Genomic DNA, 113958 nt, shown 5'->3' with positions numbered 1-113958 from the left:
TCCTAAGTTCTTAAAAGGCTCCTTAATCGATAGAGGGGAGAGACGCTCAGCATACAGGGAAAACGCTTGGAGAAAAGTACTCCTTGCTGTGTTTTTCTATTTCTGCGGAGCACATTGTGTTATCTTTTTGCAATCAAATAAAGCGAGATGGCTCTTTGGGTTTGAACAGGATTATGAAGGATAATGGCCCATTGATTTCTTCTCCTTGGAAAGCTTGCGATTGCATACAATGGAGCAGTATCGCGTGGAGTGAATCCGCCATTCACCACGTTTATGCTCCTTCCTTCGAGATAACAAACAAGGTATTCACCGGGATTTATGATCTGCTGGTTCGTCCATGCGTAAGAATAAAAACCATTTCCGAGATCCTCAGCGGAAGATGGAGGGATAGTGCCATCTACATTCAATGTGATTTCTCTTCTTCGCTGTCTTTCTGAGTCTGGGCTTCTTTGAGAGGCAGGAGTATGTGTGAAGTGAGGGATTAACGCAGGACCATAAAAGTAATGATACAAAGCAACCACTCCTTAGTTTTACATTCATACCAATTGTATGCGGACGTTTTTCGTTCATTCCTGTTTTGTTTCATGTTTATTAAAAGAAAAGCCGTCTGTTGACAATGCAGGTTAGTAGAATATGGCAGCTTCTGATGATAGAATTTATATATTAACTTCAATGAAGAAGATATACATAAATTCGATAGTGGAGGTAAAGTATGGCGAAAAAAATGGCGAAAACCAACGCGGTTCGTTTGATAGAACAGCAGAACATCTCCTATGAGTTATTAGGGTATAAAACAGAAGGCGGCCAACCGACAGATGGCATCTCTGTTTCAGAAAAAATCGGTTATTCCTCAGATTATGTATATAAAACATTGGTGGCAACAGCAGGTGCAAATCGCTATTACGTCTTTGTTGTACCAGTTGCTGAGGAATTGGATGTGAAAAAGGCAGCGAAAGCGGCAGGAGAAAAGAAAATAGAAATGATTGCCATGAAGGAGCTGCTGGGGGTGACAGGCTATGTTCGCGGGGGCTGCTCGCCAATTGGCATGAAAAAATGGTTTCCGACCTATATTGATTCAACCGCTGAATCACTCGATTTTATCATTGTCAGTGCAGGAAAAATCGGTATGCAGCTTAAGTTGGCGCCGCAAGATTTAGCCAAAGCAAGTGATGCGGTATTTGCAGAAATTGTATAGCTGGCAGCGAGAGAAAATACTACTCACATAAACTACACTTTTTATACATCTCGTTCAAATATGTTTCAAACCGTATTGAGGACGAAAATCTGAATGAAAGTCATGATGAGTTACAAGTATAAATCTGATGATTGAAGAACGAGATATATAGCTTAGTTATTTTTTAGCTTAACCCGAGAGGACGTACTGTCTTTTCCTGTGTTGGCTTTATGATTTTATATTTTTAAGAAATAGCAGCAGACCATCTGCAGCTTGGCCCGAAAGATCTGCTGTCTTAGAAGCGGCTTTCATCTGTGTGCCTGGACATTACTTCATCATGACAAGAAAGCGATGGTATTTCATGAACAAAGAAAATTTTAAAAACATACTTATGATTTTTGTAATATGCGCGAGCCTGCGGGAAACCGATGGTATGCGTATTGCAGATAGCTGGATTTTGAGTGAGCTCGTACGATTTTTAATTTGTATGGCTGTGTTTTTTGCCGTAACATTTCTATTAGATGCAGTTTTTCCAAACAAAAAAGAGTCACATTAATGTGTGGCTCTTTTTGCATCACATCATCTAATCAAAAACATCACAAATGAATCAATCATCATGATGAAAAACAGCAAGCAAAAATAAATGAGCGAGTAGACAAACATATCCTTTGCCCACTTCACGTCATCATCTGTTTTGAATCCCTGGATGCTTTTTTTAATCCATATGCCTCCCAGAACGAAGGCGGCTAAGAAATAAAATGGGCTGATACGGTCGGGGCCGAGAGTAAAAGGAAATAATAGCGTGATTGGAACCAGAACCGCAATATATTGAATCATTTTTATTTTTGTTACATGATTTCCTTTTACAACAGGCAAGAGCGGGATGCCTGCTGCCTGATATTCCGCCTTGCGTCTGATCCCAATCGCCCAAAAATGCGGGGGCTGCCACAAAAACATGACCGTGTATAACAGCACCGCAGTCACATTGATATCTCCGGTTACGGCACAGTACCCCATCAATGGCGGCGCAGCTCCTGGGAAACTCCCAATAAATGTGCTCCACAACGAGGTTCGTTTCACCCATACTGTATAGATAACCGCATAAAAAATAAAGGCAGCCAGTCCGAGAAGGGCTGTGATCAGATTGAGGGAATACAGCATCGCAAGGCCTAAGATTCCTAAAACAGAGCCATACGTTAAGATCATGGCTGGCGGCATTTTCCCTGTGACTGAGGCTCTGCTGCGGGTGCGTGCCATTTTTGCGTCCATGTGCCGATCAAAAAAGTTGTTATAAACAGTCCCGGAAGCCATGACAAACGTGGTTCCAAGCATTGCTGTCGCCATTGTGATCAAAAAAGCCATTACGGATAGCGGTTTTTCTGCACTTACAAACGCGATCCAAAACCCGCAGAAGGCTGCTATCGAGTTGGATATGATAATGCCGGGTTTTGCAAGTTGAATAAAATCGTAAATGGTTACCCGATTTGAAGGTTTTATGTATGGCGTTTCAGATATAGCCGCAGAATCACTTGTATTCTTCAAAATAGACGCCCCCTAAAAAAACTGCATACTATTGTCAGCGTAACAAGCTGGCTATGAAATCGCAAATTTTTCCTATATTTGTCAAGGTATTGTCGTTTTTAAAATGAAAAAAGGGAGCTGGACTGCCCCCTTTTTGATGTAGTGTTTAGTATCCGTATCCTCCGCCGTATCCTCCGCCATATCCTCCGCCATATCCTCCGCCGTAACCGTACCAAGGGTAGTAAGGCGGGCGTGGGCGCGGGTAATAATAAGGCGGGCGCGGATAAAACGGTCTTGGGTAATAAGGGGGATAAAATGGCGGTCTCGGGCGCGGATAATAAGGCTGTCTTTCATCATAAGGTATCATTTGTTCAAGGATCTGTTCATTCAAAGAATAATCCAAGAGGAAAACCTCCCTAGTTTTTTATTCCTTTTACCATATTCTTGATGTTTGTGTTAGGTGTATGTACATTCATGAAATCGGTTTTTTATGATGAAATCCTGGGAAAAGGATTGACAAGAACTACTAAATTTCATAGTATTACAAATGTGAAATAAATATTACTTTTATGTTACAAAATTATTTCTTAACAGATACAGTGCTTATTAATGAAAGAGAATTCGAAATGGTTACGAAAGAAGGAATTTGTGTTGTTGGCAAAAAGAATCAAATGGTTTCATATTTTAATCGCAGTTGTATGTGTGGCGGGCTTTATCGGCTTTTTCCACAATTCATTGAAAAAAGAACCGGTCATGAATAAAGTGAAAACTGATTCTCAGTATGGGAATGTGGAGATCGCCACAATGGTGAATGACGGGAAAACCTTCAATTACGCAGTTAACTATCCCGTTTTCAAAAATGAAAAAATAGATTCGGTTTTAAAGAGATTCGCAGAGAAAGAGATTCACCAATTTCAAAAGGAAACAAAAGGTGTCAATCAGGAGCATGCGACAAAACGAAACGAATTAAATGTTGATTATAAAATAGTCCATTATGCTAAGCAGACCGTAGCGATTGTATTTAATGAATATAAATATATCGGCGGTGCACACGGGCAAACTGTGAAAAAAACGTTTAACTATGATTTTAAAAAGCAAGCTTTTCTTTCAATTGATGATATTTTCAAAGAGGACGCCGACTATTTACATCAGCTTTCGTTAATCTCTTATCATGAACTGAAAAAGAATAAAGACATTGCTGCGGACGATGCGCTGTTAAAGGAAGGAACGGCACCGAAAAAAGAAAATTTCAGCCGCTTTGCCATCAAGGAGGATTATATCGAATTTTATTTTGATACATATCAGGTCGCAGCAGGCAACCTTGGAGAGCAATCGATTGCGGTTAAGAAAAGCGTTTTGAAAGACATTGTGAAAGAACAATATATGGATAAAGTAAAAAACAAAAATAAAATCAAAGAACATAAGCCGAAGAATGAAGTCATCTCTTTGCCTAAAGAGGAAACGGTTGATCCAAATCAAAAAGTCATTGCGCTTACTTTCGATGACGGCCCGAATCCTGCGACAACAAATCAGATTTTAGACTCCTTGAATAAATATAAGGGACATGCCACGTTTTTTGTTCTCGGGAGCAGGGTGCAGTATTATCCGGAAACGCTAAAAAGAATACTGAAGGAAGGAAATGAGGTGGGAAACCATTCATGGAGTCATCCGCTTCTTACAAGGCTTTCGATGAAAGAAGCGTTAAAGCAGATCAATGATACGCAAGATATCATTGAAAAAACAAGCGGATACCGTCCGACGATTGTCAGACCTCCATACGGCGGCATTAATGATGAGCTGCGCAGTCAAATGAAAATGGATATCGCGTTATGGGATGTTGATCCAGAAGATTGGAAAGACCGTAATAAAAAAACAATTGTTGACCGTGTCATGAGGCAGGCGGGAGATGGAAGAACCATCTTGATTCACGATATTTACAAGACTTCTGCTGATGCGGCGGTGGAAATTATCCAAAAGCTCACCGACCAAGGCTATCAATTGGTAACGGTCTCTCAGCTTGAAGAGGTAAAAAAACAAAGAGAAGCGAAGTAATACGAAAAGGCTGCCGCGGTTTGGGCAGTCTTTTTTCTTTTTTATACACCTCAGGCATTTGGGGCGGATTCCGAATACTTGCTGAAAACAGATTTTGGCCGGATGCAGCTTTAAGTTGCCGCCCGCAGAGTCTCTTTTTTTGTGTTGCGGGCCTACTCCGCATTACGATATCCCGTGAAAATCAAAAAAAGACGGCCGGGAGGATGGAGTTCTGGCCGTCTTTGATAAGAGATTAAGCTTTTACATCAATGGTTTTTCCGAGCGTTGGGTGCTGAATCATCTTTAAGGTTTGATCGGCATTTTGCTGGGCCGTGTCCAGCATCTTTTTCGTTAAAGCGATATCAACATTTTGGGCAAGGGATGCTTGATGCATCGCAACTGATAAAGCAGGAATATCCATCGTTCCACCTCCTATGCCTTACCTATCGGCGGTTTTGAATGATTTTACAGAGGAATACGGATTAATTTTCTCTCTTGATCATTATACTGGGCATTCCGTACACTTTTGAAAAATTCCGAAGTTATAAAGCTGTTTTCAATGGAATAACAGCAAAGAGAGGATGAATATTGGTATATGAGGATGAAAAAAAGCGTCACATATTGTGTCGCTTTTTACTATTCAGAACAAACAGTTCGATAGCGGCACTGGCGGCAATTCCCATTGTATACGCTTCGATATCGCTCCATAAAAATCCGTACCCCAGCACAAGTCCGCCAAGAGTCGTATCTCTGATCCTGTCGATCCATTCGGCGTGATACAGTTGGCTGAATTCAATAATAAAACAGAAAGAAAGACTGATAATGCCCGTCCTCATTGTTTTCAATTTTTGAAATAAAAACCCGCAGCCTGTAAAGATCATGGCAGCCCACAGCGAGTCTCCGAGATATGTATTGACGATATCAGGCAGAACACTGGAGAATGTTCTGGAGCCCAGCCCCAGACCTATGATCACAAAGGTGAGAGCTGCATATATCCATCGATTTCGTTTCATAGAAAACTGATCTCCCGTCTCTTTTCATCTCCCGTGTATTGTAAGGAATATAGCTTCTATTTGTCCAATAAAAAAGCGGCTGAGCAGCCGCGGAAAAGGGTTATTTTGCATGAAGGTTTACATGGTCAGCGGTCTGGTCCTTGCCGATGACAAAATGAAGTTCATAACGGCCTGTGTCATATACATAGTCGATTTCATCAGTAAACGGGACGGTTAATATTCGATTAGCGGGGCCTAATTGATTCTGAAGCACTTCCGGCGTTACCCCGCCTAAATTCAAGCGCCGTTCCACACTAGTTCCAAAATAGCGGATTTCTGAAATAGTCATGTCTTTATGATAGGAAAATCCATAGCCCGGGTTCCCCATATTCCAATGATATAAATCAAACTGATTGTCTCTTCCAGCTGGTCGTTCCGGTTCGCCTAATTGGGCGTGGACATCGCCTCTTGTACTTTTGTTAACCGTAAGGCCCTGCGCTTGCTGAGGCATTTCCCCTGTGTAGGCGGTGTTGTATAGATTTTTGACAAGCTCGGCTGCTGATTGGTTCGTGTTTTCAGAGAGCGGGGATGTTTGGGCTGCCGCCTTAGCTGGTGTTGAAAAGGAAGCTGCACCCAAGCCGGATAGAGAGCCTGTCAGTGCTGCTGCCGCGGTTAAAACAGACATTGTTTTTTTCATGCAGATCCCTCCTTTTTCATTTACCATCTCGTTTCCCGGTGTTTATGCAATAAAACATGTGAATGCGCTATGTATGTTTTGTTGGTTTCTTGTAAGGGAAGAGAAATAGGTAATTCGGCGGTATATATATAAGTAAGAAAGGGGAATGGAGATGGCTGAACAGAAAAAAATCACTATTAACGGCGTTGAAATGGAAGCGTCCGAAGAACAGACGGTGCTGCAGCTTTTGAATAACAGCTCGATTGAAGTGCCGCAAGTTTGCTATCATCCAAGCTTAGGGCCGATTGAAACATGCGATACGTGTATTGTCAGCATCAATGGTGAGCTGAAGAGGTCGTGCTCCGCTGAATTAAAGGATGGGGATGTCATTGATACGCTTTCGTCTGATGTGAAGAAAGCACAGGTCATCGGGATGGACAAGATATTATATAATCACGAGCTTTATTGTACAGTTTGCGATTACAACAACGGAGGATGCGAAATACATAATACGGTGAAGGAAATGAAAATCAATCACCAAAGCATCCCGTTTGATCACAAACCTTATCATAAGGATGAATCTCACCCGTTTTATCGGTATGACCCAGATCAATGTATTTTGTGCGGACGCTGTGTTGAGGCGTGCCAAGACGTTCAAGTAACGGAGACACTGACCATTGACTGGGAGCGGAAACGCCCGCGCGTCATTTGGGACAACGATGTGCCGATCAATGAGTCGTCTTGTGTGTCATGCGGCCACTGCTCCACTGTCTGTCCGTGTAACGCGATGATGGAAAAAGGAATGGAAGGGGAAGCAGGGTATTTAACCGGTATTGATAACGAAGCACTCCGTCCGATGATCGAAATCACGAAGGGCGTTGAGACAGGGTACGGCTCAATCCTCGCTATTTCTGATATGGAATCTGCCATGCGTGATGAACGAATCAAGAAAACGAAAACTGTATGCACCTATTGCGGTGTCGGCTGTAGCTTTGATGTCTGGACGAAGGGCAGAGATATTCTGAAAGTCGAGCCGCAGGAGGAAGCGCCAGCCAACGGAATTTCCACCTGTGTGAAGGGGAAGTTTGGCTGGGATTTTGTGAACAGTGATGAGCGCCTGACGAAGCCGCTCATCCGTGAAGGCGATTCTTTCCGTGAAGCGGAATGGGAGGAGGCGTTATCGCTGATCGCCAGCAAGTTCACAGATTTAAAAGAAGAGTATGGCCCGGATTCACTTGCTTTTATTACATCTTCTAAATGTACAAATGAAGAATCCTATCTCATGCAAAAGCTAGCCAGAGGGATCATCGGTACAAATAATGTCGACAACTGCTCTCGCTATTGCCAATCACCAGCGACGGCCGGCCTGTTCCGGACAGTCGGTTATGGCGGTGACTCAGGGTCAATTACAGATATCGCGCAAGCAGATCTTGTGTTGATTATCGGTTCGAATACATCGGAGTCACACCCGGTTTTATCAACACGCATTAAACGGGCCCATAAGCTGAGAGGGCAAAAAGTGATCGTAGCGGATATTAGAAAACACGAAATGGCAGAGCGCTCTGACTTATTTGTCCAGCCTCGTGCCGGTTCAGATATCGTCTGGATGAATGCGATCGCCAAATATTTGATTGAAAACGGCAAGGCTGATGAACGCTTTTTACGAGAAAAAGTGAACGGACGGGAAGAATACGTGAAAAGCCTGGCGCCGTATACACTTGAATATGCCGAGGAGAAAACCGGCATAGATCGAGAAACATTGATCCAAATGGCTGAGATGATTAGCCAAGCTGACAGTGTGTGCGCATTATGGGCCATGGGCGTGACCCAGCATATTGGAGGAAGCGATACGAGCACAGCGATCTCTAATCTTCTGCTTGTGACGGGTAACTATGGAAAACCGGGAGCAGGCTCTTATCCATTGCGCGGCCATAATAACGTGCAGGGGGCAAGTGACTTCGGAAGCATGCCGGACAAACTGCCGGGCTATGAAAATGTAACCGACGAACAAGTCCGCCAAAAATACGAGCGGGTATGGGGCGTGCCGCTGCCGAAGGAGCCGGGCATGACCAATCACGAAATGATTGAAAAAATCCACTCCGGCCAGCTGAAAGCGATGTATGTAAAAGGAGAAGAGATGGGTCTGGTCGATTCCAATATCAATCATGTACACGCCGCATATGAAAAGCTTGATTTCTTTGTGGTGCAGGATATTTTCTTTTCACGTACAGCCGAGTTTGCTGACGTCGTTCTTCCTGCGAGCCCGAGCCTTGAAAAAGAGGGGACCTTTACGAATACAGAGCGTCGGATTCAGCGGCTGTATCAAGTGTTTGAGCCGCTTGGAGAATCAAAGCCGGACTGGCAGATTATTATGGAGGTTGCCAATAAACTTGGCGCCGGCTGGAACTATGAGCACCCTGGAGAGATTATGAAGGAAGCCGCGATGCTGTCGCCGATTTATGCCGGCGTCACCTATGAGCGTCTTGAAGGCTACAACTCCCTGCAATGGCCTGTAAGCGCTGATGGAAAGGATTCACCATTACTCTTTACCGAGCGTTTCCCTTTCCCGGACGGCAAAGCCATTCTTTATCCTGTTCAGTGGACAGAGCCTGAAGAGTTTGGTGAGGAATATGACATCCATGTCAACAATGGGCGGCTCTTGGAGCATTTCCACGAAGGAAACCTGACCTACAAATCAAAAGGGATCTCGGAGAAAACACCTGAAGTGTTCTTAGAAATTTCTCCTGAACTCGCGGCAGAACGGGGGATTCAGGATGGAACTCTTGTTAGACTCACATCGCCTTTCGGAAATGTCAAAGTGAAGTGTTTGATTACTGATCGTGTCAAAGGGAAGGAAGTATATCTGCCAATGAACGATTCAGGGGAAGCGGCGATCAATCTGTTAACAGGCAGCCATGCCGATAAGGATACTGATACGCCTGCATACAAAGAAACGTCAGCTAAGATGGAGATTTTGAAGCAGGACGGAACCAATCCGCTGCCTAAGATCAATCACCGCAACGGCAATCCGCAGCCGCAAATTGGTGTGCAGGTGCAAAAGAAATGGGCGCGGAAGGATTATATTTTCCCTGGCGATGCTGTGAAAAGGGGGATTGGACATCGTGGCTAAAGCGATAAAGCGAATTCAGAAAATCGAGATAACGGAAGAAGATCAGCGAAAGCAGGACATGAAAGAAATTGAGGATGCATTAGTCGAAAATAAGGAAGCCATTCTTGAAACGCTGCAAATGCTGGGCCATATGAATGAGAGGGGTGTGCTACCGTTGCTCCGCGGCCTCTTTGGCCAAGGAGATAAAGTCCTTGAGATTTTGGTGAAAAAGGCAGATACAGAGGAAACAGCCAACACGCTTAAAAATCTGCTTCTGCTGTTTGGAACACTCGGCATGCTGGACGTTAAACAGCTGGAGCCTCTCATTTTGAAGGTGAATGCGGGTGTGGCAAGCGCTGTGGAACAGAAGGACAGCGAAGAAAAAACAGGTTATTTTGATATCATTCGTTCGCTCAAAGACCCGGAAATCAACAAGTCAATTACACTGCTTTTCTCATTTTTAAAAGGAATGGGACAAGATACAAAGGAGATGGAACGAACGACGCAGCCCCCGGAACAACAAAAACAGCAGCAGGAACCCCGAGAGAAAAGAGATATGAATAAACGAGATTGACTATCTGTCCGAGCTGGCTGCTGCCAGTTCGGTTTTTTTGATGAAAAGGACTAATGAACTAGTAAAAAATATCCAAACTCTAAAAAATAGTTAGTTGATAATGGATAAAATAGATAAAAACGTTACTTTCTTACCTGTAAGGAAAAGGTAAAATCTGATTATAATAGAAATCGATTACTTTAGATGGGGGAACAGTCGTGAAAAAAGTCTTAATACTATTATTTGCCCTGACGATCGGGCTTGCGCTTTCCGCGTGCAGCCAATCGAGCGATGCGTCAGAAAAAGAAAAACCGAAAGAGAAAAAATCGGAAGAAGAGCTTAAAAAGGAAATCGATAAGGAATTGAAAAAACACGGTGAGCCGAAGATTAAACAAGATGATCAAATACATAAAATAGGAGAAACATTTAAAGCAGGACATACGAATTTTACAGTGAATAAAGTTGATAGCGTGCAAAAAGGTGAATATACGGAATTTGGAGGAGTAGCTCTAGATTCTAAGTCAAAAACAATAAAAGCTGATGAGGAACGGCTCATTATAGAAGTTACGATAGAAAACATAGGGAAAGACTCAATAAGCTACAATTTTATCGGGATAGACTTAAAAGACAAGAATGATCAATCAGTCCGGCCAGTGTTTTCTATAGAAGAGAAGGACAGATTGCTTATGGGAGGAACACTAGCATCAGGGAAAAAGGTTACAGGTGTACTTAGTTATGTCATCCCTAAAGGAGAGCAAAAATATTACACACTGGTATATAATCCGTTTTTAGCTACTGATTTAACAACCACTAAAGTTGAAGAAAGAGTGAAGGACAATATGGATTATTTGGTGAAATTAGATTAGAAATAGATTGACAGTTGCACGTTTTCATCAGTGGGAACGTGCTTTTTTTATAGTGGCAAATAACGTGAAAGGATGAGTGATAAACGTGCAAACCAAATGGCTGGAACGGGCGCTGCGGATTCGGGCAATCGCACAAGCGGGGCTTGCTTTTTCCAAGGATGTGTATGACAGGGAAAGGTACGAAGAATTGATGAGTCTCAGCACAGAGATGATGGCGGATTACTCGCAAACGGAAATGGAAGTCATCACTGATCTTTGGAAACATGAGAAAGGTTATCCGACTCCGAAAGCGGATGTTCGCGGCGCAGTATTCCGAGATGATCAGATTTTGCTTGTCCGGGAGAAGCATGATGAGCTGTGGTCGCTGCCGGGCGGGTTTTGCGAGATTGGTTTATCACCGGCTGAAAACGTAGTCAAGGAAATCAAAGAAGAGTCGGGATACAACACCGAACCGTCCCGCTTGCTGGCTGTGCTAGACAGCCATAAACACCCTCATCCGCCACAGCCTTTTCATTACTATAAAATCTTCATTGAATGCAGCATAACGGGCGGAGAGGGGGAAACAGGAATTGAAACGAATCATACCGCTTTTTTTCCTGAAGATAGGCTCCCGCCGCTTTCCTTAAAACGAAATACACCTTCACAGCTCAGTATGCTGTATAACTTTCTGCGTGATCCAGATAAGGAGACGATATTTGATTAAACAAAGAAAGAGCCAGAAGGCTCTTTCTTTGTTATAGCGCAATATGCTTTTCATTGGCAAGTTTCATAAGGGTCAGAACAGAATCGGCTTGTTTATGGCCGAGTTGCTGCTTTAATTTGTTTTCTTCAACTAATCGGCTGCCGTAAACCTTTACAGTTGCTTTGTCGACGACAGTATGCCAGTTTTCCTGATTTTTTCCTTCAGCAAGCGGTATTTCATGTCTCTCAGAAAAAGAGAACACAAATAGTACAAACGCGAGTGAAAGCAGGATGCCGACAATGTGTTTTTTTACATTAGTCTGTGCTGCCATGTTGTCCTCTCCTTCGCCTTTACCTTCTATTCAATCATAGCAGCAGCTTATTTTACATAATAGAAAAGTCACTATTTACGTTAGTTCTATTAGCTTAAAACGGAGTGTTTTCCACCTGATTTCAAGCGATTTAATGCCAGTTAAGTTTGGATGCGTATGCCTAAAATCCCGTTTTAAGCCAAAGTTGAAGTGCTGAATAGAACAAAATTGAGATATTATGGTAAGATGGACAAAATTCGAGAGGGAATATATGATGCCTGCATCGGACATCATGAGCGCCTGCCTGCTGTAATCAATTTGTCTATATGTGATCGTCCCTCTCTTTTTTGAAAGCGGGAGGTGAAGAAGAACGTCATTTACTGAATTCTTTCAAGGGGAGTGACAATACATGAATGTGTTAAACCGCCGGCAAATTTTGCAGCGAGCGTTGCTCAATGGGAAAAATAAACAGGATGCGTATCATCCATTCCCGTGGTACGAATCGATGAGAAAGGATGCGCCTGTTTCCTTTGATGAAGAAAACGAAGTGTGGAGCGTTTTTCTTTATGATGATGTCAAAAAAGTCATTGGGGATAAAGAGCTGTTTTCCAGTCACATGCCGCAGCAGTCAAGCCCTATCGGGAATTCCATCATTAACATGGACCCGCCAAGGCATACGCAGATCCGTTCTGTAGTAAATAAAGCCTTCATGCCGCGTGTCATGAAGCAATGGGAACCGAGAATTCAAGACATTACAGATGAACTGATTCAAAATATTCAGGGACGAGACGAGTTTGACCTTGTGCGCGACTTTTCATACCCGCTTCCGGTGATCGTGATATCTGAGCTGCTCGGAGTGCCTTCAGAGCATATGGATCAGTTTAAAACATGGTCTGATCTTCTGGTCAGCACACCGAAGGACAAAAGTGAAGAAGCTGAAAAATCTTTTTTAGAAGAACGAAACAAATGCGAGGAAGAACTGGCCGCGTTTTTTGCCGGCATCATCGAGGAGAAACGAAATAAGCCGACAGAGGATATCATTTCCATTCTAGTGAAAGCGGAGGAAACAGGCGAGAAGCTGTCCGGAAAAGAACTGATTCCGTTTTGCACACTGCTATTGGTGGCTGGCAATGAAACCACAACAAACCTGATTTCAAATGCGATGTACAGCATATTGGAAACGCCGGGTGTTTACGAGGAACTGAGGAACCATCCTGAATTGATGCCTCAGGCAGTGGAGGAAGCCCTGCGTTTCAGAGCGCCTGCACCGGTTTTAAGGCGCATTGCCAAGCGGGATACAGAGATCGGGGGGCATCTCATTAAAAAAGATGATATGGTTCTTGCTTTTGTAGCATCTGCCAATCGTGATGAAGCGAAGTTCGATAAGGCCCACCTGTTTGATATTCATCGCCATCCTAATCCGCATATCGCGTTTGGCCACGGCAGCCATTTTTGTCTTGGAGCGCCGCTTGCCCGTCTTGAAGCAAATATCGCGCTAACATCTTTGATTTCTGCTTTCCCTCGTATGAAATACGTCAGTATCACACCGATTGAAAACAGCGTGATATACGGATTAAAGAACTTCCGTGTGAAAATGTAATAGAGAAGGAGACTGGTGATTCATGAAAAAGCATCATATTTCGATAATCAACATCCCGGCGTACGGGCATGTCAATCCTACGCTTGCATTAGTGGAGAAGCTTTGTGAGAAGGGGCATCGTGTCACGTATGCGACGACAGAGGAGTTTGCGCCCAGTATTCAGAAAGCCGGTGGAGAAGCGTTGATCTATCAAACATCCTTGAATCTCGATCCTAAGCAAATCAGGGAGACGATGGAAAAGAATGAGACGACGCTCAACATCTTGAAAGAATCACTCAGCATTCTCCCTCAGCTGGAGGATGTATATCAGGACGATCAGCCTGATTTGATCATCTATGATTTTATCGCGCTGGCGGGAAAATTGTTTGCTGACAAACTTCATGTACCGGCTATCAAGCTCTATTCAACATATGGCCAAAATGAATCCTTTCAGCTTGGCAGTGAAGAGATGCTGAAAAAGATAAGAGAAGCAGAGGCTGAATTTACAGCTTATTTGGAGCAAGAGCAATTGCCGCTTGTTTCATTTGAACAGATGGCTGTGCCGGAAGACTTAAATATTGTCTTTATGCCAAAATCCTTTCAGATTAAGCATGAGACGTTCGACGACCGTTTCTGTTTTGTCGGCCCATCTCTTGGAAAACGGACAGCACAAGAAAGCTTGTCGATTAAAAAGGATGATCGCCCGCTGATGCTGATTTCCTTGGGAACGGCGTTTAACGCGTGGCCGGAATTTTACAAGATGTGCATCGAGGCATTTAGGGATTCTTCGTGGCAAGTGATCATGTCGGTTGGGAAAACGATTGATCCTGAGAGCCTGGGTGATATCCCTGCTCATTTTACCATTCGCCCAAGCGTACCGCAGCTTGAAGTGTTGGCAGAGGCCGATTTATTTATTTCCCATGGCGGGATGAACAGTACGATGGAAGCGATGAATGCGGGTGTGCCGCTTGTTGTCATACCGCAAATGTTTGAGCAGGAGCTCACCGCAAAGAATGTCGAGGAATTGGGGCTTGGCGTTTATTTGCCGAAAGAAGAAGTGACAGTTTCCAGACTCCAGGAAGCGGTGAAGGATGTATCCAGTGACCGAGAAGTGCTAAGCCGCGTCAAGGAGATGCAAAAGGATGTAAAAGAAGCAGGCGGAGCGGAGCGCGCGGCGGCTGCGATTGAAGCATTTATGAAAAAATCCGCTGTCCCGCAATAAATCAAAAAACCGAAATCATTTATTTGATTTCGGTTTTTTAGTTAAATGTTTTTTTTCATCCCGCATCTCCGGCATTCTCTAAGAAATTTTCCGCTTTTTACAGAGCTTTTGAACAGCGTGTAATCACAGTTATCGCAGCGCCCGCTGTGAGCGTCAGGATATGCGTTGAATTCATAAATGATTGATGTATCGTAGCCTTTTGTTTCATATTCTTCTTTTTTTGTTTCCATGATTGAACCCCCGTTAGCAAACGTGTCTGCTGTTTATATTACAGCAAGCTTCCGGCGTATTCAATGGAATTTAGAGGCTTGAGTTTATCTTGATTTCTCCCATAGTTTGCGCCACAATAACTTTATTAAGCTTGTATACATAAAAAAGCCTATGCAAAGAGGAGAGGAAACACGTATGGGAAAAGGATTGCATGGAAAGCGTGTGGTGATCGGGGGCTCCCGAAAAATAGAAGAAATCAGCACCATCATTGAAAAACAGGGCGGAACACCTGTCATCCGGCCTCTCCAAGGAACGGTTTACTTGGCAGAAAAGCAGGTAGAGCCTGACCTGAGAACATTTGTAGAGAAAAAGGCTGACTGGGTCATTTTCACGACAGGCATTGGCACTGAGACTCTTATTGATATGGCAGAGAAAATCGGTCTGAAAAACGAGTTTCTGCAAGCGATTCGTCAGGCAAAAGCAGCATGCAGGGGATATAAAACGCTGGCTGCGCTGAAAAAGCTTGGGATCACACCTGAAGCTTCGGATGAAGACGGGACAACAAGAGGCTTAATCCGTTCCTTGGAACCCCACGACTTTTCAGGTAAAACAGTCATGGTGCAGCTTCATGGAGAAAACGCGCCGGCCCTCATAGCATTTCTTGAGAAAAAGGGCGCGTCTGTCCTGTCGATTTTGCCTTACCAGCATATTCCGCCTGAGGCGGAAACGGTGGAGCGGTTATGCAGGGAGCTGATGAACGGTGAGATCGACGCTGTTTGTTTTACAACGGCCATTCAGGTTCGATCGCTGTTTAATTATGCTAAGAAGAGCGGCTATATCAACGAAGTAAAAGCAGTATTCGAAGAGCGCGCCATTGCTGCGGCTGTCGGAAAAGTGACTGCTGAAGCACTGCGGGAAGAAGGCATCACGAGACTGCTTGCGCCAGAGATTGAACGGATGGGCGCGATGATTGTTGAGCTGTCCAAGTATTATGAAGAAAAGGAATAACTAGACACCAAAAAATCCGCTTTTCAAAGAGAAAGCGGATTTTGTCTATCATCCATTCTTGAACAGTCTCACTCACATGCGAGCTTTTGCGGGTTATCCCTTACCATATCAGTAGCCCAGAAAAATAAAACAGTCGCAATGATGCCTGAGCTGACGGCAACGATAAAGGATTGAACGATTTGTTCTGCTGTCGGGAGACCGTCTGACCACAAGCCGTAAGCCGCAAATAGCAGCCAGAACGGAAGACTTGCCAAGGTCATTCCGAGCACGCGCTGAAATGTATCAAGCCGGCCGCCGTATTCTTTAAGCATTCTCCGGTTCCCTAGCGGATAGGCAAAAGCCGCAATAACAACCGGCAGCACACTGAAGAGCAGCATCTTCCCAGAAAGAGCTTCAGCATGCTGAAGCTATTAATGCCGCTCCGATCAGAATGACGACGGACGTGCCAAGTGAAACAAGGGGAATCTTTTCCCGAACAAGCTGGGGACCGTCTGACATGTCTTTTTTTATATAGAACAAAGGAGACAAGAGCACACCAGCTACAATGGTAATCTGCCAAGTTCCAGCTACAAGCCAACCTGGACCGTATCCAGCCGCAAATGTGATCGGCGCATAAAAAAGCACGAATCCGGCAAAACTCCATTTGATCCAAAATAACGGCTTTTTCCGCATCTCCTGTAAGAGAGGAGCGAATGTCCCTCTCATGATGACAATCAAACATAAAAACGGCACCATAAAAATAAAGCGCAGCGACGAGCTCCAAAGCCAGCTGCCTCCGGACAACTCCATCGCTCTGTTTAAAATAAAAGTTACAGCAAAAAAGAGCGAAGCAATATTCCGACCACAATGGCTTTCATGATATCCCTCATTCTGGCATTATTTTTTCATACTATACTATTCGATAGCAGGCAGATCAATGGAATCGTGAGAAAAACAGCATGTTTTGCGAACTGCTATGTGTGGAAGACAAAAATAGGGAGGTGGTTTTGATGGGAATAGAGACGCAAACGTACTTTTTTCAGGATGACGGAAGGATTCCGAATCACCCTCATTATCCGCTCATTGTATATCAAGACGCACTCAAGGATACCCGCCAGGCAGAGCAGATCATCAATCGGCACGGCTGGTCAAACAGCTGGTCAGGGAGTGTTTTCCCATATCATCATTATCACAGCAATACGCATGAAGTTTTGATTGCAGTGCAGGGAGAAGCTGTCATTCAGTTTGGGGGAGAAAAAGGAGCCGCTATTTCTCTCAAATCCGGCGACGCAGTCGTGATACCAGCAGGAGTTGGTCATAAAAAGATAAGCGCAAGAGACGATTTTACGGTCATTGGCGCCTATCCGGAAGGCGCTCATTATGATGTGAAAAAAGGAGATTCAGATGAACGGGAGGAAGCGGTGAAACAGATCAGGCAGGTGTCATTACCAATGAAAGATCCGATTACAGGAAGAAGAGAGCCTCTATTGGAAATATGGGCAAAAAGAAGGGGGTAATATTGCTGGATTGTCAATAACTAGTGTTGAAGAAATGTTATGACATGGGCTCCATATAAATTAATTTCATAATCGAAGCAATTCGCGTTCAAATTTTGTTCAAAAAGTGTTATCATATAGAAGGTAATCGAATTGGAGTTTTTTGTGTTTGCTATTTTCAGAGAGAGTAAAGGATTTTTGACTTATTCAAAAGTTTATTTTTGAGATAAAAATAATACTGAATATGGCAAGATGAAAAACTGGGTAGTAAACACTTATTTTTGTAAATGATTGTGCATGAATTCACAATCCTTATTCTTATGCTTTCAAGCGTGAGACCAGGGAGAGGCACTACCCTTTCCAAAAAAATCTGCAAACTGCTTATAGTAAAGGAGAATTGGATATGCCAGAAACAATCGATCAAAAAAATGCGTCTGTCAGCCAAAGCCAGCAAGATCTTGTAGATCAGCTGCTAAAGCCAGAAGTTCAAGAGTCACTGACTGTTTTAGTTGACCAACTTCCAAAGCTGACTGAGTTAGTGAATATTTTAACGAAGTCTTATGATTTCGCTCAGTCTGTAGCAACTGACGAAGTGTTAAAAAGCGACACTGTCGGTGCGATCACTGAAATGCTTGAGCCAGTAAAAGAAACAGCGAAAGAAGTAGCTGCAACTGCAATCGAGGCGAAAGATCGTGCGGATGCCAGCAGCGAAACGATTGGTCTTTTCGGCCTGTTGCGCATGCTGAAAGATCCTCAAGCTCAAAAGCTGTTCCGTTTTGCTAACAGCTACCTTGAAGTTATGAACGAACGCGAAAACCAAAAATAATCTTAGATTCAAATTGATATAAAGGACGGAGGATATACGATGTCAAAACATATTGTCATTTTAGGCGCTGGTTATGGCGGAGTTCTTTCTGCTCTAACAGTTCGCAAACACTATACAAAAGAACAAGCACGCGTGACAGTGGTAAACAAATACCCAACTCACCAAATTATTACAGAATTACACCGTCTTGCAGCAGGCAACGTGTCTGAAAAAGCGGTTGCAATGCCATTAGAAAAACTTTTCAAAGACAAAGACATTGATCTTAAAATCGCGGAAGTAGGCTCTTTCTCTGTTGATAAAAAAGAAGTTGCGCTTGCTGACGGTTCTACATTAACTTATGATGCGCTTGTTGTAGGTCTTGGTTCTGTAACAGCATACTTCGGCATCCCAGGCCTTGAAGAAAACAGCATGGTATTGAAATCTGCTGCCGATGCGAACAAAGTCTTCCAACATGTTGAAGATCGTGTGCGCGAGTACTCTCAAACGAAAAATGAAGCTGATGCAACAATCCTTATCGGCGGAGGCGGCTTAACAGGTGTTGAGCTTGTCGGTGAGCTTGCTGACATCATGCCGAACCTTGCGAAAAAATATGGCGTAGACCATAAAGAAATTAAATTGAAACTGGTTGAAGCAGGTCCGAAAATTCTTCCTGTTCTTCCGGATGATCTTATCGAACGCGCGACTGCAAGCCTTGAAAAACGCGGTGTTGAGTTCTTAACAGGCCTTCCTGTTACAAATGTAGATGGAAACGTGATTGATCTGAAAGACGGATCTAAAGTGATTGCCAACACATTTGTTTGGACTGGCGGCGTACAAGGTAACCCATTAGTTGGTGAATCAGGTCTTGAAGTGAACCGCGGGCGTGCGACAGTAAACGACTTCTTGCAATCTACATCTCATGAAGATGTATTCGTTGCCGGAGACAGCGCAGTTTACTTTGGTGCGGACGGCCGTCCATACCCGCCAACTGCACAAATCGCATGGCAAATGGGTGAGCTGATCGGTTACAACCTATTCGCTTACTTAGAAGGCAAAACACTTGAAACATTCAAACCAGTAAACTCTGGTACACTTGCAAGCCTTGGACGCAAAGACGCGGTTGCTATTATTGGTGCTAATTCTACACCGCTTAAAGGTCTTCCTGCTTCCTTGATGAAAGAAGCAAGTAATGTACGATATTTGACACATATTAAAGGACTTTTCAGCCTAGCTTACTAATCCTTTATGAACTCGGACATTGCAGAAAGCATTCCTTATGGGATGCTTTCCGGCAATGTCTTTTTTTATTTTTGAAAGGAATGTTTTCGCTTGAAAAATAAACTGCAATCACTCTATTACAGTTATGCGGAGGACAGCCGATGGGATTGAAGAGCCATACATGCGTCTGATTGATGATTGGGAGAAAGCCGTGTCGATCGCGATCTGCTACTGAACTCACTCAGATTCAGCATTCATCATATGTTAAATGAACAAGGGATTTGATCGTGAATTCAAATGTAAAGGGAACTAGGGATGCTCTGTCGATTCTTTTGAATACCATCCATGAAGAAGGCTATCCTCCGAGAGGATAGCCTTCTTCATTAAATCAATTTTAAGCCGCTGATCAAAATGATAGACGCCATAATAAATTGCAGCGGACGCGGAGAGAATCGAGGGGAGAGATGGCTTCCAATCAGCACGCCGGGAATTGAACCGAGCAGCAGGTTGGCTGCCAGCATGTAATCTACGCTTCCAAAACTTGCGTTCATAATACCTGCTGCGGTAACAAGAAGAAAGGCATGTGCGATATCAGTTCCGACAATCTGTGACGCTTTCATGTTAAATAAATAAATCATGGCAATGGCAAATAATGACCCGGAACCAATTGATGTTAATCCGACAATAAATCCAAACACGATCCCAATGAGAATCGTCAGCGTCCGCTTATTTTCAAGCGGCATCAGCTGCCAGCGGTTCGGGCGAAGTTTTCGATCCAAAAACAAACGAACGATGATTGAAATGGCGACTAGTGTTAACACATAGCCAAGAGCATGCTTAATAATATCTTCCTGGTGCTGATGAAAGGCGGGGAACAAATGCAGTATGCCAATGGCTAGCGAAGCACTCGGAATACTGCCGATGGCTAAGTATTTTACTAGCTTGAAGTTAATCGTTTTCTGCCGCCAATGCGAGGCAACGCCAAACAGCTTTGTGATCGAGTTATATACTAGATCCGTACCGACGGCGATGGAAGGATTAATTCCAAGCACAATTAAAAGAGGAGTCAATAAGGCCGCTCCGCCCACTCCCGTCAATCCGACTAAGGCTCCGACAAACAAACCCATCAATATGATGCTTACACTCATGATAAAGGCCTCCTGAAAACCCGACTATTTTTATCAGATTGTATATAATTAGGTAGTGATTTTGTGCGTTATCTGCTTGAAATGTTGGTTTGCTCATATCTGTATTCAATTGCCCTATAATAAGTGTCTAGACAAGATTGGGAAGTGAGCCGGAGGCACAAAAAAAGATACCCTAAACAGGTATCTTTTTTCACGTTTTTCTTACATGCGCTGCTGATAGAAAGGAAGCTCTGTATGACCCATTTCCCGTACATACACAAACAAATTGCCTTTATGGTGAATTTCATGCTCCATTGCAAGCTGAAGAAGGGAGCTGCCTGTGACTTTTCTGCCGAAAACTGCTGTCAGATCAATTTCTCTGTCTAACTGCTCTTCAGTCAGCTGTTCAAGAATAGCGGTTGTTTTTTCTGTGTACATTTTTGCCAGCTTATTGAGGTCTGTTTCTGTATCTTCCTGTTTGTTTTGAAATGGTGAAGCATTGCCTTCTTTAATGACAGTTGCGAACAAGTGGAAAGACGTCAGAATGTGTTTGACAAGCTCTTCCGCTGACATTGACGTTTCAGCCGGTTTGTAGCTGTACTGGTCTTTACTGATTTTTTCAGCCAACTCATTGGTCACGTTTCGGTGAGATAAGAAATGACTGACAATTTGATTGGGTTGGTTCAATATGATCTCCTCCATATGTAAAAATAATGGTGCAATGAAATCCTATATCAACGGATATCAATTCACAAGTAATATGCTGTGGGATGAAACTAAATATGATGTCAATCGTATATATAACGTTAACAAAATATGAAATGGAGTACAAACATGACAAACATACCTTTCATTTATCAGCATGAAGAAAAAGAAACGGAAAGAGCTGCTGCAGGATACGGTTCTTTCGGTTATCTGATCACACGGATTGAAAAGACGCTATATGATCAGTACGGTGTTTTTTATGAGCTCTATGCCAGTGATGACCCGAATACTGAATACTGGGAGCTTCTTGAAGAAGATGTCCGCAGCGGTTCAATAGAGTCTGAGCATGTGGCTTATATATTTGAAAAGCTTGAAAAGAAAACATTTGCTTACGATGAAGATGAAAAAGAGCCGGATTATACCGTCCATAAATCGATAAGAAACAGTGTATATGCATATCCAGAAAAGGGCGTTGCTTTTGCCAGAATTCCATATTTTCAAGATGGGAGTATTATAAGTTTCGATTGTCTGTTTGCAGTGAATGATGAAAAGATGCGTGCATTCCTAGAGGAAGTCAGACCGCGTCTCTGGGAACAAAGCAAGCAGAAAGTGACCGTTTTTACGGATGAAGATGGAGGGATGTCAAGAGAGCAGGAAGCCATTGTCAAAGAGGTTCAACGGAGTCAGGTGATCATGGAGCCTCAATTGAAAAAAGAGATATACAGATCAATTGATCAGTTTTTTCATAGTGATAAATCGTTTTATCAAATGTATGATATTCCTTACAAGCGCGGTATTCTATTATATGGACCGCCCGGAAACGGAAAGACGACATTAGTGAAATCAATCGCAGGCAGTATCGATGCACCTGTTGCCTATTGGCAAATTACTGAATTTACGTCAAGCGAGACAATAGAAGAAGTGTTTCAGGCGGCGAGACGTCTTGCTCCTGCCGTTCTGGTCATCGAGGATATAGATTCGATGCCGGAAGATGTGCGATCCTATTTTCTCAATACACTAGACGGCGCAACATCAAAAGAGGGGCTGTTTCTCATCGGTACGACAAACTATCCCGAAAAGATCGATCCAGGTTTGATGAATCGTGCAGGACGGTTTGACCGTGCTTATGAAATCGGGCTTCCGGATGAAGAATTGCGGCTGGAATATATGAAAATGAGAGGCTTCGACATCTTTATGAGTGAAGGAGAAATAAAAAAAACTGCAAAGCTTACAGATGGTTTTTCCTTTGCACAGCTGGGAGAATTATATGTATCTTCAGCCCTTCAATGGCACCAAGAAGGAAACCTTCAGATTGAAACCATGGTGAACGACATGACAGGAGAGCATAGGAAAAGCCGGCAGGGAAGCTGGATGGAAAGAAACAAAGTTGGTTTTCACTAAAAGAAAGCACGGGTTTTGAAAAACCTGTGCTTTTTTGTTGCGGTTAGCCGAAATTTGACAATTGCGGTCTTTTTGCGTTCTTCTTTTTCTTGAAAATATGATAAAATATGACATATAACAGGTAAGTCAAAAAGGGGGGATTAATTGAAGATGAAGCAGACGATTCCATCCTCATTTGTCGGGCTTAAAATTAATGAATGGTATACCCATATCCGGCAGTTCCACGTTGCTGAAGCCGAACGGGTCAAGCTCGAAGTAGAAAGAGAAATTGAGGATATGGAAGAAGACCAAGATTTGCTGCTGTATTATTCTTTAATGGAGTTCAGACATCGAGTCATGCTGGATTACATTAAGCCTTTTGGAGAGGATACGTCGCACCTTGAGTTTTCAGAATTATTAGAAGACATTGAGGGGAATCAGTACAAGCTAACAGGGCTTCTCGATTATTATTTTCATTTTTTTCGAGGCATGTATGAATTTAAGCAGAAAATGTTTGTTAGTGCCATGATGTATTATAAACGGGCAGAAAAGAATCTCGCCCTCGTTTCGGATGATATTGAGAAAGCCGAATTTGCTTTTAAAATGGCTGAGATTTTTTACAATTTAAAACAAACCTATGTTTCGATGAGCTACGCCGTTCAGGCAGTAGAAACCTACCAAATGTATGAAACATACACCGTCCGCAGAATCCAATGTGAATTCGTTATTGCAGGAAATTATGATGACATGCAGTATCCAGAAAGAGCATTGCCCCACTTAGAACTGGCTTTAGATCTTGCAAAGAAAGAAGGCAATCCCCGCCTGATCAGTTCAGCCTTGTATAATCTCGGAAACTGCTATGAGAAAATGGGTGAACTGCAAAAGGCAGCCGAATACTTTGAGAAATCTGTTTCTATTTGCAAGTCGGAAAAGTTCGATAATCTTCCGCATTCTATCTACTCTTTAACTCAGGTTCTGTATAAACAAAAAAATGATGCCGAAGCGCAAAAAAAGTATCGTGAAGGATTGGAAATCTCCCGTCAATACGGTGATGAATTATTTATGAAGCTTTTTCGATTTTTACATGCGTTGTACGGGGAAAATATTGACACAGAATCAGTCTCACATACCTTTCAATTTCTTGAAGAACATATGCTGTATCCTTATATTGAAGAGCTGGCACATGATGCTGCCCAATTCTATATAGAAAACGGACAGCCTGAAAAAGCCATTTCATTTTATGAGAAAATGGTGCACGCACAAAAACAAATCCAGAGAGGAGATTGTTTATATGAAATCTAAATGGATATCAGGTTTGTTGCTCATTATGGTCGGGTTTAGCTTTACTCAGGTGATGGTCCATGCAGGAGAAACAACAGATACAGAGGGGAAAACATTTCATATTGCGGCACGAAATCAAACATGATCATAACAAAAAAAGGCCCTCAGGGGTCTTTTTTATGTCAGCTTCCATTCTTTGATGGTCAGCTCGGAAGATCCGTTAGCCACAAGCGGATCTGTATATCCGATTTCCCCCGCTTCCTCCAGCGAACCTGCTTCGATAACATAGGCTCCGCCTGTGGCGTCGCTGAATGGCCCAAATATTTTTAAGCACTTTTCAACTTGTAAGCGGTCCAAAATGCTCCTGATTGATTTGTTGTATTCTCGTTGTCAGCATTAAGTATGTATTTTTTGAATACTATTTTAACACTATTATCCATATAGCGGTGACGAAAGATACGCATTTTTCGTCCTACGAATGCCACCTATTGATGAAAAAGAAAAAGGAGAGATGATAGGTGAGCATTCAAGTAAAGAAAAATTTGGTTTCAGAAGCAAAATACGCGCTGAAGTGCCCCAATATGATGTCAGCTGAATACATTACCATTCATAACACGGCAAATGATGCGTCAGCGGCTAATGAAATCAGCTATATGGTTGGGAACACCAACTCGACAAGCTTTCATTTTGCAGTGGATGATCAAGAGGTGATTCAAGGTCTGCCGCTAAATCGAAATGCCTGGCACACGGGTGATGGCACAAACGGTCCAGGAAACCGCAAATCAATTGGTGTTGAGATTTGCTACAGCAAATCGGGAGGTCAAAAATATGAAAAGGCCGAAGCCTTGGCGATTTCTTTCGTGGCTCAGCTGCTGAAAGAGCGCGGCTGGGGAATAGACCGGGTGAGAAAGCATCAGGACTGGAGCGGAAAGTACTGCCCGCACCGTATTTTATCAGAAGGGCGCTGGGATCAAGTAAAGGCGGCAATTGAAAAGGAACTAAATGGAAGCGCGTCAGCAAAAAAGGTATCAGTTCCTTCTTCGGTTTCTGAATACCATGTGAAAAAAGGCGATACACTGTCAGGGATTGCCGCATCACACGGAGTCAGTATGAAAACACTGCAAAGCATCAATCATATCACTGACCCGAATCATATCGTAGTCGGTCAGGTGATCAAACTGCCGCAGACGGCATCTGCTTCTAAAAGCCATGCCGCATCCTCATATCCGCTCCCATCCGGAGTGATTAAAGTGACAAGTCCTCTGACGAAAGGGACAAACGTAAAACAAGTGCAGACCGCTTTAGCAGCTCTTTATTTTTATCCTGATAAAGGTGCGAAAAATCATGGGGTTGACGGCATGTATGGCCCGAAAACTGCAAATGCCGTGAAACGATTTCAGTCTGTCAATGGATTAACGGCAGATGGGATTTACGGTCCGAAAACGAAAGCGAAAATAGCGGAAAAGCTATAATCAAAAAACGGAAGCTGCCAAGCTTCCGTTTTTTCTTCTTACATACAAACTGCGGCAAGCACCTTTTGAATATCATAAATGCTTTCATCTTTTTTAAACTGCTTTGAGACAGCTGGAAGTTCCGCACCCGAGATCCAAATTTTCAGCTCTGAATCAAGGTCAAAGCGGCCGGCAGTCTCCACGCTGAATCTAGAAATGCTTTTGTACGGAATGGATTGAAATTCTGTTTTCTTGCCGGTGATTCCCTGCTTATCTACAAGAATAAGCCGCTTGTCAGTAAAGACAATTAAGTCACGAACCAGCTTAAATGCGGCCTCGACACTCTCATCATTCAGTAAAATAGGAGCCAGCTCTTTTTTTACCGCATCTGTTGACAATGTTGACGCATTTCCAATTAATCCATCAATAAATCCCATTCTATCTCTCCTCATTCGTATTTTATTACATCATACAATAAAAAAGGTTTTCATTCATAGAGGAGTAGAGTAAACTGGTGCTGATTGAAAAAGGAGAGCGTTTAACATGAAAGATATATATGACAGCTTTGCAGCCCTTTCTGCTTCTGAGTCGGAGTACCGGATTATATATGAGGAGAAAAACGGAAGTGAGCTTATTGTTCTCGGTCCCCACGGCGGAAGAATAGAGCCTGGCGTCAGTGAACTGGTGCGGGCATTTTCGGATCAATGTTCCATTTATTTGTTTGAAGGTGTGAAGCAGCGAAACAACCGTTCTTTACACCTGACAAGCACACGTTTTGACGAGCCGCTGGCTTTAGAAAAAGTGAATGCCCATCATTGTGCATTGGCATTTCACGGATATCATGATCCGAATACCCCGCACACATTGGTTGGAGGCGCGAATCGGAAAAAAGCAAGGCTCATTTGTGAGCGGCTGAATGAAGCGGGCTTCAGCGCTGAGCTCACGAGTGAAAAAGACGGGCTGGCAGGTATTCATCCGAAAAACATTGTCAATCGGACGAAAAGGGAAATGGGACTGCAATTAGAAGTCAGCACGGCACAGCGAAAGGAATTGTTCTGTAATTTTGGCTGCTGTGATGAATGCTACACACGAAGCGGTCTGTTCTATCGATATGTGGAGGCTGTTAAGCTTGGCTTTTATGAATAAATGAAGCGGACCTGCACGATTGGCCCATTCCTTCATACGCTGAGGCTGTGCGAAAGTGTAGGGAGGAATGAAGATGTTTTACCATATTAAAGAGCTTCAATATCAAGCAAAGCCAGCACATCCCGATCCGGTATATGCGAAAAAGCTTCAAGAAGTGCTGGGCGGCCAATACGGTGAGATCAGCGTCATGATGCAATATTTGTTTCAAGGTTTTAACTGCCGTGCAGATGCGAAATATAAAGATTTGCTTTATGATATCGGGACAGAAGAGATCGGGCATGTGGAAATGCTTGCCACGATGATCTCGAGACTTTTGGACAACGCACCGGCTGATGTGCAGGAAAATGCTTATAAAAGTGACCCGGCTGTTGCAGCTGTGTTGTCTGGGATGAATCCGCAGCATGCTATTGTCGCCGGTTTAGGTGCAATGGCAGCTGATAGTGAAGGATATCCATGGAATGCGAAATACATTATTTCTAGCGGTAATTTGCTGGCGGATTTTCGCGCAAACTTAAATGCGGAATCGCAAGGGCGCCTTCAGGTGACAAGGCTTTATGCCATGACTGATGATCCTGGGGTGAGAGATATGCTGTCATTTTTGATTGCGAGGGATACGTATCATCAAAATATGTGGTATGCGGCCATAAAAGAGCTGGAAGAAAGGGAACGGGATATAGTCGTTCCGACGACGTTCCCGCGAGAGCTTGAAAAGCAGGAAGTGTCCTATGATCTGTTTAACTTTTCCAGAGGGGATGAGAGCTCACAAGGAAGATGGGCTCATGGCGAAGCCTTTGACGGACGGGGCGAGTTCAGGTATATCCCATCTCCGATTGCGTTCGCATCTGCACCTCATCTCAAACCGGCGCCAATGTGGCTGCAGAATACCATCCCTCCAATGTCAAAATGCTAGTTTTTCTGCCGTGCTGAAGACATTTGTCTTCAGCACGTTTTCGATCAGTTGTATTTGCCAGTATGATATAACGCTTTTTCTTCAGCAACCTGTAAGTGCTGCTGATCGCCTTCTTCGTACACATGCGGCCGTTTGTGTGATAATAAGTAAGAAAGCCGCTTCTGAAATTGAATACCTGCTTTACGCCGTTCAAACATTTCAAGCCTTTTTTCCGCAAATTCCTTTGTTACCCGGAACACCGTTGCGATTGTAGCGAGCGCCTGGCTCCTCCATTGCGGCAGTTCCATTTGCAACAGCATAAAGGTTGGCACACAGAAGTGGTACATAAATTGATTCGCCTGAAATTCCTGCAATTCTCTGAATAGCTTGCTCATCTGAAAATGATTGCCTGCATGTTTTAACACGTGGCACAGTTCATGCCCAAAATCCTCCCATTGTTCTTCCCGTGATTTTCTCTGATTCAATACGATACTGTACATGCCGTCGTATTTGACCATCATGCTCCCCGTATCCTCAAAATGAACCCAAATATCGAGATCCTTTGCGATTTTCAGCATGTCAATGTGATGAGGGGAAGTAATACCCAGCCGGCTGTATACATTTTTTACGTATTCCTCCAGATGTGATAAGTAATTGCCCAATTGAACACTCCTTTTCGAACGTATGTTCCGTTTTTAGCGAGAAAGAAAAGCCCTTATAGGACTGGAAAATATGTTGAAATCTTTCCCTTTTCTAAAAGAAATAAACAGCTTTTTCTTTATATCGGTCTATTTCTTATATGTTTTAGAGAACAGGGAAAGAATTATTTATTTTTCGGTTTGCGGTTTTTCTCTTTTTCTTTTAAATAGTTGATAAATTCGATAGCTTGCTGTTTGCTTTCTGGGGAAAAATCCTGCATATCCCGGTATGCGAGCTGCAGGTCTGGATCTGAGAATGTATCATCGTCGGAATTTTTGTCTTTCCCTGTTAGCAAGTAATCAGTCGTTACTTGAAAGTAATCAGCCAGCTTTTGCAGTGTGTCATAATCAGGTTCGCTTCGCCCGTTTTCATAGTGGGAATATCGTGCCCGTGACACACCGATATGTGATGCGATTTCTTCCTGTGTCCTTTTCCCTCTGAGACTCTTCAATCTGGCGCCTATCATGCTATGACCTCTCTTTTTTAAACTCCCTAAGTTACTTATGATTATAGATACAATCTGTATCAAAATAAAGATATGATAAAAAAAGTATCAAAAATAACTTGATGATACGGAATGTATCGTTTATACTTGGTAACAGTTGATACAAAACGTATCGAAAACAGATTAGGGAGAGTGATCATATGTATCCCATCCACATTGTTTTTAGTGAAAATCCCATAGATCAGCGCCATCTTGGACAATCCGGCGGCACCATCTCGTTTACGGCTTGCGGTCTTCCGGTGTTCCGCTTTGAAACGGAAGAACAGTTTCAAACATATATGATGTTAAAAGGAGATGCGGCTTACAATGAAAACCGATAAAAGCTATCCTTTTCCAATGTATTCAGGACTGCTAAATTCAGAACATTATGACAAAATAGGTCCGTCACTATGGCTGTTTCTCTGGTTCATCAGCTCAACAACTAAAGAAATTGAAAAAGGCGGTGTCAGCTGGGGAATTGTGCTTGGCCATAAGCCGTTAAAAGCGAGAGAGATGGCGGCTGTTTTCGGCGTAAGTGAAAAAACTGTCAGAAGATGGCTGGAACTTCTCGAAAACCATGAGTACATAAAAGCTGTCCGTGCTCCATATGGATTGATGATTTCAGTAAAGCATTCTAAAAAATTCAGCTTCAGATCGGACAAAACGGCACACCGGAGCACAATGGAACGGCCATTTCCGCCGCAAACACCGGACAAAGATGTCCGCTCCAATATAGATAAAACAAATATAAATACTGCTGCTGATGATGCAGTGGATCACATTGCGAAGCGATTTACACAATTACGGTCGGCTCAAGAAGGACGAACCGTGTATCCTTCCTCAAGAGATTATGAAGCCATCGCCCGTATTGTCGCCATCGGCGTTCCATTAACGCAAACAATCAAATGGCTTGAGGAATGCTTTCAAGCCTTTGAAAACCGGCGGACAGCCGCTTCGGAAACAATCAAGGCCTTTCGCTACTGCTCGAAATTCATTGAAGACCGATTTTTCGCGCAGCAAGCCAAAAAGGATGCCGCAATTCAACATGAGAGGATGGAAAGACATGACAAAACGAACAATCGAGCACATTTTGGACGAGCTGCAAAGAGGGAGACGTCCATTACTGGCGGACAAACCGGCCGAATCAGACGCAAGCCGGTATGATTGCCCGCAATGCAAGGATCAGGGAGGTTATCTCATCCTGCAAAACGATCTGGAAGTCTGGACGATGTGCAGCTGCACGACAGAACGGAAGGTAAAGCGGCTGCTCGGTGCCAGCGAGATTACGCAAGCCTTCAGACAGCTGGACTTCAGAGGATTCCGCACGGAGGGAAAGCCGCAGGCCATAAAAGACGCGTTTGAATGTGCAAAAGAGTATGTGGCCGATTACGAAAACATTAAGGACAGCCGAAAAAACAGCATGGCTCTTCTCGGGCAGCCGGGATCGGGGAAAACGCACCTTTTGACTGCTGCTGCCAATGAATTAATGAGAACACGCCATGTGCCGGTCATTTATTTTCCATTCGTGGAAGGTTTTACTGATCTGAAAGATGACTTTGACCTCTTAGAACAGAAGCTGAACCGAATGAAGCAGGCAGGTGTGCTGTTCATAGATGACCTGTTTAAACCGGTTAACGGCAAACCGCGCGCAACAGACTGGCAATTAGAGCAAATGTATTCGGTGCTTAACTACCGCTACTTAAATCATAAACCAATTTTGCTTTCGAGCGAGCTGACGATTGAAACACTTGTTGGAGTTGATGAAGCGCTCGGCACGAGAATTTATGAAATGTGCAGTGATTACTTGGTAATCATCAAAGGAACAGCGTACGAGCTGAATCATAGATTGGAGGGGATCAGATAATGTGCAAGCTTTGTCAAACAAAAAAAGTCATTGTGGAGCATACCGAGATTGGAGCTGTTTTTCATCCGTGTCCGAACTGCCGATCCGGAACTGATTTAACACCGGTCATTCGAAAGCTGGAGCAAATGCTGGCCGCGGGAAAAGCGAGGCTGAATATCTATGATTAAACAACTGACTGCTCTAATTGCTTTGCTGTTTAGGGCAAAAAGAACCGAAAAAAACATTGAAAAATGGTATAAGGACGACGGGAAGTGAAAGTGTTGGCAAAAACAAAACAAGCGGAGAAAAGCCCAGCGCCGTGGCGTGCTGTCCCGTGCGGGGAGGCGAAACCGATTTATATTTATTCAGCGTACAGCGAAGAAGAAAAAGAAAGATTCCCCTATTCAAACGGCCGGCTGATTGCCGCTGTATTTGACCTGAGCTCTTATTCGCAAACAAGCAATGCCGCCTTGATGGCGGCTGCGCCTGAACTTTTGGAAGCGTCTCAAGCGGCTCTTGATTTTCTGAAAGGGAATTCTGTTCATTCAAAGGAGCGCATCATTCAGTTATTAGAAAAAGCCAAAACAAGCGCTGCGCCGAAAAGGGAGGAAAAGAAGCATGATCAATCCTAAAAAACTATTAAATATCAATTCTATCACACTGGGGAGCCAGCTGGAGAACGGGAAAATCCGTGTGATTATTATGGATGGAATCAAGCAAGAAGCATGGATCACAGAAGCACCGGAACACGGTAAAACACTTGTTGAAACGAGAAAGGGAGACCTTGCCCGCGTGGAATTTGAAATCGGCTATAAATTAAATTAAAGCAAAAACAGAATACGTCCAAGACGGAAAGCCTGCGGACACTGATCAACTGCACAGCATTTGTGCGTTGATTGGTGTCCGTTTTTTATTGCCAAAATGAGGAGGATCATAGAATGCAAGACTTACTATTTGAATATAAACGCACGTTAAAACAAACAAGAATACAATATAAATCGCTCGCTGAAGCAGATGAATCTGTGCTCTCGGCTGAAGAGCTGAAGGATAAAAAAATCATCAGAAATATAATTACCGACCTTGAATATGTAACAGAATGGCTTGAAAAAGGTAGGCAGCCCGGCATCAGACGGGCGATTGACCGGCGTGACGCTTACCAGAGGCTGATGATCAAGGACCCGAGAATCATCGAATCATTTTCCAGTGCTATGATGTTCGAGCCGGACGGACAGATATCAGAAGAAGATCGAGAAAGAATCCGAGAAGCGTTATCGCTGTTAACGGACAGAGAAAAAGAAATGTTTTTGCTGCATAAGGTAGAATGCTTTTCTTATGAGCGGATTGCTGATCTTCTTGGCGTAAAAAAATCGACTGTGCAAACGACCATCAAACGTGCAATTGGCAAGATGCAAAGACAGCAGGTAGAAATGAATTGCTCGCTTGCCTGAAAACTTGTCATACGTTTGCCACCTATAAGTGAATAGAGCATGACACATAAGCGGCTGGCAAGAGCAGCCGCTTTTATGAATAGACATCCATGCTGGAGGTGGCGGTGATGCCGTAGCATGAAAACACAACTGCGCGAACAAGCATTAGCAATCTATCAACAATATCAGGGGAAAGTCACAAACAGGGCGATTGCGGACACAATCGGTGTTTCTGCAAAAACAATCGGCACTTGGAAAAAACAAGACAAATGGAAAGAGGCCTTATTTTCTGAAGCCGGAAATGAACAAAAACAGTGCCGTGTAGACAATGATGAATTAAATGAACGTCAGCGGCTGTTTTGCCTGTATTACGTCAAAAGCTTCAATGCCACACAGTCAGCAATCAAAGCGGGCTATTCTCCAGACAGCGCCCATGTGACGGGCAGCCGGCTGTTAAAGAATGAAAAGGTCGCTGCTGAAATCAGGCGCATTAAAAAAGAAATGGTCAATGAAATGTTTATTGAAGCGATGGACGTGCTGCAGGTTTATATCAAGATCGCGTTTGCGGATATTACAGATTATGTGACCTTTGGAAAAAAAGAGGTCCAGGCTGTCGGGAAATCGGGTCCGCTGTTTGACGAAGATGATAACCCAATTATGAAGGAAATCAGCTTTGTCGATGTCAAAGATTCCGGACTCGTTGATGGCACAATTGTGACAGAAGCGAAGCTCGGCAAAGAAGGCATCGCCATCAAACTCGCCGATAAAATGAAGGCGCTCGAGAAGCTGTCCTTATATTTTGATTTGTTTCCGGATCAATTGAAACAAAAAATTGAAAACGAAAAATTAAAGCTTGCCAAACAAAAAGCGGAGAAAACAGATGACAGCCAAGAGCCGATTGAAATCATGATTAAACGAAAAGAGGACAAGCCATGATGGTAAAAGAAATCAACCCTCATTTCGAAGATTACGTGTTCAATTGGGAGCAGACGTACCAATTTCTCGTCGGCGGCTACGGCTCATCCAAAAGCTATCATACCGCATTGAAAATCGTGCTAAAGCTGCTGAAGGAAAAGCGGACTGCTCTTGTCATCCGCGAGGTGTTCGATACCCATCGGGATTCGACCTTTGCTTTGTTTCAAGAGGTGATTGAAGAGCTCGGTCTCACAAGGGCTGTGGCCTCTCTTTCTTCCCCGCTGCAGCTGCGCTTTCAAAACGGCAGCCGGATCATGTTTAAAGGAATGGATAATCCGGCGAAATTAAAATCAGTTCATAACATTTCATTAATATGGATTGAAGAGTGCTCAGAGGTGAAGTATGAAGGCTTTAAGGAATTAATCGGACGTCTTCGCCATCCTGAGCTGAAGCTGCACATGATCTGCACCACCAATCCCGTCGGCACCTCCAATTGGACGTACCGGCATTTTTTTCGGGATGAACGCAATAACCGATTTGTGCTGGATGACAGTGAGCTTTACGAAAAGCGGACGATTGTAAAGGGAGATACGTATTATCATCATTCCACAGCAAACGATAATCTCTTTCTTCCGAAAAGCTATGTGAAACAGCTTGACGGACTCAAGGCGTATGACCCAGACCTATATCGAATTGCCCGTAAAGGACGATTCGGCGTCAATGGGATCAGGGTGTTGCCGCAGTTCGAGGTGCTCCCGCATGAACAAGTAAAAGAACACATCGCAGCTATCAGCAAGCCGATATTTCGCACAGGCATGGATTTTGGGTTTGAGGAATCCTATAATGCTGTCGTCAGGCTTGCTGTCGACCCAGAAAAAAAACATCTCTACATTTATTGGGAGTATTATCAAAACAAAATGACAGATGACAGGACGGCTGAGGAGCTGCGTGAGTTTATTGACACACAGGAATTGATCAAAGCCGACTCCGCTGAGCCGAAAAGCATCCAATATTTCCGCCAGCAAGGCTTTCGAATGGTCGGAGCCAAAAAATATCCGGGCTCCAGGCTTCAATACACCAAAAAAGTAAAACGATTTAAAAAGATCTTCTGTTCGGACCGCTGTGAAAATGTCATCTATGAGCTCAAAACGCTGACGTACGCCAAAGATAAAAACGGCGCGCTGATTGAAGATGAATTCACGATTGACCCGCATACGCTTTCTGCTATTTGGTATGCGCTTGATGACTATGAGGTTGCTGACATGAAAGAGACAGCAGATAAACGAATCCGGCCGAATCGGGAAAGGAGGAGATCATAAATGACGCACAATCAAACAGTCAGAGCGACTGTATTCAAAGCCAATGCCGCCGCTCCTCAGACAAAGCAAATCTATGAAGATGACTTTTCTGAGCTGTACGGAGATGATATTATCGCCCCGCCCTACAACCTGACTGAGCTCAAAACCATTGCTGAATATTCAACGATACTTCAGCAATGCATAGATGCGTACAGGGTCAATATTACAGGTTTTGGCTTTGATGTTGAGTATACATTTGATTTCAATGCGAGTGACGTCGATCAGACGAAAAAGAAAAGAGCAGAAAAAGACTGGGGCAGACTAGAGGCCTTTTATAAATGTCTTCATTTTGACGAATCAGCCGAAATGATTGTAGGCTATGCCATCGAAGACAGAGAAAAAACAGGCAATGGATTTATGGAAGTGTTGCGCGACGGGATGGGGAAACCGGCCGGCATTGAATATTTAGATGTGAAAAATATGCGTGTATGCGGAGCCGGTGAACCGATCGAGGTCTCTTTTTCATATGAAGAAAATGGGAAAGTGAAACGGATCAAAAGGCAAAAACGTTTCCGGAAATATGTGCAGATGATCAATGGAAAGAAAGTATTTTTCAAGGAATTCGGCGATCCGCGAAAAATGGACATGCGCACAGGTGAATATGTACGTGCATTGGCAGAGAAGTATCAAGCGAATGAAGCCATTCACCTCAAAATCGGAAGCGGCGTATACGGTGTGCCCCGCTGGGTCGGAAATATCGTCAATTTATACGGAGCCCGAAAAGCAGAAGAGCTCAATTTTATGTATTTTAAGCAAGGCCGTCACGTACCCGCTGCCATCACAGTGGAAAACGGGATGCTGTCGGAAGCTTCTTACCGGGAGCTGCAGGAGTACATGAATGATCTTGAAGGCGTGGAAAACGCCCATAAATTTCTCCTGATTGAAGCGGAAGGAATCGCGAAAGAGAAGGATCTTCACGGGGGCGAGGATATTACGCCGGTGTCCGTGGAAATCAAATCCTTGGCGGAGATTCTCCAAAACGACGCCTTGTTTCTTGAGTACGATGAAAAAAGCAGAAATAAGCTGCGCTCGGCGTTCCGCCTCCCGCCGCTGTATACAGGCGAGGCTCATGAATACAACCGGGCGACAGCTGATACCGCCAGAAAAATTACGGAGGAGCAGGTCTTTCAGCCAGAGCGAAAAACGCTCGTAAATAAACTGAACACATTGCTTCTGCCGGAGCTGAATATCCATGACGTCAGGCTGACGTTAAAAGGACCGGACTTTCGTGATCCGCTTGAGATTGCGAAAGTGCTCGGTCCTTTTATTACAGCCGGAGCGGTTTCGCCGAATGATTTGCGCGACCTTGCGGGGCGGGTGCTTGGCAAAACGCTGGAGGAGTGGCCTGAGGAGGCCTATAAACGGCCTGCAGGGCAGGATGCGGAAAAAACAAACCTGACTGCGCTCATGCAGGAGCTGAAAGAAAGCATCGAAGCTATGAAAACATCCTGAAGGGAGGTGAACCAAGCGGGTGGCGCGGGAATTGAAAAATGCCAAAATCAGCTTTGTCAGCTATGTGGACAAGGCGGCTAACCAGACAGAATTTTTCTTTACAAAGTCAGACGGACCTCCGTCATTTGAAAAAAAGGTTCGGCTGTTTACTAAAAGTGAGCAGGATGAACAAAAGCTCGTGTACGGAATTGTATATGAGCCTGAGGTTCCAGATGCCCACGGCGATTTTATGACCGCTGAGGAAATTGAAAAAGCGGCGCACGGCTTTCTCGCGGAGGCGCGGGAGATTGATATAAACCACAGCTTTGAAGGCGGAACCGGCGTCGTAGTCGAGTCATATGTGGCCCCCGATAATTTTATGATCGGGTCAAAGCAGATTGTAAAGGGATCGTGGGTGCTCGTGACGAGAGCGTCTGACGAGGTGTGGGAACAGATCAAGGCTGGAATCATCACAGGCTACAGCATGGCAGGCACTGCTGATGTGTATGAGGAAGAGCCGGTTGAAAAAGCGGGATTCCTCAGTGTATTCAAGCAGATGCTGACTGACAAAACAGGGAAGGAGACTGAAGCAATGAGAAAAGATGACATGAAAGAATCATTCGAGAATGCGCTTTATCCTCTGCTCAAACGGCTTGAGAGGATTGAAAAAAATACAGACACGGAGGAAAAGCCTGAGCAGACGGGTGATGACGAGCATCTGAAAAAACTCGTTGAGAACATGATCGCCCCACTGATTGAACGCATCGAAGCGTTGGAAAAAGCGCGAGGCGCGTCTAAGCAGACAGCGGACGATGCGGGCGGCAATACAGAGCAAGTGAAAAAATCAATCTGGAGCGGACTGCTGTAAAACCAGTCAAGGAGGAGGAAATCAATTGAGAAATCAAGAGATCATTCAGAAAGCGGAAATGTCGCTTTCTGCTTTAAAAAGCGGCGGACTTATGAACCCTGCGCAAGCATCGGCTTTTATCCGCATGGTGCAAAACACGCCGACCATTTTCAATGAATCCCGCGTGATTCAAATGGAAAATGACTCGCAAAAATTTGAGAAAATCGGCTTCGGCCAGCGTATTCTGCGGGCTGCTCAAGAAGGAAAAGCATTGCCAAAGGACCAATTGACAGTTCCGACGACAAGCACTGTTCAGCTGAACACGAAAGAAGTCATTGCGGAAATCAACATTACGTATGACACACTTGAAAACAATATTGAAAAAGACGGCCTGCAGCAGACGATTATGCAAATTTTAGCGGAACGCGCCGCAGTTGATATTGAAGAGCTGATTGTAAACGGTGATACAGCATCAGATGATCCGTATTTGGCGCAGCTGGACGGCATTCGCAAACAAGCGGTGTCCCATATCGTTGACATGAACGGTGAAGAATTGTCCAGATCGACATTCAAGAGAGGCTTAAAGGCTGTTCCGTCGAAATATTTGCGTATCCCTCAAGAATTCAGATTCTATACGTCTCACGGCTTAGAAGTTGAATGGAAGGACCGCGTAGCAGACCGTCAGACAAACCTTGGGGACCAAGCTGTTCAGGGCGGTTTATCAACAGCGTTCGGCATACCGGTCAAAGGGGTATCCAATATGCAGCCGTACACAGTCGGTGAAGGAGACGCGCAATATGACGCTTCTGATATCATTCTCACACATCCGAAAAATATCATTCTCGGCTTCTCCCGCAATATCCGAATTGAAGTCGACAAAGACATCCGCGCCCGTAAATTCGTTATCGTTTTAACGGCCAAACTGGACAGCAAGTTTGAGGAAGAGGATGCATGCGCGAAATTAATTAACGTAAAAGAATAATAGAAACGGGGTGGTCAGCTCATGCTCATTGAACCGACTGACGTAGCCTCCTATTCGGTCTATGATCGGGTGAAAAACAGGCCGGAAAAACTGCTGGCGCAGGATATCATCGAAGCGGAGGCAGAGGCAGCTCTCATCACGGGACACCGCTTTGAAGACAGTGTGTACGATCCGCTGCCCGCTAAGGCGAGATTGGCTTTATTGAAGCTTGCCCAATATTTTGCGCTTGTCAACAGTGACGAATCAGCCGCATTCAGCTATCAGTCTGAAAAGATGGGAGACTACTCCTACACGCTTTCTGGACAAGGCGGGATTCAGCGGCCGGAGGTGTATCACTTGCTTGAAGATTTTATGGCACCTGGCTACGTTCCTGAGTCTTCCAGACTGAAGGTGAGATCTTTATGAGCTATCAGCACATGCTCATTCACCGCTGTGACATTTATCATGAAACAGCAAAAACGCCATCATCAGTCCGGTTTGGAATTCCCGCAGATAAGCTGCAGCCGGTCATTTCATATCCGGACACACCCGATGAAAGAGATGTTCCTTGCTATTTTACCGAAAAAACGCAGCAACTGATCCAGAAGGAACCGGATCAAACTGTATATCACAGCTTTCTCGTCCATTTTCCGTTGTCAGCGGACATCCGTGTGAACGATAAAATCATGTGGGAGAATCATCGCTATATACTAAAGTTGCCAAAAAGGATCAGACATCATCATTGGGAAGTCGTCGCAGTCAGAGATGAAAGACTATGAAAATAACAGGACTGAAACAGCTAAACAAGTCATTAAAAGAAGCGGCTTCAGGCGGCTTTTCACGTCAGGCGACCCGTTGGCTTGAAGAATGCGGGCGAGATTTTCTGGAGCTCGTCCAATCTGAACTCATCAGCGCACAAACGATTGATACAGAAAAACTGCTCAGCTCGTTCGAGAAAGGCGCTGAGGACAATCTTTGGATTGTGCAAAGCGGCGGGCTTTCACTTGAAGTAGGCACACAGCTTGATTACGCCTCATTTCTTAATGACGGCCATTGGACGACAAAAGAAGATGTGAGATGGGTTCCGGGGCATTTCACAGGCTCACAGTTTCTATATGATCCCGCGGCTTCAACGGGAATGGCGCTCAAGAGGAAATGGATACCGGGCACGAGCTACTGGGATCATGCGCTGCTCTTATATGAACAGCTATTTGAAACATCGCTGGAAAGAAAACTGCGACAGTGGCTGAAAAAGCTGTGAAGGAGGAGCAGGATGAACAGTGAAACAGGATCGATCATGGCATTTTTGTACAGCCAATGGTCTGTTCCCATTTATGAACGTAAGCTCCCTGATCAGTTTCAGGTGCCGTCATTATACGTCCCATCGCCATCTGTTTTTGAGGAAACAGATACGGTCTCCACATTTAAAAAAACCTACAGTCTCAATGTGAAGCTGTTTCATCATGACTCCGTTCAGGCGCTTGATGAAGCGGACAGGCTCGCGGATGCCGTCAGAGAAGCGAGAAATATGATTCCGCTTCTCAATGAATCCGGTGAGAAGACGGGGGATATGATTCGCATCACCCGAATTGAGACAAGGGTAGGAGACAGGGGCGAGGCGGTTATGGTGATCAGATGGAGCAGCCGATATTATTATCACAAAACAGAACAGCCTGTTTTACAGGAGATCGAAATGAACAGCGGGGTGAAATAAATGGTGACAAAGAACAAACAGCAGAAAAAGGCTGTACAAACAGAGAGCCGGGAAGCGCTTTTTGATACAGCGGATTTGATTAAGCACGCGAAGGAACTGTTCGGCGTTAAGCCGGATATCCTTCAGGGGGCTTTATTTGGCGTGGACAAGACATATATGACGAAATCAGAGGCCAGACAATTGATTCAAACATTTCTAACCAAGGAGGTCATGTCATCATGAATGGCGGAACATTTACAACAGGCAAAGAAAAAGAACGTGCAGGCATTTATTTTAATTTTAAAACGACGGCTCAGGAGCGGGTGTCACTCGGTGAACGGGGGACAGTCGCACTTCCGGTCGCATCAAGCTGGGGAGAAGCGAAAACGTTCGTCTCCATTTCCAGCGTTGAAGACCTCAACAAAAAAGTGGGCCTCAGCATTGACGACCCGTCTTTATTGCTTTTGCGTGAAGCGAAGAAAAATGCGAAAACGGTATTAATGTACCGTCTTACTGAAGGTGTCCGAGCATCTGCCGATATTGCTGAAGGCGTCAAAGCGACTGCGGTATACGGCGGTTCAAAAGGAAATGACATTATCATCCGCGTGAACCCAAATGTGCTGGATGCTGCTGCTTTTGATGTCACAACGTATATGGATGAATCAGAGGTTGATAAACAGACTGTCAAAGAGGCTAAAGACTTAAAAGCCAATGGCTATGTCACCTTTAGCGGAAAAGGCGATCTTTCTTCGACAATTCCACTCACCGGAACAGAAGAAGACGCTTCAGCTGTGACACTGGATGCATCTGCGGGAATCCGTTTGTCTGGCGGAACAGATAAAGCGCCTGTCAACTCCGACTATACAGATTTCTTAGCGGCTGCTGAAACGGAGAACTTTGATGTGATTGTGCTGCCTGTTGCCGAAGGTGATCAGCTGAAGGCGACATTTGCAGCGTTCATTAAGCGCCTGCGGGACGGACAAGGACAAAAAGTACAAGGCGTCACAGCTTATTATGCTGGTGATTATGAAGGTATCATCAATGTAACAGAAGGTGTCCTGCTTGAAGATGGCACCGAAGTTACGCCTGATAAAGCAACAGCTTGGGTAGCTGGAGCGAGCGCAGGAGCAACCTTTAACCAATCACTTACATTTGTAGAGTATGAAGGCGCCGTCGATGTGTTGCACCGTCTTGATCACGATGCGATTGTTGACCGTCTGGGCAAGGGTGAATTCTTATTCACATTCGACGCCCGCGATAAATCCGTCAGCGTAGAAAAAGACATTAACTCACTCGTCACGTTCACAGCTGAGAAAAACAAAAAGTTCGCGAAAAACAAAATTGTTCGTGTCCTTGACGCTGTGAATAACGATTTAACACGCGAGCTGAAAAACTTAATTAAATCAAGAAAAGGCAGCGGAAGCGATATCCCGGCGTCTGAAGACGGACTGCAGTATGTGAAAACAATGATCACGCAATACATGACGACTCTTCAGGATGCGGGCGGTATCACTGGCTTTGATTCCGATGAGGATATCACTATTTCAATGAATGAAGACCGTGATGGCTTCTTGATTGACCTGGCTGTACAGCCTGTCGACGCAGCAGAAAAATTCTACTTTAATGTGGAGGTAAATTAATATGGCATTAAAAGCACAGAACACAATCTCAGGAAAAGAAGGGCGTTTATTTCTCAACGGCGAAGAAATGGCGCACATCAAAACATTTGAAGCAAACGTCGAGAAAAACAAGTCTGAAGTAAACATTATGGGCCGCCGCATGACAGGCCATAAAACAACAGGGGCAAACGGAACTGGAACAGCGACGTTCTATAAAGTCACATCCAAATTTGTGCTATTGATGATGGATTACGTGAAAAAAGGCAGTGACCCTTACTTCACCCTCCAAGCCGTCCTTGATGATCAATCCTCCGGACGAGGCACAGAGCGTGTCACGCTATACGACGTCAACTTCGACTCTGCCAAAATCGCAAGTCTTGATGTCGACTCAGAAGCATTAGAGGAAGAAGTTCCATTTACATTCGAAGACTTCGACGTGCCTGAGAAGCTATCTGACACGTTTTAATTACCACTAAACCAACAGCCATAAGCAGGTCTTTCTGAGAAAGGCCTGCTTTTTACAAAATGAAACCAAACAAAAGATAAGGGAGTTTTTCACATGAGCGAAAAGAACGAAAACGTATATGATCTTTCCTTTTTTATGCCGGGTAAAACAATTGAAGCTGAAGAAATCAAAGTGCCGATCTCAAAGCGTTTTGTTGATAAAAAAGGGAATGTCATTCCGTTTATTTTAAAACCAATTACAACCGAACGAATTGATGAATTGGAAAAAGAAAATACTGTATTTAAAAATGTAAAAGGCCGCGGCCGCGTCAAAGATTTAGACTCTCAGCGCTTTTATGCGAGAATTGCCATCGAATCTACTATTTATCCTGATTTTCGTTCAAAAGATTTAAGGGAAGCTTACAAAACAGCGGATCCCGTAGAAGTTGCCAAACGCGTGCTATCAGTAGGGGGCGAGTATGCGAATTGGCTGAATAAAGCAATTGAAATCAACGGTTTTGAAGATGATCTTGAAGATCTAGAAGAAGAAGCAAAAAACTAGTAAAGGATGGCGATAAGGAAGCAGTGTATTTGTATTATGCGATGCATGAGCTTCATTATTCGCCATCCCAACTTCTTGAATTATATGAAGCGCCTAAACACTTTAAAGCGCTTTTATTTGGGTTAATAGGCTATAAGTTAGACCTATTAGAAAAAGAATCAAAGAGAGGAGGGAACTAAGATCGCAAAACTAACAGCCCGTTTTGATCTCGAAGACAAAGTATCTAAAAAACTAAAACGGATACATAAAGGATTCCAAGAGGTCGAAAAAAAAGTCAAGACCATCAATCGACAAATCAAAATCAGCATCAGAGCAGAAGATCAGGCATTTTACCGTCTGAGAAAAATAAATGATTACATCATTTTAAAATTCGCGAAATCACTAGAAATCAAAGTGGTACTTGATGACCAAGCAACTGCAAGGCTGGAAGCGATTGAACAAAAACTAAAACGGCTGCCGAAAGAAACAAAGCTGACTGTATCTTTAGTAGACCGAACAAAAACTGCGTATAAAAAAATACGGAAGTTGCTATCTAACCAAAAGTTATCATTCCTTTTGGTTCCAGAAGACAAGGTTACGTCAACAGTTAAAAAAATGATTGGTTATATTAAGAAAAATATAAAAAACGGTTATACAGTTAAATTAAAAGTCATCGATGAAATCACCAAAACAGTGAATCGATTAACAGCACTTTTGAGGGAATTTGAAAAAACGTATTCTGTAAAAGTTGTTGTGAAGACAAAAGTATCAGACAAAATCAATAAAAAAGAAAGCCCGATTAACAAAGAGAAATCTAAGGAAGGATCAGACAAATCCTCGGACAAAAGCTCTGATCAAAAACCCGGCTGGGTTGGGAAAATAAAGGGATGGCTGAAGGATTGGTGGACAAAATCCGCTTGGCCTTGGATTAAGGATACACTCAACGAAATCGGAAAAGCTTTTTTAGATCGTTTCAAAGAAAGATTATTAGAAAAGCTGAAAAATGATGTGTTTGATAAGATCATTGATAAAATTTTAGGCCCGCAAAAAAAGAAAGATTCTGGCGGGGGTTCTGAAAAAGATAAAAAAGTCCTTAATCGTAATACAGGTGGTAAATGTTGCTGCGGCTGTGAAGGCGGCAGCACAAGACCAGGCTCTAAAAAGAAAAAAACATATCGAAAAAAGAAAAGCCCGACAAAGGCTCCAAACAGAACACTTAAGGTTCCTGGTGAGGTAATAAAAAGACGCAAGAGCGGCACATCTGGTAAAAGTGCATCTAGGACTTCACGTTCGAAGGGAAAGAACTGGATCGGAAGTTTAAAATCACTAGGAAAGGATTCATCCAAACTCGGAAAAGCATTCAGAGGAATGAAAAAGGCTGTTCCATACGTAGGATCCGCCCTAGAATTGTTCGATCTAGCTGGAACCAATAAAGATAATGCCGGCGAAAAGGTTGGTTCAATTGGAGGCCGCATCGCCGGAGCGGAAGCGGGCGCAACTGCAGGCGCAGAAGCAGGTGCGGCGATCGGTTCGTTGGCAGGTCCAGAAGGTACAGCAATCGGCGGCGCAATCGGCGGAGTCGGCGGCGGTTTAGTAGGCGGAATCGGCGGTGAAGAAGCAGGTAAGAACATTGGTAAGATGTTTGATACTTCTCAAATAAAAGAGAATATTTCAAATACACTATTTAATGGTGATTGGTGGAATGAAAAATGGACAGGGGTCAAAACAACAACAGGAGATACTCTAGACGGGCTTGATGATACATGGACTGATTTAAAAGATACAGCTTCTACTAATTTTTTTGACTCCAATTGGTGGGCTGAACAAGCTGGTTATGCATACGGTGCATTAGAGTCTACACTTTTCAATAGTGATTGGTGGGGCGGAAAATGGGAATCTGTAAAAAGCTGGACAAAGGATAAGTGGGATCAAGCTTCTTCTGTATGGGAGTCTGTTAAATCAAAAGTAAAAGAAACAGTCTTTGATAAAGATTGGTGGGGTGGAAAATGGGAAGGTGTCAAAGGCTGGACAAAAGAAAAATGGGAAAACACAAAGTCGATTTGGAAAAAATTCACATCAACACTTGAAGACAGCCTATTTAATAAAGACTGGTGGTCTAAAAAATGGGATTCAGTAAAAGAGTGGGGGAAAAACATATTAGGAGATTCTTGGGATGCAGTAAAGTCTGCAGGCGGAAAAGTAGTGAAAACTGCTCAAAAAGTGGGCGGTGGAGTGACGTCTTGGGTTAAAGAAAAGGTAGAGCATATTCAAAAAGGAAGAGAGAAGGCTCACAAAGACTTTGGAATGAAAGCTGATAAAAACGCCACAGGCGGTTACATCACCAAACCAACCATCTCTTGGATCGGTGAAGCCGGCAAGGAATTCGTTATTCCGGTTGATAATAACCGAGGCCGAGGTAAAATGCTTCTTTCACAAGCAGCATCTAAGCTCGGTATGCAAGTTGTAGACGATATGGGAGCCGCTTCATCTTCAGCTGCAAGTCCAGTATCGAGTTCAGGAGGAGCAGCTGCCAGCCCGGTATCAGGATCAGCTTCTCCATCAATGAACACTGCAAATCTTACAGGCCAAGCGTCCGCACTCGGACAGCAATTTTCAGAAGGCATTGGCAAAGGCATCAGCAAAGAGCCGGTCAATATGGAAGACTGGAAAAAGAAAAACATCAATACGCCATTTACACAAATGATTTCTGCTTCATCCAATTACGGTAAACAAATGGTAAGCGGGTATGCCAAGGGTCAAAACGGAACTGCAACCGGTACAGACGGCTATCTGCAAACGAAAGTCAAAACACCATTCCAGAACACTGTGAATAAATCCTCTTCATGGGGAACCGGTACGATCAAAGGGTTTGCTTCAGGTCAAAATAGTTCACAAACTGGCACTGATCAGTACGTTAATACTCATGTGAATAAACCGTTTGTCCGTTCGAAGGAATCCTCAAACGGCTGGGGCAGCGGCATGATCGGGAATTTTGTTTCAGGTATGACTTCTAAGACAAGTGAAGTCCACGGAGCCGCCAAGGAACTCGCGAAAAAAGTTGAGAAGGCATTTCGTGAAGAGCTGGATATCCATTCACCATCCCGCGTTATGATGAGTTTGGGGCGTTTTGCTTCAATTGGTGTTGTCAAAGGCCTTGGCTCAGTGGATGTGAAAAAATATGCTGAAAAACAAGCTGGATCACTGGCCGCTGCTTACTCAGGAATGGGTGCGATGAGCGGTAATGTGAAACAGTGGATTATGGCGGCTCTCATGGCCACAAAAACACCGATGAGCTGGCTTCCTGGACTCATGACGATTGCGCAGAATGAATCAGGAGGCAATCCGAACGCAATTAACCTATGGGACAGCAATGCAAAAGCGGGGCATCCATCACAAGGGCTTATGCAGACCATTCCGAGCACCTTTAATGATCATAAAGCACAAGGCATGGATAATATTAAAAATCCGATCCACAACGCAGCTGCGGCGATCGGCTACATTAAAAGCAGATACGGGTCAATTAATAACGTGCCGGGCATAAAAAGCATGAATCATGGCGGTCCCTATGTCGGTTATGCCAACGGCGGGCTGATCACAAAAGAACAAATCGCACGTGTCGGCGAAGGAAACAAGCGGGAATGGATCATTCCGGAGGAGCGGGGCATACGCGGCCGCTACCTCCTTCAGAGGGCGGCGCAGGCTCTTGGTATGGAAGTGACAGATCCATCTCAATCCCAGCAGTCTGAGCTTTCATCAGGACAAGTGTCAGCTGTTACATCTGGTACACGGCAAACGAAACAAACAGCCGGAACGAAAGAAATCAAGATTGAGTTTAACGGCGATCAGCATTTCCATAATGGACAGGACGCCGAAACCCTTGCGGCGAAAATCAAACAGGCGCTTATAGACGAGCTGCAAAAGGATATCAATATTGGAACGAAGGGAGTCGTTGCATTTGACTAAATCCGTATATGAATTTTGGATTTCACAAGGGAAGGACAAACTGCGGCTCCCCGTTCTTCCCGACCAGCTGAATATTTCAAATACGGTTCAAAATGAGTCGGTTAAAGTAGCCAAGTTCGGTGATCTTACATTTATTGACGAACAGGGAGCGAAAGAAATTTCGTTCTCTTCGTTTTTTCCGAAGAAATACAGTCCGATAGCTGAATATCAAAACTTTCCGTCCCCGGAAAATGCAATAACAAAAATTGAAAAATGGATGAAGGCCAAAAAACCGGTCCAGTTTTTGATTACGGGCACTAAAGTGAACATGACATGCAGCATTGAAAGTTTTTCCTATAGCGAAGGCCAGCAGGATATCGGTGATCGCTCATTTGATATTCAATTTAAAGAATATAAAACCGCTTCCCCTCGGAAAATCAAACAAAAGAAAAAAACAAAGGCAAAACGTCCATCAAAGGCTTCTCCGAAAACCTATACAGTGAAAAAGGGAGATACGCTATGGGACATTGCCGGCAGATTTTACGGGAACAGTACGCAATGGCGCAAAATTTGGAACGCCAATAAAACGGCCATGATCAAACGGAGCAAACGGAACATCAGGCAGCCGGGCCACTGGATTTTCCCGGGCCAAAAATTAAAGATACCGCAATGAAACAGGTGATGTATGATGATAGAACTGTTCGTCATTAAAGACACAGAATGGCTTGAACTGGTAGCGGAAAGTGTATCACTGGAAGGCCATCGTTATCAGGCGCCGCGCTCCATTGAAGCGACCATCGTCATCAAACAAGGGAACCAGACGTATTATAGCGTCACAGAAGGTGATACGGTCTTGTTTAAGTGGAAGGGAAAAGAGCTTTTTCGAGGCATCGTTTTTGCAAGAACACCGGACGAGCATACACTTGCTTTCAGTGCATACGATATGCTTCAGTATCTGGTCAAAAACCAGGATGTGTACGTCTTTTCCAACCAGAGAGCTGATCAGATGATCAAAAGAATAGCCAATGATTTTCAAATTCCGACAGCCTCGATAGCGAATACAGGCCATACGATCAAAAGCCTTGTCATTAAAAATGATACGACACTGTATGACATCATCTTAAAAGCGTTGAAACAGACGAAAAGGCAGACAGGACGGCATTACCAGCTGTATTCGGAAAAAGGAAAGCTCGGTTTGCGCGCTTGGCCAGATCCGTCAGAAGTATGGGTGCTGGAAACCGGCGTCAATATTACGGGCTATCAATACAGCACTTCTATTGATGACACTGCAACACGGGTGGTGCTCCGCCGGCAGAATGACAAGAAGACGTATAAAGCGTCTGCCAAAGACAGTTCAGGCTTAAATAAATACGGCGTGCTTCAATATACAGAAACGGTCACAGATGATATCAACCAGGCACAGCTTCAGCGGCGGGCAGATGTGCGTCTTGCTGAAAAAAAGGGCGTGAAAAAAGAACTGAAAAATATTCAGGCGATCGGTATTCCGGAAGTGCAGAGCGGCTTGCCTGTCTATATTTCCATTCCGGAGGCCGGGATCAAAAAAACCTATTGGGTAGACACAGACCGGCATGAGTTTAAAGGAACGAAACATACGATGACAATTGATGTTGTTGAAAAGAACACCATACCAGAAGGAGCGTCCTGATGAGATTGAGTGAAGCGATTAAACACTTGGCCGTCGGCGCAGTTGGCGCAGAGTCACCGGTGGAGCTGCTTCCTGCTGAGGTGGTTTCAGTTTCCCCTGTTAACATCAGATTAAATGAAAACAGTAAATTGATCATACCCTCTGACGCCCTTATCATCCCGAAACGGATGCAGGCCGGCGAAGATGATGCACTCAAGCCAGGGGATCGTATCATGACTGTGGCTCTGACTGGCGGCCAATCGTTTTTTATTTTAGATAAAGTATAGCCAAACCGCTTCAGAACGAAGGGGTTTTATTTAGCATGTAAAAGGAGTGGGCATCATGGCCCTGACACCAGAGGTGAAGTTTGAAGATATCGAAGATCAGAGCGAAGTGATCGAAACCTCGCAAACGTACAAAATAGATTTTGAAAACGAAAGAATTACAAATGAACTGATTACCGGGCTTGAAGCGATTAGGCAGTTCGTGTATATCGCTTTACAGACAGAGCGCTATGCATATTCCGTATACAGCCATAATGTCGGTAATGAGCTGCAGGACGTGCTGACAGATCATGAGACGACTGATGCCTATAAAAAAATGGAGATTCCAAGACTGATCGAAGAGGCACTGGTTTATGACGACCGGATATCTGCTGTAACAGATTTTGAGATCGAAAAACAAGGCGATGCATTTCATGTTTCCTTTGTGGTGGAGACAGATGAAGGGACGCTTGAAATTGAGGAGGTGATTGGCGCAAATGTTTGAAGATCAGACCTTTGAAGAGATTATGGAGCGTATGCTGAACAGCATCTCCGCAGATATTGATACAAGAGAAGGCAGCGTCATTTATAATGCGTTAGCTCCTGCGGCAGCCGAGCTTGCGAAGTCATATATATGGCTGGATACAGTGCTTGAGCTTGTCTTCTCTGATACCGCACAAGGCGAGTTTTTAGACCGGCGCGCAGCGGAAGCGGGTATTGAGCGGACTGCCGCGACAAAGGCGGTCAGAGCGGGAGAATTTACGTCTGGTGTGACCATTCCCATAGGCTCCCGCTTCTATGTGGATAATCTTTATTTTCAATATACAGCAGATGGCACGCTCATCTGTGAAACACCGGGTGAAGCAGGGAACGCCAATCTGACTGGACGTCCTTTATTGTCACTGGATACCATTCCGGGTTTAGAAACAGCCTTAGTTAAAGAAATACTCATTCCGGGTCGTGAGGAAGAAGGAGACGACAGCTTAAGAGAACGATATTTTACAAGGGTTCGACGTGAGGCTGTCAGTGCCAATAAAATGCATTATAAAGAGTGGGCTGAGGAAGTGGATGGTGTTGGAAAAGCAAAGATTTTCCCGCTTTGGAAAGGGGAAGGCACAGTCAAAATTGTCGTCACGAATGCCAAGCTTGAGCCGGCTTCTGAAATCTTAATTCAAAAGGTAAAGGATTATATCGACCCTGAGCCAGGACAGGGTGAGGGGCAGGCGCCAATTGGAGCTGTTGTCACAGTGGAAAGCGCGGTTTGGAAGAAAGTTGAGATTTCTGCCGAAGTGCTGCCTGAAATCAATCACTCGATAGATGAAGTGAAGTCAGAAATTGAAGAGGGTGTTTTACATCTCTTTAAGAAAATGGCGTTCGAAGACAACATCATCCGTTTATCTCAAATAAACAATATCGTCTATAACTCACCATCAGTCAGTGATTATGCCAATATTAGAATCAATGGCACCTCCGAAAATCTAGTGCTGAGCGACGTGGAAATTCCTAAGCTGGGGCAGGTGAAGATCATTGAGCAAACAAGATGATATGAAAGCGTACCTGCCTCCGTTTCTTACGAGCCTGAAAGAAATGGCCGAACTGCTGAAAGCGGAAGCGCCGGAGTTTGAGAAACAGAATAACAGCATATTTGATCTGACGGATCAGCTTTTCGTGCCGACAGCGACATGGGGGCTCAGCCGCTGGGAGAAGATTTTAAATGTGCCGCGGGAATCAGGAGATACTGATGAGATCAGACGATTGCGGTTGATTTCAAAAATGTCTAATATCCCGCCAATCACCTATAAAGCCATTGAGCAGGCGGTCAATCGTTTCTTGAAAAAACCATCAGCACAGGTCCGCCTGCTGCCCGGTGAATACCGATTTAACGTGGATATCAATATTGATGACCTCCAGCACATGAATGAGCTGATTGAAGCAATTGAAAACATGAAGCCCGCTCATTTGGCGTATACGCTCAGAAGCGGATTAAATGAGAAGCTTCACATAAAAGATACAGTCATTCTGAATCACCGCAGATACCGAACAGCCAGTGAGCTGAAGGTCGGTTATTCGGTCACCCTTAACAACAATGAGGTGGTTTTACTTTGATTTCAACCATATACAGAGAACGTGCAGCGGCAGATCTAAAAAGCAGAATTGATCACGTTCTGCTTAACGGACAAAAAACAGACATAGCAGAACTCACCATTGACGGAGCGACAGTTACCGTTCTGACAAGACGTGAGGAAGAAATCAAGCATATCGAAACGGTACAAATTGTTGACGAACTGGGCAACATCATTACAGAAAGAAAAACAAACCTTGACGTCAGCAAAAACAGAACACTCGATTTTAGATTTACTTTTGAGGTGGTGTAAACATGGCATACGAAGAAAAAACAGACTGGCTCCCTGACGACCCAATTAACGAAGATGACGTCAACCGCTGGGAAAAAGGAATAAAAGACGCCCACACAGACCTGGCTGCCCACAAAAACGACATGAACAACCCCCACAACACAACAAAGGCGCAAATCGGACTGGGGAACGTGGATAACGTGCGGCAGGCGGCGAAGAAGGATTTTGATGAACATAATAATGATTTATTACGGCATATTACATCAACAGAACGTGATAAATGGAATGCGAAGGAAACTCCTCTTGGAGCTCAAAATAAGGCGGATCAAGCTGAAGGAAACGCCAAGGCCTATACAGACAATTTTGCTGCGAGAAGAGATAACCCTCACCAAGTAACAAAGGCACAAGTTGGACTTGGAAATATCGAAAATGTGAGACAAGCCTCAAAAGCAGATTTCAATGCTCATTTAAGTGATACTAAAGTTCATATATCTCAAGGTGAAAGAAATAAATGGAATGCTGCACAACTAAATAAGCTAACTGGAGATGATGGTAAAAGAATACAACTCCAAGACGGTACCGATATTCTAACATTATCTTCTGGATTTTATTATGCAGTTGGTAAATCAGTTGTAAACAATCCAGTGGAAGGAGATGCAGCTTGGTATAACTACGATATTATAGAAGGTGATTCAGGAAGGAAAACAATAGTAGCTTACCAAAGTTGGGGCGTTGCAATGTGGATTGGAATGGTTCACACAGACGGTGAGTTCAGAGGATGGAAGCAAATTGCAACAATGGATATTGTGGATGAAGTTCAATCTAAATTAAATTTTCATAAAAATGATAAAACTAATCCGCATTCAGTTACTAAACAACAAGTGGGCCTCGGAAATGTTGAAAATGTTAAACAAGAAACACCGGATGGTGCGCAGAAAAAGGCTGATACTGCTTTGAATCAATCAAAAGATTATACTAACAGCACAGCCTTTATTACTAGACCATTAAATTCAATAACCGATGCAAATGATTTGAACCTCCCGCCTGGCACTTATCGTTTAGACACTAATTACATGAATGCAAATCCCGTTTTGCAAAATCAATTTCCGTTAAATGATAACAGAACAGGTTTATTAATTATCTACCCCTCTGCAAATAAATGGGCTACACGTCAAGATTGGTTTAGCATCTCTACGAAAACACTTTATACAAGGGTAGCTGTTAATAGTACTGAATATACAAATTGGTATACATTGGAAACGTCAGAGGGTTCGCAAAGTAAAGCAAATAAAGCTTTAGCTGATGCTAAAAATTATGTTGACACAAATTATACAAATCAAAAATTAACAGTACTTAAAGGCTCTAATGCAATTCAAGACGCTAGAACAAGTGGCAATGAGTACCCTGCTGGGCTGACTTTTATGGATATAGGAGCAAATAATACAACAGGATACCCGTTTACCTATGGTATTGTAAAAAATGAAAAACACAGTAATTATAGATTTTCTCAATACTTTTATGGGACAGGAAAAGAGTCAAACTCTTATTTTACTAGTACAGGTTCTTGGATCCGCCATTGGTGGGCCGATTCAGGCTGGACAGCTTGGCAGAAAATTTCCGGTTTTGCCCACGCGAATATTGGAACTACAGGAAAGCAGAAATTGATTAAAGGAGAACTTCAAAAAGTAAAGTATAATAGAAAAATAAAAGATAGCCATAATACTTTTGATACTAAAAACAATAGATTTATTGTTCCAAATGATGGGATGTTTTTGGTGAATGCTGGATTATATATAGAAAATTATCAAGTATATGCAAACTACGAAATGGACATTTATTTAAATGGTGTGAGATATAAAAATATTGCCCACTATAGGGTGAACCCTGGTGACCAATCGGATACTACTGAAATAAACGTAGGTCTTTATGGGGCTGCGACAGTTCCCGCTAATAAAGGAGACTATATTGAAATTTATTTATATGTGGGATATAGCGGCAATAAAACTCGGTATACTACAGAGAGTTCAGGTTGGTACAACTATTTTGATATTACAGAAATAGGCGGCAGAAACTACCCTATACTATAGGAGGTGCAAGATGATATTATACGACGCAATCATGTACAAATACCCTGATGCTGTGCCAAGAAAGGATTTCGAACTTCGGAATGACGGCAATGGTTCTTACATTGAAAAATGGAGCTTGCGTGCCCCAATCCCTACCCAAAAAGAACTCGAATCCTGGTGGGAAGAGCTGCAAAAAAACCCGCCGTATGAGCCGCCTGATCAGGTGGAAATTCTTGCTGAGCAATTGTCAAAGGAAAAGCTGGCACGCAAGCAGCTTGAAGAATTGAACAAAACTTTAGGAAGCCAACTGGCAGATATAAAGCTTTCATTACTTTCCTTGAAAGGAGATCATGCTGAATGAATTATTGGGTGCTTGCCCTCTATTATGAGTGGGCGACAACGGATATGGTGAAACAAGCTCTAGCATATAGAGACTGTTCGATTGAGGATCTGGCAGAGGGTGTGAATAAAAAGCTGATGACACCTGACCAGTATAAAGAAATTACCGGTAAAGCCATGTAAGGCTTTTTTATTTTGGCTGTTTTTACATCAAAAGGAGGATGAGGATAGTGAAGTATCAATATGAATTTCCTATCGATAAGACTGGAAAAGCCGGAGCTGTAAAGCCTTATAGAGGAAAAAATGATTTTGTGACACCTGTTTCGAATTTGTCAGGTGTAGCGGAGATTTTAACAAATGCGGCCTTGAAGGCGACTGAGGCATACAGTCAGCTCGGGCAAGACAGGTTGGGTGCAGTTCTGATTTCAAAAGTAAAGGGCTGGACGTACGCAGATCGTGAAGGCACGCTTTTTGTTGAAGAAAGTGATAATAACAATGCTTGGACGACGACCGCAGCAGTTAGTGTCGCGGCAGGTGTCCTGACAGCGACGGACTGGGTATACCTTTCTAAGCGCTATTACCGCTTCCGTTATGTGAATGGGAATCTGCAGCAATCCGAGTTTGTCATATACCAATCAGTCGGTGCAGGAGAAATAGACGTTCATGTAAATGAAAAAACCCCTTTGCAGGTTGATTTTGCGGAGAATCAAACACATGAAGGACGGTTGAAAGTGGAGACTGGCAAAACAATTGACTTTGTCTTTCATGAAAATGCGGAAAATGCTGGCGAAGGTGCCGTTTTATCCGTGGACGGCGCCGCGCATTTACTTGTTGAGGTATACGGCACAGCGGAAACAAGCGAGATCAAATTTTGGGGCAAATCGGTGTCAGGGCAGAAACTGCCGATCAGAGGAGTGAAATCTGATGATGCATCCTCTGCCTTAAGTACGTTAGGGAAATCTGAGGCGTGGGCTTTCGATATTAAAGGGTTTAAGGAGATCATCATGGAGATCGCCAGTATCACAGGCGGAACTCTTTCGATAAAAGGAACCGCTGTTTCGTAACCATTTCTGCCCTAAGAAGGGAGATGATCCGCATGTAAAGGAGGAGTAACTGATGCAGCAAGAGGCAGACGTAAATGTCTTTCAGCAGGATTTAGCTGATATGAAAGGTGAGCATAAAGCGCTTGAGCAGCGGGTTTCCGCATTAGAACGCGTGTCTGACCGGCAAGACCAGCAAATTATGACGCTGAACGAAAAATTGAACAAAATTGAAGAGAACACAACATGGATTAAACGCACCATCACAGGTGCCATTATTACAGCAGTGAGCACAGGAATTATCGGCGGAGCGATCGCCATTATGTATAACCTGCTGCAGCATTAAAGGAGGATTTTCATGAAAACGTATGACAAAGGCACGGTCATCAGGACGGTGCTTCTTTTAATTGCATTAATTAACCAGACCATGCTGATGTTTGGCAAATCACCATTGGACATCCAAGAGGAGCAGGTCAATCAGCTTGCTGACGCTCTTTATTCAGCCGGATCTGTCATCTTTACAATTGGAACGACACTTGCCGCGTGGTTTAAAAACAATTATATAACAAAAAAAGGGAAAAAACAGCATCACTTGTTAAAGGAAAATAATCTAACGAAATAAGGGGAAATGTAAATGGTTAACATCATTCAAGACTATATTCCAGTCGGCGCAAATAACCGTCCAGGTTACACTATGACGCCACTCTATATCACTGTGCACAATACAGCGAACGATGCACCCGGAGCTGATGCAAAGGCACATGCCCGCTATTTAAAAAATGCTGGTACGGAGACAAGCTGGCATTTTACAGTTGATGATACGGAAATTTATCAGCATCTTCCATTAAATGAAAATGGCTGGCATGCGGGAGATGGAAACGGTATCGGTAACCGGGCTTCTATTGGGATCGAAATTTGTGAAAATGCCGATGGAGATTTCGCGCAAGCAACAGCAAATGCCCAGTGGCTCGTAAAGAAATTAATGGCAGAGCATAAAATCAGTCTCGCCAATGTTGTTCCTCATAAATATTGGTCTGGAAAAGAATGCCCGCGTAAGCTTCTGGATACATGGGATACGTTTAAAGAGGGGATTGGGGGAGGCGGCAGCCAAACCTATGTCGTGAAACAAGGAGATACGCTTACATCCATCGCGAGAGCATTCGGTGTAACTGTTGCTCAACTGCAAGAGTGGAACAATATCGAAGACCCGAATCTTATTCAGGTCGGTCAAGTATTGATTGTAAGTGCTCCGTCGTACGCTGAAGAACCCGAGCTCTATCCGCTCCCTGATGGCATCATTCAATTGACAACGCCATATACCTCAGGAGAACACGTCTTTCAAGTGCAGCGAGCACTGGCCGCTCTCTATTTTTACCCTGATAAAAGCGCTGTCAACAACGGAATTGACGGCGTTTATGGACCGAAAACAGCCGACGCTGTTGCCCGTTTTCAATCTGTTAACGGATTAACAGCCGACGGTATTTATAGGCCTGCGACGAAGAAGAAAATCCATGCTGCTTTACTAGTTTAGAAGAAAGAAAACATTGACAATGCTTGTTAGTAAAACCATACTGAATATGACGAATTTTGTATTTTGGGTGGTTATACTGTGCAAAAAGATATTAAATTAAATAATGTCAAAGGTGTATTAATATTTTTAGTTGTATTTGGTCATCTGCTGGGTGTTAGTAAAAGCGGGCTGGAAAATATGATTGAAATCATCTATTCATTCCACATGCCTGCTTTTATTTTTCTAAATGGCTATTTCTCCAAAAGGCCGTCTATTAAAAAGGTCATCAATCTCATTCTGTTATATGTGATTTTTCAAACTTTCTACTGTGTGTATCGTTACTATGCAGGTAACTTTTCTGTCATTCAGTTTACTTATGGCAGACCGCATACTCATTTGTGGTATATTGTCAGTTTAGCCAGCTGGTATGCGTTGGCTCTATTTTTAAAGAGAATAAAAGGCAGAAATGTTTTAACAGCAGTGGTTCTGATTTTGTTGTTCGTGCTAAGCTTTTATTCTAGATTTTACGCAGACCAGATCGTAGAATTTATCAAAATATACTACAGCAATATGCATACACAAACACTGTCTATATTAAGAACTTTTGTTTTTCTTCCGTTTTTCTTGGCTGGTTTTTATTGTTCAAGAGATCTCATGAGTAAAATATATAGTTCATTAGACAAATTTAAGTTTAAACTGTTTTCCACTTTAGCTGTCTCTGTATTGATATTCATTATTTTGGATAAACATAATGATAAATTTGATCAGCTGTTTTTTGGTTTTCTAGGCTACCAAAAGTTCAATATAGAGAATCATAGTTATACAGGAATTATGTTCTTTCATTATTCCTTAGCTGTATTAGGCATGTTCTTATTATTAAATGCAGTTGGTGTTCAGAAAAATAAATTGAGCCAATGGGGAGAAAACTCCCTTGCCATTTTTTTATTTCATATGATTTTTGTCTTCCCATTATTTTCTCACAATAGATGGTTAAACGAGCAAAATCCCGACACGCGATTGATTTTATGCTTTACGATGGCGTTAGGTATAACGTATTTATTTGGATCTCGAGCATTTAACCGTATAGTGAAATATATCATATATCCAATGAAGTATTTAGAGGTTGCTTATGCACGACTCTTCAATAAAACGAATAAAAATAATGAATATAAAAAGCGACATATTGTTTAAATGTCGCTTTTTTTTGTTCGTTTTTTTAGATGCTTCAATATCATGGCACTCCGCGCCCTCACACGAAGCGAATATCCGGAAATGCCAAACTTCCCGTAATTAACAAACTTCACGCGCCTCACTAATTTTTTCACTGTATCACCTGACAATTTCCTCTGTTTGTATTAGTATATGTAGCCCTTATCAGAAAAGGAATAAGGACAAGAGCTGCATTCTCTCGTCCTTTTAGTGTGATCATGCTTTTTTTCGTTTATACTCATCAATCAGCCGCTCGTTTTCTTTGAAAATTCTTGCTGTATGAGGACTGACTTGATAGCTTGCGACGCTGGTGGTTGAACGTTTTTTTAGGATTTTAAACGGCTTTGCCGCTCCGGCTTCGCATCCGCTTTGAAACGCGCGTTCCATTATCCTTCACCTTCCTCCTCAATTGGCAGCACTAAATCATATATGCTCGTTAATGATGTAAAAAGCAAATAATCAAATTCCGTGACAATGCTGTCAGACGTCAGCTTGATGACATAGCTCTGTGTCTCGATAGTAAAAGGGATGAGAACCATTTTTCCGTATTGGTCGTAATAAACGTCCTTGCGATCAAGCCGGGTTTTTACGTCCGCGGGATCATCCATGTGTTCGGTTAACCGGTCTTTATCAGCCTGTGTCGTATAGTGACAAAGGGAGGCTGTTAAGTTCATTTTATCGGCATAGGTTTTCAGCAGCTGATCAATACCTTCAGCATATGCATCTATACTTCCATAATAAACATGGATCGGTTCGTTTTTCAATAGGTATTGGTATGTTTTCAGCCGATTGAGATACATGTGAAGCATTTCGTTGTTCTCTTCGAGGATTTCTCTTGTGTCTGTTTCCAGTTCGCTGCCGGCCAGTTTTTTGACGTATGCGCTTAAAAAGATGAAAGCATCAATTAAAGCAAAGCTGACGGCGACAATGAGATACCGATCCCAGTAAGTAAATAGGGAAGAAGGATCATATGTCCAGTATACCATAGCGCCCAGAACAAACAGCAAGTACCATGTTTTCCGGATGGCGGACATTTTTTCTTTAACCTTCGTTTCGAACCGCCATGTGGCATATACATATAAGCCTAATCCGGCCATGATGCACCAGACCATGATCTGAAAGAATAAAAGCATACATCAATCCCTCACATCTAAAATAGGTTCTGCTTATTGTATTCGAGAGATTTGGCTGGTTTTCCTGTTTCATCAAAAAAACCGCTTCATTGACAGAAGCGGTGTAACCTTAAAAAATCATATTTAAAATAAAATAGGCGATGGCACCAAGCGTCGCTGAAATCGGAAGCGTGATGACCCAAGTAATGAGCATCCGTTTGGCTGTGCCCCAGTTTACGCCTTTTACCCGATGTGATGCACCGACGCCAAGGATTGATGAAGAAATGACGTGGGTTGTACTGACCGGCAAATGAATAAATGTGGCGCCGAAAATAATGGCTGCGCCTGTTAAGTCAGCAGAAACACCGTTTACCGGACGAATTTTCATGATCTTACCGCCGACGGTTTTGATGATTTTCCAGCCGCCGATTGATGTTCCGAGCCCCATGGCTGTCGCACAGGCTAACTGCACCCAGGTTGGAATATCGTTAGAAGAGGTATGTAAATTTGCTGTAATGAGAGCCATTGTGATAATTCCCATTGCTTTTTGCGCATCGTTTGTTCCATGTGTATATGATTGCAGGGCAGCTGTTACAATCTGCACTCTGCGGAATTGCTTGTTCGTTTTCGCCAAATTGCTGTCTTTGAAAATCAGCTTGACGATGCTGTAAAGAATAAACCCAAGGACAAAGGCGATGATCGGTGATAAAAGCAGTGCTTCAATGATTTTAATGAAGCCCTTATAATTCAATGCGGCAAATCCGGCTGACGCAATGGCGGCACCGGCAATCGCTCCGATGATTGCATGGGATGAACTGCTTGGAATACCGTAGTACCATGTGATCAGATTCCAGGCAATCGCAGCGATTAACGCAGCTAAAATGACGACTGAGCCGTTTGCTAATGTATAAGGATCCACAATATCTTTCGTAATGGTTTTGGCAACACCTGTAAATGTCATTGCTCCGATAAAGTTCATTGCAGCTGCCATGATAATGGCGTGGCGCGGTTTCAGCGCTTTTGTTGATACTGATGTTGCAATTGCGTTTGCCGTATCGTGAAACCCGTTGATGAAATCAAACGCCAGAGCACAAATGACGATTAGTATTGTTAAGATGAATAGAATATCCATTTTTACCCCTCGTTACGCGTTTTTCATAATGATGGTTTCAAGATTATTGGCAACGCTTTGGCAAGAGTCGGCAATTTCTTCAAGCGTTTCGTAAATTTCACGATATTGAATCACTTTGATCGGATCTGTTTCATGACCGAAAAGATTTTTTAATGATTTTCTGTGCAGGTTATCACAGTTGTGCTCATACTCTTTAATTTTGATGGCGTGAGGCTGAATGTCCTTTAAGCGGTTTTCTGCCAGCAGCTCAGTTGCAATTAAAATTTCTTTCGCACATTCTCTAATGTATCCGCTGAATTTATCGATATGCTCGTCTGATGACGTAATTGAGAAAATCTCCATCATGGCAGAGAAATGTTCAATTCCGTCAAGCACATCATCCAGGCTGTTTGTCAGCTGAAGGATATCTTCGCGTTCAATAGGAGTGATGAATGCTTTGTTAAGCTCTTTAATCATGACATGAACATGATTGTCACCTTTTGTTTCAAATTCTTTTAACGTATCTGCAAATTCTTTAAGTGTTGTTTGGTTTGTGACTTTAAAGTTCACAAAATACTCTGCAGTTTCATCTATATTTTTTGCGATTTCTGTTAAAAGGAGTGAGAACTTATCTTTTTTTCTTCTTATCATTAAAAACCCTCCATAGTTTGAATGAGACAATGCACACATCACATTATTATATAGTCTTTTGTCGAAAAAAAACAGGTAAACACGAAAAAAACCCCTCTTGACTTTTTTAGCTAGTCATGTCCATTTATTTTGGCCTGCTTTGCTTCAAAAAACGACCAAAGTTTGCAAAATCTTTTTGCTTAACGTAAAAAGTATATCAAAAGTTGTGTTTTCCCTGTCAACTTTTATCTTCTGCTACACCAAAAAACGGTTCCCTAAACAAAGGGAACCGTTTTTTTTAGCTTGATTTTCGTTTTTTCATTCCGTAATAAACAGGCAGTCCGGCAAGGCCGATGAGGATGGAGAATCCGCAGCTCAGTGTATCTGTGATAAGTGTGCTGCCTAACACAAAAAGTGATCCACCGATGGCCACAATCGGCATAAGGGGATAAAGCGGAACACTGTATGCGCGCTTTTCTCCCTTTGTTTGCTTGCGGAGGATAAACACTGCAAAAAAAGCCATCACATAAAAAATGTAGATCATGAAAATAGAAATTTCCGAGAGCTTATCAGGGTTGCTGATCAGCATCATAATTAAAGACAAGACAATTTGGAAAGATATCGCGATCCATGGTGTGCGGAACCTCGGGTGCACATGTGAAAGTTTTTCAGCAAATGGAAGCTGCTTACGTTCCGCCATTGCGTAGGATACACGCGGGAAAGAAAGGACCTTTCCGTTTAAGCAGCCGAAGATACTGACAATAATCCCAACACTGATCAGCTTTCCGCCGATTGAACCGAACAGCATGGTGGCAGCCGTGCTTGTCGCGTTTTCACCAAGTGTCACAATTTCGTTCGCAGACAGGATATGAAGCAATGCAAAATTAATGAAAATATAGATGGCTGTTACAATTAATAATCCGCCTGTCATTGCACGCGGCAGCAGTTTTTCAGGATTTTGCATTTCTCCGCCGAGAGCGGCCAGAAGAATCCATCCGTCGTAAGCAAACAGCGTAGCCAAAATGGCTGCCCCGAAGTTCATATCAGCAATGCTTTCGTTTACTGCTGTGAAAATGTGCTGATCGCCTTTCCAAAGGCCAAAGAGAATAATGCATGCAATCGGAATCAGCTTACCGATCGTTGTCAGCGTTTGGACAAAGCCGCCGTATTTTGTACCGATCATATTAATGACGCATAAAAAGAGAACGGCTATGATTCCGATTACTTTTGATAGTCCAGATCCCCAGCCGAAAAGATTCGCCATTAAAGACCCAAAATATAAACCGAGTGCGCCGATAATCGCTGGGCCGTAAATGATAATCTGCACCCAGCCGCATAAAAATCCCCAAAACTCGCCGTATACTTCTTCAAGGTACGTATAAAGCCCTCCGGTTTTTGGGATCTGTGTGCCGATTTCCGCGATTGTTAAACCGCCCGCCAATGTTAAAATACCGCCTAACAGCCAGGCGAAAAGCGCTGTCTTAGAATCGCCTGAATAAGCGAGTACAGCTCCGGGTTTCATAAAAACACCTGAACCAATAATGGTTCCGATGACAAGAGTAAGGGCAAATAAGAGGCCTATCTCTTTTTTTAAACCGTTGTTTTCAGTATGCATATCCTAAACCTCCTATGCTGGTGAAGCTTCATGATGCAAAATCTTTTTTCATATTGTAAACCCTATTTTAGAAAAGTGGAATAAAATAAATTTTCTGATTTTAGTTATTTTCTTTATTTTGGTGAAAAAAACTATAAGAATAGCTAGTGTAATCAGTTATAAACGAATGAATATAAGTGTTTTCGTCAGTAAAGTTCGTGTTTGTTAATCGGATTTCAACCGGCTCAGAGGATGGGATGATAACTCCACAAAATATCGAATTTTCTCTCAAGCTGATATGTTGACTTTCTCACGCGAATAAAATACCTTGTAAGGAGAACAATCAAATCTATAACTATGATATAATATCTCGAAATCGAGATATATAACCTGGAGGGACATATATGAAAGTCAACGGTATCCATCACGTGTCAGCGTTAACGGCTGACGCACAAAAAAATGTAGATTTCTATAAGAAAGTATTGGGTTTAAAGCTCGTCAAAAAATCTGTTAATCAGGATGAACCGACAATGTACCATCTGTTCTACGGAGATGAAGTGGCAAATCCGGGAACTGAACTGACATTTTTCGAAATCCCCCGTATTGCGCCGTTTCATGCGGGAACAAACAGTATTTCTTCTATTGGTTTGCGCGTTCCTAGCACAGAAGCTTTACATTACTGGAAAGAACGTTTTGAAGAGCATCAGGTGGCGCATAGCGACATTGCGAAAAGAGCGGGACGTGACATATTGGCCTTCCAAGATCATGAAGGGCAGCGTCTTGTGCTGACTGCAGATGAGAAAGGAAAAGGATATGGGCTGGCTGTTAAACAGAGCGGCATTCCGGAAGAATTTTCATTTCGCGGATTAGGACCGGTTGAACTGACTGTGCCATACGCTGAACCGACCTTACACGTGTTGACGGATATCCTTGGATTTACAGAAATCAGCCGTGAATCTGTCGAAGGACAAGGAACCGCTGTTATTTTGGAATCAGGAGAAGGCGGGGCGGCAACTGAAATCCATCTCATAGAGAGAAATGATCTTCCGCGCGAGCGTCAGGGGAAAGGCAGTGTTCACCATGTCGCATTTCGTGTAAGAGATGAAGAAGAACTTGCCGGGTGGCATCAGATTATCAGCCGGGAAGGCTATAGCAATTCCGGCATCGTTGAACGCTACTACTTCAAGGCGCTGTATTTCAGAGAGCCGAACGGCATTTTGTTCGAGCTATCAACAGATGGACCGGGCTTTATGGTTGATGAAAACCTTGATGAACTTGGCCAAACGATCGCTCTTCCGCCATACCTTGAGCATCGGAGAGCAGAAATTGAAGCAAAACTCAAACCGATTCAATAAATGGTTGTTATTTGCCTTCCGGCGTTGCCGGAAGGCTTTTTTTATCATATGAGTGGAAGGAGGTGCGTTCGGGAAATGGCTTAAAGCGTATTGTGGCATGAAATGGTTTCGGCGAAAATATTGGCTTTGTTTATGAATGGTTTATTCAGATTTACTTGTTACACTATTTCAAAGGTATACAAAAGGGCGAGCTGAAGAGCGTTCTTATCCTTAGCTTGCTCGCATCCACAATAAATCCGCATGTTCAGTCACGCTGAAATGAAAACAGCAAAGCCTATAGATGTTATCCTAGGCTTTGCTGCATGTCAGCTGTTATATTGAGGTGCTTTTAAGAAACGCATGATGAGAGCCGTACCAGTCATGTTTAATAAAATACTGGCCCCTAGTGTAACTCCCCACATCAATGTGGATGCAGAAAGGTGAAAGCTCAGCAGCAGTAAAGACAATCCTGCGCAAATAATACCCAATCCAGTTTTCATGTCCATATCTCCTTCTTAAACGATGTCTCAGCAATAATGTCAGTTTATTTATATACGGGTATCTTGGCAAAAGGTTTCATAGAAAGATAGGTCTTTTGTTCAATAAAAAGCCTCAGGCCGTCTTTGCAGCCTGAGGCACTTTTTTTAAGAAGTTGTTTCTTCTTTTTGATCGAGTTTGATTTTTTTCGTCATTTTTTTGCCGTTTCTCAGAATCTTCACTTCTACAGTATCGCCGATGTTTGCGTCTTTATAAAGGATATTGCGCAATTCACTGCCTGTATTGATTTCTTTGCCTTTCAGGCTGATGATAATATCCTCCGCTTTCAAGCCGGCTTTTTCAGCAGGAGAGCCTGGAGCAACTTCACGAATGTATACGCCTTTATTCAGCTGATTGCCGAACAAGCCGAGTGTGCCTTCTTGATAGTTTTGCGGTACTTGCTCTAAATCAAGCATGCTGACACCGATATATGGACGTTCAATTTGCCCTTTTTTCAGCAATTCTTCAGCAATTGGTTTTACGTCATTGCTTGGAATGGCAAATCCGATCCCCTCGACATTATCTTCACTGATTTTCATGCTGTTAATGCCGACAATTTTTCCGGATGTATTTAACAATGGCCCGCCGCTGTTACCTGGGTTAATGGCTGCGTCAGTCTGGATGACATTAATGCTCGTTTGGCCGGCCGATGTTGACATTGAAACCGTTCTGTCCACACCGCTTACAATTCCTTGTGTTACCGTACGGGACAGGTCTTTACCGAGCGGATCTCCAATCGCAATAACAGTCTCGCCTGTTCTGAGATCGGATGAATCACCGAAGTTTGCCACTTTAGTTACGTGGTCATCGCTGATTTGGAGGACTGCTAAATCTGTTAACGAGTCGCGTCCTACCAGCTTTGCTGCCACTTCAGTGCCGTCATATAAAGATACCTTCAAGGAAGATGCTCCTTCTACAACGTGGTTATTTGTAATGATATAAGCCTTGCCATTCTCTTTTTTGAAAATCACACCAGATCCTGAACCGCTTTCTGTATCTTCGCTTGAATCAGATGAATCAGAGCCGAACAAAGAGCTGTTTGGCTGCGCCTGAAGGTTTGTAATACCGACAATCGCCGGTGAAATGCCTTCGACCATATCTGTAATTTTAGAAGAATCTTCGCTCTTGAATGCAGACGAGCTTTTGTCAGATTCAGAGGATGTGTTTTTAGGTGTAACAGACTCTGTTTGCTGCTGGCTGGATGATTGTTTGGCAGTGTCCTGCGAATGATGGTCGCCGAGCGGTGTAAACGTGTAAATCCCAAGGGCGAGACTGCCGCCGATCACTCCGCCAAGCAGCGGTCTGAACCATCCAAACCCTCGTTTTTTCTTCTCTTGGTCATGAATGACATTGCGGGCAGAGTAGGAGGTATTCTGCTCGTTCTCTTTCGCTAGAAAGACCTCATTCTCATTGCCTTCCGTTCTGTTTTTATCCATCATGTTCACTCCGTTTCTCTATATTCACTAGTTTCGATTGAATTATGATAGGTTTATGACTTGAGTTTATCATAAACAAAAACTGTGGGATAAAAATGAAAATATTATGGGAAATTGTGAAAAAGTGCGAAAAACGATACACTTCATATTATATATGAAAGGACTGAGTCGATGGAACAGGTTGGGTTGATTGGATATGGCAGCATGGCTGATATGATCGCAAGGCAGCTGTTGAAGCAAGAACAAATCAAGGAGCACGAACTCTTTATTGACACAAGAACGAAGGGAAAGCGGCTGCATGCGCTGGCGGCGGATTATCCCGAGGTGTCGATTGATTCGCTTGAGAACTGGGCGGGAATGTGCCGTTTGATTTTTATATGTGTTCCGCCGCTGAATGTTATTGAGACGCTGCGCCGCCTGCGCCCGTATGTGAGTAGGAGCACCCATATCGTCTCCATTGCCGCCGGTGTGCCGCTGCGTCTTTTGGAGGCTGAAACGGTAGCCGGGATATCGCGTTTCATTCCCGCCATTCTAGCTGAAGCAGAAGCGGGCATCTCGCTTGTCGTTCACAGTGAAGCGCTGGCAGCGGATAAAAAAGAACGTTTAAATGAACTGTTATCGGTTTTCAGCCGTGTGCGAGAAATTGAAGAATCGAATGTGGATGCCGCCAGCAATTTGACGAGCTCTGCACCAGGATTTATAGCTGCCATCTTCGAAGAACTGGCGCTGTCTGCTGTCAGGAACAGCGGCCTGTCCGAAGAAGAAGCCTTTGATTTTCTGATTCATTCATTATACGGGACTGGCAAGCTGCTGATCGAAAAGAAGATGTCTTTTGAGGAAACGCTGGAACGTGTCGCAACGAAAGGCGGGATTACAGGAGAGGGAGCTGAGGTGATATACGCCTCCTTGCCGGATGTCTTTGATGAAATGTTTGAAAGAACCTTGAACAAATATAAGCGGCTTACAGAACAAGCGGAGAAACAGACATGAATCCTTGAAAGAGGATTCTTTTTTATCACTGAATCGTCATGATTTTCCTAAGCTATATTGCAATTCACCTCTTATTTTAATATAATTTGTTGGAATATTCATAATTCGGTAAAAAAGGAGGAGCTTTATGAAACTGTACATGTCAGTAGATATGGAAGGCATCTCTGGTCTCCCGGACGATACCTTTGTGGATTCTGGGAAGCGCAATTATGAACGCGGACGGCTTATCATGACTGAAGAAGCAAACTGTTGTATTGCCGAAGCGTTTAACAGCGGGTGTACCGAGGTGCTGGTCAATGACAGTCATTCGAAGATGAATAATCTGATGGTTGAAAAGCTTCATCCTGAAGCAGACTTGATTTCCGGTGACGTCAAACCATTTTCAATGGTAGAGGGACTGGATAATACGTTTACAGGCGCTGTGTTTCTCGGTTATCATGCGAGAGCTTCGACTCCCGGGGTGATGTCACACAGCATGATTTTCGGCGTCCGTCATTTTTACATAAACGATCAGCCTGTCGGTGAGCTCGGGTTAAATGCATATGTTGCCGGTTATTACGATGTCCCGGTGATAATGGTAGCAGGAGACGACCGGGCGGCGAAGGAAGCGGAAGAGCTCATTCCGAATGTGACGACAGCTGCTGTCAAGCAAACCATTTCAAGATCGGCAGTGAAGTGCTTGTCCCCTGCGAAAGCCGGCCGGCTGCTGACAGAAAAAACCGCATTTGCTTTGCAGAATAAAGATAAAGTTAAACCGCTCACACCGCCTGACAGACCGGTTCTCAGCATTGAATTTGCGAATTACGGCCAGGCTGAATGGGCGAATCTGATGCCGGGAACTGAAATCAAGCCGCAAACCACAACCGTTCAATTTCAAGCGAAAAACATGCTTGAAGCCTATCAGGCGATGCTTGTCATGACCGAGCTTGCGATGCGGACATCATTTTGCTAAAGGGGTGTTTTAGGCGTTGGCGCGATACGTGATGAAGCGTTTTGGGGCAATGGCAGCTACAATTTTGGTGATTACCACCCTGACTTTTGTTCTCATGAAGGTCATTCCCGGATCTCCTTTTAACGAGGAGAGAGGCACAAATGAAGCCGTTCAAAAAAATCTCGAAGCTTACTATCACTTAGACGATCCTCTCATTTTCCAATACATCATCTACCTAAAATCCATCATAACATTCGATTTCGGACCTTCCATTAAAAAACCGTCAGACAGCGTAAATGATATGCTTGAACGCGGATTTCCCGTTTCTTTTGAGCTTGGAATGGCAGCGATTGTCATTGCTGTAATCTCTGGGCTCGTGTTGGGCGTAATCGCCGCCCTTCGCCGCAATGGCTTTTTGGACTACGCTGCGATGAGTTTAGCTGTACTTGGCATTTCCATCCCGAATTTTATTCTGGCAACATTGCTCATTCAGCAATTTGCTGTCAATCTCAAACTATTTCCCGCGGCCACATGGACGAGCCCGATTCATATGGTGCTTCCGACCGCAGCGCTTGCTGTAGGACCGATGGCGATCATCGCCAGGCTGACACGGTCAAGCATGGTCGACGTCTTGACACAGGATTATATCCGCACAGCAAAAGCAAAAGGGCTTTCTCCGTTCATCATTATCGTAAAACACGCACTCAGAAATGCACTCATGCCCGTCATTACCGTCTTAGGCACACTTGTCGCCAGTATCTTAACAGGAAGCTTTGTCATTGAAAAAATCTTTGCCATCCCGGGAATGGGAAAATATTTTGTTGAAAGCATGAATCAGCGGGACTATCCCGTGATTATGGGAACGACCGTTTTTTACAGCGTCATTCTGATCATCATGCTTTTTTTGGTCGACTTGGCCTACGGTTTTTTAGACCCGCGCATTAAACTGCATAAGAAAGGGTGAAGTGTGTGAATCTCCCTGTACAAACGGAAGAACGCCAGACCAAGCAGCACATTCAGGTGCCGGATGAGTGGTTTGTTTCAAATCAAGAAAAGAATCGGGAAGCAGATTCGGTCAAACGGCCGAGTTTGTCTTACACGCAGGATGCCTGGAGGAGGCTGAAAAAAAATAAATTAGCGATGGCGGGACTTTTTATACTTTTATTTCTTTTTGTCATGGCGGTGATCGGGCCCGTTTTATCACCCCACAGTGTCGCGAGTCAATCGCTGACAGGGCAAAATCTTCCGCCCTCTGCTGATCATTGGTTCGGCACCGATGAGCTCGGCCGGGATGTGTTTACCCGAACATGGTATGGAGCGAGGATTTCATTATTTGTCGGCGTGATGGCGGCGCTGATTGATTTTGTGATCGGTGTCATTTACGGAGGTGTTGCCGGCTATAAAGGCGGCAGGATTGACAATATCATGATGCGGATTATTGAAGTGCTGTACGGGCTGCCATATCTGCTCGTTGTCATATTGCTGATGGTGCTGATGGGGCCGGGGCTGGGCACTATTATTGTAGCACTGACAGTGACCGGATGGGTCGGCATGGCGAGAATTGTAAGAGGCCAAGTGCTTCAAATGAAAAATAATGAATACGTACTCGCTTCGAAAACCTTTGGTGCGAAAACCTTCCGCATCATCCGAAAAAATCTGCTGCCGAATACAATGGGAGCGATCATCGTACAAATGACATTAACCGTACCTGCCGCTATTTTCGCAGAATCCTTTTTAAGCTTTCTCGGCCTCGGCATACAGGCTCCGTTTGCCAGCTGGGGTGTGATGGCAAATGATGGTCTGCCTGCGATTTTGTCTGGGCATTGGTGGCGCCTGTTTTTTCCGGCCTTTTTTATCTCCTTGACGATGTACGCGTTTAATGTGCTTGGAGACGGATTGCAAGATGCGCTCGACCCTAAGCTGAGGAGGTAGCTCTATGGAAAAAGTGCTGTCAGTCAAAAATCTGCACGTTTCTTTTACGACTTACGGGGGCATGATTCAGGCAGTCAGAGGGGTGAGCTTTGATTTGTATCGAGGTGAAACCTTTGCAATCGTCGGTGAATCCGGCTGCGGCAAAAGTGTCACCTCCCAAAGCATCATGGGCCTGCTTCCGACCTATTCAGCCAATGTAACAGAAGGCAGCATTTTATTTGAAAACAAAGACCTTTGCCGTCTTTCTGATAAAGAAATGAGGAGCATAAGGGGAGCCGACATTTCTATGATTTTTCAAGATCCGATGACAGCGTTAAATCCGACGCTGACGATCGGAGACCAGCTGCGGGAGGCGCTCCTTCGCCATAAAAATATGAGCAAAAAGGCGGCGAGGGAAGAGGTGCTTTCCATGCTGTCATTGGTCGGTATTCCCGACCCCGAGCAGCGTCTAAAACAGTATCCTCACCAATTCAGCGGCGGCATGAGACAGCGGATTGTGATTGCGATGGCGCTGATCTGTGAGCCTGACATTCTAATCGCAGACGAACCGACTACCGCACTTGACGTGACCATTCAGGCACAGATTTTAGAGCTGTTTAAAGAGATTCAGAGAAAAACGAATGTGTCTGTCATATTGATTACCCATGATTTAGGGGTGGTGGCCCAGGTTGCTGACAGAGTCGCAGTTATGTATGCCGGAAAAATAGCAGAGATTGGCACGAGAAAAGATATTTTTTATCAGCCGCAGCACCCTTATACAAAAGGGCTTTTGAACTCTGTTCCGCGTCTTGATCTGGATGGTGCGGAGCTGGTTCCGATTGACGGAACGCCGCCGGATTTATTTTCACCTCCGCCAGGCTGCCCGTTTGCCGCCCGCTGCCCGAATAGAATGATCGTGTGTGACAGGGTATACCCGGGCCAGACAATCAGATCTGACACGCACACTGTCAGCTGCTGGCTGCAGGATCAACGGGCCGAGCGTGCGATGCTGCACGGAGGTGCGAAGAAGTGATCATGAAAAGGGGGAAGAGGATGAAACGTGTAAAAAAGCTATCGGGAATGGGTTTGGCATTGGGACTGTCGTTTGCGCTGATGGGATGTACTGCAAACGAACAGGCCGGAAAAGAAAACGGTAATGATAAAGCAAAAACAAGCGGGGAAAAGGTGCTGTATGTAAATAACGAAAATGAACCGACCTCGTTCGATCCGCCAATCGGATTTAATAATGTGTCATGGCAGCCGTTAAACAACATCATGGAGGGGCTGACACGCCTTGGAAAAGAAAATGAGCCTGAGCCTGCGATGGCAGAAAAGTGGTCTGTATCAAAGGATCAAAAAACCTATACATTTACGATTCGAGAAAATGCGAAATGGACAAACGGAGATCCGGTTACGGCCGGAGACTTTGAATATGCGTGGAAACGGATGCTTGATCCGAAGAAAGGTGCTTCCTCTGCGTTTCTTGGCTATCTCATTGAAGGCGGCGAGGCATATAACAGTGGGAAAGGGAAAAAAGAGGATGTGAAGGTGACGGCAAAAGACGATCGGACCCTTACAGTCACACTTGACGCCCCGCAAAAATATTTTTTGAGCGTCGTGTCCAACCCGGCTTATTTTCCGGTAAACGAAAAGGTCGATAAAGAACAGTCAAAATGGTTTGCTGAGGCGGATACATTTGTCGGGAACGGCCCGTTTAAGCTGACGGAATGGAAGCATGATGACAGCATCACAATGGAGAAAAGCGACACATATTGGGATCAAGATACCGTGAAGCTTGATAAAGTGAAATGGGCGATGGTCAGTGACAGAAATACAGATTACCAGATGTTTCAGTCCGAGGAGCTGGATACCGCTTATGTCCCCGCAGAGTTAAGCGATCAGCTGATGGATCAGGATAACGTCAATGTTGTTGACCAGGCAGGCCTCTATTTCTATCGATTTAATGTCAATATGGAGCCGTTTCAAAATGAAAATATCAGAAAAGCCTTTGTGATGGCTGTCGATCAAGAGGAAATTGTAAAGTATGTCACGAAAAATAACGAAAAACCAGCATACGCCCTTGTATCGCCTGGGTTTACGCAGCCTGACGGCAAGGATTTCCGTGAAGCGGGCGGAGACCTCGTCACGTCTAACCAAAGCAAAGCGAAGCAGCTGCTCGAAAAGGGCATGAAGGAAGAACATTATGACAAGCTCCCTGAAATTACTCTTACTTACAGCACAAAGCCAGAGCATAAAAAGATTGCCGAGGCGATCCAGCAAAAATTGAAAAATGCTCTTGGAGTCGATGTGAAGCTGGCCAATATGGAGTGGAACGTATTTTTAGAGGATCAAAAAGCGCTGAAATTCCAATTCTCCCAAAGTTCATTTTTGCCTGACTACGCGGACCCTATCAGTTTTCTGGAAGCCTTCCAAACGGGAAATTCGATGAACCGCACAGGCTGGGCCAATCAAAAATATGACCAGCTGATCAAGGAGGCGAAGCATGAAGCTGATGAAAAAACGCGTTTCTCTCTTATGCATCAAGCGGAAAAGCTGCTGGTCAATGAAGCGCCGATCATTCCGGTTTATTTCTATAACCAGGTCAATCTGCAAAACGAACATGTAAAGGGAATTGTCAGGCATCCTGTCGGCTATATCGATTTAAAATGGGCAGATAAAAATTGATGCCGGCAATTGAGAAAATACTGCTTCTTTCTGCGAGGGAGCGGTATTTTTTCTCTTTTTTGCACGTATACGTAGGGTGCAGAGCAAATGAAAGGAGTGATTCAGTTGAATTACAAGCCGAAAGCGCTGAAAAAGGGTGACACAGTTGGCGTGATCGCGCCCGCAAGCCCGCCTGATCCAAAAAAGCTGGAAACCGCGCTTTTATTTTTAGAAGAACTCGGTCTTCAGGTAAAACTGGGCAAGGCGCTGAAAAGCCAGCACGGCTATTTAGCGGGACAGGATAATGACCGGCTGGCTGATCTCCATGAGATGTTCAGAGACGAGAAGGTAAAAGCAGTGCTATGCGCATGCGGGGGCTTTGGGACAGGACGTATAGCCGCCGGAATTGATTTCAGCTTAATCCGCAAACATCCTAAAATCTTTTGGGGGTACAGCGATATTACGTTTTTACATACCGCCATTCATCAAAACACAGGCCTTGTCACCTTCCACGGCCCGATGCTCAGCTCAGATATTGGCCTTGATGACGTTCATCCGCTGACAAAAGCGTCGTATGAGCAGCTTTTCCAAGAGACGGAATGTACTTATACAGAAGAGCTTTCGCCGCTGACTGAGCTTGTTCCCGGAAAAGCCGAGGGCGCGCTTGCAGGAGGAAATCTCTCTTTACTGACGTCTACGCTGGGCACGCCGTTTGAAATTGATACGAAGGGGAAGCTTCTGTTTATTGAAGATATAGACGAGGAGCCGTATCAAATCGACCGAATGCTGAATCAGCTGAAATTGGCAGGAAAGCTGACGGACGCCGCAGGAATCCTTGTTTGTGATTTTCACAACTGTGTCCCTGTGAAGAGGGAGAAATCTCTGTCGCTTGAGCAGGTGCTTGATGACTATATTGTTTCGGCGGGCAAACCAGCTCTGAGAGGATTTAAAATCGGCCACTGCTCCCCGAGTATCGCCGTTCCGATCGGTGTGCGAGCTATTATGAATACAGCAGAAAAAACAGTCGTCATCGAGGCGGGCGTTTCAGAAGGGGCGCTAAAGACATGAACATCACTCAAATCGAAACAAACCGAGTCGCTGTTCCTTTGACAAAACCGTTTAAAACCGCGCTTCGCACTGTGTATACGGCTGAATCAGTGATTGTAAGAATCACATATGACAGCGGTGCAATCGGCTGGGGAGAAGCGCCTCCGACAGTCGTGATTACAGGAGACAGCATGGATAGCATTGAAAGTGCCATCCACGATGTTTTGAAGCCGAAACTGCTTGGAAGAAGCCTGTCTGGCTGGGAGGCCATTCTGCAAGACATACAGCACCTCCTTACAGGAAACCAGAGCGCGAAGGCGGCTGTAGAAATGGCAGTTTACGACGGCTTGGCACAAATGTGCGGACTGCCGCTTTACCGTATGCTTGGCGGATACCGAGATACGCTGGAAACGGATTATACTGTCAGTGTCAACCCACCTAAAGAGATGGCAGCGGATGCCGAAACATATGTCAAACAAGGCTTTCACACGCTGAAAATAAAGGTCGGAAAAGATGAGATTGCAACAGATATCGCCCGTATTCAGGAAATTAGAAAACGAGTCGGGCGAGCCGTAAAACTTCGTTTAGACGCCAATCAGGGGTGGAAGCCGAAAGAAGCCGTAACTGCGATTCGGAAAATGGAAGATGCCGGTCTTGAGATTGAGCTTGTTGAGCAGCCTGTTCATAAAGATGATCTTGCGGGGCTTAAAAAGGTGACAGATGCGACAGACACGCCGATTATGGCCGATGAAAGTGTTTTTACGCCGCGGCAGGCGTTCGAAGTTCTTCAAACCCGGAGCGCTGACTTGATTAATATTAAATTAATGAAAGCTGGCGGCATCAGCGGAGCAGAAAAAATCAATGCCATGGCTGAGGCGTGCGGGGTGGAGTGTATGGTCGGCAGCATGATTGAAACGAAGCTGGGCATTACGGCCGCTGCGCATTTCGCGGCAAGCAAAAGAAACATCACGCGCTTTGATTTTGACGCGCCGCTGATGCTGAAAACAGATGTCATCAACGGCGGTATCACATACAGCGGCAGCACAATTGCGATACCTGACAGGCCTGGTCTCGGGATCACTGGTGCTGCGCTTTTGAAAGGGGAAATCGAGCAATGATGCACACTGTCATATCAGCAGTGGCCAACATCTGGACAGCGCCTGATTCACCGCGTCCGCTAGATCAAGCGATGCTCCGTCCGACTGTTTTGATCAGAGAGTGGCTGGAGCGGATGACATATGATGAGCGGCTTGGATTATGTACAGACAATTTGATCCAAACTCAAGTGCTTTTTGGCGAAAAGGTGCTGGTCACAGCGGAGCAGGGTGATTGGGTTTCTGTCATTGTACCGGGCCAGCCATCCCGAAAAGATCCGCGCGGATATCCGGGTTGGATGAAAAAGAATCAGCTGAAAAAAACAAGTCCTATCCATACACAACACGATGTCATGATCAGCAAACCTGCTGCCTTTTTGTACAAAAGCAATGGGGAAAAGGAGATCGAATTGAGCTTTTTGACACTTCTTCCCTTCATAACAGAGGAAAACGGATATAGTAAGGTTTCAACCGTTTTCGGGGAACGGTTTGTGAAGCAGACTGATACAGTGCCTGTCAGCAAACAGAAAGGGACTCCGGCAGACATCGTTCAAACGGGAGCGCTTTTTCTCGGGCTTCCCTACCTGTGGGGAGGGATCAGCGGGTTTGGGTTTGATTGCTCCGGGTTTATGTACAGCATTTTCAAAGCCAATGGCTACAGCATCTCGCGTGATGCGGGAGATCAGGCAAAGGCGGGGAAGGACATCCCGCTTGATGGAATGAAAACTGGCGACTTGCTGTTTTTTGCTTATGAAGAAGGAAAAGGAGCGATTCATCACGTCGGTCTATCCATCGGCGATGGGAAAATGCTTCATTCTCCAAAGACGGGAAAATCAATCGAAATCCTTACATTAAAAGAGACAATTTATGAAAAAGAACTTTGTGCGGTCCGCCGCTGTTTTTCAGAATAAGGAGGAAGACAAATGACGCCACCGCCTTTATTAGAGGTCAGTCAGCTGAAAATGCATTTTGACGCAGGGAAAAAGCGGATAGTCAAAGCTGTCGATGGAGTCAGCTTTCAGATCCATGAAGGGGAAACGTTCGGGCTTGTTGGAGAATCAGGGTGTGGGAAATCAACATTAGGGAGAGTGCTGATGCGACTGTATCAGCCGGCAGAAGGAAGTGTGAAATACCGCGGCATGAATCTTCACAGACTGAGTGAGAAAGAGCAGTTTGTCTTCAACCGCAAGCTGCAGATGATTTTTCAGGACCCCTATGCTTCACTGAATCCGCGCATGACCGTTCGAGAGATCATTTTGGAGCCGATGGAAATTCACAATCTTTACAATACTCATAAAGCGCGGCTCCTGGTCGTGGACGAGCTGCTTGAGGCGGTGGGACTTCACCCCGATTTTGGCAGCCGCTACCCCCATGAATTCAGCGGGGGACAAAGACAGAGAATCGGGATTGCCAGAGCACTGTCGCTGAATCCTGAATTTATCGTAGCGGACGAACCGATTTCTGCACTTGATGTCTCTGTTCAAGCACAGGTGGTCAACCTGCTGAAGAGGCTTCAAAAAGAGAAAGGGCTTACGTTTTTATTTATTGCCCACGATCTTTCGATGGTGAAGCATATTAGTGACAGGATCGGTGTCATGTACCTAGGGCACATGATGGAAATCACAGAGAGCGGCACTTTGTATCGCGAACCGCTGCACCCCTATACAAAAGCGCTATTATCCTCGATTCCGATTCCCGATCCTGAGATGGAGGACAAGCGTGAGCGCATTCTCTTAAAAGGGGAGCTTCCGAGCCCCGTCAATCCCCCGAGCGGCTGCGTGTTTCAGACACGCTGTCCGGAGGTGATGCCTGAATGCGGGAAATTCCGTCCGCAGCTTCAGGAAATTGAAGCGGGCCGATTTATCGCTTGTCACTTGTATCAAAATGCTGAAACGTCAGGAAAGCTGAGATAGACAAAAAAGACTGGCGTTTGGAGCCAGTCTTTGCTTTACTCATTGATGTAAAAATGTCACACAAACAGGATAAGGGACAGAAACAGTTGATGGAAGCACTGTCAATCGGCCGGTTTCTTTGTCTCGTTCAAATAGGACAAGGTTGCCTGTTTCTTCATTTGAAGCCACAAGGAACGCTTCCGTTGGATCAAGTGCAAAGTCACGAGGCCAGTTTCCTTCTGTTGATACTCTTTCCACGAAAGCCAGCTCGCCTGAGTATTGATTTATTTCAAATACAGCGATACTATCATGGCCGCGGTTTGCGACGTACACAAAACGGCCGTCCTGTGTGACACAAATTCCGCTTCCTTGGCTATTATCAGTGAAATCATCAGGGATCGCTGAGACAACCTGAATTTCTCTAAATTCGCCTGGTGTTGGATTGTATTCAAGCGCAATCACTTCATTGCTTAATTCTGTCATCACATATGCGTATTTTTCTTTCGGATGAAAGGCGATATGGCGAGGACCTGCGCCGGGAGCGAAGGAATGGCTTCCGAATTCGGTCAATTCGCTGTCTTTCATTTTATAGGTGTACAGCTTATCGGTCCCTAAGTCAATCGCTACGACATAGTTATGCTCAGGTGTGAATCCCGCGTAATGTGCGTGTGGTTTTTCCTGTCTTTCGTGCGGTCCTTTTCCTGTGTGAGCGGCTTCTGAAGAAAAGGATTGCAAGCTTCCGTCTTTCTGGATCGGAAAAGCATGCACCTTACCGCTATGGTAATTGGAGGTCAGTACAAATTGATTTTGATCATCAACGCTTACATGGCATGGTGATGGACCATCAATTAACTGATGATTCAGAAATGTCAATCCGCCGCTGTTTTTATCGATTTGATAGGCGGCGACTCCGCCTTGGCCGTCTGTTTTTTCAATGGAATAAAGAATCGTGTTGTCTTTATTCGGCGTCACATATGTCGGGTTGCCCAGCTTAGCGGCAAGCTTAGGCTCGCTGAGTGTTTTTTTCTCAGTATCAAGCTCAAATGAATAAATTCCTTCGCTTCCGCCTTTTGTATACGTTCCAACATATCCTATGTATTTTGTCATGCGATATCCCCCTTAAAAAATGATGTCATCTCTATTTTAACGCATCTTAATAAAATAAGCTGTTCAAAACATGTAAAAGGGGAAGATTCTTCATTCATCACGAAGAAGCGGCATCGTACAGCATCTGAAGGAGCCGCCTGATTTAATAATTTCTGACAGGTCAATTTCAATGATGTGATAGCCTCTTTCCGATAACTGTTGATTTACATGGCGGTTGCTAGGGAGGCTGATGATCGTTTTTCTCCCGATTGACAGGACATTGGTGCCAAGCGCAAATTGTTCGTCCTCAGGCACCTCAATGAGATCATAGCGTTTTGCCAGCATATCTGTCGCCTCAGATTCAAGGGCTTGTGGATAAATGAGCGCTTCGCTTTCAGATATAATGTTAAATACACAGTCTAAATGTAAAAATTTCTCGTGAAGTTTTACAGGAACGATCGTATAGTCAGGCAGCGCCTCTTCCAGCTGGCCGATAGCTGACAAGTCAGTGCGTTGGCTGATTCCGACATAAACAATGTCACCATCGATCATAACATCCCCGCCTTCAATGCTTGTATCAAGCATACGGGTGTAAGAAATGTCTTGACTGTGAAAAAATTCTGTTATGACGGCTTCTTCTCCTTGGCGAATCGGTTCAGTCATGCTCGAGAGAAAGACTTTTTCTCCAATAACAAACCCTATATCCCGGGTGAAGACTTGTTCTGGGAGTCCCTCGCGGACGGGCAATAGAATGACTTCGATGTTATGTGACCTGAGTGCTTCAACTAAGCGGCTGTGCTGATCTATGGCGGTTTTAACATGAATATTGTCTTCTTCAAAATGTTTCTGGGTTTCGTTTATGATATTTTTTATGGTCATATGCTCGGGCTTGCATAAAATGACTTTCTGAAGTGTGCCGTATTCCGTTTGGCATCCTGTTTTGTGCTGATGTTTCTGGATGGATACATCCATTGTTTCTCCTCCTGACTGTGTGAAGAATACATTTATTATTCCCTTAACATGAAAATGATTAAACGTTTTAATAAGAAAACCTGACAGGTAATTTTAAATTTTAGACAAATGGATGAGAATATTGTTTAATAGGAGAATATGAGTGTACTTTTGCAAAACGATCAGACATCAAAGGGGAGAAAGGTATGGAGACACCAGAAACAAAATATTGCAAAGAATCAAAGGTTGTAAAAACTTGCAGGGTGTTCCCGCTTGATACAAACAACCATAATACCCTATTTGGCGGAAAATTAATGAGTTACATTGACGACATTGCGTCTATTTCTGCGGCGCGCCATTGCAGACAGGAAACCGTAACAGCTTCAATGGACTCTGTGGATTTTCTCAAGCCGATCGGGCAAAAGGAATCTGTCTGCCTGGAGTCCTATGTGACATGGGTCGGCACATCCTCGATGGAGGTGTTTGTAAAAGTCATTAAAGAAAACCTGATGACTGGTGAAAGGGAGCTCGCCGCTACATCCTTTTTGACATTTGTTGCATTAGATTTAAATGGTAAGCCGTTGCCTGTACCGAGAGTTGTACCGGAAACAGAAGAAGAAATGATGCTACATAATACAGCGGTTCAGCGCGCCAGCCATCGAAAGAATCGCAAAAAACACAGCCAGGCGCTTGCAAATGCGCTCGGAATTGAAAAGCCATGGTAAAGCAATAAAGCAAAACCCAAAACAGATCATCTGTTTTGGGTTTTTTTGCGCTTTTCATCTTTCTGATGGTTAGTTCGTTTTTGCTAGGGGACGATATAAAAAAGCAACAATTGTCACGTTAAATTGATAATTTTGTGACAACTTTATTAAAGATTCATTTTATATATATCTTTTAGTCGTTACATCATGTATTTTAAAGATATATTCTAAATACATCTTTTGAAAGGATTGTTTATACGATGTTAGATAACAAAACAATCGAAATTATTAAAAGCACTGTACCCGTATTACAACAGCATGGAGAAACGATTACTGGCCGTTTCTACGATTTGATGTTCCAAGACCACCCAGAGCTTTTGAACATTTTTAACCAAACAAATCAAAAAAAGAAAACTCAGCGCGCTGCCCTTGCAAATGCTGTTATAGCAGCAGCGGCAAATATTGACCAGCTCGGAAATATCATTCCGGTCGTCAAACAAATCAGCCATAAGCACCGCAGCATCGGGATTAAGGCTGAACATTATCCGATCGTCGGCAAATATTTGCTGATTGCCATTAAAGATGTTTTGGGCGATGCTGCGACACCAGACATTATGCAGGCATGGGAGAAAGCGTACGGCGTAATCGCTGATGCATTTATCGGAATTGAAAAAGACATGTATGAGCAGGCGGAGCAGCAAGCCGGCGGCTGGAAGGAGTATAAGCCATTTGTCGTTGCGAAAAAAGAGCAGGAAAGTAAAGAAATCACATCCTTCTACCTGAAACCGGCAGACGGCAAGCCGTTACCTGAATTTAAAGCAGGACAGTATATCAGCATCAAAGTGCGGATTCCTGATTCTGAATATACGCATATTCGTCAATACAGCCTGTCAGATATGCCGGGTAAAGACTATTATCGAATTTCAGTGAAAAAAGACGGTGTCGTGTCTACTCATTTACACGATGGAGTGCGTGAGGGAGATTCAATAGAGGTCAGCGCACCTGCAGGAGACTTCATTTTAGATTCTTCAGCACAAAAAGATCTCGTTTTAATCAGTGCCGGGGTTGGCATTACACCGATGATCAGCATGCTGAAAACGTCTGTTTCCAAGCAGCCTGAACGGCCGATTTTATTCATTCATGCTGCGAAAAACAGTGAATATCACGCATTGCGCCATGAGGTGGAGGAAGCGGCAAACCATTCTTATGTCAAAACAGCTTTTGTGTATCGAGAGCCGACAGAGGAAGACCGTGCTGGTGATCTTCAATTTCATGAAGGGCAGATTGATCAGCAGTTCCTCAAAGAACTGATTGCCGACACTGATGCGGATTATTACATTTGCGGTTCATCATCATTTATTACCGCAATGCATAAACTTGTAGAAGAACTCGGATCAGCGCCGGAGTCTATCCATTATGAGCTGTTCGGCCCGCAATTAAGCATGGCGCAGTCCGTGTAAACACACACATGTAAACTCTTCTCCTTTCAAGAGAAGAGTTTTTTTATTGAAATAGGGACAATGCTTTTTTCACCACCTGGACAATCATTGATCCCCCGCCGCAAGTGCAACCACGATTTTGCTTGCTTACATCAGCCTCAGACAGTCATGCTCCATTTTCAGTTCTAAACCTGCTGGCTTGATGTAAGACTCTCTAAATGGGCATTCGTTTGCTTACGTTTCTTTCATGTTGAGCTTCCAAACATCACTTTCTATAATGCTTTGTGCAACTGGACTTTAGCAACGGTATGATGCATAAAGGTTTTTCCTCTTGGAGACACTAGGCTCGATATGACGAGCGGATGGAGGTAACGGTCAGTGTTATGGATGGTCTGGGTATTTTTACTGAAGCCAGTTATCGTATTTTTAATTGCCTATATTTTGTTTCGGCTTGCCGGTAAAAAAGCCGTATCGCAAATGAATAATTTTGATTTGCTTTTGACCTTCGCAATCGGAACCATTATTAGTGAGCCGATTCTTACATCCAAGCTGCCGATGTCGATTTATTATGCGGGCTCTTTTTTGGTGCTTTATCTGCTGATGAGTAAGCTCTCTCTTTCTAATAAATGGCGCTGGCTGCTGGTCGTAAGTCCGACTGTCTTAATCCGAAATGGAGATATTGATGAACACGGACTGCGTAAAGAAAGGCTGACGATTAATGAACTGCTCGGCAAGCTGAGGGAAAAAGGCTATGCTGATCCGGCCGACATTGACCTAGCCATTATTGAAGAAACAGGAGAAGTCAGCGTTATCCCCAAAAAAGAAGCGAGAGCGGTGCAGGTGCGGGATTTACATATGGAAGCTGAACGAAATTTTATCCCGATTCCGCTCATACTTGATGGCGAAATTCTTGATCATAATTTGAAATACCTCCAAAAAAATCAATCATGGCTATTTGAGAAGCTTGAGGAAAAAGGATACAGCCCTAAACTGCTGTCCTCGATCACGCTTGGCACGATGAATGCCCGCGGTGATGTATCGCTTGATTTGAATACCTCAAATGAACCGCAGCATGATCCTTATTTATATAAACCGGGAAATAACAATTAAGGTTGCTCTCTAGTTTTAACGAGAGCTTTTTTCTTTTTTAAAAGGGAATTTTTGTTTGGCGTCAAATGTACCTAGTTAGGAGGGGAACTGAACATGAAGGACTTATCTATTAGACACGGTATGGCGCCGACGGTCAGTCTTCTGTATTCCGCAGTGGAAGAAAACAGTCTCCGTCTGGCTTCTATCGTAGGTCACATGACACACAGTGAACTTTACTATAAGGGGCGCTGCCAAACAAAAAACAGCACGGCCCAGCTTTTGCATCATATCACAAATGTTGATATCAGATGGGTCTGGCGAATCAAGGAAAACCGGATACCGGATCATATTGAACAGGCATACGGCTCGATGACAGATGAAAGCGGATGGCTGCCAGAACCGGTGAATCAGCCCGGATTAAATGAGCTCCTGAAAAGACATCAGCTCGTGGTAAATGAGCTGAAATCGGTTTGTCACACCTTAACTGAAAATGATTTGCATCAGCCGCTAATTTTCGATAGCGACACCGCGACCGTACGGTGGGGCATTTGGCATATGGCGGATCATAACCGCTATCATCAAGCACATATTGAAGCTCTCAAAAAAGAATGGAAGCAGGATGCGGCGAAATATGAGCGCTAAAACGAAACTTGTGACCGATCGCATTCGCTTGCGCTGTGTGGAAGACCGGGATCAAGCCTCTTTGTTTGAGCTTTTTAACGATCCTGACGTCATGAAATATTATTCCGGTTTAAAAGATAAGAGGCAAACCCGAGAGTGGATCAACTGGAACAAAAGAAATGAAAAAGGGTACGGCGTCAGTTTGTGGATTGCCGAAGATAAGCGGACAGGGGACTTTTTAGGACAATGCGGCATCGTTCCCCAGCAGGTCGAAAATCAAACAATAATGGAAATCGGCTATATGTTTGCCCGCCGCCACTGGGGAAACGGCTATGCGCACGAAGCGGCTCGGGCATGCCTTGACTACGGCTTCAACGAGCGGCAGTTCGGCAAAATGGCGGCATTGATTGACCCGGATAACACAGCGTCCATACGGGTAGCGGAGAAAATCGGCATGTTTTATGAGAGGACGATCAGAAAGTGGAATAAACCGATCGCGGTATATGAAAGAAAATCTTACAATTGAAAGAAAAAGTCAAGTTATAGTATCATAATATTAGATAAAGTTTTCTAGGGTTCCGCATGTCAATGGATATGGACTGGTCCGAGAGAAAACACATACGCGCAAATAGAGGCGTGTATGCACACGGAGGGAAAAAAGCCCGGGAGAGTCAATCTCATGTGAGACGACTGTCCGGGGTTTTTTGTTTTCAGTAAATCTGATCAGAAAGAAAGGAATGACTTGAAATGAAATGGGGATTGGTCGTGCTTGCTGCCATTTTCGAGGTTGTTTGGGTAGTAGGTTTAAAGCACGCTGACTCAGCCTTAACATGGAGCGCCACTGCCGTTGGCATCATAGTCAGCTTTTATCTTTTAATGAAGGCGGCAAACCGTCTGCCTGTCGGGACCGTATATGCCGTCTTTACTGGACTTGGCACGGCAGGAACGGTGCTGAGTGAAATTATTCTTTTTCATGAGCCGGTTGGGTGGCCGAAACTTTTGTTAATTGGTGTGCTCCTAGTCGGTGTAATGGGGTTGAAGCTTGTGACACAGGATGGGACAGAGGAAAAAGGAGGCGAGGCGTAATGCTGCATTGGATCAGTTTATTGTGCGCAGGCTGTATGGAAATGGCCGGCGTGGCCCTTATGAATCAATATGCGAAGGAAAAAAGCGTGAAATGGGTGCTGTTGATCATTGTTGGTTTTGCCGCCTCATTTTCCTTGCTGTCGTATGCAATGGAAACCATTCCGATGGGCACGGCTTACGCTGTCTGGACAGGCATTGGCACAGCAGGCGGCGCACTCATCGGGATCCTTTTTTACAAGGAGCCGAAGGACGCCAAACGAATCTTCTTTATCGCCTTGATTTTATGCTCGGCTGTTGGTTTAAAAATTCTGTCATAAATTGATTTTTATCAAATCTTCAGTATAATGGATAAATAGTTTAGACTTACAAAGATAAAGAGGGATTATTCATGAAATCATATATGGCTCAGCGGTTAAACGATTATCGTGACGGAAATGAGGATAAAGGGCGCCTTTTGGTCAGCTGTCCCGATCAGCCGGGGATTGTCTCAGCGGTTTCCGCGTTTTTATTTGAACACGGCGCCAATATTATAGAATCCAATCAATATACGACAGACCCAGAAGGCGGCCGATTCTTCCTGAGAATCGAATTCGACTGCAAGGACATTCGTGAGAAAAAAGAAACCTTGCGGAAGGCATTTGCGTCTGTTGCAGAAACATTTGACATGACGTGGAGCTTAACATCGGCGAGCGAGCTGAAGCGTGTCGCCATTTTTGTTTCAAAGGAGCTTCACTGCCTGCATGAGCTGATTTGGGAATGGCAAACCGGCAATCTCATGGCGGAAATTGCTGTTGTCATCAGCAATCATGAGGAAGCGAGAGAGCTGGTTGAAAGGCTGGATATTCCATTCCACTATATGAAAGCGAATAAAGACATCAGAGCGGAAGTCGAAAAGAAGCAGCTTGAACTGCTTGAGCAATATAAGATTGATGTGATCGTGCTTGCACGCTACATGCAGATCTTAACCCCTGACTTTGTTTCCGCTCATCCGAATCGCATCATCAATATTCATCATTCATTCCTGCCTGCTTTCATCGGCGCGAATCCGTATAAACGGGCTTACGAGCGCGGCGTAAAACTGATCGGCGCGACATCTCACTATGTCACAAACGATCTTGATGAAGGACCAATTATTGAACAGGATATTGAGCGCGTCGACCACCGTGATAATGCGGAAGCGCTAAAAAACATCGGAAGAACAATTGAGCGAAGCGTGCTTGCCCGTGCTGTGAAGTGGCATTTGGAAGACCGCGTTATCGTGCACGAAAATAAAACAATCGTCTTTAATTAGACTGCAAGAGCCCGCGCCTGCGGGCTCTTTTTGGTGGCGAAAAACCTTGACAAGCGGCCGTTTTCTTTGCATAATATAAAAAAATCATTGAGCGTTGAAGAGGATTAGTAAGCAGACCTTTCTGCGACAGAGAGCAAAATGAATCGCTGAAACATTTTGCCGCATGAAACCTGCCGAACCTGCCTTGGAGTCTTAGGGGGAAAACCTAGGCGCGTAACCTGGCGTTACAGGAAAGCGGAGCGTGCATCAGCGCGCTCAATCAAGGTGGTACCACGGAAACCCATTTCGTCCTTATGAATCAGGATGAAATGGGTTTTTTTATTGCAAGTTGGCTGGCGAAGAGCCGCGGAGGAGAATAAATGAAAAAACAAAGAATAGTAGTGAAAATAGGAAGCAGCTCGCTTACGAACAGCAATGGGAGCATCGATGAGTCGAAAATCAGAGAGCATGTTCAGGCCATTACTTTGTTGAAAAAAGCGGGACATGAAATCATTCTAATTACCTCGGGAGCTGTAGCGGCAGGATTTGCCTGCCTCGGCTATCCGTCCCGTCCTGTGACCATTAAAGGAAAACAGGCAGCGGCAGCGGTCGGACAAACACTATTAATGCAGCAATATATGAATCAATTCAAACAATACGCACTGACTCCAGGGCAGATCCTTTTAACGAGAAATGATTTTTCGAAGAGAGAACGGTATCGAAACGCGTATGCGACGATTATGGAATTACTGGAACGGGGTGTCGTTCCGATTATCAATGAAAACGATTCAACATCTGTAGAAGAATTGACATTTGGGGATAATGACATGCTTTCTGCGTTAGTCAGCGGATTAATTCATGCGGATCAGCTCATCATTCTCACTGATATCAACGGGCTGTATGATGCCAATCCGGCTGAAAATCCTGAGGCGAAACGATTTGATGAGTTGCCGGAGATCACGCCCGAATTACTGGGATATGCGGGCTCAGCCGGATCAAAGGTCGGCACCGGCGGCATGAGATCAAAGCTGTTAGCCGCTCAAACCGCGCTGTCTCTTGGGGTGAAAGTATTTATTGGAACTGGCAGCGGAGAGCAAAAGCTTGCGGACATTTTGGAAGGGAGGGGAGACGGCACATATATCGGAGACAAGGAATTGTCCTCTGTTAACAATACGAGACAGTGGATTCAATTCCACTCGCCGATAGCAGGAGAGATTCTTATTGATGCGGGTGCCGAGGAAGCGATGATCCATAACGGGAGCAGCTTGCTACCGGCTGGCGTCATAGGCGTAAATGGAAACTTTCCGAAAGGGGCGGTCGTCGAAGTCAGGGGACCGGGCGGCGTGATCGGCAAAGGCCAGACACATTACACCTCCGAGGAGATTATGGAGGCCAAAGGCAAACGAAGTCATGAACTGGATGTTGAGAAAACGTTTGAGGTTATTCATAGGAATGACTGGGTCCATTTAAAAGACTGGGAGGCGGAAAAATGAGCGAGGTTTCTGTAAAATCAAAGCAGGCGAAAGAAGCGGCAGCCGAAATGATCATGAAGACAACGGACGAGAAGAATGAGGCGCTCAGTCTCATTGCAAACGGACTCCGCAACGAACTGGATTTTCTCTTGTCAGAGAATGCAAAAGACATTGAGAACGGAAAAGAAAACGGGTTCACACCGAATATCATTGACCGTCTCACACTGGATGAAAAACGCATTCGTGATATCGCAGACGCGGTGGAGCTCTTAATAGACTTGGCAGACCCGGTAGGCGAATCTCTTGAAACGATTGAAAAGGAAAACGGCCTGTTTATTGAAAAAATCCGCGTGCCGCTCGGTGTTGTCGGAATGATTTATGAGGCGAGGCCAAATGTCACAGTTGATGCGGCTACCCTCTGCTTGAAGACAGGAAACGCGGTTGTCCTGCGGGGGAGCTCCTCAGCCATTCACAGCAACAAAGCGCTCGTCAGTGTTATTCACAGAGCACTTGAGCAATCAGCCCTTCCGATGAACGCTGTGCAGCTGATTGAGGATACGAGCAGAGAGACGGCAAAAGAGCTCTTTACGTTAAATGATGGCTTAGACGTATTGATCCCGCGCGGAGGCAAGAAGCTGATCGATCTCGTTGTCAAAGAATCAACCGTTCCTGTATTAGAAACCGGTGCCGGAAACTGCCACATTTTCATTGATGAAACGGCCAAATCGCAAATGGCAGAAAGGGTTGTCGTAAACGCCAAAACGCAGCGCCCTTCCGTATGCAATGCGATTGAATCGTTGCTGATCCATAAAGCATGGGCGAAGCAGCATGGGAAAGAATTGCTGGCGCAGCTGGAAAACGAAGGGGTGGAGATTCGCGGCGATAAATTTGTATGCGAGCTTCACCCTTCAAGCAAACAAGCGTCAGAAGAAGATTGGGAAACTGAATTTTTGGCGCCGGTTATTAGCGTAAAGACGGTTGCGAACGTTCAAGAAGCTGTGAAGCATATTCAACAATATGGCACCAATCATTCTGAAGCCATTTTAACTGAAAATGGAAAAAACGCGGCTTATTTTCAAACGGCTGTTGATGCTGCGGCTGTCTATCATAATGCATCAACCCGTTTCACAGACGGTTTTGAATTCGGCTACGGAGCCGAAATCGGCATCAGCACGCAAAAACTTCATGCAAGAGGGCCGATGGGACTTCCTGCACTGACTTCTACAAAATACATCATTAAAGGAACAGGACAAATCCGCGAATAGCGGGTAAAAGGCTTATCTCATAACGGGATAAGCCTTTTTTATACGGGGAAAATTGACACCGGCATATATATTGTGTAAAATTAAATTGTGCAAAATATATATAGGAGGCTACAAACATGAGTCAGCCATTATTTACAGCAACTGTATCAGCGGTAGGAGGAAGAGAAGGAAAGGTGATTTCATCAGACCGCGTTCTTGAACTTGATGTCGCAATGCCCGGAACACCGAGAGCGAAAAAGTTAGAAAAAGCGACAAATCCGGAGCAGCTGTTTGCTGCAGGTTACGCAGCTTGCTTTGACAGTGCCCTGCAGCTTGTTGCAAGAACAGAACGGACGAAAGTAGAGACAGAGGTGACAGCGCATGTCAGCCTGTTAAAAGATGAAGTAGATCAAGGCTATAAACTGGATGTGACGCTGCAAGTAAAGGGAAGAGGAGTCAGCGTCTCAGAATTACAGACATTAGTGCAAAAAGCACACGGCGTTTGCCCATACTCAAAAGCAACCGCCGGAAACATCAATGTTACGCTTGAAATAGCTGAATAAGAGAAAAAGAGGATGCCTCGTATAAGGCATCCTCAATTTTTTTGATGAAGTGTTTCCAGCAATGTATATAGAACAGATTTTAACTGCTTCAGACTCTCTCCGGACTGTTTTGAGAGCCCCAGGATTGTTTCTGGTATGTCAGCCGCTTTTTCTTTTAATGACTCCCCGTCCTCTGTCAGGCTGATCAACACGGACCGCTCATCCTCTTCAGACCTTTTTCTCGCAATCAAATGTTGCTGTTCCATTCGTTTTAGCATGGGAGTAAGTGTCCCTGAATCTAAATACAACAGCTCGCCCATTTTTTTGACAGTAAGCGTTTTATGTTCCCATAACAAAAGCAAGGCCAAATATTGAGGATATGTCACATTCAGCTTTTCAAGCAGCGGCTTATACTGCTTTGTCATTTCCCGCGAACTCGCATAAAGCAAAAAACATAGCTGATTTTCCAATTTCATATGGTCAAATTCATTTTCCATCTTGTTCACCAACTCTTTCTGACATTCCATTCTATTGTAGCTGAAAAACTTCATTTTTCCTATTCTCGGCAAACATAGCATGTTTAAAAAGATCTGAAAGGGAAATATAACAACTAGACATAAATAAGGAGGCTGAATACAAATGGCATTATTTACAGCAAAAGTAACCGCGCGAGGCGGACGGGCAGGACATATTACATCAGATGACGGCGTTCTGGATTTTGATATTGTGATGCCAAATGCCAAAAAAGACGGCCAAACCGGTACAAACCCGGAACAGCTCTTTGCGGCAGGGTATGCAGCATGTTTCGGCGGCGCGCTCGAACATGTTGCCAAAGAACAAAATATTGAAATTGACTCCGAAATCGAAGGGCAAGTCAGCCTAATGAAAGATGAAACTGACGGTGGGTTTAAAATCGGCGTCACACTTGTTGTAAACACGAAAGATTTGGATCGTGACAAAGCCCAAGAGCTTGTCAATGCGGCTCATGAATTCTGCCCTTATTCAAAGGCAACAAGAGGAAATGTTGATGTGAAACTAGAATTGAAATAATGACTGGCATCCTGAGGATTCTCAGGATGTTTTTTTGTGTAAGCGTGCGGAGCTGGCATGATCTTTTCGAAGTGGGAATACATGTAGTATAGGTGAATTCACACTAGTGAAAAGGTGAGAACATGAAAAGACCAAAGCTGTCAGTATGTATGATTGTGAAAAATGAAGAACGCCATATCGCTCGCTGTTTAGAAAGTGTGCAGCATGTTGCTGATGAAATCATCGTGGTTGATACCGGATCAAACGATCGCACGAAAGACATTTGCAACAGCTTTCTTGCCAAAATATACGATCATCAATGGAAACAGGATTTTTCAGAGGCGAGGAATGTCAGCCTGCAGCATGCCAAGGGAGAATGGATTCTGGTGTTAGATGCCGACGAAGAACTAGACCTCGATACGGGCAGCCTGTTGTCTTCACTGCTGACTGACAGCCTGCCGTCTCTCGGTTATATGAAGGTTGTGAACTATACAGGGAAGGAATGGGATGAAAATGAAGCATTTGAACAAAGACAGCCCAGGCTGATCCGCAACCAGCAAAACATATCGTTTATGGGAAGGATTTGTGAAAAGCTGGAGGGAGAAGAGGGAAGCGCCGCTTTCTCGCTTCCATGTATCATTCACCATTACGGGTATTTAGAGCGGGAGGCAAAGCAAAAGCATCAGCGCAACATGAGCTTATTAAAAATGGAATTGCTGCGTGCCTGCGCTGATTCATCCCTCCTTTATCAGAAAGCAGCTGAGTATGGCAGAGGGAACGAATATGATAAAGCCCTTCGGCTGGCAGCGGATTGCATCAATGAATGTAGAAGAAAAAAGAACATACCGCCGCCTGCTATCTATTATTTAAAGTATAAATTATTAATTGACGCAGGACGGTACAAAGAGGCGGAGCAGGATATTAATGAGGCGCTGAGGCATTATCCAGATTACTGCACTCTTCACTATTATAAAGGGATCGTGATGTATAAGCTTAAACAAATAAGTGAAGCAGTTACAGCGTTTAAAGCTTGTCTGCAAAGCGATAGTGAACATCATCAGTACATACAGGTAAAAGGAGCGGCCGATTATAGATCAAGCTGCTGGCTCGGAGTCTGTTATGCTGAATTGCGTCAGTTTAGGAGTGCTATTTTGTATACGCAAAAAGCGCTGAAAGCCAATCCGCAGTGTGTACGGGCGCAACAGCTTCTCAGCGAATTAACAAAGGATCAGGGCGCACATGCCTGATCCTTTTAATATTCTTTTTTATTGTCAAAATTCCGCCATGCCTGAAACGGAGATAAATATTCTGTCAGAGTTACTTGATAAAAGGGGACTGTTCTTTCTTCAACAGGTTTATCAATTTCTTGATAAATGAATGAATCATCAAATCCGGCTTCGGCAGCGTCTGTGTGCTCCGCCGCATAGAAAACGGCTTTCGGCCGGGCCCAATAGATGGCGCCTAAGCACATGGGGCAAGGTTCGCAGCTCGTATACAAAATGCAGTCATCTAGCTGGTATGTTCCAAGTGCTTGGCATGCGTTTCGAATCGCTGTCACTTCCGCATGGGCAGTCGGATCATTACTTGTTGTGACGTTGTTCTGTCCCTCGGCAATAATGGCTCCGTCTTTCACAATAACGGCTCCAAAAGGACCGCCAATTCCTGCATTCACTCCGTCACGGGCGAGAGCGACAGCCCGTTTTAAGAATTTATCATGATTCATCCCAAACCCTCCTGTCTGTCAATTAAGTGTTATAAGTATAGCCGAAAAAAGGGCAAAGAACATTCTCAAAAAAGTGCAAAATAAACAAAGTATTTGGGGGATTTGCTAAGATAAGAGGAGAAAAGAGGAGGGGTAATCATGGTGCATTTATATATTGCCAGACACGGACAGACCCAATGGAACGTAGAAAAACGGATGCAGGGCTGGATGGATTCTGATTTAACAGAACTTGGGCTGTACAATGCCCGTGCTCTTGGGGAGCGTCTGAAGGATATTGAATGGAATCAGGTATACATCAGCCCCAGCAAGCGGACAGAAGAGACAGCAAAAACAGCGCTAGGATCGCGCAGGCCCCTGCTGGTGATAGATCATATGTTCAGAGAAATGTCACTGGGCTCATGGGAAGGGAAAAAACAAGAGGATATTGAAAGGGACGAACCAGATCTTTTTCACGCTTATTTTCATTATCCCGAAGCTTATCGCCAGCAGGGAAGTGAAACGTTTTTTGACTTTGAAAACCGGGTAAGGCTGGCGCTCCAAACGATTTTAGACAGCCATTCTTCCGGTAATGTTCTCTTGGTTACCCATTCTGTCTTTATATTAATGCTGTTAAATATCATAAAGGGAAGACGCGTTAATGACATATGGAATTCTGCTTACATACATGATACATCATTGAGCCTTGTGGAATTTGATGAAAATGGAACAGCCGACATAATAATAGAAGGGGACGGGAAGCATCGGAAACCGATTTCCGCTTTCTAATAGAAAAAACCATCTGCCAGAGGCAAGATGGTTTCTATTTTATACAAGCTGTGTCTGTTGGGCTCTTGCCTGTTTGGCGGCTTCAACCATGTTTTTCAATGCTGCAACTGTTTCTTCCTGCTGTCTTGTTTTCAATCCGCAGTCCGGATTTACCCAGAAGCGGTCAGTCGGACAGACGGCAAGTGCATCAACGATAATGTTATACATTTCTTCAGTTGACGGCACTCGAGGACTATGAATATCATATACACCAAGGCCGAGCCCTTTCAAATACGGATGGTCTTTTAAGTAATCTAAAAATCCTCCGTGGCTTCTGCTGTGTTCGATTGTAATCACATCGGCATCAAGATCATTGATCGTATCAACGATATCTTCGAAGTTGCTGTAGCACATATGTGTATGAATTTGCGTCTCGTTTTTCACGGAAGAAGTGGTTAATCTGAATGCTTCTGCCGCCCAAGTTAAATACTCATCCCAATCACGGTTTTTCAATGGAAGGCCTTCGCGCAGCGCCGGTTCATCGACTTGGATGATTTGAATGCCTGCGTCTTCAAGGGCTTTTACTTCTTTGCGAAGGGCAAGCCCGATTTGGAAGGCGATTTCTTTTCTCGATATATCATTTCGAGGGAAAGACCAATTTAAGATTGTAACAGGGCCCGTCAGCATTCCTTTCACATGCTTGGAAGTCAATGACTGTGCATAGACTGTGTCTTTCACTGTCATCGGTTCAATAAATTCAACATCTCCGTAAATGACTGGCGGACGGACACAGCGTGAGCCATAGGATTGAACCCAAGCGTATTTTGTGAAGGCGAAGCCGGCCAGCTTTTCACCGAAGTATTCGACCATGTCAGTCCGTTCAAATTCACCGTGAACAAGGACATCAAGCCCTAATTCTTCCTGAATGTCAATCCATCGTTTTGTTTCGGCATTGATAAAGTTTTGATACTGTTCATCAGACCACTCATTTTTCCGCCATTTTTGGCGCGCGCTCCGCACTTCAGCAGACTGCGGGAAGCTTCCGATCGTTGTCGTCGGCAAAAGCGGAAGGCCGAGCGATTCATTTTGCAGGGCTAAACGTTCTTCAAACGGAATCGGGCGCTTAAAGTCATTAGCGGTTAATTGCTCGAGCTCTTTCTTTTGTTCGGAATTTGCGCCTGTTGCAAACTGTTTGAGTGCTTGAATATCAGCTTGCGCCTGCTGAATTTGCTCACTGATCGCCGCTTTTCCTGATACTAAACCTTCTTTCAAAGCTGTCAGCTCGGCTAGCTTTTCTTTTGCGTAGGATAATCCATTCAGTAAATCCTTCTCCAAATGCTCGTCAGGGTGTTTCGCTACAGGCACATGCAGCAGGCTGCTGGAAGGCTGAATCCACAGTTCATCCACTTTAGCAATGCTGAGTATATGGAGAATGGCATCGAGACGTTCATCAAGATCCGCTTTCCAAATGTTGCGTCCGTCAATCACGCCGGCTGCCAGCACTTTGTCTGTCGGAAAACCGTGTGTTTTGAGCTGTTCCAGATTTCTGCCTTTATCGTGGACGAAATCAAGGCCAATTCCCTGTACCGGGTAAGAGATCAGCTCTTCATAAGCATCAACAGAATCAAAATACGTTTGCAAAAGCACATTCAAGGAGGAAAGCTCGCTTGTTATGCTTTCAAATAATTCTTTTGCGCTACGGACATCCTCGCTAGAAGCTGTAACAAGCGCCGGCTCATCAATTTGAACCCATTTAACGCCTTCTTCCTCAAGCTCTTTTAACAGCTGTGCATATAACGGGACAAGGCGTTTTTGGATTGCTTTTGCTTCAGATGGTTTATAGCCTTTGGCAAGCGTGACAAACGTATAAGGGCCGACAATCACCGGTTTTGTCTCAATACCGTATTCCTGTTTGATCCTGCGGTAATCTGTGAGCTGTTTGTTTCGTGTCAGCCGGAACTCAATGCTTTCGTCATATTCAGGAACGATGTAATGGTAGTTTGTATTAAACCATTTTGTCATTTCACTGGACACGGCATCTTTTATTCCGCGGGCAATAGCGAAGTATGTATCGGTAGCGTCAGTCAAATGTCTGAATCGTTTCGGTATCCAGTTGAAGCTGACTGCTGTGTCGAGTACATGATCATACTGTGTGAAATCAGAAACAGGCACAACATCAATCTGCTGGTCAATTTGTGTTTTTACGGCAGATAAAAACAGGTCGTCGATTTGCTTTAAAAACGTATCTTTATCATTGCTGCCTTTCCAATACGCTTCAAGCGCTTTTTTCCATTCTCTGTTCAGTCCGATTCTTGGAAACCCTACATTCGATGTTTTGATGGTTGTCATTGTTTCTCCTCCTTTATATGTAAAACACTCTCGTTAACCCGCGGATACAGGCTGCTAAGAGGTTTTCTCACAACAAAAAGCCTCTTTCCCATGAGAGAAAGAGGCTTTTCTACGTAAAACACTGCCTCTCTCATCTCTCAGACACAATCTGATGGAATTAGCACCGTGCCTTATGAGACATCAGTCTCGGCGCGAAAAGCAGTGCGCCCCATTTCACAATGGAATTACGGTCGGTTGCTGTTGGGGTCAAAAGGCCAATCCCTCGCCCAACTCTCGATAAGAGAAAATGTTATGAATTTTTTAAAAGTTAAATCATTTGTTGGTAATCTTAACAGGAATCCAAATTCACTGTCAACATAGAATCGAAAAAATATTTTACAGTATTTTCATTATATTATATAAGAAAAATAATTTTATAGGGTCAGCAAATGTGATTGCTCTGCCTGTTCTGCAAGCTCATCTAGAACAGTTAAATACAGGAATCCATTGCCTGCCAGCGTTTTAGCAATATCAAGCGGAAATGTTCTGCGGATCAGCTGTGCATAAACCTCAGATTCAGATAGCTTTCGTTGAAATGCTTCTTCCTCAAAGCTTTTGATTAAAGCGAGCGCTCCGCTGACATGGGGGGCAGCCATTGATGTGCCGGTAAGCTTACCGTACTTTTTGTTAGGGAGGGTAGATAATATTTGTTCACCCGGAGCGACAAGATCAATTTCCTTATTAGCGTTTGAAAATTCTGATAATTTACGCGCTACGGAAACAGATCCAACTGCAATGACTTCATTATATGCCGCAGGGTAGGAAAGCTCTTCTGTGCGTTCGTCGCCGTCACCTTCATTCCCCGCTGCGCAAACGATGAGCACTCCGCTTTTAACGGCATTTTTCACCGCTTCTTTCAGCTCAGGTACATCGGTTGGTCCGCCAAGAGACATTGAGATAATATCGACTTTCTGTTCTACAGCATAGTTAATGCCGTTAATAATCCATTCGTACTGTCCGCTGCCGTTTTCACCACCGAGAACCTTCACAATCAACAGGCTTGCCTCAGGGGCAACTCCAGAAATCCCGCCGTTTGAATCATTGGCTGCAACAGTTCCGGCGACGTGTGTGCCGTGTCCGTTGTAGTCGGTAATTGCATCTTCCTTGCCGCCGTCGTCATCCGTAAAATTCTTTCCGCCGATGATTTGGGTTTTTAAATCAGGATGGCTTGCGTCGCATCCAGTGTCCAATATAGCGATTTTTACATTTTTTCCTTTTACCCCTTTTGCCCACATTTCTGGCGCCTTAATCACTTTAATGCCCTCAGGAAGCTCGTTTACATCCATGATCTGCTCATTGGTCACATACGGGATCAAGCGGATTTCACCATTCATAAAAAAGCCCTCCTTTTTTATGCTTTCAAGTGGATACAAGGGTGTTACCTCCTATTATATGAAAAAAACAATCGTTCAGACAGAGTCATTTGAATCATTTTGAAAAAATAGGATCCCGTCGAAATAATCAATTATTTTCAAAAAAACAGCTTTAATATGTATGACTGGGATTCAGCCGTCGGTCAAGTTATAATAATGTTAGGGAAAGGAGCATTGTGATGAAACTGAATGAAAAATTATATGCATTTTTTTCAGAGCATGTGGAACAAATGGCCGAGGAATGGATTGATACAATGGAGGAAAGCGATCCGAATTCGCTTTACGCCTTACATAATGCGTCAGTAACGGAAGAATTGAAAGAGCAGGATAGAGAATTTTACCGACATTTGAACTACATGTATGTTTTACCGGAAAAACAATTTCTCGAAGAATTTCAAGAGTGGGTCATTGAGCTGACGGACGATCAAAAGCATCTTAATACTCCGGTTCAGTATGTCATTCGGGAGTTTATGAGAAATCGGAGATTATATACGAAGTATTTTGAGAAGTTTGCAGAAGAAAACGAATCGGCGTTTGAATCGGGAGAGAAACAAAAATGGGCTGATTTGATTGTCAAAGTCTTTGATTTCACCATTTATACTTTCGTTGATCACGCTGAAACAAATGCCAAACAGCAATTAAACGCTCAGAGAGAAATGATATTGGAATTAAGCTCACCTGTTATTACCCTGAGCAAGTCAACAGCTTTGCTTCCGCTTGTCGGTGACATTGATACCGAACGGGCGAAGTTTATTTTGGAAAACACGCTTCAATCTTGTGCAAAAAGACGTGTGGAGAATCTGTTAATCGATCTGTCAGGTGTTGTGATAGTTGATACGATGGTCGCGCACCAAATCTTTAAATTGATCGAGGCCCTGAATTTGATCGGTGTTAAATCAACCCTGTCAGGAATCAGACCTGAAATTGCGCAAACCGCTGTACAGCTGGGAATCGATTTTTCTAATATTACAATTAAAACCAATCTTGCTCAGGCATTAAACTATCATCAATAAGAAAACTCCGCTATCGCCGATAGCGGAGTTTTTATGCTGCGAAACAGAAAAGATTCTGCGAATAACAAGTGAGCGAGGCAGCGTTCCGAGTGTTTCGGCTTATCAATGATCCGTAAAACAAATGAATCAACCTAACAGAAAGCGAGCTTGAGGAAGACGGCGGTGTTCCGTCTGCGAAATTGAAATCCATCTGCAACAAGAGAACCGAGGCAGAATATGATCTCCGCAAAGGTTGGACGTATCATTAAGCAGGGGATTTTCATGATAAGAAACCTTCTTTTGGACAATCTAAATAAAAAAGGAGGCGAAACAGATGGATAAGAAAGAGGAGCAATATATCAATCAGGCTGAATATGTGCCCCATCCGACGAAGGAAGGAGAGTACGCTTTATTACTTCATGAAACCTATCATTTGCTATCTGAAGATGACGAGACACAAACGACAGAATAAGGGCTTTGGCCCTTATTTTGTTTCGTAATTGTAATGAAAACGCATTAATTACTTTTTTGAGTTGACACAGCTTATTTTTTTCTGTAATCTCAGTGTGTCAATTCAATTAAAACTTCGTTAGGTGAGGCTCCTGTATGGAGATACGCTGCTGCCCAAAAATGTCCAAAGACGCCAATGGGTCAACAGAAATCATCGACATAAGGTGATTTTTAATGCAGCTGGATGTTTAGATCCTATGCCATACAGTGCTAAAGCTCTACGATTGAAGGCGCCCTGCACGCTTTTTTGCCGTGCTTCTTTCCCCTTCAATCCAGAAGGCTTTTTTTATGCCTTTAAAACGAATCTTATAAAAGGAGGTGCGGAGTATGGATTCTCCCCATTCGAGTCAATCTGAAGAAGTACCCATATACTATGACAGCGAGATAATTGATTACACGATGAGGAGACGATCTGCCGCACCTTCAGGCGAGACCGGCACGTCTCCGTAGAGGAGGTACGAGTCCCGATGATTCAAAACATGACCTACGACGAACTTATGTTACGCATCATTATTTTATTGCGAGACGGGAAAATCAGGGATTTTAGAAATGTTATTGATGAGCTTCAGCCCTATGATATGGCATTTATTTTTAAAGAAATGCCGGAGAAATACCGTGCCCGCTATTTATCTTATTTAACTGTGGATGATATTACTGATATGATCGGAGAGCTGGAACGCGAATACCAGCTTGTCGTCTTAAATAAAGTCGGAAAAACAAAAGCAACTCTTGCGATGAACAAAATGGACAACGATGACCTTGCTCAATTGCTTGAAGAAATGGACGAGGAACTGAAGGAACAGCTTTTGTCCAGCATGGAAGCGTCAGAGTCAAAAGCAGTACAGCTTTTGATGAATTATCCCGCTGACTCGGCGGGACGTATGATGACAAACCGGTATGTATGGATTCCTCAGCATTATACGGTGAAAGACGCGGTCGTCAAGCTGAAAAGCTTTGCCGAAATAGCTGAATCGATCAACTACTTATATGTCATTAATGAAAGCAAACAGCTGGTAGGCGTCCTTTCATACCGTGATTTAATTTTGGGCGAACCTGAAGAAAAGGTGCAGGATTTAATGTTTACCCGTGTCATATCTGCTGACGCCCTTCAGGACCAAGAAGAAGTTGCCCGTCTGATTGAACGTTACAATTTCTTGGCTATCCCTGTTGTGGAAGAGAACAATGTGCTTGTCGGCATTGTAACAGTCGATGATATTATCGACGTCGTTATTCGGGAGGCTGATGAGGATTATGAAAAATTTGCCGCTTCGGGTAAAGATATTACCTTTGACACAAAGGCTTACGTAGCGGCGTATCGACGCCTGCCATGGCTGATTTTGCTCTTGTTTATCGGTCTGATTTCCGGAAGCATTATCAGTTATTTTGAAGATGCCCTTCAGCAGGTTGTCGCTTTGGCGTTCTTCATGCCAATGGTGTCAGGGATGACAGGAAATACGGGAACACAATCTCTCGCGGTGGTCATCAGAGGGTTGTCTAAAGAAGAAATGAACAAAAAAACCATTTTACGCCTGATTTTCCGGGAGTTCAGAACAAGTATTTATATCGGAGCGGTTTGCTCTGTGCTGATTGCGATTGTTTCCATCTTGTGGCAGGGAAGCGCATTGCTTGGATTTGTTGTCGCTTCTTCACTGTTCTTCACTTTAATCATCGGTACGATGTCAGGAACTGTTATCCCGATTATTTTGCATAAACTGAACGTTGATCCGGCGATCGCTTCAGGCCCGCTGATTACAACGTTAAACGATATTTTGTCTTTATTAATTTACTTTGGCATTGCCACTTTATTCATACAATCATTATAAATGATAAAAGTCCGTCTCCATCGTGAGCCGGACTTTTATCATTTACCGGTTTTTATACCGAAAGTGAGCATTAAGCTGCCCTTCCAGCATTTTTTTTCGCACTTGCGGATCATTTTTCAGCATCTGTTCTTTTTTACGCATATCCTTTAAAATTTCAGCCGTCTGTACACCGTCTTCGCGTTTATTGGCAATATCCATCAGTCGCTCCACATCGGCAAAGGAATATTTTCTCGTTCCCCTCGAAGAACGCTGCGGATAAATGAGCTTTCGTTCCTCATAGTACCTGATCTGCCTTACGGACAATCCTGTCAATTCACTCACAATCCCGATTGAAATCACTTTTTTGTCTTTATAAGAATGATCTTCTGTGGCCATTTTTCCACCCCTGGATGTCTTTTGATAATAGTATATAAAAAACAAAGAGAAAAAACCTGACGCTTGTCATATTTTCTAACATTGAATAGAAGATTTTTGAAAAAATACGGAAGAAAAATTAACAAGAATAATGCGTAACATACAAGTGCGTTTTATTCTTTATGTAATGAATAAACGAGGAGGAAGGATAATCATGGAGAAAGAAAAAGCAGTCTCACTGGCAAAAGAAATTATAGAGTTGGATATCAAGCGCGATGAAATGCTGGAGGCGTTTATGCAGCTTGCCGGAGAACATGCTTTTCAATTATTAAGATCAGTTCAAAACGGACTTTATCGAAAATCTTCGTAAACATAAATTCTTTACATGAAATTCATACCACGTTCATTTAAAAAGAGTATCTTTTGTATAGGATACCTCAAAATGAAGGAGGGCGCTATGAGTAATTTATTGAAATCTGCTTTAGAAAAAGAACGAAACCATTATTCTGAAAAACTCTTTCAAATCGGAGTTTATAACAAAGAAGTGATGAACAAAATGACGGTTTCTGAACTTCGGAAAGAATACGCTTATTTTTTCCGAAGCGTTCGAAATCGCAAAACATATCCTTATACAAGATAATGTATAAGGATTTTTTTCTTTCAGAAGGAATTTCTTGAATGCATAGAGAATACATATAGCAAGGGACTGGACCCTTATTATATGTAAGGGTTTTCATTATATTTTTATAAAAATCCTATATACGAGGTAGATATGATGAGATTATCGTTTAACGAAGAAGAAGTTGAGCGTGCGATGAATTTGTACAGAGTTTTTGCGAGAGCTTTCAAAAGTGTGTCCGAACATAGTATCCGTGACAGCAAAGAGCACGGATTTAACCCCACTGAATTTGCTGTACTGGAGCTTCTGTACACAAGAGGCCCGCAAAAATTACAGCAAATTGGGTCAAGACTTCTGCTTGTGAGCGGGAACGTCACATATGTCATCGACAAATTAGAAAAAAACGGGTTTTTAGTAAGGGAACAGGACCCGAAAGATAAACGGTCTGTTTACGCACATTTAACTGACAAGGGAATGGAGTACTTGGATAAAATTTATCCGATCCATGCACTGCGTATTGCGAGAGCGTTTTCAGGTCTTTCGTCTGATGAGCAAGACCAGCTGATCGTCCTGCTGAAGAAAGCTGGCATTCACAGCCAGCATTTATTGTTTCGTTAACGATTCTACACTCTCTGTTTCAGGGAGTGTTTTTTGTTACATAGTGATACACCCCTCCGCTTTTTCATGTCTAAGATTCTCTAGAAGGTTCACATTTCTTTTCTCCTGCATGATACGGAATGGTCACCTCCCAGTTTTAACTGTGCGCTTGAGCGTTTTCTGTGAAGGCAGGAAAAAAGGTGGCGTAAACTTTTGACATGACAGTAGAGCTTTTCTTTCCTGCTGCATAATATTTCGTATAAGTTGATTCCACCACATAAGAGCTGCTTCTTGATATGTAAGTCGGGGTAATCCCGCTCCATAAAAAATCAAAGTATCCACTCACAACTGTCTTATTCGGACCGTTTCTGATTCAGCAGATCAGAAGCTTTTTTCTTTGGCTGCCCTCCTGATTTTTCAGCAGGTGAAGAATCTATAATGTCACGCTTTCCTTCTATCCGCATATGAAAAACATCAATTTTCAGATGCCAGTACTTGAGAGTCCAATTCAGCCTGCAGGGGATCGGCGACTACTTTGGTCAAAAAAAATGCTTAAAAAATATGGCAACTATATTTTGAGGAGAACAATCGCAAAATATAAGGGTGTGTTTGATCATGAGGAAGGTGAAGTGATGAAAGCCTGTTTTCTCTCCATTTGGAGAGCGGTTGACCCGATTTATTTCTTTTTTTCAAGGCTGACCTTGCTTGGCAAAGATCGTAAAGGCATCTTGCGAGTCAGGCTGACGAAATACAAAGGACATCATGTCGTGCTGAGCGACGGAACACATATCAAAAAAAATGATGTGCTCGTTAAAATTCATCTCCATAACATAAAGCTGATTACAGAGCTGCAAAGCATTGAAAACGCGGTCCGAAAGGGAATCATTATCTATCAAAAAGTATATCAGGCGATGCCGATGCTCCTGGAGTACATCAACAATCATAAAAAAAGGGAAAAAATCAAAGGAATCATTGGCATTACAATGCTTGACAAAGGCGTGGAAAGGCTCGGCTTTGATGTGGTCATCCCGGTCAACCCTGTTTACAGATGCTTTAAAAAGCTTTCCCATGTGCCGATTTTATTTCTCACTTCAAAGCCAGTGAGCCTGCGGCATTTACCACATTCATCCTATTTGTTTATTTCAACAGAAAAGCTTCAGAATATCTATCAAAAAAAAGACTGATGCCGCGATCAGCTCAGTCTTTTTTACATTAAATTTGATGAAATGTCACTTCAGGGCGGCTTCCGACACGGATATTTACACCGGTTTGTCCTAAGCCTTCACTGATATAAAACGGCTTATCGTGGTGATAATGAAGGCCTTTAATCATGTTCATGCGCACGAGTTTGCCCATTTTCACCAAATGGTACGGTTTTGGCCAGTGAATCTGCCCGCCGTGAAAATGGCCAGAAAGCAGGTAATCATAATGAACATCTTCCATATCCAAAACAATGTTTGGGTCATGTGTTAATACAAGATGATAGCCGTTTTCTAGATGCTGATAAGAGCCGGAAATACGACTGCGATTGGTACTGTAATCATCAATGCCGATAATATTGACATGCCCTGCAGCTGTCTCGATTTGAACATGCTCATTTTGCAGGGTGGTACAGCCGTTTTCCTCTAAAACACGCTTTAATCTCTGAAAGTCCTTTTCTTTCAATACATAATCATGATTGCCGAACACCGCAAACATTCCATATGCGGGCTTCAGCTTTTGCAATGCATGTAAGTAACCTGCCAGCTTCGGAATATTACGTTTTCGGTCTAGAAAATCTCCGGTAAGCGCAATGATGTCTACAGGCTGATGTTTTGTTAGCTGATACAGCTCTTCAGGTGAAACAGAAATGTTTTCTAGGTGAAGATCTGATAAATGAAGGATATTTAATTTTTTTCTGGCTGGAAGGCCGTCTTTTTGATCAATTGAAATGGTGTTGACCTTTACATCTTTTGTATTGCGATTCGCTTTATATAGAAATGGCACACACACGAGTATGGCCAACGAAAGTAAGATGATAAACAAAATATATCCCCTCCCCTCTTATTAGTATAGTAAGTGATCGAACCTAATGGATAGCGGGAATTAATGGGTGATCGACAGGCTTGAGAATCAGATTGTTGTCTGATGAATGTTTTGGAAAGGAAAAGGGATAATAAATTTTGACACCTAAGGCAGAACATGCCGGATGTGGTCAGAATAACAGATGGATGTGTAAGCGATGTTACGATTAATGAGCCAACACAAAAAAGAAACATATTATCTCTGGATCGCATTATTTCTTCTATTACTGTATGTATCACCGCTTTTTATTTTAAAGGAAGATGCCCATATTCGCGTCCACGACAATTTAGATTCCAATATTGCTTGGTACAAGGTACTGGCAGATAGCGGAGAAGTCATCGGCAAGGTGGACGCTGCTATTCCGCAAATCATTAACGGGCTGCCGAGGGATGCCTTTGGCACTGAGCTGAGCGGAATTGTTTGGCTGCACGCTTTGTTTTCTTCCATGACCGCCTATGCAATAAGCCAGACGATAACAAGGGTTGTTGCTTTTTTTGGAATGTATGTGCTGTTGAAAAAACATTTCATCCCCGAGCCGAAAGCAGCCTTCATACGAATTGGCGTATCACTGGCCTTTGCTTTGACACCTTTCTGGCCTTCCGGAATGCTGAGTACACTTGGATATCCTTTGGCACTGTGGGCTTTTTTGAATATCAGAAAAGGGGATTTTTCATGGAGGGAGTGGCTGACGCTCGGCTTGCTTCCTTTATATTCAAGCTTTGTCTTAGGCTTCTTCTTTTTCCTAGCAGGGATGGCGTGCTTTTGGCTGAATGATACGATCACAAAAAGAAGATGGAATCTGGCTTTTTTAGGCAGTATCGCTTTTATGACGAGTATTTATCTTTTCGTTGAATACCGGCTTGTCTATTCAATGCTGTTTTCGCATGCACCGATGCATCGGATTGAATTCATTTCATCAAGGCATGACGTATGGCATTCTCTTCGTCTATCCGTAAAAAACTTTGTTTATGGCCATAATCATGTGATGACCGTTCATACCCTCGTCATCCTTCCGATCGTGCTGCTCGTGTTTGCAGCTTTGCTCTTTAAGCGAAACCGGACAAAGTTAGAAAATGGTTATCTGTTTTTATGTGTACTTAATTACGGGCTGTCATTATGGTATGCGTTTTGGTTTAACAAGATATGGGCAGTGCCCAAGCAGACATTTGCCTTTTTAGCTGAATTCAATTTTGCCCGTTTTCATTTTCTCCGTCCTCTTGTCATTTACGTGAGTTTTGCGCTTGCTTTATATCTCATTTGGCGAATGGGGAAAGGGTGGAAATGGCTTGTATACGCAGCAGTCGCTGCACAGCTGATGGTGCTGGCGCCTTTTAATGAAGAATATACGTATGGCGTCCACTATAATGCGCCGACATTCCGGGAGTTTTATGCATCTGAGCAATTTAAAGAAATTAAGGAATATATCGGACGCCCTCAAGATTCGTACAGGGTGGCAAGCATCGGGCTGCATCCGTCAATCGCCCAATATAACGGGTTTTACACGTTAGATACGTATAACAACCTATATCCGCTCTCATATAAATACGAATTCAGGAAAATCATTGAAAAAGAGCTGGAAAAAAATGATCGTCTAAAACAATATTTTGATGAGTGGGGAAGCCGCTGCTATCTTTTCGTTGATGAACTCGGTAAACGATATGATTTCAAGAAGAATTCCAAGAAAACGATCAGCAATCTTCAATTAAATACGGATGCATTTAAAAAAATGGGTGGACGCTATATTTTCTCTTCAGTTCCGATCAGGAATGCTGATCAAAACCATCTCGCGCTCGTTAAAATGTTTGACCATGAACATTCCGCATGGCGCATTTATTTATACGAAACAAGATAAGGAGGATATGAATTGAAACAGTCACAGCCAGTATTAACCATCGTCGTTCCATGTTTCAATGAAGAGGAAGTGTTTCAAGAGACAAGCCGTCAGCTGACAGAGGTTGTAGACAGCCTGTTTGAAGAAAAGTTAATTGCTGAAGACAGTAAAATTCTGTTTGTCGATGATGGCAGCAAAGACCGCACCTGGGCTTTGATTGCAATGGAAAGCATAAGAAACAAGAAGGTTACAGGCTTAAAATTAGCCAGCAATGTCGGACACCAAAAAGCGCTTTTAGCCGGGCTGCATAAAGCGAAAAACAGATCAGACTGCGTCATTTCGATTGATGCTGATCTTCAGGACGACATCTCTGTGATTCGGGATTTTATGCTGAAATACCATGAGGGCTGTGAAATCGTTTATGGTGTCCGCCGCTGCAGAAAAACCGATACCTTTTTTAAACGCACGACTGCTTTAGGGTTTTACCGGCTTATGAATAAGCTTGGGATTACATTAATATACAATCATGCTGATTTTCGTTTAATGAATAAAAGATCTCTTGAAGAGCTCGCTCGTTATCCGGAAGCGAATCTGTTTTTAAGAGGTATTGTTCCTATGATCGGCTTTAGATCTGCCGAAGTTTTGTATGACCGTAAGGAACGCTTTGCCGGCAAAACGAAATATCCGCTCAAAAAAATGCTATCATTTGCTTTTAACGGGATCACATCCTTCAGTGTCGCGCCGATTCGATTTTTTACGCTTTTAGGATTTATTTTACTTTTCATAAGTGCTGTGGCGGGAATCGGGGCGTTCGTGCAAAAGCTGCTAGGCCATACAAATGCAGGGTGGGCGTCGCTTATTATTTCCATTTGGTTTTTGGGCGGGCTGCAATTAATGGGAATCGGAATTATCGGTGAATATATCGGAACGATTTTTTCAGAAGTGAAAAGACGGCCGAAATATGCGATTGATATCGATTTGTATAATGAGCCGCTAAGTCCGCTCCAGCGTCAGGAGCGGGATCGATTGGAGAAAAAGTACAGTTGAACGCAGAGAGCTGACTTCATCAGTCAGCTCTCTGCGTGTCAGCGGCAAAACCTCGTGTTCGTTGTCAAGGCTGCGCTTCGGTGCTCATAAATTTCAACATTCGCTGTGCTCAGATGCCTCTTCATGGGTTTTTCAATCATGCTGAAAAGATGACAAGACAAAGTCCTAAAACATAAACGTTTTAGGACTTTGTGTCGAGAAGGCGGCTAGGTGTCCTGCCTGAACGCACGATGATAGTCAGATCTTTTTCTTCAATTGATGTAAAATGGCGCTAAGAGGTTCGTCTTGTGGGTTGCGGTGAAAATGAAAAAATGGGCAGCCTTGCTTCTTGATCCGATCAACGACAGTATCGATCGTAAACATATCGGGTGTTAAGGATGTTTGGACCTCATGCCAATAGAGCGGTGCAGCGACAGTGCCAAGCTCGTTTCCTCTTGTCGAATAAGGACATATGATCGTTTTTCCTTCTGCATGCTGCAAATAATCAAGGTACAATTTCCCGTGCCTGTTTTTAATCAAGCGTTCTGTCGTAAAGAGCTCGGGAAATACATTGGTGCAGTACTCAGCGACCAGCTGGGTAAACTGACGTGTTTCTTCATACGTAAATGCCTCAGGAGACAAGGGAATATAAAGCTGGATGCCTTTGTTGCCTGACAGCTTCGGATACGATGTAATGCCGAAGGAGTCAAAAAGCCTCTTCAGTTCATTTGCAGCCTGCACAGCCATGAGAAAATCATCTCGAGAAGGCGGGTCCAAATCAATAACAATCTCAGCCGGACGCCTGCTTTGAATGGTTTGAAAAGGAACGTGAAATTCCAGGGCTAACTGATTGGCCAGCCATAATAAAGTCGACATATCTTCACAGACAATATGTTCATGGCTTCCGTCATAGAAAGTTTGAATAAAACCCGGCGCATAGTCTGGTTTGTTTTTTTGGAAAAACGATTCACTTCTTGAGCCATGCGGATAGCGGATGACGGTGACAGCGCGGTTTTTTAGAAATGGGAACATGTAGTCACTGACTTCAATCATGTATTGAATAAAATCATCTTTCGTTTTTTTATTCTTTTCAAATATGATTTTATCCAGGCTTGTGAACTGAAGCTTTGGATTGACAGGCTTGGAGCGGCGTATAACTTGAGTGTACGTGCATTCAGTCCAGTCCATCTGAAATTCAAAACCGATAAACGATACCTCTCTTAATGTACCCTGGAGAATTGTTAAGTATTGAACGGCAGCACAAATCGATGGTTCAAGCGTGAACTCTCCCGATGGTGCTTGCTGGCCATGCTGTTTCATAATCTCGCGTATAGCGTTTTTTTCCTCATCGCGCATTCCGTGTGAGACAGAGGCAATCGGTGTCATGACGCCGTTTTTTAACACAGATGCCGTCAAAAATCCATTCTTGGGGTTAAACCCTGTTATACAAACATAGGCTTGTTTAAAGTTTTTATATTTAAGCCAATCGGATGACCGCTTCTTTTCAAGCCACTTGCTGTTTGTTTTTTTCGCTACAATTCCTTCACCGTCATCTTCTGTAACCATCTCCCAAAGCGAATCAAACTGCTCATAGCAGGGGATATACTGAATGGTTTCCTTAGCGTAAGGGTCGGGAGATGCGGGAAGCTTTGCTGCAGACATAAGATCGTGCAATGAGTTTTTTCTGTCCAAATACGAAAGAAATGACACATCTTTTCCGCAGCGCTCTAACAAATCAAAGGCGAGAAAGACGCACGGGCGCGCGTTTGCTGACTCCATAATCTTATCTGGCCGTTTCAAACGCCCCCGCACTTGAAGATGTTCAAAATCTGAACGGCCGGGGTTCACCAAACATACAATTTCGCCATCAAGTGTCAGCGGAAGATCTTCTTCCATATGCTGAAAGGCAGTTTGGGCAAACTGGGTGATTTCAGGAAAGGTGCTGGTAAGCTCCAAGCCATTTCTGCTGGTTAAGGTTACACCTTTAGAATGGAGGTGGAGAATACAGCGGTATCCGTCATATTTTATTTCGTAGCGCCATTCTGGTCCTATTGGCGGTGACGAAGTAAGGACAGGCTGCATGGTTAATACCATGGATTATGGCGTGCCGGAGGCTTTTTTTCTAGTTGTTTTTCGTTTTTTATTTCCGGCTCCTTTCGGTTCAGCAGTTTGGACAGGCTCAGCTTTCTTCGTTTCCTGGTTTGGCTCTCTGGTGCGGTCTATGCTGGCTTGCAAAGCGCTGACCAGGTCAATGACATCTTCACGAGGAGGCGCTTTATCTGGAGTAACGGCTGTTTCTTTATTTTCAAGCTTATCGTTGACTTTTTGCAGCAGCGCCTGCCGGTACGTATCCTCATATTTGTCAGGCTCAAACTCAGCAGTCAGCTCATCTATTAAAGTGATAGCGGTTTGCAGTTCTTTTTCATTTACATTCGATTGATCAGGCACACCCGGGACATGGCCAGCGCTTCTGACTTCATCGGGATAATGGATAGACTCCATCACGATACAATTTTCATAAACGCGGAGAATGGCTAGCTGCTGCTTCGATCTGATTGTCATATTGGCGATGCCGATCTTTCCGGTTGAACGCAAGGCTTCACGCAGCAGGGTATAGGCTTTTGTACCGTTATCCCCGGGGCCGACAAAATAGGAACGGTTAAAATAAATCGGGTCGATTTCCTGAAGCTGAACGAAATCAACAATCTCAACCGCTTTCTCCTCATGCTCCTGCTTTAAGCTTTTTAAATCTTCGTCCGTCAGCACAACATATTTTCCTTTTACGTATTCATATCCCTTCACAATTTCTTCAGGACCGAGTGTTTTCTCGCAATTCGTGCAAATTTTTTCGTATTTGATCGGCGCATGATCCTCTTTATGAAGGCTGCGCAGCTTAATGTCTTTATCTTCTGTAGCTGCATATAGCTTGATAGGGATATTTACCAAACCAAAACTAATCGATCCCTTCCACATGGTATGCATAGCGATAACCCCTTTTTTTCTTTAGTGTGAAGAGGAAGAGTGCGATTCATGCGTAGCAACTTATGGATGAAAAAACAGCCGTCACCGTTAGAAGGTTTCATCATTTTCAATCGATTTAAGACAAGTAAGTGACCACAGGTGCTATAATCCAAGTGAAGCTGAAGAAATACTTGGGAGATCTCCCTTTGGTTCAGATGACCGTGAAAAATGTGTTAAAATCATGTTGGTGTCTTGAAAAAATGAAATTTACATAACTGAAAATAAAGGGAAGTGGTAGCTATCGAAGAGCTGGTGATGTCATGGATAGAAGCGTTTAAAAGTTTATCTTATTTTGGAGTATTTCTAGCGCTCTGTATTGAGTTTATCCCTGCTGAAATCGTCCTCCCGCTTGCAGGTTATTGGGTCTCTAAAGGCGATATGACACTTGTTGGCGCTGTTTTGGCGGGATCTCTCGGCGGTGTGGTCGGTCCGCTTACGCTGTATTGGATTGGCAGATACGGAGGGAGGCCATTTCTTGAGCGTTTTGGGAAGTACCTCTTTATTAAGCCTGAAGCGCTCAATAAGTCGGATGAATTTTTTAAAAAACACGGAGGGTTTGTCGCCTTCAGCGGCCGTTTCTTGCCTGGGATCCGGACATTGATTTCCATACCGTGCGGAATTGCAAAAATGAATGTGTGGGTGTTTTCGCTTTATACATTCATTGCCATGCTGCCGATTACATTTGTATACGTTTATCTTGGTGTGAAGCTCGGCGAGAATTGGAAGGAAGTCGGCTCTATCCTCGATCAATATATGTTTCCAGTCGGGATAGCGATTTTAGTGGTGTTTTTGCTCTGGCTGCTGATAAAAAAGAGGAAGAAACGTGCCCACTCTGAACACTTATCTGTATTTTTAAAAAATAAGCGTTGACAAAGTATCGCGCTGTGCATATCATTGACATATAATATCATATTTCTTGAATCCCAAAGGGGAGTAGCGTCCGGAAGAGATTCCGGAAACAAAGTCGTCAATTCATGGATTGCGATATCCATCGGCTTTGTTGGCATGCCTGAATTCATGTCTAGCAAGACCTTTGCCTTATGTCGGCAAAGGTCTTTTTTGCATGTTCCGGCCGGCATAAGTTCGGATGAAGAGAAAGAGGAGGGGATCATTAATGGATGCAGCATTATTGGTAGAGTATGGTTGGGTTCTTCTCGTTTTGATCGGGCTGGAAGGAATTTTAGCCGCTGATAACGCGTTGGTTATGGCGGTTATGGTCAAACATTTGCCAGAGGAAAAAAGGAAAAAAGCATTATTTTATGGGCTGGCAGGGGCTTTTGTTCTGAGATTTGGCTCTCTATTCACCATTTCTTTTTTAGTCAACGTATGGCAGGTGCAAGCGATTGGCGCGATCTATCTGCTGTATATCTCAGCAAGCCACTTACTGAAAAGATATGTGTTTAAGAAAGAAGACAAACATAAAGAGACGAAGCAAAGCGGTTTTTGGCCGACTGTTATAAAAGTTGAATTGGCAGATATTGCGTTTGCGGTTGATTCCATCTTAGCGGCAGTCGCGTTGGCGGTAACACTTCCTGGGACGCCGCTCCCGAAGATCGGCGGACTTGACGGAGGGCAATTTCTCGTCATTTTGGCCGGGGGTATCATTGGTCTGGTGATTATGCGATTTGCGGCTTCCATGTTTGTTAAGTTATTAAAGGAACGTCCAAGCCTAGAAACAGCAGCCTTTGTGATTGTCGGCTGGGTCGGGGTGAAGCTTGCTTTATATACACTTGCCCATCAAGAGATAGCAGTTGTTTCTGAACACTTTATCCATTCTGGAACATGGAAGCTGATATTTTGGGGTGTGTTAGCGGCAATCGCGGTCAGCGGCTGGTTCTTGTCAGGCGGAAAAAAACAGCCGGAGGGCATACAAAACGATCAAAAAAACAACAGCCGCGAACAGGCTTGATTTTTTAGACTCTGCTTAAAGGCAGAGTCTTTTTATGTGTGAAACGTTTTCATCTACGAAATAAAATAACATTTTTATAACAGCTTTGTTACAAAAAACACGTATAACACCCCCTTAATTCTCTAGAAAGACACGAAAACTTGTATAGTACATCAGAGTGGTTTGTCATAATTGAGACATTGGAAATCAATATTTCTTTTTCTCCTTTGCGATTCCCTATCAAATTAGCTATCATTAATGAGTAGTTATAGGGAGGAACTGAGGTGAAACCAGTGCTTAGCCTTTTGTTTAAATTAGGAAAAAAGAAGCAAACGCTTGAAAAAACGGTTGAAAGTATACAAAAAGGCAATAAAGATTTGCAAAATGAATTAATACAGCAATATAAGCCATTTATCGCAAAGACGGTTTCATCCGTTTGTAAACGATATATAGATGAAAAAGACGATGAGTTCAGCATTGGGCTGATCGCATTTAATGAAGCTATTGAAAAATACTCACCTGAAAAAGGCAATTCACTGCTCGCATTTGCTGAGCTTATCATAAAAAGAAAAGTTATTGATTACATCAGAAAAGAAGCCAGGAGCGCACAAAATATAAATATTGATTCACAGGAAGGAGACGATCAGGAGTCATCACAAAGCCTGATTGAAGCCGAGCTTTCCATTGATGAATATCGCCGTCAAGTTGAACAGGAGCAGAGGCGGGAGGAAATTCTCTATTTTCAAAGGCAGCTTAAAGAGTATGGTTTATCGTTTAAAGAGCTGCTTGAAAACTCTCCAAAGCATGCGGACGCAAGACAAAATGCCATAAAGGTGGCAATGACTCTTGTTGAACATGAAGAATTGGCCGCTATCCTGTATACAAAGAAACAGCTTCCGGTGAAACAGCTGGAACTCCTTGTCTCTGTAAGCCGAAAAACAATTGAGAGAAATAGGAAATATATTATTGCGATGTGTATTATTATTACAGGTGATTATATTTATTTAAAAGATTATCTTAAAGGGGTGCTGCACTCATGAGAAGAGGGATAATAGTAGAGAAAAATAGAAAATTCGTCACGTTGCTGACCCCTGACGGACAATTTTTAAAAACGAAAAATGATCGCCAAAGTTATGAAATTGGAGAAGAAATCATGATTCCGAGCGAATCACGCATGGGCAGAAGGGCCAGCTTTTTTGATTTTTTAAAACTGCGCCCTTTCAAAATGGGGATTGTTACGATGACTGCAATTATGCTTTTTATTTTTATAGTTCTCCCCACTTTTTCTAATAATAAGGCTTATGCGTATATGACAATTGATATCAATCCAAGCCTTGAAATGGCTTTAAACAGCGATTACGAAGTGATTGAAATGACGCCCCTGAATGATGAGGGAAAGAAGGTTATGGATGATATAGATGATTGGGAGAAGACGGATTTTAAAAAGGTGATTGACGATATTATAACCGACAGCAGTGAGCAGGGGTATGTAAAGAAAACAAAAGAAATACTGATTTCCACTGTTTATGAAAATACACAAGACCATACATATAAAAAAGCTGTGAAAAAACAGCTGAATGACGTGACCGAAAAATATAAAACGACATATCGCATGGAATCTCTCGAGTCAGATATGCAGACGAGAGAAAAAGCGAAGAAGGAAGGTATCTCAACAGGCAGCTACATCAAATCAAATGAAAAGAAAGATAATAAAAAATCAAAACATGACTCCGACAATTCACTCGAGGAAGAGGATCAAAAGAATGCCGGAAACAAGGATGAAAACATCGATCAAAAAACTGACAGCCAGGACGGTAAGCAAGAAGATCATGAACAGCCGGATACCACGGACTCCGAAGACCAGAAAAATGATAAAACGGATGACCAGACTGAGGATCATGGCAAGGATAAAAATGTAAAGGACTCAAATGAAAACACAAATGCCGAAAAAGATGGGGATTATGAGCAACCCCAAATACAAGAGCCTCAAGATAAAGGAAATGAGGACAATAGCGCTGAAAAAGGGCAAAGTCAATATCACAGGGACTGGAATAACGGCGAACAAGGCAGGAACCGTCCTTCTAGCAGCGATAACGCTTCTGACCGCCGTAATCCAAACGGCAGCAGCAGTGATCATAACTCAGCTCAAACAGAAAATTCGCCGAGTGCCCCCGGCGAATAGAGACCTGAGTTTATTTAGTTGTGCCGTTGAATTGTGATTGTGCCTGCTGCACCAGCCGCTTTGTCATTTCCCCGCCTACAGAGCCGTTAGCGCGTGCGACTGTATCTGAACCAAGGTTCACACCGAATTCTTGAGCCACTTCGAGTTTGAATTGGTCTAGTGCCTGCTCCACCCCTGGAACAACGAGTTTATTTCTGCTCGCCATCTTTTTCATCTCCTTTTTTTGTGAGAAATTCTTAACGCATATTTAGTTTGAAATGTACGGGGATTATTTATGCTGGCAATTGTTGTGGAGAATAAGAACCCCCCAGCCCGAAGGCTGGGGGGTGCAGACTATAAAATGTCTTCTGTCATTTTATGTGCTGTTGTTTGAATATGGAAAGTCAAAATGGAGAGGACTGTAATAGCGATAATCTGTCTGATTTTAAGCCATTGTCTGTCAGTCAATTCTTCAAAATGGTGACGGAGACGCTCTGTCTCCTGTTCGACGATCGTTTGCAGATTCGATTCTTTCATAGAAGGCGTGTCCTGGTGATGAACGGCATCTAGCACATATGCACAGCTTTGATAATAAGCGATCGGGCTGATGACATCATCGGATCTGTCCGTGATTGTGTTAAAGGCTACTTTTAAAATAGCCCGTATATGTTCAAAGTCATAAATGGATTTTAAATCACGTACAATTAAAAGAATGACAGCCTGTTCAACTGAGTATTTTTTGCCCAGCTCAGGGTGACCGATCAAATCTTTGATATCACGCTTTACCCAGTTTTGAATAGCAGTGGACTTTAACGAAGTCAGCTCGCATAGGTTGCCAAGTTCTACGATTTCATTTGTGGAGAGACCATATTCTTTTCTCTGTTTTTTTCGTTCGTATCTAGTAAGAAATTCAGGAATTTCAAGATGATTGGCTGCTTTTTCTGCCGACATGTTCGCTGATTGGACGAGAATATCGAGCGGGCTTACGTCTCCTTGTCCTTTAAGAGAATAGAGCAGCCGGACCATATCGGTTCGAGTCAGTTTAAAAATGTTCATTGTTCACCTCTTTAAAACATTTTGACGCGCGGATATACGTTTATGTATGAATTCAGAATTGAAGCGTCAGCAATTACATTAACATCATACGTCGAATCCCTTGCATTTTCAAACAGATGTTTTATAATTTAAATATATAGGTTCTTTTGAACTTAAAAATAACGGAGGTTGTTATGGCTAAAAGAATTTTCCTGTTTATTTTAACGAATATTTTGGTGCTTACAACAATCGGGATCGTTTTGTCTGTTTTAAGCTCTGTTACCGGAGTCGGAACATACTTTACAGCTGATGGCGGTATCGACCCAACTGCACTCTTTGTGTTCAGTCTAGTCGTTGGGTTTGTCGGTTCCTTTACATCTCTTGCGATGTCCAGATGGATGGCAAAGACGATGATGGGCGTCAGAGTGCTGAATCCGAACAAACACACGCTCAGCTATGAGGAGCAGCAATTGGTTGACCGTGTTCACCGATTAAGCCGCTCTGCCGGTTTAACAAAAATGCCGGAAGTCGGAATTTACCGCTCACCCGAAGTAAATGCGTTTGCGACTGGACCGTCAAAACGCCGTTCTCTTGTGGCGGTGTCGTCAGGATTGCTGGAGCAAATGGATGATGCTGCGGTTGAAGGCGTACTTGCCCACGAGGTCGCGCATATCACTAATGGTGACATGGTTACAATGACGCTTTTGCAAGGTATCGTCAATACTTTTGTCGTCTTTTTATCGCGGATCGCAGCATGGATTGCAAGCCGCTTCGTCAAGGAAGATCTTGCGCCAATTGTTCATTTTATTGCAATGATTGTCTTTCAAATTGTCTTCTCTATTCTCGGAAGCCTGGTTGTGTTTGCGTTCTCACGCCATCGCGAATTCCATGCTGACAGGGGAGGAGCTGACCTTGCCGGCAAGGATAAAATGATTCATGCACTTCGGACGCTCAAGGGCTATTCTTCCCGTGTGATGGAAGACGACCAGACAGCTGTGCAAACATTAAAGATTAACGGCAAAAAACGCTCTTCGCTTTTCTCTACTCACCCTGATTTAGATGAGCGAATCAGGCGGTTAGAAGCTAAATAATACAGACACGTTGTTCCTCTGAGAGAATCTCTCAGAGGTTTTTTATTTGATCCTTTGACTAAAATCATAAAAAATGAAGCAAGTTAAGAAAATGTTTTGTAAAAGCCTTTTAAAATGGAGCTAATATCTTTAGAATAATTACGTACTTTAAAAGAGAGGCAGAAGGATTTTACATGAAATTCAAGTTTGGAAAATTAATACAGGCGCTGTCGCCCGCCCAGCTGATTGCGTTATACTACTTTCTTGCCGTTACGGTTGCTGTTCTATTGCTGAGTTTGCCGGCGGCCCATAAATCCGGGGCAAATTGGACATTTATTGATGCGCTGTTTACAGCTGTCAGTTCAGTCAGCGTAACAGGACTGACGGTCGTTGATACTGCTGATACATTCAGTACAATAGGCATTTTTATCTTGGCATTTGTTCTGCAATTTGGCGGAATCGGAATTATGACGCTCGGCACGTTTATTTGGCTGATCATGGGAAAACGAATCGGGCTGAAAGAACGGAAACTGATAATGGTTGACCAAAATCAATCCCAGTTTTCAGGAATTGTTAATCTCATGAAGCAGGTTCTATTTCTGATCTTGCTGATTGAATTTGTTGGCGGAATGATACTCGGCACCTATTTCTTAACCTACTATGATTCCTATCAAGCAGCTTATTTACACGGGTTTTTTGCCAGTATCAGCGCAACTACAAATGGCGGATTTGATATTACCGGCCGCTCCATGATTCCGTTCCGCCATGATTATTTTGTGCAATTTATTACAATTCTTTTAATTGTATTTGGCGCAATTGGATTTCCTGTGCTTGTCGAAGTGAAGGATTTCTTGTTTTCAAAGCAACGGAAATACTCGTTTACACTTTTTACGAAAATCACGACGATTACCTTCGGCTCACTGGTCTTATTTGGAGCCATCGGCATTTATGTCCTGGAAGCAAATCACGCGTTTGCGGGAAAGTCATGGCATGACATTTTGTTTCTGTCCCTGTTTCAATCAACAGCAACTCGAAGCGGGGGGCTGGCAACCATTGATATCAGCCAATTATCAAACACTACAATATTTTTTGTTTGTGCGCTGATGTTTATTGGAGCGTCGCCAAGCTCAGTAGGAGGAGGTATACGGACAACGACTTTCGCCTTGAACCTTCTGGCGCTGTTCCATTTTGCCCGCGGCAATAAGTCAGTCAAGGTATTTAAACGGGAGCTGCATCCTGCTGATCTCATGAAGTCGCTTGTGGTTACAATGATGGCGGTTCTGCTCGTTTTTGGTTCGACACTTGTTCTTACGATGACAGAAAAGCATTCCCTGATGGAGCTTTTATTTGAAGTATGCTCGGCATTCGGTACAACCGGTCTGTCACTGGGGATTACCGCTGATTTAAGCAATGTTGGAAAATGTGTCATTATGATTGTGATGTTTATCGGGCGAATCGGTATCCTGACCTTCCTGTATCTGATCGGAAGAAAGGAAAGTGAAGCGAATTATCATTATCCGAAGGAAAGAGTGATTATCGGATAGAAGGAACACCGCATGTTTTGCGGTGTTTTTTTGATTGCCAGAAAAAAGATGTGTGGGGCTGTTTCAGTTGGAGAACCTAACATCATCAGGTGCAGTTTAACGCTCCTGCATGAAAACTGATGAGGAGGATTCGTATGAAGCGCAAAGCTGAAGTAAATGAGGCCATTAAAAATAACAATACACCTACTGAGAGTATGGACCCGAATTCTTATAAGACACAGTATCATGACGACCCGAATTTTAGAGGAGCAAACCGCAATTCCAAACAGGGTCAGCAAGGAGGCATGTGATTATGAAGAAAAACCGTCATAGCAGAGACATGCAAAATCACAAAAAGCC

General features: G+C 43.7%; 130 protein-coding genes, 2 pseudogenes, 3 riboswitches and 1 other annotated feature (1 of these 136 only partly in view). Of the genes and pseudogenes, 97 read left to right on the top strand and 35 right to left on the bottom strand.

Annotation, left to right across the window (positions count from 1 at the left end; all coding sequences use genetic code 11):
• Window positions 1–119 precede the first annotated feature (119 nt).
• On the bottom strand, window positions 120–512 hold the full coding sequence (locus tag AAGG74_RS07660; RefSeq protein ID WP_162101225.1) for a hypothetical protein: 393 nt from the start codon (window positions 510–512) through the stop codon (window positions 120–122).
• Window positions 513–712: 200 nt separating this feature from the next.
• Here AAGG74_RS07660 and ybaK point away from each other — a divergent pair, with 200 nt between their 5' ends.
• The gene (ybaK, locus tag AAGG74_RS07655) at window positions 713–1195 is read left to right on the top strand and encodes a Cys-tRNA(Pro) deacylase (protein WP_162101226.1); all 483 of its coding nucleotides are present in this window, start codon (window positions 713–715) and stop codon (window positions 1193–1195) included.
• A 558-nt stretch (window positions 1196–1753) separates the two neighbouring features.
• Here ybaK and cyoE read toward each other — a convergent pair.
• Together cyoE and AAGG74_RS07645 are read right to left on the bottom strand one after the other, a co-directional pair.
• Window positions 1754–2716, bottom strand: a complete 963-nt coding sequence (cyoE, locus tag AAGG74_RS07650) for a heme o synthase (protein ID WP_429674979.1) — start codon at window positions 2714–2716, stop codon at window positions 1754–1756.
• 145 nt (window positions 2717–2861) lie between these two features.
• Window positions 2862–3098, bottom strand: a complete 237-nt coding sequence (locus AAGG74_RS07645; protein WP_429674978.1) for a spore coat protein — start codon at window positions 3096–3098, stop codon at window positions 2862–2864.
• Between the two features lie 248 nt (window positions 3099–3346).
• Here AAGG74_RS07645 and AAGG74_RS07640 point away from each other — a divergent pair, with 248 nt between their 5' ends.
• Window positions 3347–4747: a polysaccharide deacetylase family protein gene (locus AAGG74_RS07640; protein WP_429674977.1), complete on the top strand. Its 1401-nt coding sequence runs from the start codon at window positions 3347–3349 to the stop codon at window positions 4745–4747.
• Window positions 4748–4979: 232 nt separating this feature from the next.
• Here the strand turns inward: AAGG74_RS07640 and AAGG74_RS07635 are convergent, their stop codons facing one another.
• The 3 genes from AAGG74_RS07635 to AAGG74_RS07625 all read right to left on the bottom strand — a co-directional run bounded on the left by AAGG74_RS07635 (window position 4980) and on the right by AAGG74_RS07625 (window position 6415).
• Window positions 4980–5147 carry a YjfB family protein gene (locus tag AAGG74_RS07635; RefSeq protein WP_162101230.1) on the bottom strand — a complete coding sequence of 56 codons (168 nt, stop codon included), beginning with the start codon at window positions 5145–5147 and terminating at the stop codon, window positions 4980–4982.
• A 193-nt stretch (window positions 5148–5340) separates the two neighbouring features.
• Window positions 5341–5739 carry a ribosomal maturation YjgA family protein gene (locus AAGG74_RS07630; protein ID WP_162101231.1) on the bottom strand — a complete coding sequence of 133 codons (399 nt, stop codon included), beginning with the start codon at window positions 5737–5739 and terminating at the stop codon, window positions 5341–5343.
• Window positions 5740–5839: 100 nt separating this feature from the next.
• Window positions 5840–6415, bottom strand: a complete 576-nt coding sequence (locus AAGG74_RS07625) for a YjgB family protein (RefSeq protein ID WP_429674976.1) — start codon at window positions 6413–6415, stop codon at window positions 5840–5842.
• A 151-nt stretch (window positions 6416–6566) separates the two neighbouring features.
• Between AAGG74_RS07625 and fdhF the strand changes: the two genes are divergently transcribed.
• The 4 genes from fdhF to AAGG74_RS07605 all read left to right on the top strand — a co-directional run bounded on the left by fdhF (window position 6567) and on the right by AAGG74_RS07605 (window position 11625).
• On the top strand, window positions 6567–9524 hold the full coding sequence (gene fdhF, locus AAGG74_RS07620) for a formate dehydrogenase subunit alpha (RefSeq protein ID WP_429674975.1): 2958 nt from the start codon (window positions 6567–6569) through the stop codon (window positions 9522–9524).
• Window positions 9517–10077, top strand: a complete 561-nt coding sequence (locus AAGG74_RS07615) for a helical membrane plugin domain-containing protein (RefSeq protein WP_162101234.1) — start codon at window positions 9517–9519, stop codon at window positions 10075–10077. The genes fdhF and AAGG74_RS07615 overlap by 8 nt, the downstream gene beginning before the upstream one ends.
• Window positions 10078–10274: 197 nt before the next feature.
• A complete protein-coding gene (locus AAGG74_RS07610; protein ID WP_429674974.1) occupies window positions 10275–10922 on the top strand; it encodes a DUF4352 domain-containing protein in 648 nt (215 codons plus the stop codon).
• Between the two features lie 76 nt (window positions 10923–10998).
• The gene (locus tag AAGG74_RS07605; protein WP_162101236.1) at window positions 10999–11625 is read left to right on the top strand and encodes an NUDIX hydrolase; all 627 of its coding nucleotides are present in this window, start codon (window positions 10999–11001) and stop codon (window positions 11623–11625) included.
• Between the two features lie 31 nt (window positions 11626–11656).
• Here the strand turns inward: AAGG74_RS07605 and AAGG74_RS07600 are convergent, their stop codons facing one another.
• Complete coding sequence (locus AAGG74_RS07600) at window positions 11657–11935, bottom strand: hypothetical protein (RefSeq protein ID WP_162101237.1); 279 nt, start codon at window positions 11933–11935, stop codon at window positions 11657–11659.
• 388 nt (window positions 11936–12323) lie between these two features.
• On the opposite strand from AAGG74_RS07600, the gene yjiB reads away from it, so the two are divergent.
• Together yjiB and AAGG74_RS07590 are read left to right on the top strand one after the other, a co-directional pair.
• Window positions 12324–13514, top strand: a complete 1191-nt coding sequence (gene yjiB, locus AAGG74_RS07595; protein WP_429674973.1) for a monooxygenase YjiB — start codon at window positions 12324–12326, stop codon at window positions 13512–13514.
• Between the two features lie 22 nt (window positions 13515–13536).
• Window positions 13537–14715 (top strand): macrolide family glycosyltransferase, encoded by a 1179-nt coding sequence (locus tag AAGG74_RS07590; RefSeq protein WP_429674972.1) that lies wholly within the window; start codon window positions 13537–13539, stop codon window positions 14713–14715.
• Window positions 14716–14756: 41 nt separating this feature from the next.
• Here AAGG74_RS07590 and AAGG74_RS07585 read toward each other — a convergent pair whose 3' ends face one another.
• Window positions 14757–14945 carry a DUF8096 family protein gene (locus AAGG74_RS07585; RefSeq protein WP_162101240.1) on the bottom strand — a complete coding sequence of 63 codons (189 nt, stop codon included), beginning with the start codon at window positions 14943–14945 and terminating at the stop codon, window positions 14757–14759.
• A 175-nt stretch (window positions 14946–15120) separates the two neighbouring features.
• Between AAGG74_RS07585 and AAGG74_RS07580 the strand changes: the two genes are divergently transcribed.
• The gene (locus AAGG74_RS07580; protein WP_429674971.1) at window positions 15121–15933 is read left to right on the top strand and encodes a uroporphyrinogen-III synthase; all 813 of its coding nucleotides are present in this window, start codon (window positions 15121–15123) and stop codon (window positions 15931–15933) included.
• Between the two features lie 77 nt (window positions 15934–16010).
• Here AAGG74_RS07580 and AAGG74_RS07575 read toward each other — a convergent pair.
• Window positions 16011–16790: pseudogene (locus tag AAGG74_RS07575) on the bottom strand (DMT family transporter); the annotation flags it as partial.
• A 132-nt stretch (window positions 16791–16922) separates the two neighbouring features.
• Between AAGG74_RS07575 and AAGG74_RS07570 the strand changes: the two are divergent.
• The 3 genes from AAGG74_RS07570 (at window position 16923) to AAGG74_RS07560 (ending at window position 19452) form a co-directional block, all read left to right on the top strand.
• The gene (locus AAGG74_RS07570) at window positions 16923–17429 is read left to right on the top strand and encodes a cupin domain-containing protein (protein WP_429674969.1); all 507 of its coding nucleotides are present in this window, start codon (window positions 16923–16925) and stop codon (window positions 17427–17429) included.
• Between the two features lie 382 nt (window positions 17430–17811).
• A complete protein-coding gene (locus AAGG74_RS07565; protein ID WP_429674968.1) occupies window positions 17812–18234 on the top strand; it encodes a helical membrane plugin domain-containing protein in 423 nt (140 codons plus the stop codon).
• Between the two features lie 39 nt (window positions 18235–18273).
• The gene (locus AAGG74_RS07560; protein ID WP_162101244.1) at window positions 18274–19452 is read left to right on the top strand and encodes an NAD(P)/FAD-dependent oxidoreductase; all 1179 of its coding nucleotides are present in this window, start codon (window positions 18274–18276) and stop codon (window positions 19450–19452) included.
• 362 nt (window positions 19453–19814) lie between these two features.
• Here the strand turns inward: AAGG74_RS07560 and AAGG74_RS07555 are convergent, their stop codons facing one another.
• Both AAGG74_RS07555 and AAGG74_RS07550 read right to left on the bottom strand, forming a co-directional pair.
• On the bottom strand, window positions 19815–20579 hold the full coding sequence (locus AAGG74_RS07555) for a sulfite exporter TauE/SafE family protein (RefSeq protein WP_162101245.1): 765 nt from the start codon (window positions 20577–20579) through the stop codon (window positions 19815–19817).
• 201 nt (window positions 20580–20780) lie between these two features.
• Entirely contained in the window at window positions 20781–21245 is a 465-nt protein-coding gene (locus AAGG74_RS07550; protein ID WP_162101246.1) for a DinB family protein, read from the bottom strand.
• Between the two features lie 147 nt (window positions 21246–21392).
• Here AAGG74_RS07550 and AAGG74_RS07545 point away from each other — a divergent pair, with 147 nt between their 5' ends.
• The 3 genes from AAGG74_RS07545 (at window position 21393) to AAGG74_RS07535 (ending at window position 24069) form a co-directional block, all read left to right on the top strand.
• Entirely contained in the window at window positions 21393–22664 is a 1272-nt protein-coding gene (locus AAGG74_RS07545) for an ATP-binding protein (protein WP_429674966.1), read from the top strand.
• A 144-nt stretch (window positions 22665–22808) separates the two neighbouring features.
• Entirely contained in the window at window positions 22809–23945 is a 1137-nt protein-coding gene (gene rapA / locus AAGG74_RS07540; RefSeq protein ID WP_429674965.1) for a response regulator aspartate phosphatase RapA, read from the top strand.
• Window positions 23935–24069: a PhrA family phosphatase inhibitor gene (locus AAGG74_RS07535; RefSeq protein WP_429674963.1), complete on the top strand. Its 135-nt coding sequence runs from the start codon at window positions 23935–23937 to the stop codon at window positions 24067–24069. The genes rapA and AAGG74_RS07535 overlap by 11 nt, the downstream gene beginning before the upstream one ends.
• A gap of 32 nt (window positions 24070–24101) precedes the next feature.
• Here the strand turns inward: AAGG74_RS07535 and AAGG74_RS07530 are convergent.
• Window positions 24102–24321: pseudogene (locus tag AAGG74_RS07530) on the bottom strand (YciI family protein).
• 121 nt (window positions 24322–24442) lie between these two features.
• Here AAGG74_RS07530 and AAGG74_RS07525 point away from each other — a divergent pair.
• Window positions 24443–25396 carry an N-acetylmuramoyl-L-alanine amidase gene (locus tag AAGG74_RS07525; protein WP_429674962.1) on the top strand — a complete coding sequence of 318 codons (954 nt, stop codon included), beginning with the start codon at window positions 24443–24445 and terminating at the stop codon, window positions 25394–25396.
• A 38-nt stretch (window positions 25397–25434) separates the two neighbouring features.
• Here AAGG74_RS07525 and AAGG74_RS07520 read toward each other — a convergent pair whose 3' ends face one another.
• Complete coding sequence (locus tag AAGG74_RS07520; protein WP_162101252.1) at window positions 25435–25812, bottom strand: PH domain-containing protein; 378 nt, start codon at window positions 25810–25812, stop codon at window positions 25435–25437.
• Between the two features lie 106 nt (window positions 25813–25918).
• On the opposite strand from AAGG74_RS07520, the gene AAGG74_RS07515 reads away from it, so the two are divergent.
• Window positions 25919–26521, top strand: a complete 603-nt coding sequence (locus AAGG74_RS07515; protein WP_162101253.1) for a poly-gamma-glutamate hydrolase family protein — start codon at window positions 25919–25921, stop codon at window positions 26519–26521.
• A gap of 73 nt (window positions 26522–26594) precedes the next feature.
• On the top strand, window positions 26595–27431 hold the full coding sequence (locus tag AAGG74_RS07510; protein ID WP_429674961.1) for a manganese catalase: 837 nt from the start codon (window positions 26595–26597) through the stop codon (window positions 27429–27431).
• A gap of 44 nt (window positions 27432–27475) precedes the next feature.
• On the opposite strand, the gene AAGG74_RS07505 is transcribed toward AAGG74_RS07510, so the two are convergent.
• Entirely contained in the window at window positions 27476–28072 is a 597-nt protein-coding gene (locus AAGG74_RS07505; RefSeq protein WP_429674959.1) for an ImmA/IrrE family metallo-endopeptidase, read from the bottom strand.
• A 161-nt stretch (window positions 28073–28233) separates the two neighbouring features.
• On the bottom strand, window positions 28234–28575 hold the full coding sequence (gene xre / locus AAGG74_RS07500) for an HTH-type transcriptional regulator Xre (RefSeq protein ID WP_429674958.1): 342 nt from the start codon (window positions 28573–28575) through the stop codon (window positions 28234–28236).
• A gap of 179 nt (window positions 28576–28754) precedes the next feature.
• Between xre and AAGG74_RS07495 the strand changes: the two genes are divergently transcribed.
• The 37 genes from AAGG74_RS07495 (at window position 28755) to AAGG74_RS07315 (ending at window position 56022) form a co-directional block, all read left to right on the top strand.
• Window positions 28755–28934 (top strand): hypothetical protein, encoded by a 180-nt coding sequence (locus tag AAGG74_RS07495; protein WP_429674957.1) that lies wholly within the window; start codon window positions 28755–28757, stop codon window positions 28932–28934.
• On the top strand, window positions 28921–29757 hold the full coding sequence (locus AAGG74_RS07490; RefSeq protein WP_429674955.1) for a phage portal protein: 837 nt from the start codon (window positions 28921–28923) through the stop codon (window positions 29755–29757). Before AAGG74_RS07495 ends, AAGG74_RS07490 begins: the two co-directional genes overlap by 14 nt.
• Window positions 29657–30457: an ATP-binding protein gene (locus tag AAGG74_RS07485; RefSeq protein ID WP_429674954.1), complete on the top strand. Its 801-nt coding sequence runs from the start codon at window positions 29657–29659 to the stop codon at window positions 30455–30457. The genes AAGG74_RS07490 and AAGG74_RS07485 overlap by 101 nt, the downstream gene beginning before the upstream one ends.
• The gene (locus AAGG74_RS07480) at window positions 30457–30624 is read left to right on the top strand and encodes a hypothetical protein (protein WP_162101259.1); all 168 of its coding nucleotides are present in this window, start codon (window positions 30457–30459) and stop codon (window positions 30622–30624) included. The genes AAGG74_RS07485 and AAGG74_RS07480 overlap by 1 nt, the downstream gene beginning before the upstream one ends.
• A gap of 84 nt (window positions 30625–30708) precedes the next feature.
• Complete coding sequence (locus tag AAGG74_RS07475; RefSeq protein ID WP_225494150.1) at window positions 30709–31068, top strand: phage portal protein; 360 nt, start codon at window positions 30709–30711, stop codon at window positions 31066–31068.
• Window positions 31055–31261 (top strand): XtrA/YqaO family protein, encoded by a 207-nt coding sequence (locus AAGG74_RS07470; protein ID WP_162101261.1) that lies wholly within the window; start codon window positions 31055–31057, stop codon window positions 31259–31261. The genes AAGG74_RS07475 and AAGG74_RS07470 overlap by 14 nt, the downstream gene beginning before the upstream one ends.
• Window positions 31262–31374: 113 nt before the next feature.
• The gene (locus AAGG74_RS07465) at window positions 31375–31884 is read left to right on the top strand and encodes a sigma-70 family RNA polymerase sigma factor (RefSeq protein WP_162101262.1); all 510 of its coding nucleotides are present in this window, start codon (window positions 31375–31377) and stop codon (window positions 31882–31884) included.
• Between the two features lie 117 nt (window positions 31885–32001).
• A complete protein-coding gene (xtmA, locus tag AAGG74_RS07460) occupies window positions 32002–32799 on the top strand; it encodes a phage terminase small subunit (RefSeq protein WP_429674953.1) in 798 nt (265 codons plus the stop codon).
• Window positions 32796–34097 carry a PBSX family phage terminase large subunit gene (locus AAGG74_RS07455; protein ID WP_429674952.1) on the top strand — a complete coding sequence of 434 codons (1302 nt, stop codon included), beginning with the start codon at window positions 32796–32798 and terminating at the stop codon, window positions 34095–34097. The genes xtmA and AAGG74_RS07455 overlap by 4 nt, the downstream gene beginning before the upstream one ends.
• Window positions 34098–35588, top strand: a complete 1491-nt coding sequence (locus AAGG74_RS07450) for a phage portal protein (RefSeq protein WP_429674951.1) — start codon at window positions 34098–34100, stop codon at window positions 35586–35588.
• Between the two features lie 19 nt (window positions 35589–35607).
• Window positions 35608–36435 (top strand): XkdF-like putative serine protease domain-containing protein, encoded by an 828-nt coding sequence (locus AAGG74_RS07445; RefSeq protein ID WP_429674950.1) that lies wholly within the window; start codon window positions 35608–35610, stop codon window positions 36433–36435.
• 25 nt (window positions 36436–36460) lie between these two features.
• Window positions 36461–37396, top strand: a complete 936-nt coding sequence (locus AAGG74_RS07440; RefSeq protein ID WP_162101267.1) for a phage major capsid family protein — start codon at window positions 36461–36463, stop codon at window positions 37394–37396.
• A gap of 21 nt (window positions 37397–37417) precedes the next feature.
• Window positions 37418–37801, top strand: coding sequence for a protein YqbG (gene yqbG, locus AAGG74_RS07435; RefSeq protein ID WP_429674949.1), 384 nt, complete (start codon window positions 37418–37420; stop codon window positions 37799–37801).
• On the top strand, window positions 37798–38154 hold the full coding sequence (locus AAGG74_RS07430) for a YqbH/XkdH family protein (protein WP_429674948.1): 357 nt from the start codon (window positions 37798–37800) through the stop codon (window positions 38152–38154). Before yqbG ends, AAGG74_RS07430 begins: the two co-directional genes overlap by 4 nt.
• On the top strand, window positions 38151–38636 hold the full coding sequence (locus tag AAGG74_RS07425) for an HK97 gp10 family phage protein (RefSeq protein WP_429674947.1): 486 nt from the start codon (window positions 38151–38153) through the stop codon (window positions 38634–38636). The genes AAGG74_RS07430 and AAGG74_RS07425 overlap by 4 nt, the downstream gene beginning before the upstream one ends.
• 12 nt (window positions 38637–38648) lie before the next feature.
• Entirely contained in the window at window positions 38649–39089 is a 441-nt protein-coding gene (locus AAGG74_RS07420) for a phage tail terminator family protein (protein ID WP_162101271.1), read from the top strand.
• Between the two features lie 3 nt (window positions 39090–39092).
• A complete protein-coding gene (locus AAGG74_RS07415) occupies window positions 39093–39311 on the top strand; it encodes a YqzN/YkzM domain-containing protein (RefSeq protein ID WP_429675248.1) in 219 nt (72 codons plus the stop codon).
• Window positions 39308–40708 (top strand): phage tail sheath family protein, encoded by a 1401-nt coding sequence (locus AAGG74_RS07410; protein WP_429674946.1) that lies wholly within the window; start codon window positions 39308–39310, stop codon window positions 40706–40708. The genes AAGG74_RS07415 and AAGG74_RS07410 overlap by 4 nt, the downstream gene beginning before the upstream one ends.
• A 1-nt stretch (window position 40709) precedes the next feature.
• Window positions 40710–41153: a phage tail tube protein gene (locus AAGG74_RS07405; RefSeq protein WP_121591709.1), complete on the top strand. Its 444-nt coding sequence runs from the start codon at window positions 40710–40712 to the stop codon at window positions 41151–41153.
• Between the two features lie 93 nt (window positions 41154–41246).
• Window positions 41247–41693, top strand: a complete 447-nt coding sequence (locus tag AAGG74_RS07400; protein WP_162101274.1) for a phage tail assembly chaperone — start codon at window positions 41247–41249, stop codon at window positions 41691–41693.
• Window positions 41694–41722: 29 nt separating this feature from the next.
• Window positions 41723–41872, top strand: a complete 150-nt coding sequence (locus tag AAGG74_RS07395) for a hypothetical protein (protein WP_162101275.1) — start codon at window positions 41723–41725, stop codon at window positions 41870–41872.
• A gap of 1 nt (window position 41873) precedes the next feature.
• A complete protein-coding gene (locus tag AAGG74_RS07390) occupies window positions 41874–45635 on the top strand; it encodes a transglycosylase SLT domain-containing protein (RefSeq protein ID WP_429675247.1) in 3762 nt (1253 codons plus the stop codon).
• Complete coding sequence (locus AAGG74_RS07385; protein WP_162101276.1) at window positions 45628–46287, top strand: LysM peptidoglycan-binding domain-containing protein; 660 nt, start codon at window positions 45628–45630, stop codon at window positions 46285–46287. Before AAGG74_RS07390 ends, AAGG74_RS07385 begins: the two co-directional genes overlap by 8 nt.
• Window positions 46288–46302: 15 nt before the next feature.
• The gene (locus AAGG74_RS07380; RefSeq protein ID WP_429674945.1) at window positions 46303–47280 is read left to right on the top strand and encodes an XkdQ/YqbQ family protein; all 978 of its coding nucleotides are present in this window, start codon (window positions 46303–46305) and stop codon (window positions 47278–47280) included.
• A complete protein-coding gene (locus AAGG74_RS07375; RefSeq protein WP_162101278.1) occupies window positions 47280–47546 on the top strand; it encodes a DUF2577 family protein in 267 nt (88 codons plus the stop codon). The genes AAGG74_RS07380 and AAGG74_RS07375 overlap by 1 nt, the downstream gene beginning before the upstream one ends.
• 55 nt (window positions 47547–47601) lie before the next feature.
• On the top strand, window positions 47602–48027 hold the full coding sequence (locus tag AAGG74_RS07370) for a DUF2634 domain-containing protein (protein ID WP_162101279.1): 426 nt from the start codon (window positions 47602–47604) through the stop codon (window positions 48025–48027).
• Window positions 48020–49066 carry a baseplate J/gp47 family protein gene (locus AAGG74_RS07365; RefSeq protein WP_429674944.1) on the top strand — a complete coding sequence of 349 codons (1047 nt, stop codon included), beginning with the start codon at window positions 48020–48022 and terminating at the stop codon, window positions 49064–49066. Before AAGG74_RS07370 ends, AAGG74_RS07365 begins: the two co-directional genes overlap by 8 nt.
• Window positions 49050–49628: a YmfQ family protein gene (locus AAGG74_RS07360; protein WP_162101281.1), complete on the top strand. Its 579-nt coding sequence runs from the start codon at window positions 49050–49052 to the stop codon at window positions 49626–49628. Before AAGG74_RS07365 ends, AAGG74_RS07360 begins: the two co-directional genes overlap by 17 nt.
• Window positions 49625–49897 carry a hypothetical protein gene (locus AAGG74_RS07355; protein ID WP_162101282.1) on the top strand — a complete coding sequence of 91 codons (273 nt, stop codon included), beginning with the start codon at window positions 49625–49627 and terminating at the stop codon, window positions 49895–49897. Before AAGG74_RS07360 ends, AAGG74_RS07355 begins: the two co-directional genes overlap by 4 nt.
• Before the next feature lie 2 nt (window positions 49898–49899).
• Entirely contained in the window at window positions 49900–51963 is a 2064-nt protein-coding gene (locus tag AAGG74_RS07350) for a terminase (protein WP_429674943.1), read from the top strand.
• Between the two features lie 10 nt (window positions 51964–51973).
• Entirely contained in the window at window positions 51974–52303 is a 330-nt protein-coding gene (locus AAGG74_RS07345; RefSeq protein ID WP_162101284.1) for an XkdW family protein, read from the top strand.
• Window positions 52300–52464 (top strand): XkdX family protein, encoded by a 165-nt coding sequence (locus AAGG74_RS07340; protein ID WP_429674942.1) that lies wholly within the window; start codon window positions 52300–52302, stop codon window positions 52462–52464. Before AAGG74_RS07345 ends, AAGG74_RS07340 begins: the two co-directional genes overlap by 4 nt.
• Before the next feature lie 44 nt (window positions 52465–52508).
• Window positions 52509–53345, top strand: a complete 837-nt coding sequence (xepA, locus tag AAGG74_RS07335; RefSeq protein WP_429675246.1) for a phage-like element PBSX protein XepA — start codon at window positions 52509–52511, stop codon at window positions 53343–53345.
• 52 nt (window positions 53346–53397) lie between these two features.
• Window positions 53398–53667: a hemolysin XhlA family protein gene (locus AAGG74_RS07330; protein ID WP_162101286.1), complete on the top strand. Its 270-nt coding sequence runs from the start codon at window positions 53398–53400 to the stop codon at window positions 53665–53667.
• 12 nt (window positions 53668–53679) lie between these two features.
• Window positions 53680–53943 carry a phage holin gene (locus tag AAGG74_RS07325; RefSeq protein ID WP_429674941.1) on the top strand — a complete coding sequence of 88 codons (264 nt, stop codon included), beginning with the start codon at window positions 53680–53682 and terminating at the stop codon, window positions 53941–53943.
• Window positions 53944–53955: 12 nt separating this feature from the next.
• Entirely contained in the window at window positions 53956–54852 is an 897-nt protein-coding gene (locus AAGG74_RS07320) for an N-acetylmuramoyl-L-alanine amidase (protein WP_429674940.1), read from the top strand.
• Window positions 54853–54930: 78 nt separating this feature from the next.
• Complete coding sequence (locus tag AAGG74_RS07315) at window positions 54931–56022, top strand: acyltransferase family protein (RefSeq protein ID WP_429674939.1); 1092 nt, start codon at window positions 54931–54933, stop codon at window positions 56020–56022.
• Here the strand turns inward: AAGG74_RS07315 and spoIISC are convergent.
• The 6 genes from spoIISC to steT all read right to left on the bottom strand — a co-directional run bounded on the left by spoIISC (window position 56019) and on the right by steT (window position 60508).
• Window positions 56019–56171: a three component toxin-antitoxin-antitoxin system antitoxin SpoIISC gene (gene spoIISC, locus AAGG74_RS07310; protein WP_162101290.1), complete on the bottom strand. Its 153-nt coding sequence runs from the start codon at window positions 56169–56171 to the stop codon at window positions 56019–56021. The two genes, AAGG74_RS07315 and spoIISC, sit on opposite strands and share 4 nt — an antisense overlap.
• Window positions 56172–56256: 85 nt before the next feature.
• Window positions 56257–56427, bottom strand: coding sequence for a type II toxin-antitoxin system SpoIISB family antitoxin (locus tag AAGG74_RS07305; protein WP_162101291.1), 171 nt, complete (start codon window positions 56425–56427; stop codon window positions 56257–56259).
• Window positions 56427–57173 (bottom strand): toxin-antitoxin-antitoxin system toxin SpoIISA, encoded by a 747-nt coding sequence (gene spoIISA / locus AAGG74_RS07300; protein WP_162101292.1) that lies wholly within the window; start codon window positions 57171–57173, stop codon window positions 56427–56429. Before spoIISA ends, AAGG74_RS07305 begins: the two co-directional genes overlap by 1 nt.
• A gap of 109 nt (window positions 57174–57282) precedes the next feature.
• A complete protein-coding gene (locus AAGG74_RS07295; protein WP_162101293.1) occupies window positions 57283–58284 on the bottom strand; it encodes an inorganic phosphate transporter in 1002 nt (333 codons plus the stop codon).
• A gap of 12 nt (window positions 58285–58296) precedes the next feature.
• Entirely contained in the window at window positions 58297–58914 is a 618-nt protein-coding gene (locus AAGG74_RS07290) for a DUF47 domain-containing protein (RefSeq protein WP_162101294.1), read from the bottom strand.
• Window positions 58915–59191: 277 nt separating this feature from the next.
• Window positions 59192–60508 (bottom strand): serine/threonine exchanger, encoded by a 1317-nt coding sequence (steT, locus tag AAGG74_RS07285; RefSeq protein ID WP_429674938.1) that lies wholly within the window; start codon window positions 60506–60508, stop codon window positions 59192–59194.
• 383 nt (window positions 60509–60891) lie between these two features.
• Between steT and AAGG74_RS07280 the strand changes: the two genes are divergently transcribed.
• Window positions 60892–61842 (top strand): ring-cleaving dioxygenase, encoded by a 951-nt coding sequence (locus tag AAGG74_RS07280; protein WP_429674937.1) that lies wholly within the window; start codon window positions 60892–60894, stop codon window positions 61840–61842.
• A gap of 305 nt (window positions 61843–62147) precedes the next feature.
• Here AAGG74_RS07280 and AAGG74_RS07275 read toward each other — a convergent pair whose 3' ends face one another.
• Window positions 62148–62321 carry a hypothetical protein gene (locus AAGG74_RS07275; RefSeq protein ID WP_202923584.1) on the bottom strand — a complete coding sequence of 58 codons (174 nt, stop codon included), beginning with the start codon at window positions 62319–62321 and terminating at the stop codon, window positions 62148–62150.
• 144 nt (window positions 62322–62465) lie between these two features.
• Window positions 62466–63797, bottom strand: coding sequence for a serine protease HtrA (htrA, locus tag AAGG74_RS07270; RefSeq protein WP_429674935.1), 1332 nt, complete (start codon window positions 63795–63797; stop codon window positions 62466–62468).
• A 168-nt stretch (window positions 63798–63965) separates the two neighbouring features.
• Between htrA and proG the strand changes: the two genes are divergently transcribed.
• The 10 genes from proG (at window position 63966) to AAGG74_RS07220 (ending at window position 74344) form a co-directional block, all read left to right on the top strand.
• Window positions 63966–64784, top strand: coding sequence for a pyrroline-5-carboxylate reductase ProG (gene proG, locus AAGG74_RS07265; protein WP_429674934.1), 819 nt, complete (start codon window positions 63966–63968; stop codon window positions 64782–64784).
• A 127-nt stretch (window positions 64785–64911) separates the two neighbouring features.
• A complete protein-coding gene (dppA, locus tag AAGG74_RS07260; RefSeq protein ID WP_162101299.1) occupies window positions 64912–65736 on the top strand; it encodes a D-aminopeptidase DppA in 825 nt (274 codons plus the stop codon).
• A 16-nt stretch (window positions 65737–65752) separates the two neighbouring features.
• Complete coding sequence (gene dppB / locus AAGG74_RS07255; RefSeq protein WP_429674932.1) at window positions 65753–66679, top strand: dipeptide ABC transporter permease DppB; 927 nt, start codon at window positions 65753–65755, stop codon at window positions 66677–66679.
• Between the two features lie 5 nt (window positions 66680–66684).
• Entirely contained in the window at window positions 66685–67647 is a 963-nt protein-coding gene (gene dppC / locus AAGG74_RS07250) for a dipeptide ABC transporter permease DppC (RefSeq protein ID WP_225494144.1), read from the top strand.
• 4 nt (window positions 67648–67651) lie between these two features.
• Window positions 67652–68659 (top strand): ABC transporter ATP-binding protein, encoded by a 1008-nt coding sequence (locus AAGG74_RS07245; protein ID WP_429674931.1) that lies wholly within the window; start codon window positions 67652–67654, stop codon window positions 68657–68659.
• A 2-nt stretch (window positions 68660–68661) separates the two neighbouring features.
• Window positions 68662–70311 (top strand): peptide ABC transporter substrate-binding protein, encoded by a 1650-nt coding sequence (locus tag AAGG74_RS07240; protein ID WP_429675245.1) that lies wholly within the window; start codon window positions 68662–68664, stop codon window positions 70309–70311.
• Between the two features lie 87 nt (window positions 70312–70398).
• On the top strand, window positions 70399–71358 hold the full coding sequence (locus AAGG74_RS07235; protein WP_429674930.1) for a S66 peptidase family protein: 960 nt from the start codon (window positions 70399–70401) through the stop codon (window positions 71356–71358).
• On the top strand, window positions 71355–72455 hold the full coding sequence (gene ykfB / locus AAGG74_RS07230) for an L-Ala-D/L-Glu epimerase (RefSeq protein ID WP_429674928.1): 1101 nt from the start codon (window positions 71355–71357) through the stop codon (window positions 72453–72455). The genes AAGG74_RS07235 and ykfB overlap by 4 nt, the downstream gene beginning before the upstream one ends.
• The gene (eepC, locus tag AAGG74_RS07225) at window positions 72452–73342 is read left to right on the top strand and encodes a gamma-D-glutamyl-L-lysine dipeptidyl-peptidase (RefSeq protein ID WP_429674927.1); all 891 of its coding nucleotides are present in this window, start codon (window positions 72452–72454) and stop codon (window positions 73340–73342) included. The genes ykfB and eepC overlap by 4 nt, the downstream gene beginning before the upstream one ends.
• Before the next feature lie 12 nt (window positions 73343–73354).
• Window positions 73355–74344 carry an ABC transporter ATP-binding protein gene (locus AAGG74_RS07220; RefSeq protein ID WP_162101306.1) on the top strand — a complete coding sequence of 330 codons (990 nt, stop codon included), beginning with the start codon at window positions 73355–73357 and terminating at the stop codon, window positions 74342–74344.
• Between the two features lie 39 nt (window positions 74345–74383).
• Here AAGG74_RS07220 and AAGG74_RS07215 read toward each other — a convergent pair whose 3' ends face one another.
• Together AAGG74_RS07215 and AAGG74_RS07210 are read right to left on the bottom strand one after the other, a co-directional pair.
• Window positions 74384–75430, bottom strand: a complete 1047-nt coding sequence (locus tag AAGG74_RS07215; RefSeq protein WP_162101307.1) for a lactonase family protein — start codon at window positions 75428–75430, stop codon at window positions 74384–74386.
• Between the two features lie 90 nt (window positions 75431–75520).
• Window positions 75521–76381: a dimethylarginine dimethylaminohydrolase family protein gene (locus AAGG74_RS07210; RefSeq protein ID WP_429674926.1), complete on the bottom strand. Its 861-nt coding sequence runs from the start codon at window positions 76379–76381 to the stop codon at window positions 75521–75523.
• Window positions 76382–76566: 185 nt separating this feature from the next.
• Here AAGG74_RS07210 and AAGG74_RS07205 point away from each other — a divergent pair, with 185 nt between their 5' ends.
• From AAGG74_RS07205 to AAGG74_RS07155, 11 genes are all read left to right on the top strand, one after another.
• Window positions 76567–77085: an acyl-CoA thioesterase gene (locus AAGG74_RS07205; RefSeq protein ID WP_162101309.1), complete on the top strand. Its 519-nt coding sequence runs from the start codon at window positions 76567–76569 to the stop codon at window positions 77083–77085.
• A gap of 239 nt (window positions 77086–77324) precedes the next feature.
• Entirely contained in the window at window positions 77325–78524 is a 1200-nt protein-coding gene (hmpA, locus tag AAGG74_RS07200) for an NO-inducible flavohemoprotein (RefSeq protein ID WP_429674925.1), read from the top strand.
• Between the two features lie 357 nt (window positions 78525–78881).
• Window positions 78882–79613, top strand: coding sequence for a DUF421 domain-containing protein (locus tag AAGG74_RS07195; protein ID WP_429674924.1), 732 nt, complete (start codon window positions 78882–78884; stop codon window positions 79611–79613).
• Between the two features lie 93 nt (window positions 79614–79706).
• Complete coding sequence (locus tag AAGG74_RS07190; RefSeq protein ID WP_429674923.1) at window positions 79707–80234, top strand: DinB family protein; 528 nt, start codon at window positions 79707–79709, stop codon at window positions 80232–80234.
• Window positions 80224–80739: a GNAT family N-acetyltransferase gene (locus AAGG74_RS07185; RefSeq protein ID WP_162101313.1), complete on the top strand. Its 516-nt coding sequence runs from the start codon at window positions 80224–80226 to the stop codon at window positions 80737–80739. The genes AAGG74_RS07190 and AAGG74_RS07185 overlap by 11 nt, the downstream gene beginning before the upstream one ends.
• Before the next feature lie 33 nt (window positions 80740–80772).
• A riboswitch (guanidine-I (ykkC/yxkD leader) is annotated at window positions 80773–80884 on the top strand.
• Window positions 80885–80960: 76 nt separating this feature from the next.
• The gene (locus tag AAGG74_RS07180) at window positions 80961–81299 is read left to right on the top strand and encodes a DMT family transporter (RefSeq protein ID WP_162101314.1); all 339 of its coding nucleotides are present in this window, start codon (window positions 80961–80963) and stop codon (window positions 81297–81299) included.
• Window positions 81299–81616 (top strand): multidrug efflux SMR transporter subunit YkkD, encoded by a 318-nt coding sequence (gene ykkD, locus AAGG74_RS07175; RefSeq protein ID WP_162101315.1) that lies wholly within the window; start codon window positions 81299–81301, stop codon window positions 81614–81616. Before AAGG74_RS07180 ends, ykkD begins: the two co-directional genes overlap by 1 nt.
• Before the next feature lie 71 nt (window positions 81617–81687).
• Window positions 81688–82590 carry a formyltetrahydrofolate deformylase gene (purU, locus tag AAGG74_RS07170; protein WP_429674922.1) on the top strand — a complete coding sequence of 301 codons (903 nt, stop codon included), beginning with the start codon at window positions 81688–81690 and terminating at the stop codon, window positions 82588–82590.
• An 85-nt stretch (window positions 82591–82675) separates the two neighbouring features.
• Window positions 82676–82886, top strand: a binding site (T-box leader).
• A 63-nt stretch (window positions 82887–82949) separates the two neighbouring features.
• Entirely contained in the window at window positions 82950–84062 is a 1113-nt protein-coding gene (gene proB / locus AAGG74_RS07165) for a glutamate 5-kinase (RefSeq protein ID WP_162101317.1), read from the top strand.
• A complete protein-coding gene (gene proA, locus AAGG74_RS07160) occupies window positions 84059–85306 on the top strand; it encodes a glutamate-5-semialdehyde dehydrogenase (protein WP_429674921.1) in 1248 nt (415 codons plus the stop codon). The genes proB and proA overlap by 4 nt, the downstream gene beginning before the upstream one ends.
• A gap of 116 nt (window positions 85307–85422) precedes the next feature.
• Window positions 85423–85848 carry an organic hydroperoxide resistance protein gene (locus AAGG74_RS07155; protein ID WP_429674920.1) on the top strand — a complete coding sequence of 142 codons (426 nt, stop codon included), beginning with the start codon at window positions 85423–85425 and terminating at the stop codon, window positions 85846–85848.
• Window positions 85849–85880: 32 nt separating this feature from the next.
• Here AAGG74_RS07155 and ohrR read toward each other — a convergent pair whose 3' ends face one another.
• On the bottom strand, window positions 85881–86324 hold the full coding sequence (gene ohrR / locus AAGG74_RS07150) for an organic hydroperoxide resistance transcriptional regulator OhrR (RefSeq protein WP_162101320.1): 444 nt from the start codon (window positions 86322–86324) through the stop codon (window positions 85881–85883).
• 142 nt (window positions 86325–86466) lie between these two features.
• Between ohrR and ohrB the strand changes: the two genes are divergently transcribed.
• Together ohrB and AAGG74_RS07140 are read left to right on the top strand one after the other, a co-directional pair.
• Window positions 86467–86877, top strand: a complete 411-nt coding sequence (gene ohrB, locus AAGG74_RS07145) for an organic hydroperoxide resistance protein OhrB (protein WP_429674919.1) — start codon at window positions 86467–86469, stop codon at window positions 86875–86877.
• Window positions 86878–86999: 122 nt separating this feature from the next.
• The gene (locus AAGG74_RS07140; protein WP_162101322.1) at window positions 87000–88103 is read left to right on the top strand and encodes a glycosyltransferase family 2 protein; all 1104 of its coding nucleotides are present in this window, start codon (window positions 87000–87002) and stop codon (window positions 88101–88103) included.
• Window positions 88104–88108: 5 nt separating this feature from the next.
• Here the strand turns inward: AAGG74_RS07140 and guaD are convergent, their stop codons facing one another.
• Window positions 88109–88579, bottom strand: coding sequence for a guanine deaminase (guaD, locus tag AAGG74_RS07135; protein ID WP_429674918.1), 471 nt, complete (start codon window positions 88577–88579; stop codon window positions 88109–88111).
• Window positions 88580–88717: 138 nt separating this feature from the next.
• Between guaD and AAGG74_RS07130 the strand changes: the two genes are divergently transcribed.
• On the top strand, window positions 88718–89344 hold the full coding sequence (locus AAGG74_RS07130; RefSeq protein ID WP_429674917.1) for a histidine phosphatase family protein: 627 nt from the start codon (window positions 88718–88720) through the stop codon (window positions 89342–89344).
• 39 nt (window positions 89345–89383) lie between these two features.
• On the opposite strand, the gene metE is transcribed toward AAGG74_RS07130, so the two are convergent.
• Both metE and AAGG74_RS07120 read right to left on the bottom strand, forming a co-directional pair.
• On the bottom strand, window positions 89384–91672 hold the full coding sequence (metE, locus tag AAGG74_RS07125; RefSeq protein WP_429674916.1) for a 5-methyltetrahydropteroyltriglutamate--homocysteine S-methyltransferase: 2289 nt from the start codon (window positions 91670–91672) through the stop codon (window positions 89384–89386).
• A gap of 127 nt (window positions 91673–91799) precedes the next feature.
• Window positions 91800–91955: riboswitch (SAM riboswitch) on the bottom strand.
• A 130-nt stretch (window positions 91956–92085) separates the two neighbouring features.
• Window positions 92086–93045 (bottom strand): S8 family peptidase, encoded by a 960-nt coding sequence (locus tag AAGG74_RS07120; RefSeq protein WP_429674915.1) that lies wholly within the window; start codon window positions 93043–93045, stop codon window positions 92086–92088.
• A gap of 218 nt (window positions 93046–93263) precedes the next feature.
• Here AAGG74_RS07120 and rsbRB point away from each other — a divergent pair, with 218 nt between their 5' ends.
• The 3 genes from rsbRB (at window position 93264) to mgtE (ending at window position 96409) form a co-directional block, all read left to right on the top strand.
• Window positions 93264–94097, top strand: a complete 834-nt coding sequence (rsbRB, locus tag AAGG74_RS07115; protein ID WP_429674914.1) for an RsbT co-antagonist RsbRB — start codon at window positions 93264–93266, stop codon at window positions 94095–94097.
• Window positions 94098–94410: 313 nt separating this feature from the next.
• Window positions 94411–94548 carry a transcriptional regulator SplA domain-containing protein gene (locus tag AAGG74_RS07110; protein WP_429674913.1) on the top strand — a complete coding sequence of 46 codons (138 nt, stop codon included), beginning with the start codon at window positions 94411–94413 and terminating at the stop codon, window positions 94546–94548.
• 106 nt (window positions 94549–94654) lie between these two features.
• Window positions 94655–94822, top strand: a riboswitch (M-box (ykoK) riboswitch).
• A 231-nt stretch (window positions 94823–95053) separates the two neighbouring features.
• Window positions 95054–96409: a magnesium transporter gene (gene mgtE, locus AAGG74_RS07105; protein WP_162101329.1), complete on the top strand. Its 1356-nt coding sequence runs from the start codon at window positions 95054–95056 to the stop codon at window positions 96407–96409.
• Between the two features lie 42 nt (window positions 96410–96451).
• Here mgtE and AAGG74_RS07100 read toward each other — a convergent pair whose 3' ends face one another.
• Window positions 96452–96784 carry a MerR family transcriptional regulator gene (locus AAGG74_RS07100; protein WP_003218544.1) on the bottom strand — a complete coding sequence of 111 codons (333 nt, stop codon included), beginning with the start codon at window positions 96782–96784 and terminating at the stop codon, window positions 96452–96454.
• 193 nt (window positions 96785–96977) lie between these two features.
• Here AAGG74_RS07100 and AAGG74_RS07095 point away from each other — a divergent pair, with 193 nt between their 5' ends.
• The 4 genes from AAGG74_RS07095 (at window position 96978) to AAGG74_RS07080 (ending at window position 99163) form a co-directional block, all read left to right on the top strand.
• The gene (locus AAGG74_RS07095) at window positions 96978–97133 is read left to right on the top strand and encodes a hypothetical protein (protein WP_162101330.1); all 156 of its coding nucleotides are present in this window, start codon (window positions 96978–96980) and stop codon (window positions 97131–97133) included.
• 87 nt (window positions 97134–97220) lie between these two features.
• Window positions 97221–97403: a Fur-regulated basic protein FbpA gene (locus tag AAGG74_RS07090; protein WP_162101331.1), complete on the top strand. Its 183-nt coding sequence runs from the start codon at window positions 97221–97223 to the stop codon at window positions 97401–97403.
• A 132-nt stretch (window positions 97404–97535) separates the two neighbouring features.
• Complete coding sequence (locus AAGG74_RS07085) at window positions 97536–98000, top strand: MarR family winged helix-turn-helix transcriptional regulator (RefSeq protein ID WP_162101332.1); 465 nt, start codon at window positions 97536–97538, stop codon at window positions 97998–98000.
• A gap of 611 nt (window positions 98001–98611) precedes the next feature.
• Window positions 98612–99163 carry a YkoP family protein gene (locus AAGG74_RS07080; protein WP_429674912.1) on the top strand — a complete coding sequence of 184 codons (552 nt, stop codon included), beginning with the start codon at window positions 98612–98614 and terminating at the stop codon, window positions 99161–99163.
• A 28-nt stretch (window positions 99164–99191) separates the two neighbouring features.
• Here AAGG74_RS07080 and AAGG74_RS07075 read toward each other — a convergent pair whose 3' ends face one another.
• The gene (locus AAGG74_RS07075; RefSeq protein ID WP_429674911.1) at window positions 99192–100004 is read right to left on the bottom strand and encodes a metallophosphoesterase; all 813 of its coding nucleotides are present in this window, start codon (window positions 100002–100004) and stop codon (window positions 99192–99194) included.
• Window positions 100005–100200: 196 nt separating this feature from the next.
• On the opposite strand from AAGG74_RS07075, the gene AAGG74_RS07070 reads away from it, so the two are divergent.
• Together AAGG74_RS07070 and AAGG74_RS07065 are read left to right on the top strand one after the other, a co-directional pair.
• Window positions 100201–101895, top strand: coding sequence for a DUF6044 family protein (locus AAGG74_RS07070; protein WP_429674910.1), 1695 nt, complete (start codon window positions 100201–100203; stop codon window positions 101893–101895).
• Window positions 101896–101907: 12 nt separating this feature from the next.
• Entirely contained in the window at window positions 101908–102921 is a 1014-nt protein-coding gene (locus AAGG74_RS07065; protein WP_225494131.1) for a glycosyltransferase family 2 protein, read from the top strand.
• A 237-nt stretch (window positions 102922–103158) separates the two neighbouring features.
• Here AAGG74_RS07065 and AAGG74_RS07060 read toward each other — a convergent pair whose 3' ends face one another.
• Both AAGG74_RS07060 and ku read right to left on the bottom strand, forming a co-directional pair.
• Window positions 103159–104994, bottom strand: coding sequence for a DNA ligase D (locus AAGG74_RS07060; RefSeq protein ID WP_429674908.1), 1836 nt, complete (start codon window positions 104992–104994; stop codon window positions 103159–103161).
• A gap of 3 nt (window positions 104995–104997) precedes the next feature.
• A complete protein-coding gene (ku, locus tag AAGG74_RS07055; protein ID WP_488167950.1) occupies window positions 104998–105882 on the bottom strand; it encodes a non-homologous end joining protein Ku in 885 nt (294 codons plus the stop codon).
• Window positions 105883–106176: 294 nt separating this feature from the next.
• Here ku and AAGG74_RS07050 point away from each other — a divergent pair, with 294 nt between their 5' ends.
• The 4 genes from AAGG74_RS07050 to AAGG74_RS07035 all read left to right on the top strand — a co-directional run bounded on the left by AAGG74_RS07050 (window position 106177) and on the right by AAGG74_RS07035 (window position 109991).
• On the top strand, window positions 106177–106791 hold the full coding sequence (locus tag AAGG74_RS07050) for a DedA family protein (protein ID WP_225494257.1): 615 nt from the start codon (window positions 106177–106179) through the stop codon (window positions 106789–106791).
• Window positions 106792–107035: 244 nt separating this feature from the next.
• Window positions 107036–107830, top strand: coding sequence for a TerC family protein (locus AAGG74_RS07045; RefSeq protein ID WP_429674907.1), 795 nt, complete (start codon window positions 107036–107038; stop codon window positions 107828–107830).
• A gap of 263 nt (window positions 107831–108093) precedes the next feature.
• On the top strand, window positions 108094–108849 hold the full coding sequence (sigI, locus tag AAGG74_RS07040; protein WP_162101341.1) for an RNA polymerase sigma factor SigI: 756 nt from the start codon (window positions 108094–108096) through the stop codon (window positions 108847–108849).
• Window positions 108846–109991: an anti-sigma factor domain-containing protein gene (locus AAGG74_RS07035; protein ID WP_429674905.1), complete on the top strand. Its 1146-nt coding sequence runs from the start codon at window positions 108846–108848 to the stop codon at window positions 109989–109991. Before sigI ends, AAGG74_RS07035 begins: the two co-directional genes overlap by 4 nt.
• 10 nt (window positions 109992–110001) lie before the next feature.
• Here the strand turns inward: AAGG74_RS07035 and sspD are convergent, their stop codons facing one another.
• Window positions 110002–110196: an acid-soluble spore protein SspD gene (sspD, locus tag AAGG74_RS07030; RefSeq protein ID WP_162101343.1), complete on the bottom strand. Its 195-nt coding sequence runs from the start codon at window positions 110194–110196 to the stop codon at window positions 110002–110004.
• A gap of 128 nt (window positions 110197–110324) precedes the next feature.
• Window positions 110325–111026 (bottom strand): DUF1836 domain-containing protein, encoded by a 702-nt coding sequence (locus tag AAGG74_RS07025; RefSeq protein WP_162101344.1) that lies wholly within the window; start codon window positions 111024–111026, stop codon window positions 110325–110327.
• A gap of 173 nt (window positions 111027–111199) precedes the next feature.
• Here AAGG74_RS07025 and htpX point away from each other — a divergent pair, with 173 nt between their 5' ends.
• From htpX to AAGG74_RS07005, 4 genes are all read left to right on the top strand, one after another.
• Window positions 111200–112096 carry a protease HtpX gene (gene htpX, locus AAGG74_RS07020; RefSeq protein ID WP_429674904.1) on the top strand — a complete coding sequence of 299 codons (897 nt, stop codon included), beginning with the start codon at window positions 111200–111202 and terminating at the stop codon, window positions 112094–112096.
• A gap of 173 nt (window positions 112097–112269) precedes the next feature.
• Window positions 112270–113619 carry a TrkH family potassium uptake protein gene (locus AAGG74_RS07015; protein ID WP_162101346.1) on the top strand — a complete coding sequence of 450 codons (1350 nt, stop codon included), beginning with the start codon at window positions 112270–112272 and terminating at the stop codon, window positions 113617–113619.
• Between the two features lie 134 nt (window positions 113620–113753).
• Entirely contained in the window at window positions 113754–113909 is a 156-nt protein-coding gene (locus tag AAGG74_RS07010) for a hypothetical protein (protein WP_003232510.1), read from the top strand.
• 2 nt (window positions 113910–113911) lie between these two features.
• Window positions 113912–113958, top strand: partial view of a hypothetical protein gene (locus AAGG74_RS07005; protein WP_429674903.1) — the start only. It continues 109 nt past the right edge of the window; 47 of the gene's 156 nt are visible here — the first part of the coding sequence; its start codon is at window positions 113912–113914; the stop codon falls past the right edge of the window.

This window comes from Bacillus mexicanus (assembly GCF_050445615.1).
Taxonomy (GTDB): Bacteria; Bacillota; Bacilli; order Bacillales; family Bacillaceae; genus Bacillus; species Bacillus mexicanus.
Note: the sequence above shows the minus strand (reverse complement) of the source record. Positions and strands in the feature narration are given on the sequence as shown.

Coding starts and splice junctions, on each gene's coding strand:
- metE (WP_429674916.1), bottom strand. CDS start 91,672: ATGACAACCATCAAAACATCGAATGTAGGGTTTCCAAGAATCGGACTG.
- AAGG74_RS07130 (WP_429674917.1), top strand. CDS start 88,718: ATGGTGCATTTATATATTGCCAGACACGGACAGACCCAATGGAACGTA.
- AAGG74_RS07555 (WP_162101245.1), bottom strand. CDS start 20,579: ATGAGTGTAAGCATCATATTGATGGGTTTGTTTGTCGGAGCCTTAGTC.
- AAGG74_RS07585 (WP_162101240.1), bottom strand. CDS start 14,945: ATGGAAACAAAAAAAGAAGAATATGAAACAAAAGGCTACGATACATCA.
- AAGG74_RS07340 (WP_429674942.1), top strand. CDS start 52,300: ATGAATTATTGGGTGCTTGCCCTCTATTATGAGTGGGCGACAACGGAT.
- AAGG74_RS07430 (WP_429674948.1), top strand. CDS start 37,798: ATGAGCTATCAGCACATGCTCATTCACCGCTGTGACATTTATCATGAA.
- AAGG74_RS07120 (WP_429674915.1), bottom strand. CDS start 93,045: ATGAATGGTGAAATCCGCTTGATCCCGTATGTGACCAATGAGCAGATC.
- AAGG74_RS07480 (WP_162101259.1), top strand. CDS start 30,457: ATGTGCAAGCTTTGTCAAACAAAAAAAGTCATTGTGGAGCATACCGAG.
- AAGG74_RS07210 (WP_429674926.1), bottom strand. CDS start 76,381: ATGGATGTATCCATCCAGAAACATCAGCACAAAACAGGATGCCAAACG.
- AAGG74_RS07110 (WP_429674913.1), top strand. CDS start 94,411: ATGGATAAGAAAGAGGAGCAATATATCAATCAGGCTGAATATGTGCCC.
- AAGG74_RS07275 (WP_202923584.1), bottom strand. CDS start 62,321: ATGAAAACTGGATTGGGTATTATTTGCGCAGGATTGTCTTTACTGCTG.
- proB (WP_162101317.1), top strand. CDS start 82,950: ATGAAAAAACAAAGAATAGTAGTGAAAATAGGAAGCAGCTCGCTTACG.
- AAGG74_RS07245 (WP_429674931.1), top strand. CDS start 67,652: ATGGAAAAAGTGCTGTCAGTCAAAAATCTGCACGTTTCTTTTACGACT.
- spoIISA (WP_162101292.1), bottom strand. CDS start 57,173: ATGCTTTTATTCTTTCAGATCATGGTCTGGTGCATCATGGCCGGATTA.
- AAGG74_RS07035 (WP_429674905.1), top strand. CDS start 108,846: ATGAGAAGAGGGATAATAGTAGAGAAAAATAGAAAATTCGTCACGTTG.
- AAGG74_RS07420 (WP_162101271.1), top strand. CDS start 38,649: ATGAACAGTGAAACAGGATCGATCATGGCATTTTTGTACAGCCAATGG.
- AAGG74_RS07410 (WP_429674946.1), top strand. CDS start 39,308: ATGAATGGCGGAACATTTACAACAGGCAAAGAAAAAGAACGTGCAGGC.
- yqbG (WP_429674949.1), top strand. CDS start 37,418: ATGCTCATTGAACCGACTGACGTAGCCTCCTATTCGGTCTATGATCGG.
- xtmA (WP_429674953.1), top strand. CDS start 32,002: ATGAAAACACAACTGCGCGAACAAGCATTAGCAATCTATCAACAATAT.
- yjiB (WP_429674973.1), top strand. CDS start 12,324: ATGAATGTGTTAAACCGCCGGCAAATTTTGCAGCGAGCGTTGCTCAAT.
- xre (WP_429674958.1), bottom strand. CDS start 28,575: ATGATAGGCGCCAGATTGAAGAGTCTCAGAGGGAAAAGGACACAGGAA.
- ybaK (WP_162101226.1), top strand. CDS start 713: ATGGCGAAAAAAATGGCGAAAACCAACGCGGTTCGTTTGATAGAACAG.
- AAGG74_RS07625 (WP_429674976.1), bottom strand. CDS start 6,415: ATGAAAAAAACAATGTCTGTTTTAACCGCGGCAGCAGCACTGACAGGC.
- AAGG74_RS07495 (WP_429674957.1), top strand. CDS start 28,755: ATGTATCCCATCCACATTGTTTTTAGTGAAAATCCCATAGATCAGCGC.
- AAGG74_RS07320 (WP_429674940.1), top strand. CDS start 53,956: ATGGTTAACATCATTCAAGACTATATTCCAGTCGGCGCAAATAACCGT.
- AAGG74_RS07380 (WP_429674945.1), top strand. CDS start 46,303: ATGATAGAACTGTTCGTCATTAAAGACACAGAATGGCTTGAACTGGTA.
- htpX (WP_429674904.1), top strand. CDS start 111,200: ATGGCTAAAAGAATTTTCCTGTTTATTTTAACGAATATTTTGGTGCTT.
- AAGG74_RS07205 (WP_162101309.1), top strand. CDS start 76,567: ATGGAGACACCAGAAACAAAATATTGCAAAGAATCAAAGGTTGTAAAA.
- AAGG74_RS07490 (WP_429674955.1), top strand. CDS start 28,921: ATGAAAACCGATAAAAGCTATCCTTTTCCAATGTATTCAGGACTGCTA.
- ohrR (WP_162101320.1), bottom strand. CDS start 86,324: ATGGAAAATGAATTTGACCATATGAAATTGGAAAATCAGCTATGTTTT.
- AAGG74_RS07180 (WP_162101314.1), top strand. CDS start 80,961: ATGAAATGGGGATTGGTCGTGCTTGCTGCCATTTTCGAGGTTGTTTGG.
- steT (WP_429674938.1), bottom strand. CDS start 60,508: ATGCATACTGAAAACAACGGTTTAAAAAAAGAGATAGGCCTCTTATTT.
- AAGG74_RS07190 (WP_429674923.1), top strand. CDS start 79,707: ATGAAGGACTTATCTATTAGACACGGTATGGCGCCGACGGTCAGTCTT.
- guaD (WP_429674918.1), bottom strand. CDS start 88,579: ATGAATCATGATAAATTCTTAAAACGGGCTGTCGCTCTCGCCCGTGAC.
- AAGG74_RS07080 (WP_429674912.1), top strand. CDS start 98,612: ATGAAAGCCTGTTTTCTCTCCATTTGGAGAGCGGTTGACCCGATTTAT.
- AAGG74_RS07305 (WP_162101291.1), bottom strand. CDS start 56,427: ATGGAACGCGCGTTTCAAAGCGGATGCGAAGCCGGAGCGGCAAAGCCG.
- AAGG74_RS07090 (WP_162101331.1), top strand. CDS start 97,221: ATGAGTAATTTATTGAAATCTGCTTTAGAAAAAGAACGAAACCATTAT.
- AAGG74_RS07015 (WP_162101346.1), top strand. CDS start 112,270: ATGAAATTCAAGTTTGGAAAATTAATACAGGCGCTGTCGCCCGCCCAG.
- AAGG74_RS07100 (WP_003218544.1), bottom strand. CDS start 96,784: ATGGCCACAGAAGATCATTCTTATAAAGACAAAAAAGTGATTTCAATC.
- AAGG74_RS07630 (WP_162101231.1), bottom strand. CDS start 5,739: ATGAAACGAAATCGATGGATATATGCAGCTCTCACCTTTGTGATCATA.
- dppA (WP_162101299.1), top strand. CDS start 64,912: ATGAAACTGTACATGTCAGTAGATATGGAAGGCATCTCTGGTCTCCCG.
- AAGG74_RS07325 (WP_429674941.1), top strand. CDS start 53,680: ATGAAAACGTATGACAAAGGCACGGTCATCAGGACGGTGCTTCTTTTA.
- sspD (WP_162101343.1), bottom strand. CDS start 110,196: ATGGCGAGCAGAAATAAACTCGTTGTTCCAGGGGTGGAGCAGGCACTA.
- AAGG74_RS07600 (WP_162101237.1), bottom strand. CDS start 11,935: ATGGCAGCACAGACTAATGTAAAAAAACACATTGTCGGCATCCTGCTT.
- AAGG74_RS07280 (WP_429674937.1), top strand. CDS start 60,892: ATGAAAGTCAACGGTATCCATCACGTGTCAGCGTTAACGGCTGACGCA.
- rsbRB (WP_429674914.1), top strand. CDS start 93,264: ATGAAACTGAATGAAAAATTATATGCATTTTTTTCAGAGCATGTGGAA.
- proA (WP_429674921.1), top strand. CDS start 84,059: ATGAGCGAGGTTTCTGTAAAATCAAAGCAGGCGAAAGAAGCGGCAGCC.
- AAGG74_RS07375 (WP_162101278.1), top strand. CDS start 47,280: ATGAGATTGAGTGAAGCGATTAAACACTTGGCCGTCGGCGCAGTTGGC.
- AAGG74_RS07510 (WP_429674961.1), top strand. CDS start 26,595: ATGTTTTACCATATTAAAGAGCTTCAATATCAAGCAAAGCCAGCACAT.
- AAGG74_RS07010 (WP_003232510.1), top strand. CDS start 113,754: ATGAAGCGCAAAGCTGAAGTAAATGAGGCCATTAAAAATAACAATACA.
- AAGG74_RS07580 (WP_429674971.1), top strand. CDS start 15,121: ATGGGAAAAGGATTGCATGGAAAGCGTGTGGTGATCGGGGGCTCCCGA.
- AAGG74_RS07350 (WP_429674943.1), top strand. CDS start 49,900: ATGGCATACGAAGAAAAAACAGACTGGCTCCCTGACGACCCAATTAAC.
- AAGG74_RS07470 (WP_162101261.1), top strand. CDS start 31,055: ATGATCAATCCTAAAAAACTATTAAATATCAATTCTATCACACTGGGG.
- AAGG74_RS07060 (WP_429674908.1), bottom strand. CDS start 104,994: ATGGTATTAACCATGCAGCCTGTCCTTACTTCGTCACCGCCAATAGGA.
- AAGG74_RS07485 (WP_429674954.1), top strand. CDS start 29,657: ATGACAAAACGAACAATCGAGCACATTTTGGACGAGCTGCAAAGAGGG.
- AAGG74_RS07535 (WP_429674963.1), top strand. CDS start 23,935: ATGAAATCTAAATGGATATCAGGTTTGTTGCTCATTATGGTCGGGTTT.
- AAGG74_RS07370 (WP_162101279.1), top strand. CDS start 47,602: ATGGCCCTGACACCAGAGGTGAAGTTTGAAGATATCGAAGATCAGAGC.
- AAGG74_RS07560 (WP_162101244.1), top strand. CDS start 18,274: ATGTCAAAACATATTGTCATTTTAGGCGCTGGTTATGGCGGAGTTCTT.
- AAGG74_RS07025 (WP_162101344.1), bottom strand. CDS start 111,026: ATGAACATTTTTAAACTGACTCGAACCGATATGGTCCGGCTGCTCTAT.
- AAGG74_RS07140 (WP_162101322.1), top strand. CDS start 87,000: ATGAAAAGACCAAAGCTGTCAGTATGTATGATTGTGAAAAATGAAGAA.
- AAGG74_RS07220 (WP_162101306.1), top strand. CDS start 73,355: ATGACGCCACCGCCTTTATTAGAGGTCAGTCAGCTGAAAATGCATTTT.
- AAGG74_RS07570 (WP_429674969.1), top strand. CDS start 16,923: ATGGGAATAGAGACGCAAACGTACTTTTTTCAGGATGACGGAAGGATT.
- AAGG74_RS07565 (WP_429674968.1), top strand. CDS start 17,812: ATGCCAGAAACAATCGATCAAAAAAATGCGTCTGTCAGCCAAAGCCAG.
- AAGG74_RS07330 (WP_162101286.1), top strand. CDS start 53,398: ATGCAGCAAGAGGCAGACGTAAATGTCTTTCAGCAGGATTTAGCTGAT.
- AAGG74_RS07290 (WP_162101294.1), bottom strand. CDS start 58,914: ATGATAAGAAGAAAAAAAGATAAGTTCTCACTCCTTTTAACAGAAATC.
- AAGG74_RS07400 (WP_162101274.1), top strand. CDS start 41,247: ATGAGCGAAAAGAACGAAAACGTATATGATCTTTCCTTTTTTATGCCG.
- ohrB (WP_429674919.1), top strand. CDS start 86,467: ATGGCATTATTTACAGCAAAAGTAACCGCGCGAGGCGGACGGGCAGGA.
- ku (WP_488167950.1), bottom strand. CDS start 105,882: ATGCATACCATGTGGAAGGGATCGATTAGTTTTGGTTTGGTAAATATC.
- eepC (WP_429674927.1), top strand. CDS start 72,452: ATGATGCACACTGTCATATCAGCAGTGGCCAACATCTGGACAGCGCCT.
- ykfB (WP_429674928.1), top strand. CDS start 71,355: ATGAACATCACTCAAATCGAAACAAACCGAGTCGCTGTTCCTTTGACA.
- AAGG74_RS07095 (WP_162101330.1), top strand. CDS start 96,978: ATGGAGAAAGAAAAAGCAGTCTCACTGGCAAAAGAAATTATAGAGTTG.
- AAGG74_RS07515 (WP_162101253.1), top strand. CDS start 25,919: ATGAAAGATATATATGACAGCTTTGCAGCCCTTTCTGCTTCTGAGTCG.
- AAGG74_RS07295 (WP_162101293.1), bottom strand. CDS start 58,284: ATGGATATTCTATTCATCTTAACAATACTAATCGTCATTTGTGCTCTG.
- AAGG74_RS07590 (WP_429674972.1), top strand. CDS start 13,537: ATGAAAAAGCATCATATTTCGATAATCAACATCCCGGCGTACGGGCAT.
- AAGG74_RS07405 (WP_121591709.1), top strand. CDS start 40,710: ATGGCATTAAAAGCACAGAACACAATCTCAGGAAAAGAAGGGCGTTTA.
- AAGG74_RS07240 (WP_429675245.1), top strand. CDS start 68,662: ATGAAAAGGGGGAAGAGGATGAAACGTGTAAAAAAGCTATCGGGAATG.
- AAGG74_RS07215 (WP_162101307.1), bottom strand. CDS start 75,430: ATGACAAAATACATAGGATATGTTGGAACGTATACAAAAGGCGGAAGC.
- AAGG74_RS07635 (WP_162101230.1), bottom strand. CDS start 5,147: ATGGATATTCCTGCTTTATCAGTTGCGATGCATCAAGCATCCCTTGCC.
- purU (WP_429674922.1), top strand. CDS start 81,688: ATGAAATCATATATGGCTCAGCGGTTAAACGATTATCGTGACGGAAAT.
- AAGG74_RS07520 (WP_162101252.1), bottom strand. CDS start 25,812: ATGGGATTTATTGATGGATTAATTGGAAATGCGTCAACATTGTCAACA.
- mgtE (WP_162101329.1), top strand. CDS start 95,054: ATGATTCAAAACATGACCTACGACGAACTTATGTTACGCATCATTATT.
- AAGG74_RS07185 (WP_162101313.1), top strand. CDS start 80,224: ATGAGCGCTAAAACGAAACTTGTGACCGATCGCATTCGCTTGCGCTGT.
- AAGG74_RS07235 (WP_429674930.1), top strand. CDS start 70,399: ATGAAAGGAGTGATTCAGTTGAATTACAAGCCGAAAGCGCTGAAAAAG.
- hmpA (WP_429674925.1), top strand. CDS start 77,325: ATGTTAGATAACAAAACAATCGAAATTATTAAAAGCACTGTACCCGTA.
- AAGG74_RS07365 (WP_429674944.1), top strand. CDS start 48,020: ATGTTTGAAGATCAGACCTTTGAAGAGATTATGGAGCGTATGCTGAAC.
- AAGG74_RS07070 (WP_429674910.1), top strand. CDS start 100,201: ATGTTACGATTAATGAGCCAACACAAAAAAGAAACATATTATCTCTGG.
- AAGG74_RS07155 (WP_429674920.1), top strand. CDS start 85,423: ATGAGTCAGCCATTATTTACAGCAACTGTATCAGCGGTAGGAGGAAGA.
- AAGG74_RS07345 (WP_162101284.1), top strand. CDS start 51,974: ATGATATTATACGACGCAATCATGTACAAATACCCTGATGCTGTGCCA.
- AAGG74_RS07450 (WP_429674951.1), top strand. CDS start 34,098: ATGACGCACAATCAAACAGTCAGAGCGACTGTATTCAAAGCCAATGCC.
- fdhF (WP_429674975.1), top strand. CDS start 6,567: ATGGCTGAACAGAAAAAAATCACTATTAACGGCGTTGAAATGGAAGCG.
- AAGG74_RS07545 (WP_429674966.1), top strand. CDS start 21,393: ATGACAAACATACCTTTCATTTATCAGCATGAAGAAAAAGAAACGGAA.
- proG (WP_429674934.1), top strand. CDS start 63,966: ATGGAACAGGTTGGGTTGATTGGATATGGCAGCATGGCTGATATGATC.
- AAGG74_RS07045 (WP_429674907.1), top strand. CDS start 107,036: ATGGATGCAGCATTATTGGTAGAGTATGGTTGGGTTCTTCTCGTTTTG.
- AAGG74_RS07425 (WP_429674947.1), top strand. CDS start 38,151: ATGAAAATAACAGGACTGAAACAGCTAAACAAGTCATTAAAAGAAGCG.
- AAGG74_RS07050 (WP_225494257.1), top strand. CDS start 106,177: ATGTCATGGATAGAAGCGTTTAAAAGTTTATCTTATTTTGGAGTATTT.
- AAGG74_RS07085 (WP_162101332.1), top strand. CDS start 97,536: ATGATGAGATTATCGTTTAACGAAGAAGAAGTTGAGCGTGCGATGAAT.
- AAGG74_RS07455 (WP_429674952.1), top strand. CDS start 32,796: ATGATGGTAAAAGAAATCAACCCTCATTTCGAAGATTACGTGTTCAAT.
- AAGG74_RS07465 (WP_162101262.1), top strand. CDS start 31,375: ATGCAAGACTTACTATTTGAATATAAACGCACGTTAAAACAAACAAGA.
- ykkD (WP_162101315.1), top strand. CDS start 81,299: ATGCTGCATTGGATCAGTTTATTGTGCGCAGGCTGTATGGAAATGGCC.
- htrA (WP_429674935.1), bottom strand. CDS start 63,797: ATGATGGATAAAAACAGAACGGAAGGCAATGAGAATGAGGTCTTTCTA.